The organism is Pseudarthrobacter sp. TE9888 (assembly GCF_056279345.1).
In genome coordinates this window covers 3,514,907-3,628,503 of the sequence record NZ_JBWBRD010000002.1, presented here as the reverse complement: position 1 = coordinate 3,628,503, position 113,597 = coordinate 3,514,907, and the positions used below count along the sequence as shown (strand labels likewise).

Sequence of the window (113,597 nt, the reverse complement as noted above, 5' to 3'; positions counted from 1 at the left end):
CCTGACAATCCTGATTCCCTTTGTGGACCGGCTGCTGCCGCTCCTGGACCTGCGTGAACAGGTTGTGTCCTTTCCGCCGCAGCCCGTCATCACTGAGGACAACCTGGTGGTCTCCATCGATACGGTGGTCTACTTCCAGGTGACAGACCCCCGCGCCGCGACGTATGAAATCGCCAACTATATCCAGGCTGTCGAACAGCTCACCACCACCACCCTGCGCAACGTGGTGGGCGGCCTCAACCTGGAGGAAGCCCTCACGTCCCGGGACCAAATCAACGGGCAGCTCCGCGGCGTCCTGGACGAGGCCACTGGCCGCTGGGGTATCCGCGTTTCGCGGGTTGAACTGAAGGCCATTGATCCGCCCCACTCCATCCAGGACTCCATGGAGAAGCAAATGCGCGCCGAGCGCGACCGCCGTGCCGCGATCCTGACCGCCGAAGGAACCAAGCAGTCGGCCATCCTCACCGCGGAGGGCCAGCGCCAGGCATCCATCCTGGCTGCCGAGGGTGAAGCGAAGGCCGCCATCCTGCGGGCAGACGGTGAATCGCAGGCGATCCAGAAGGTCTTCGACGCCATCCACAAGGGAAACCCGGACCAGAAACTGTTGGCCTACCAGTACCTGCAGACGTTGCCCAAGCTCGCGGAAGGTTCGGCCAACAAGCTGTGGATCATCCCCAGTGAAGTCGGGGAAGCCCTGAAGGGAATTGGGAACGCCCTGGGCGGCACCGCCGGGGAGGCCGGGACGGCAGGGACGCTGTTCCAGGACGAGCCCACGGAGCGCACGCAACCCTAGCATCCCGAACAACAGGAGGGTTTGGCGGCAGACGCCAAACCCTCCTGTTTTGTCTCCAGTGGGATAAGAGTCGTATAATTGGGTATTTGTCCGGCAGGAGAATACCAGCTGGAACAACCAAGCTTCGCAATGCGTTGAATCCTATGATGCAACACACTGCACAAAGTAGTCCGGCGGTGCCACGGCGCCACCGGCTAGCGCGGAGATTTCATCCGCGAACCGACCAGAGGGAGAAATCATGAGCGATCGCAGCCTGCGGGGCATGCGCCTTGGTGCGCAGAGCATGGAGACCGAGTCCGGAGTTGAGCCGGCTCCGCGCCAGCGGGTCGAATACCGTTGCGCGGATGGCGAGCAGGTCTTCGTCACGTTCTCCTCCGAGGCGGAAATTCCTCCGGTATGGGTCTCCAAGACCGGTAAGGAAGCGCTCCTGGTCGACGGCGAAAAGCCGGACACCAGCAACGACAAAGCAGTCCGCACCCACTGGGACATGCTGCTCGAACGCCGCTCCCTGCCTGAACTCGAGCAGATCCTCGAGGACCGCCTCACCATCCTGCGCGAACGCCGCGGAGAGCGCCGCTCGGCCTAAGGCCCAGCCCGCGAAAGAGGGGGCGGCCCCGCACCATGGTGCGGGGCCGCCCCCTCTTTTGTGCCGGCGCGACGCTGGCGGTGCCCTCGCGGGCGGAGGCCCTAGGCCTGCTTGTTCTTTACCTTGCCGGCCAGGGTGTTCCAGCGTGCTGCCAGTCCCCATTTGGTGACGTTGATCATGGCCTCGACCACGATGTTACCGCTCATCTTGGATGCGCCCAGTTCCCGTTCGACGAAGGTGATGGGGCGTTCCTCGATGCGGAGGCCAAGTTTGGCGACGCGCCAGGCCAGGTCCACCTGGAAGCCGTAGCCCACAGAGTCCACCTGGTCCAGGTTGAGCTTTTCCAGGGTGGTCCTGCGGAACGCGCGGTATCCGCCGGTCACATCCCGGATCGGCAGAGCCAGCATCAACCGGGCATAGGTGCTGCCTACCCGGGAGATTGCCTGGCGGTACAGCGGCCAGTTCACCACGCTGCCGCCGGGAACCCAGCGCGACCCCATGGCCAGGTCTGCGCCCTGTTCCACGGCCTCAAGGAGCTGGGGAAGCTGTTCGGGCTGGTGGGAGCCGTCTGCGTCCATTTCCACCAGGACGTCGTAGCCGGCCTCCAGGCCCCACTTGAAACCGGCGATGTACGCGGCGCCCAGCCCTTCCTTGCCCTTACGGTGCAGGACATGGACCTGGGAGTCCTCGGCAGCAAAGCCGTCGGCGAGCTGGCCGGTGCCGTCAGGACTGTTGTCATCGACCACCAGCACGTCCGACGCCGGAACCGCCTTCCGCAGGCGCTGGAGCGTCTTGGGCAGCGATTCCAGTTCGTTGTAGGTGGGAATGATCGTAAGGACGCGCACAGAGGGCCTTTCCTGGTGGAAGTGGTCGGTGCACCTGGTGCCGGGCATGCCGGCCGCAGGCGCAACTCCCCATTATAGGGCGGAGGATTCCCGGGTCAGGAACGCAGGGCCGGGCTGGCGAACAGTTCGGCACCGTCTTTTACGGTTTGCAGACAGACTGGGTCGGAGCCCGTGTCCAGCGCCGGAAGAAGGGGGGTCCTGGCGCGCGGATCGGTGCTCCAGGACTGAACGCGCCCGTCAGCCACCTGGACCATCAGTTCCTCCACCTCCCACACGGCAAAACTCGCGGGAGCCCCGGGCACCAGTTGTCCGGCCATGGGGTTCGGGTGCCGCGCGGCCCGCCAGCCGGCCCGGGTGTGGCCCAGGAAGGCTGCCCGCGCAGAAATACGCTGGTCCGGGTTGTGGTGTTCCACGCAGGCGCGAACACTGGACCAGGGACGCAGGGGCGTGACGGGGCTGTCGCTGCCGAAGCAGACGGGCACTCCGGCCGAGTAGAACGCGGCGAACGGGTTCATCGACCGGCTTCGGTCTCCCAGCCGATGCTCGTAGAGGCCACCGGGGCCGCCCCAGGCAGCGTCGAAGGAGGGCTGTGCGCTGACGGTCACGGAGTAGCGGGCCAGCCGGTCCACGGCGTCGGCGTCGGCCATCTCCACATGCTCAAACCGGTGGCCTGCGGCGCGCACGCGCTGCTCCCCCACTTCCTTGGCGGCAAGGTCCAGCGCCTCCAGCGCAGCGTCCAGTCCGGCGTCCCCGATCACGTGGAACCCGCCCTGGATCCCGGCAAGGGAACAGGCGGCAAGGTGGGCTGCTGCCTGGTCCACGCTCAGGTACAAGGTGCCGCGTTCCTGGCCGGCGTCACTGTAACCGGCACGCAGGGCGGCGGTCCGCGAGCCCAGGGAACCATCGATGTTCAGGTCTCCTGCAAGGCCGCGGACTCCCGCCCCCAGCTCTGCCACCAGCGCGCGGGCCTGCTCCTCGGACGAGACCAGCCCGCCCCAGTACGGCATGACTTCGGGAAAACGGGGCTCCCCGGTTCCGGCGGCGTTCCATGCTGCCGCGAGCCGCAGGTCGTCGGCACCGCCCATATGCGGTGCACCCATTTCGGCGAGGGCGACGTAGCCGTTGGCGGCCGCTTCCGCCAAGGCCCGGGCCTGCAGCCGCTTCAGCTCATCCTGCGGAAGCTGCCGGGTTGCCTTCCGTGCTGCCTCGTGGGCCGCCCGCGTCACCCGAGCGCCGCCGTCGTACCCGTCCCGGTCCTGAAGGTCCGCCGACTTGGCCAGGGACGTGGATACCAGCGCCGAGTGCACGTCCACGCGGGAAAGGTAAACCGGCCTTCCCCCGGCTGCCCGGTCAAGCTCTTCCGCCGTGGGCAGGGTGGGATCCGCCCAGGTACTCTCGTCCCAGCCGTGGCCCAGCACCGGTCCGTCCCCGCGGGCCCCGGCGACTGCTTCCAGCAGGGCCCGGGCCGACGTCACCGGCGCCAGCTGGAGCGACTCGAGCGCGATTCCGGTTTCGGTCAGGTGCATGTGGGAGTCAACGAAGCCCGGTGCAACCAGGGCGCCCCGGAGGTCGATGATGTCCATGGTGCTGTCGGCAATGGACGTCGCCGCCTGCTCCGATCCCACCCAGGCAACTGTGTCGCCGTCCACCAGCATGGCCGTGGCGAACGGATCAGCCGCCGTATAGACGGATCCATTGCGGTACAGCACCGGGGCTGGACGGGAGGCGGCAACGGGGGTCGAATCAGGGCGGGGCATAAAGGCAGGACTCCTGGAAGGTGGGCAGGCCGGGTCGGCCCGGCCGGGGTTGGCAGACTTAGAGAACGGACGAGTAAGCCACGACGCCGCGGCGGATGAGATTGATCGCCTCGACACAGAGCCGTGCCAGGCGCGGATCGAGGCCCGGGATTTTGGCGAGCTGGTCCAGCAGGTCCACCACCTGCTTGACCCAGCGGACAAAGTCCCCGGCGGCAAGGTCGGTGCCACTCAGGACATCCTGCAGGTGGCGCCCGCGGGCCCACTTGTACAGCGGCCACACGAGGCCGAGCTCGGGTTCGCCGGTCAGCGGAAGCTTGTTCTCCTCTTCCACGTCCTCAAGCACCGACCATTCCTTGACCACGACGTCCACGGAGGTCTCCAGGGAGACACTGGGCATGCGCGGCCGCAGGCCGCGGTCTTCGCGTTTAGCCTGGTAGACCAGGACGCTGGCCAGGGCAGCCACCTCCGCCGCGTCCAGGTCATTGAACGCGCCCAGCCGCAGGGACTGGGAGATCAGCAGGTCCTTTTCACCGTAGATCCGGCGCAGCCGCTGGCCGTCGGGGCTGATGTTCAGCCGGCCCTCTCCGGCGTCCTCCAGGTAGCCGTAGGCGGAAAGGACATCGCAGACTCGGTCGAAGGTCTTGGCGATGGTGTTGGTGCGGCCCTGGATCTGGCGGACCAGGCCGTCCGTTTCCCGCCGCAGCTTCCACCAGCGCTCCGACCACCGGGCATGGTCTTCGCGTTCGCTGCATCCGTGGCAGGGATGGGCTTTCAGGGCCCGCCGAAGATCTGCGATGCGCCTCTCCTGGTTGGGGAGGGCGGCGCCACGGCCGAAGTCATGGTTGCGGTTCTGGCCGGGAGCCGGAGGACGGTTTTCGCGCAGTGCGTTGCGGACCGAAGATGCCAGGTCCCGGCGGGATTTTGGCACCTTTGCATTGAAGGACTTGGGGATCCGGACCCGGGTAACCGGCGCGATGGGCCCTTCGAGGTCGTCGGTTCCGATCCGGCGCAGCTGGTTGTCCAGGGTGAGCACGGCTGGCCGGGGTTCACGGCTTCCATGGTCGGAACTGAGGACGACGGCGGGCCCCGGGGCACGACCGCCGGGAACGTTCACCACGTCCCCGGGCAGGAGGCGGGCCAAGGAGTCGCCGCTGAGCGATTTCTGCACGCGCGACTTGGTCCGGGAGGTGGCGCTCTCGGCATCGGAGAGTTCCCGACGCAGCCGGGCATACTCCGTGAAGTCACCCAAGTGGCAGGTCATGGATTTGGCGTAACCGGCAAGCGACTCCTCGCGGCTGCGCACCTGCCGGGCCAGCCCAACCACCGAGCGGTCGGCCTGGAACTGGGCAAACGAGGACTCCAGGATCTCGCGGGCCCTGGCGCGCCCAAACTGTGCCAGGAGGTTGATGCTCATGTTGTAGGTGGGCCGGAAACTCGAGTTCAGCGGATAGGTTCGCCGGGACGCCAGGCCGGCCACTGCCGTCGGGTCCGTCCCGGGCTGCCACAGAACTACGGCGTGGCCTTCGACGTCGATCCCCCGCCGGCCGGCCCTTCCGGTCAGCTGGGTGTATTCGCCCGCCGTGATGTCCACGTGGGCTTCGCCGTTGAACTTGTCCAGCTTTTCCAGCACTACCGAGCGGGCGGGCATGTTGACGCCCAGGGCCAGGGTCTCAGTGGCGAAAACAGCTTTCACCAGGCCGTCGGCAAACAGCTTTTCCACCACTTCCTTGAAAGTGGGCAGCATGCCGGCATGGTGGGCTGCAAAACCCCGGAACAGGCCGTCACGCCACGTCCAAAAACCCAGGACGTCCAGGTCGTCCGGCGGGATGTCCTGCCCGGCCTCGTCCACCCGCTGGGCAATGATCCGCTGTTCCTTCTCGGTGGTAAGCCACAGGCCGGACCCTACGCACTGCGCCACCGCGGCTTCACAGCCGGCACGGGAGAAGATGAAGGTGATGGCAGGCAGCAGATCCATCCGGTCCAGGCTGGCAATGACCTGGGGCCGGCTGGCGGGGCGCACTCCCGACGGCTCTCCCCGGCCCGGCCGCTCGTACCCACGGCGGCCACGCTGCCCCCGGCCGCCCGGGCGGCTCCGGAAGCTTTGCTGGCTTTCGCTGCGCGCAACGGAGAGCAGGTCAGGATTGACATCGAAGCCGCGGCCCTTGACGGTCCCGGCCGGGCTGACGGATGCGGCAGGCCGCTGTCCCTCTTCGTCCGCAGGCGGGGCAATCTCGTCGAACGTGGTTTCCCCGGCAAACAGGTCCATGATCTGCCGCCCCACCATCACGTGCTGCCACAGAGGCACCGGCCGGTGTTCGGAGACGATGATGTCCGTGTCCCCCCGCACGGTATCCAGCCAGGCACCAAATTCCTCGGCGTTCGAGACGGTGGCACTCAGCGACGCGACCTGCACTTCACTGGGCAGGTGGATGATGACTTCTTCCCAGACCGCTCCCCGGAACCGGTCGGCAAGGTAGTGGACCTCGTCCATGACCACATAGCCCAGGTCGCCCAAGGTGGCTGAGTCCGCGTACAGCATGTTCCGGAGGACCTCGGTGGTCATGACCACCACCTGTGCGTCCCCGTTGATACTGGTGTCCCCGGTCAGGAGGCCTACGTTGTCCGCACCGTACTTCTGGCTCAGTTCACTGAACTTCTGGTTGCTGAGCGCCTTGATGGGGGTGGTGTAGAACGCCTTCAGCCCCCGCTGGAGAGCAAGGTAGATGGCGAACTCCCCAACGATGGTCTTACCGGCTCCGGTAGGGGCAGCCACAAGGACTCCCCTGCCCTCCTGCAACGAACGGCAGGCTGCGCGCTGGAAGTCATCAAGCTCAAACTCAAGGGTCCGGGAAAACTGTCCGAGGTAAGTGGCCGCCTCTGCCCGGCGCTCGGCGCTGGCACGGTACCTCTCGGCTGGCGAAAGTTCATCGGGATCGACGGGGCCGGCGGAGAAGGGTCCGGTGGTGGAGGACATACCCCAAGCCTAGCGGCAGGCTAGAGCTTCTTAAGTTCACTGCTGGGGGTGGCGATGTCAGCAGTGGCCTCGGTCTCCTCGACGTGCTTGGCCTCGCGGCGTTCACGGCGCTTGTCGTTCATAATGCAAATGCCGATCGCCGCGAAGAAGAGCGCCAGCAAAGGGCCGGCCAGCATGAACATGGAGATGGCATCGGCACCCGGTGCTGCGATGGCTGCCAGGACGAACACCAGGAAAACAGTGATGCGCCAGGCCTTCAGGATGGTGCGGCCGGACACGAGGCCGGCCATGTTGACGCCAACCAGCACCACGGGGACAAGGAAGGCAAGGCCCAGCATCAGCACCATGCGGGTGACGAATTCGATGTAGGTCCTGGCATCTATGACGCTGGAGGAACCTGCCGGCGTGAACTGGGTCAGCGCGTGGACCACCTGCGGCACTACGAGCCAGCCCACCCAGATTCCGGCGAGGAAAAGGGGAATGGCAGCTGCCATATAGCCCAGCGTGTAGCGCCGTTCCTTGGAGGTCAGCCCAGGGGTGATGAAGGCCCAGAGCTGGTAGATCCAGATGGGGCTGGAGATGACCGCCCCAATGAGGAGCGACATCTGCAGCTTGAAGTCGAAGGGCGACGCTATGGTGCCGAAGTTGATGGCCGCCAGGCCCCCGGTTTCATTCGAAATCCGGTTTACCGGTTCGGCGAGGGCCTTCAACAGCGGATCGTAAAGTATCCAGCCCCCAATGCCGCCAATAACGACGCCGATAGCCGACTTGATCAGCCGGTTCTTCAGCTCCTTGAGGTGCTCCCAGAGGGACATTCGCCCCTCGGGATTGGCTTTACGGCCCCGCGACAGTGCCACGGGAGGTCAGGCGCGGGTCGACGGCGGAACGTCAGTGCCGTCAGTCGGCTCACCGGGCTTCGCCTTGGGGTGGTTCACGATGGTGCCTTCCACGGGGCCAGTGGCGTCCGCGGTGGTGTCGGCTTTGCCGTCGTTCTTCATTTCCTTGACCTCGGACTTGATGATCCGCATGGACTGGCCCAGGCTGCGGGCCATGGCCGGAAGCTTGGGCGCGGCGAAGAGAAGCAAAGCAACAACGATGATAATTACGATCGGCCAAGGGCCATCAAAGAGTCTTCCCACGGGAAATCCTTTCCTCTAAATACATCCTACTTCTATGTGAAGTCGAGATCTCCGAGCGCCTGCGGCTGGCCCCGGTCCTTTTTGCGCTGCACTCGCCGGCGGCGGCGATCTTCGCGCCGGGCCGATTTGGATGCCTCGTAATCATGTCGCATGAGGGCGGGTGAGGCAAAAACGGCAGCACCGGGCGGGGCCGACCGCGTTTCCGTGGAATCCTCGATTTCAACGGGGGCCAGGTGTCCCAGCTTTTCACCCGCAGCGCTGAGGTCCTTTACCGTCGCCATGAACTGGCGGAAGAGACGGATGCCCAGAAGGACGTAGAACAGTACGGACACTGCGACGAGCGCCACCCATATAAGAATCCAGGACCACCAAGGCATGCTGAGAAGTCTATCCGGCGTACCTGTCCAACGATGCCGCCAGCCACTCCCGCGCGGCGTCAGCCGGCCCAACAGGTGCCAGGATGCGGACCATGCCCCCGTGCTGGGCCACGAACATCGGGAGCCACGCCGTGTTGCCGAACCTGATCTCGGCCACCAATCCGCCGTCGGGCAACTCCGCGCTGCGCTCCGCGTAGTAGTCCTCCGCCAGCCCGCGCCCCTGCCGGGTGAGCTGGACGGTGACTGTCGTGTCGTCGTCGTTCGCTGTGAAGAGTTTGGCGGGGACCCCGCCAGCCGGCGTCCCGTGCCTGGCGGCGGGCCGGCCGTTGGGCCGCACCTCCTGGACCCGGTCCAGCCGGAAGTTTCGCAGCCCGTCCACCAAATGGCACCAGGCTTCGAAATACCAGGTGTTGTCCAGGGAGTAGAGCCGCAGGGGGTCCACGTCGCGCTCGGTTATCGCGTCCCGCTGGGGTGAGAGGTAGGAAAGGTGGAGCTGGGAACCGGACTCGACCGCCTGGCGCACGGTGGCATGGGTGGCGGCGTCCGCGGGAGCGACCTGCGGCCCTGCGATGGAGGCCGCACCGAGTCCTTCCTCGCCCGCGGCGGCCAGCAGCTTCAGCGTGACCGATTCCAGGGCGCCTCCGCCGGGCAGGCCGGGCAGGGTGTTCAGGGTTTCCAGTCCGGTCAGCAGGGCACATGCCTCCGCCACGGTGAACCGGACGGGCTTGTTCAGGTCAAGGTCCTGGGTGATGTAGACGTGGTCGTCGTCCCACTGGATGTCGAGGAGATCGTCCGGATAGCCCTCAGGCAATCCTGAGCAGATGAGGATCCGCAGGTCCGCTTCGAGCTCTTCCCTGGTGATGCCAAAGTGCTTTGCCACGTCCCGGATGTGCAGGCCCTGGTTATGGACCAGGAACGGGACCAGTTGCAGCATCCGCTTCAGCTGGTCCTCCGAGGTCCCCTTCCGGATTGCACGGGGACGGGTATCGGGGAACGTGTAGGCGGGGACGGGCGCGGCAGTGAAGTCGGCTGCAGCCTGCAGCCGGCGCCGCACTGCCCCTGCCAGCTCCACGGGCTCCACTGCCAGGGCGTCGGGTCCATAGCTGGCCAACTCTTCGGCGAGGACTTCCGGGTCGCGGTACTCGAGGACCAGCCGGTCCCAGCCGTCGTCGGGCTTACCGGGAGCCTGGTCTGTGCCGCCGTCCATGGCCCGGCGCCGCAGGGCCAGGAGCCGCCCCTCCCTGACGTCAACGACGGCGGTGCGCAGCGGCAGTTCCGGCAGCCGGTCAAGTTCGGCGCGGATGTTGAAGCCTGCAGGCGGCAGGTAGTGCTCTTTGTTGAGGACGGTCACCGCGCTGGTGAGGCGGGACAGCCGGAAATGACGGGGAGCGTTCCGGGACCGGTCGTAGCCCATGAGGTACCACTGGCCGAAACGGCTGCCCAGGCCCCACGGCTCCACCCGCCGTTCCTCCTCCTTGCCAGTGCTTCCGGCGAGGTACGTGAAGCTGACTGGGTTGCGGGCGTGCATGGCTGCAACGATGTCATCGAAGGCCTGTCCGGCGGGTTTAATGCGCGGCTGGACGCCGGCAGGAAGTTCCACCTCGGCCAGCCTTCCCGAGGACTGGAGCTTGCGGAGGGCGCTTTGCGCGGCCGTCCCCAGCGCTGCCCGCTCCCAGAGTTGGGAGGCCAGCAGGAGGACAGTCCATTCCTCCGGTCCCAGCTGGACGTCCGGGAGCCGGCTGGCTTCCTTGCCGATCCGGTACCTGGTGGTGGCAGGGTCATCCTCGCTCCAGCCGAGGTCCGTCAGGGTTTCAACCTCGAAACCCATGGCCCTGAGGTCGTTCTTGTCCCGCTCGAACATGCGCCCGAAAGCGACGTCGTTGCCGGAGCTGTCGCGGTAGACCTTTTCGCGCAGTTCACTGCGGTGCAGTCCGTAGCGGGTATTGAGCAGCGCAATCAGCAGGTTGAGGAGGCGTTCAGTGCGGGATACGGACACCTTGGTTACGTTACTAAACTCCCCGGGTGAAAGCAGAAAGCGCGGCAGTACCGGAGGTTGTCCTTCGGTGCTGCCGCGCTTCGAGGTGCGGTCAGTTTCCGCGTGTACGGTCGCCTTAGCGGACGGCGACGAGGTCCACGACGAAAATCAGTGCCTCGTTGGGGGCAATGGCTCCGCCGGCGCCGCGCGAGCCGTAGGCCAGCTCGGAGGGGATCTCCAGGCGGCGGCGGCCGCCAACCTTCATGCCCAGGAGGCCCTGGTCCCAGCCCTGGATGACCTGGCCGACGCCGACCCGGAAGTCGAGCGGTGCGCCGCGGCCCCAGGAAGCGTCGAATTCTTCGCCTGTGGACCAGGCAACGCCGACGTAGTGGGTGGAGACGGTGTCCCCTGCCTTGGCTTCCTTGCCGTCACCCTCGATGAGGTCCGTGATGACGAGCTCGGTGGGGACGTCGCCTTCCGGGAAGTCGATCTCGGGCTTCTGGCGGTCAAATTCCCGCTGTCCAAACGACATGCTTGCTCCTAATGAGTGAGTGGTGATGGGTGCCGCGAAGGACGCGGCGTCCCAGTAAGTCTTGCTACTTGACCCCGAGGATGTCCACTACGAAGACAAGGTCGCCCTTTGCCTGGCCCTGGCCGGCGTCTCCGTACGCCAGGTCCTTGGGGACGACCAGCAGGACGCGGGAACCCACGGTTTTACCTGCGAGGCCCTGGGTCCACCCCTTGATGACGCCCGAGAGCGGGAAACTGGCCGGCTGGCCGCGGTCGAAGCTGGAGTCGAACTTGGTGCCGTCGGAGAGATTGACGCCAACGTAGTTCACGGTGAGCGTGTCTGAATCCTTGACGGTCGCGCCAGTGCCCTTGATCAGGTCCTGGGACACCAGTGCCGTGGGAGCGGGGGCACCTGCGACGTTGATCTCCGGGACGCCGTCTTTTTCCGTCACGGTCGGCAGCCCGGGCGGCGGCGTCACCGCATCACCCTGCGGCTTGTCGAGGACGGGGGTGGGGTCCGAGGCGGAAAGGACCTTGATGATCAGCAGCTGGGAAGGCCCGGCTGCTGCGCTGGGGCTGGGGCTGGCACCATCTGACGGGCTCGGGCTCGCCGAAGGCGCACTCTGCTGGGCGGGGACGGCCAGGGCCAGGCTGGAGCCAACCTTGGCGCCCACGAAGGCGTTGTAGATCACGGCGCTGCTGGTCTTGAGCTCATCGTTCAGCTCCAGGCTTTCAGGCTCATTGGGGAACGTATCCTCCAGCTGCGATCCGTCCGAACCGTTGAGGGCCAGGATGGAGATCTTGGCTACCTGGTTTGCCTTGACGGTGTCGCCGCTGCCTTCGGAAACCACCTTGATGGTGGGCTGGGTGACGGCCAGGGGCTTGTCGAAGTCCACACCCGGGGCCTTCTTGTCCCCGTTGTCGGTCAGCTTGAGGGAGTCGAACTTTGCAGTCTCCCCGGCGGACTGGCTGCTCGGCTCGGGCTGCGGGGCTGTGCCTCCGCAGGCGGTCAGGAGCAGCAGGCCGGGAAGGAGGATTGCTAGTAGTCGGCGCACGTAGTAAAACTTTCGTCGGGGCAGGGTGGACACGGCTTTCCGCATGGCTGCGGACAGATGCCGTGGAGGGTCCCTTTAAAAAGGACCTTATCCAGAATAGACCCTGAAGCTGGACGTCAGCCCATAGAGTCCAACAGGGCATCCACGCGCTCATCAACGCTGCGGAAGGGATCCTTGCAGAGGATTGTCTGGTGCGCGCGGTCGTTGAGTTTCAGGTGCACCCAGTCCACGGTGTAGTCGCGTCCCAGTTCCTGCGCGCGGCGGACAAAGTCGCCGCGCAGCTTCGCACGGGTTGTTTGTGGCGGTGCGTCCACGGCCCCCTTGATCACGGTGTCGTCGACAATACGACGCACCGCGCCCCGGGACTGCAGCAGGTAGTACAGCCCGCGGCTGCGGGAGATGTCGTGGTAAGTCAGGTCGAGCTGGGCAATCCGGGGTGCCTCCAGGCCAAGGTTGTGCCGTTCGCGGTAGTTGTCCATCAGCTTTTTCTTGATGGCCCAGTCAATTTCGGTGTCGATCCCCCTGGCGTCTCCAGACTCGATCGCGTGGAGTGTTCGCTCCCACAGATCCAGGATCAGGGGAACGTGCGGGTTGTGGGCGCCGTGTTCCTGGACGAACGCTGTGACCTTGGTCAGGTACTCCTGCTGGATTTCGAGTGCGGTGAGCTGCCGTCCGTTGGCCAGGCGGACCAGGGCGCGGCCGCTGAGGTCGTGGGATATTTCCCGGATGCTGCGGATGGGGTTCTCCATCCGCATGTCGCGCATGATCACCCCGGCCTCGATCATTCGAAGGACCAGGTCCACGGTGCCGACTTTCATCAGCGCGGTGGCCTCGGACATGTTGGAGTCCCCCACGATCACGTGCAGACGCCGGTAGAATTCGGCATCGGCATGCGGTTCGTCCCTGGTGTTGATGATGGGCCGGGAACGGGTGGTGGCGGACGAGACGCCCTCCCAGATGTGGTCGGCACGCTGGGAGAACGCATACGTCGCACCGTGGGGCGTCTTAAGGATCTTTCCCGCGCCGGCGATGAGCTGGCGGGTGACCAGGAACGGAATCAGGATTTCGGCCAGGCGGGAAAATTCGCCGCGCCGGGGAATCAGGTAATTCTCGTGGCTGCCGTAGGAGTTCCCCGCTGAGTCAGTGTTGTTCTTGAACAGGTACACGGTGCCGTTGAAGCCTTCAGCGGCCAGGCGTGCCTGGGCCTCATCCACGAGATCGTCAAGAATGAGCTCGCCGGCCCGGTCGTGCGCGATCAGCTGGGCAAGGTCGTCGCACTCGGCCGTGGCGTATTCCGGGTGGGACCCGACATCGAGGTACAGCCGTGAACCATTGGTGAGGAACACATTGGACGAGCGCCCCCAGCTGACCACCTTGCGGAACAGGTACCGGGCCACCTCCTCCGGGGCAAGGGGCCTCGAGTCGGGGCTCGAATAGGAGATCCCAAACTCGGTTTCGATACCGAAGATTCTCTTGTCCATGCGGTCCTCCTAGGCCAGCAGTGCGGTGATGTCCGCGTCGTTCAGCCGGCGGAAGGCGCGCCGGGTGCCGCGGGTGTTCTCGGAGACCCTGTCCAGGACGGCAACTTCCAGCGCACTGGGCGGCAACGGTGCCGCCGGCTGGTCCCCCTCCTGGGCAGGGGTAAGTCCCTTCAGCGCCAGCCGCACGGCATCGGCAAAACCCAGCGAGGCCTGCCACCCTTCCCCGATGGCGGACGACACTTTCTCGGCCTGTCCGCCCATGACGACAAAGCTGTGTTCGTCGGCGATCGAACCGTCGAAGGTCAGCCGGTAGAGATGGTCTTCGGCCTGCGTCGGTCCCACTTCGGCGACGGCGAGTTCCACCTCGAAGGGCTTTTGCTCGGCGGTGAAGACAGCTCCCAGGCTTTGGGCGTACACGCTGGCCAGGCCCCGCGCGGTCACATCCTCACGGTCGTAGGAGTATCCCCGCACGTCGGCGTAGCGCACTCCGGCCTGCCGGAGGCTTTCGAATTCGTTGTATTTGCCGACGGCTGCGAACGCGATTTTGTCGTAGATTTCCCCGATCTTGTGCAGGGACGGCGACGGGTTCTCGGCCACGAGGGCGATGCCGTCGGCACAGCTGATGACCACTACGGAGCGGCCGCGCGCGATGCCCTTCCGCGCGAAGTCCGCGCGGTCCTTCATCAGCTGTTCAGGTGAGACATAGAACTGCTGGGTCATCTCAGGCCTCCCGTCCGGCGATGGTGCGCGCTTCGATCACACTGCGCGAGGCCGCCGCGAGGTCGGCTTCAGGGACGCGCCGGGCTCCGGTCCTGTCAACCGTGTACACCACGGGCCACAACTGGCGGACTGTATCCGGACCGCCGGTGGCCGAATCGTCGTCGGCGGCGTCATACAGGGATTCCACGGCAACGGAGAGTGCCTGCTCCGGGGCGAGGTTGGGCCGCCAAAGCTTCTTCAAGGCGCCGCGCGCGAACACTGAGCCGGAACCAACGGTGTGGTGTTCGTGTTCCTCGTACCTGCCGCCGGTGACATCGTAGGAAAACAGCCGCCCAACCCCGGCGCTGATGTCGAATCCGGCGAACAGGGGAACCACCGCCAGTCCCTGGAGGGCCAAGGGGAGGTTGCCCCTGATCATGGCACCCAAGCGGTTTGCCTTGCCTTCAAGGCTGAGCTGGGTGCCTTCAATCTTTTCGTAATGCTCGAGTTCAACCTGGAACAGCCGCGTCAGGTCAATGGCTATGCCAGCGGTTCCGGCGATGCCCAGGACGGAGAAGTGGTCAGCCGGGAAGACCTTCTCGATGTGCCTGCTGGCAATGACGTTTCCCATGGTGGCCCGCCTGTCCCCCGCCATCAGGACGCCGCCGCCGTAGCTCATGGCCACGATGGTGGTGGCATGGGGCACCTGGACCGGCGCGGCGGTTGACGCGCCTCCCTGGAAGGACCGGCTGAAGGGCAACAGCTCAGGCCGGTCCCGCTGCAGGTGTTCGGTAAAGGACGAGGTGGCGTTGGCGGCTACCTGGTTGGCGGTTGATTCCTGCACTCATCACTCCTTGAACGTGGTACTCACAACGTCGGTACAGATTCCGGCCGTCCGCGGCTTCAGCCACCCAGCGGTCCGGGTTACTGGCCGCCCTTTTGGACGAATGCCCGGACGAACTCTTCGGCGTTGGATTCGAGGACGCCGTCGATCTCGTCGAGCAGGTCATCCACGCCTTCGGTCGATGCCGAGGCCTGCGCCTCCGGTGCTGCCGGGGGTGCTTCGGGGATGTCTTCGTCGACCTGGGTGTCACGTGACTGCGGCTGCTGCTGCTCCTGGCCTGCCATTGGTTTCCCTCTTTCTTCCGTCGGTGGATCCGGCGGATCCTCCGATATGCCCATCCTGCCACGCGACGGGCGTTCCGGCGCGGTTTACGCCGCAGGCGGAGTGCTGTTGTGTCCCAGCAGTTCACCCAGGAACGGTCCCGCTTCCCGGTAGCGCTCAAACAACGCTCCAGTCAGGGCTTTGGTTCCCCTCAGGGGCTCACGGGTGGGTACCCGCTGAAGCCTCCCATAGCCGGGTACGTCGAAGATGACCGAATCCCAACTGGCCCCCACCACATCCTTGCCAAAGCTGCTGATGCACTTTCCCCGGAAGAACGCCCGGGTATCCGCCGGTGGCTCCGCCACGGCAGCTGCGATGGCGGAATCGTCCACCACCCGTTGCATCCGGTTCCTGGACAACAGCCGGTAGTAGAGGCCCTTCTCGGGCCTGATGTCGGCCCACTGCAGGTCGACTAGTCCCAGCCGCGCGTCGCTCCAGTCCAGGCCGTCGCGCTGGCGGTACCCGTCCAGCAGGGAGAGCTTGGCGAGCCATTCCACCGAGGTGGCCGCCGCGGCCCGGTCGCTGTCGAGCTGGGTGAGAACCGAAGCCCACCGTTCCAGGACCTCATGGGTGTGTCCGTCGCCGTCGACGGCATCGGCCACACCGGTGTCCTGGGCGAGTTTGGCGGCGGCCTCGTGGTACATCCACTGGAGATCAAGTGCCGTGACGCGCCTGCCGTCCAGCAACCGGACTTTGGCGGTCAGGGACGTATCGTGGCTCACCGTTTTGAGGGCGGTGACGGGCTCGTAGACTTCGATTTTCGGAGCCAGCCCGGCTTCGACCAGGCTGAGGACCAGGGCGGTGGTGCCGAACTTGAGGTAGTTGGACACCTGGCTCAGGTTGGCGTCCCCGATGATGACGTGCAGCCGCCGGTATTTGTCAGCGGTGGAATGGGGCTCATCCCGGGTGTTGATGATGGGCCGGCGGATGGTGGTTTCCAGGCCCACCTCCGCTTCGAAGAAGTCGGCGCGCTGGCTGATTTGGAAGCCAGGGGTGGAGCTGTCCTGTCCGATACTCAGCCGGCCTGCCCCGCACACCACCTGCCGGCTGACGAAGAACGGTGTCAGCCCACGCACAATATCCCCAAACGGGACTGACCTGGGCATGAGGTAGTTCTCGTGCGAGCCGTACGAAACGGATTTGTTGTCTGTGTTGTTCTTGTAGAGATTGACCGGCGGCAGGGTTGGGTCCGCTGCCAGTCTGCGTACGGCCGCCAGGCCCACCAGGTCGCCGGCGGCGTCCCAGGCCACCGCGTCCCGGGGGTTCGTTACCTCGGGGCTGGAGTACTCGGGATGGGCGTGGTCGACATAAAGCCGCGCTCCGTTGCCGAGGACCATGTTCATCAGGAGGCTCCCCGACTCGTCCTGCCCGTCGAGCTCCAGTTCCTCGCGGCCGTAGGCCAGGGCCACTGCCTCCGCATCGAGCACCGGCGGCTGGTCGGTCAGCTGCGAGGGATGGGCGGCACCGCGGTCCACCGTCCAGCCACGGGCATCGTGCAAAGGCTCCTCATCCGTGTAGTCCCAGCGCGTTTCCGCCCCGCCGGCCGCCCGCTGCCGGGTGACCTGGGCATATGCCTGGACCACGCGGGCGCTCATCATGGTGGCGTTGGCGGAAGGGGCTGACGGAGCGTGGATGCCGTATTCGGTTTCTGCCCCCATGACCCTCATGGCCCCGCCGGCGGGGAGGGCTTCCCCGGCGGCGGATCCCTGTGGACCCGTCACAGATACTGTCCAGTAGTGGGCATTGTCTCGATGGACTTGCCGGGCTCCTGGCCGGCTTTGCCCTGCACGATGGTGCGGATATAGGTAATCCGTTCACCTTTCTTCCCGGAGATGCGTGCCCAGTCATCGGGATTGGTGGTGTTGGGCATGTCCTCGTGCTCACGGAACTCGTCCACCACGGCGCGCAGCAGGTGCTCGATACGGAGCCCCTTCTGGTGGGATGTCAGAAGGTCCTTGATGGCATACTTCTTGGCCCTGTCCACCACGTTCTGCACCACGGCACCGGAGTTAAAGTCCTTGAAGTACAGCATTTCGGTGTCACCGTTGGCGTAGGTGACCTCCAGGAATTCGTTGGATTTGTCGGTGGAGTACATGGCCTCGACGGTGCGCTGGACCATGGCGTCGACGGTGGCCTGGACATCACCATTGTGTTCGGCCAGGTCTGATTCGTGGAACGGCAGGTCCGGCGTGATGTATTTGTTGAAGATGTCAGCCGCTGCCTCCGCATCCGGCCGCTGGATCTTAACCTTCACATCGAGCCGGCCGGGCCGGAGGATGGCGGGATCGATCATGTCTTCGCGGTTGGATGCGCCGATGACGATCACATTGTCCAGGCGCTCGACGCCGTCGATCTCGCTGAGGAGCTGCGGCACGATGGTGGTTTCGACGTCGGACGAGATGCCTGTGCCGCGGGTGCGGAACAGCGAGTCCATTTCGTCGAAGAACACCACGACGGGGCTGCCGTCGGACGCCTTTTCCCGGGCGCGGGCGAAGATCAGGCGGATGTGCCGCTCGGTCTCACCCACGTACTTGTCCAGGAGTTCCGGGCCCTTGATGTTCAGGAAGTAGCTTTTAAGGTCAACATTCCCTGAGCGCTCCGCGGCCCGGGCCGCGAGCGAGTTGGCAACGGCCTTGGCAATCAGGGTCTTGCCGCAGCCGGGAGGGCCGTACAGCAGGATGCCCTTGGGAGCCTTGAGTCCGTGTTCGCGGTAGAGGTCCGGATGCAGGAACGGCAGTTCCACGGCGTCCCGGATCTGCTCGATCTGGGGGCCAAGGCCGCCGATGTCCTCGTACGTGATGTCCGGAACTTCTTCGAGGACAAGGTTCTCCACCTCCGAGCGGGGCACCTTCTCCAGCGCGTATCCGGTCCGGGAATCGACGGAGAGGGCATCGCCGACCCTCAGTTTTTCGGACAGGAGCGCACCGGAGAGCCGCACAACGCGTTCTTCGTCCGCGCGGCCCACCACAAGGGCGCGGTCCCGTCCGAGCATTTCCTTCAGGGTGGCCAGCTCACCGGCCCGCTCGTAGCCCAGCCCCGCGACGATCAGTAGTGCCTCGTTCAGCAGCACCTCCTGACCGACCGCAAGCTGGTTGATGTTGACCAGTGGGCTGATTCCCACGCGCATCTTCCGGCCGGCGTTGAAGATGTCCACCGATTCCTCGGTGGCAGCCTGGCCGCTGTTGCCGGGAGCGGGCTGCCGCTTCGGGTTGATTTGGAGGATGGTGCCAAAGCTGTAGGGCGGTTGCCCTTCCTGGTCCAGGGCGTTCTTCAGACGGAGAATCTCAGCCTTCGCCGTCTCGAGCATGCTGACCAGCTTCGAGTTGTTCTGCGTTGCCGCAGCCAACTGGCGGTCGATGTGCCTGAGCTTGTCCCGAAGTATGTTGACCTGGCGGTCAGCAACCGAGAGGTCGTTGGCGGCAGACTGCTCTGCCGGTGTACGTCCGGAGTCCTGGTTTGGTGTCTCCATGATGTATCAGCCCCTTCCTGCGCTTCTCTTAAGACATTAGTCCCAAGAGGCCGGGTAGGGATGGAGGCTCCCGAAATATGGACTAGTTCGTGACCTCGGGGTTGTCCACGACGTTGGTCCCCGCGATGGCGTCGCGGGCGGCACGGCGGAGCTTCTTGTCGGACACCGCCCGCTCCCCCACTGCTCCCGGAGTCCAGGCGTTGACGTCCTCTTCGTTGAATTCCGTCTTGGACGGGCGGCGCTTGACCGAGATGCCGGTGACGCCGTCTGCCAGCCGCCGGGTGACCAGCAGGAACCCGGTGTGGGCCACCATCCGGTGGTCAGGGCGCACGGCCAGGCCTTCCAGGTGCCAGCCCCGGACCATGGACTCCCAGGCATCGGGTTCGGTGAAGCGTCCGTCCGCCCGGATGGCTTCGGCAGTGCGGGAGAGCTGGGTGACCGTGGCGACATAGTTGATCCAGACGCCGCCAGGGGCCAAGACGGTGGCGACGGCGTCGAGGCACTCCCATGGCGCCAGCATGTCCAGGACCACGCGGTCCACGGAGCCGGGCTCCTCTGCCTTGACCACTTCCTCCTGGAAGTCCCCGAGGGAGATCTGCCACGCGGGGTGGGGGCCGCCGAAGATGGTTTCCACGTTTCCGCGGGCGATGTCCGCGAACTCCTCGCGCCGTTCGAAGGAGTGCAGGTAGCCGTTGTCGCCCACCGCGCGGAGCAGGGAAATGGAGAGGGCACCCGAGCCGACGCCGGCTTCCACGACGCGTGCGCCGGGGAAGATGTCCGCCATGGTGACGATCTGGCCGGCGTCCTTTGGATATACGACGGCGGCGCCGCGCGGCATCGACAGCACAAAGTCCGAGAGCAGGGGCCGGAGGGTCTGGTATTGCTGGCCCACGTTGTTGACCACCACCGAGCCGTCCACCTGGCCGATGATTTCGTCGTGGTTCAGGAAGCCGCGGTGGGTGTGGAAGGCGCCGCCGCGTTCCAGGGTGATGGTGTTCATCCGGCCACGCTCATCGGTCAGTTGGACGCGTTCGCCCTCCCGGAAAGGGCCCCGGCGACGGGCAGCGCCCACCGGCTGCGAGCCGCTGGCGGCAGCACCGGCTTGCGCTGCTCCCTTGGCGTCGTTGACGGCAGTTTCGCTGCTCATGTTTCTTCCTCGCTCCTGTAAACCTGTTGTGCCGCTGCCTGATGGTCCCAAGGACGCTGGGGCGTGCGGCGGCAATGCACGACCGGCAGGTAACTCTACCGGTTCTGGCCCTGCGGGTGCCTATCGTTGCGCAGGCGCTTCCCGGTGATGGCGGCGAGGACGGCTTCCTGCGTCAGCAAACCCGTGACAGTTCCGTTGTGGTCAACCACGGCGTAGTGGCGCCCCTCAAGCTGGGAGAGGAACTGGATAAGTTCCTGCCCTTTGGACCACTCCGGAATGAAGGCGCCGGCGGCCAAGGGAAACGAGACGGCGGTGACGGGGGTCGTATCTGCCGCTGCGCCCGGCACAGCTGCAAGGGCGCCCGGGTCCACCACGCCTTCCGGCCGTCCGTCGGGACCGCAGACCACCACGGACTTTGTTCCTGCGGCGCCCAGGCGCAGGGCGTCCCGGACCGTGCCGGTGGAGGGAACCCCGGCAGCCGGCGTCGACAAGGCTGCGGCGCTGACCAGCGGGAGCCGCCCGCGCAAGGTGCCCTGCTGGATGGAGGCGGATGCGCCCATCCAGAGGAATCCGCCCACCAGGATCGTGATCATCAGGAGGCTGAATTCGGGCTGGTCGCCGGCGAGGAACGGGCGAAGGAGGAACCAGTAACCGATGGCGAGGACGATGATCCGGCCGCCCCACCCGGCCGCCACGGTGCCTTTAGCCTGGCTGCCGGTCGCTTTCCAGACGATTGATTCGACCAGCCGGCCGCCGTCGAGCGGGAGGCCCGGCAGGACGTTGAAGACACCGATGAGGAAGTTGGCCCACATGAAGATGTTCGTCAGGATTTCGGCCACGCTTCCCAGGCTGTTGGTGCTGAGCACCAGCCACGCCCCGCCGGCCAGGACGAAGTTCGCGGCCGGCCCGGCCAGCGCAACCAGCACGGACCGGCCGGGAGAAGAGGTGAAGCTTTCAAACTGGGTGTGCCCGCCCCACAGGTTGAGGACGATCTTTTGCGTGGGCCAGCCGTAAATTTTTGCTGTCAGGGCGTGGGCGAGTTCGTGGACAAGGACGGAGATGAGCAGCAGCACGGCATAGGCGAAGGCCACGACGTAGGCGCTGACGCCCAGCATGGGGTTGTTTCGGGCAAGAACCGGCCCGTAGACAATCACCGTGAAGGCCGCGATCACGAACCACGAGTAAGCAAGGACAACGGGCACGCCAGCGATGCGTCCGAGCGGGATGCCTTCACGCCGCGCCGGGGCGCCCGAGGCGGGGCCTTGCCGGGTATCCGGTTCAGCCACGGTGACCACCGGGCGAGGCGGCCGAGCCAGCGGGACCGGCCGCCAGGAGCAGGGCTTCGAGCTCCTCCAGGCCCCGGCCGGACAGGGAATCCCACAGCGCGTAGCTGCCATTGTCCGGGAGGGGAACTATGTGCGGGACAGCCACGGTGGCCACGCCGGAGGCCACGGCCGCGGCCACGCCCGGCACGGAGTCCTCAAGGGCGACGCAGTGGTGGATCCCAAGGTCGGGATCGTCCTCCCGCAGGAGTTCGACGGCGGTCAGGTACGCTTCGGGATGCGGCTTGCCCTGGGTCACCGTGTCCCCGGTAACCAGCACATCAAAGTACGGCCGGGGAAGGCTGGCCACCACTTCGCGGGCCAACGGACCCTCTGACATGGTCACCAAAGCGCAGCGCACGCCGGCGAGGTGCAATTCCTCAAGGAGTTCGCGGGCACCGGGCCGCCACGGCACCTGCTGCTGGACGCTGCTGACCACCTGGGCGGTCAGGGTGTCGATTATTTCCCGGATTTCGAGTTCGACGCCGGCCTCCTGGAGCAGGCCGGCGGAAAACGTCAGCGACTGACCCACCAGCTGCATGGCCTGGTCATGGCTCCACGTTCCCCCGTGGGCCTCCACCAGCGCATGCTCCGCGGCGATCCAGTATGGCTCCGTGTCCACAATGGTCCCGTCCATGTCCCAGAGGACTGCTTTAAGCGGGGAACTGGCGGCAGGAATTGGCATAACGCCAGTCTACGGGGCGTGGCTGGGCGGAGGCTGTGGGCTACGCCCTTGGCGAATATGCAGTGGCCGGACACCCCATGGCTGGGTTTCACGGGATTTGCGGCGCTTCATTGCCTGCACGGGCCAGCCGCTTGGACGTAGGGTGAAGAAATGAATAGCTTCGAGGGAGACACCGCCGAACAGGGTGCCGGACCCGAGCGGGAACGGTTCCTGCAGCCTGTCGCTGACGGACGGCGCGTAACTGTGATGCTTGCCGCCTTTGAAGGGTGGAACGACGCCGGAGAAGCAGCCAGCGATTCGCTGCGCTACCTGAACAAATTGTGGGGCGGCAAGAAAGTCGCTTCCATCGATGCCGACGAGTACTACGACTTCCAGTTCACCCGCCCCACGGTGCGCAGGAACGCAGCCGGTGAACGGAAGATCAAATGGCCTTCCACCCGGATCTACAAGGCCAGTGCCCCCAACTCCAACGTGGACGTCATCTTCGTCCAGGGGACGGAGCCGTCCTATAAGTGGCGTGCCTACACCGCGGAGCTGCTGGTCCACGCCGAGGCCCTGAACGTGAATTACGTGGTGCTGGTGGGTGCGCTCCTGGCCGACGTTCCGCACAGCCGCCCAATCCCGGTGAGCACCTCGTCCGACGACGGCCCGCTCCGGGAGCGCATGAACCTCGAAGCTTCACAGTACGAGGGCCCCGTTGGGATCGTGGGCGTCCTGTCGGAGGTGGCCCTCCTGGCCGGCCTTCCCACCGTGTCGTTGTGGGCCGCAGTGCCGCACTATGTGGCCCAGGCGCCCTCCCCCAAAGCCCAGCTGGCCCTCCTGCACCGGATCGAGGAACTCCTCCAGGTGCCGCTGGACACGCACGAGCTGGCGGAGGAAGCTGACGCATGGGAGCGCGGCGTGGACGAGCTCGCCACCGAGGATCCTGAGATTGCCGCCTACGTCCGGCAGCTGGAGGAAGCCAAGGACACCGCTGACCTCCCGGAAGCCAGCGGCGAGTCCATCGCCCGTGAATTCGAGCGCTACCTGAAGCGCCGGGGCCAGGACCGGCCCTGACGCGGCCGTACTGACTGCCTTAACAGGAAGGGCCTGGCCGGGAGCGATCCCGCCAGGCCCTTTACCGTTTGCTGCTGTGTATGGACTCCTAGAGCCGGATACCCAGGAGCGCGTCCACCGCGTCCTTGACCAGCGCTGCGTCAGCGGCGCTGGTGGGAGCACCGCCGTCGTTCGCAGCCCGCGCCCAGCGCGATACCGCGGCAACCGCCGCCGGGGCGTCCAGGTCGGCCGCCAGCGCTTCACGCATCCCGGCCAGCAGTGCCGGGCCAGAACCCTCCGGGGCGTGGTCGAGAGCCGTGCGCCAGGCGGCCAGGTCTGCCTTTGCGGCCGCGAAGCCTTCGTCCGTCCAGGACCAATCCGACCGGTAGTGGTGGGCCAGGATGGCCAGGCGGATGGCCGCCGGATCCTCACCTGCCGCGCGCAGCTTGGACACCAGCACCAGGTTGCCCTTGGATTTGCTCATCTTTTCGCCGTCCAGGCCCACCATCCCCGCATGGGCGTAGTGCTTGGCCAGCGGGACGCCTGCCAGTGAATAGGCGTGGCCTGCACCCATTTCGTGGTGCGGGAAGATCAGGTCCGATCCGCCGCCCTGCACGGTGAAGGGCGCAGGGAGGTACTTCTGTGCGATCACGGTGCACTCAATGTGCCAGCCGGGCCGTCCCGGTCCGAGGCTGCCGCCAGGCCAGCTCGGTTCCCCTTCCCGTTCCACCCGCCAGAGCAGCGGGTCCAGGGCCTGCCGCTTTCCGGCCCGGCCCGGATCCCCGCCGCGCTCGGCGAAGAGCTCCAGCATGGCGCTTTCACCCAGGTGGGAAATGGACCCCAGGGCCCACGCATCAGGTGCCGTTGACTGCTTGCCGGCGGCTTCGACGTCGTAATAGACATCCCCGTCCGGTTCGCCGTTGGTGCCTGCCACCCGGTATGCCAGCCCCATGCTGACCAGCCGTTCCACTTCGGGGACGATCAGGCCGATGGATTCGACGGCGCCCACGTAGTTGTCCGGCGCGAGGACGTTCAGCGCCTCCATGTCGGTCTGGAAGAGTTCCACCTGTTCCGCGGCGAGGTCTCGCCAGTCGATGCCGGTGGCGGTGGCACGTTCCAGCAGGGGGTCGTCCACGTCGGTGACGTTCTGCACGTAGGAAACCTCGCTGCCTGCGTCTCGCCAGGCCCGGTTCAGCAGGTCAAAAGCCACATAGCTGGCGGCATGCCCCATGTGGGTTGCGTCGTAAGGAGTGATGCCGCAGACGTACATGGACGGCCGGGCCTCCCGTTCCAGTGCCACGTCGCGGCCCTGCGCTGTATCGAACAGCCGGATGGCGGGCATGTTTCCGGGCAGGGCAGGCACAGGGCGGGAAGTCCAGGATTTCACATGCCAAGCCTAGTCCTAGGCGCTGATGACGCCGAAACCGAGGAGGAGGTAGAGGGCGAGCCCGAGGAAGATCCGGTACCAGACAAAGACCCGGTAGCTGCGGGTGGAGACGAACTTCAGGAACCAGCCGATGATGACGTAGCCCACCACCAGGGCAATGACGGTGGCAAGCGCCGTCTCCGGAAGGCCGAAGGGTCCGGAGATCCCTTCCTTGGTGACCACCTTGTACAGCTGGTACAGCCCGCTGCCGAAGACGGCGGGGATGGCCAGCAGGAAGGAGTACCGTGCCGCGGCCTCACGGGTGTACCCCATCAGCAGGCCCGCGGTGATGGTGCCGCCGGACCGGGAGACGCCGGGAATAAGGGCCAGGGCCTGCGCCAGCCCATACAACATGCCGTGCTTGTAGGTCAGGTGGGCCAGGTCCCGCTTCTGGGCGCCGATTGCGTCCGCCACGGCGAGGATGAGGCCGAAGACGATCAGCATGGTGGCCACGATCCACATGCTGCGGAGCACGGATTCGATCTGGTCCTGGAAGAGCAGCCCCAGCACGATGATAGGCAGGCTGCCCAGAATCACCAGCCAGCCCATGCGCGCGTCAGGGTCCTGCCGGGGCACCTTGCCCGTCAGGGAGCCGGCCCAGGCCTTGACGATGCGGACAATGTCCCGCCAGAAAAAGATCAGGACGGCGGTCTCCGTGCCGAGCTGGGTGATGGCCGTAAAGGCTGCCCCCGGGTCCTGGGCGTTGGGGAGGAACTCCCCCACGATCCGCAGGTGCGCGCTTGATGAAATCGGTAGAAATTCGGTCAGTCCCTGCACTAGGCCCAGCAGGGCCGCTTCAAACCAGTTCACGCTAAGACCCTACGGCATGGCAGCGGTGCTCCTGCCCGTAAGCTTGCTGCTATGCAGCAGCGTTACGTCGGCAACAGTGGATTGCGAGTTTCAGCCCTCTCCCTTGGCACCCGGTCCTGGGGTGGCGACACTGATGAGCAGGACGCCTCGGAGTTGCTGCGCACCTTCCTTGAGGCGGGCGGCCGGCACGTGGATACGGCGGCGTCATATGCGGGCGGCGGATCGGAAGCGGTACTGGGATCGCTGCTGGGCGATGTGGTGTCCCGCACGGAAATTTCCATCTCCACGAAAGCGGGGATGACGACGCCGGATGGCCGGCGCGCCGTGGACACGTCACGCAATGCGATGCTCACCGGACTGGACGCCAGCCTGGCAAGGCTGGGCACGGACTACGTGGACGTCTGGTTCGCCGAAGCGTGGGATGGCAACGTTCCCCTCGACGAAACCCTTGCGGCGCTGGAATTCGCCGTCCGGACCGGGCGGGCCAGGTACGCGGGCATCTCTAACTACAGGGGCTGGCAGGCGGCGAAGGCCGCGGCGACCAGCAGTGTGCCGCTGGTGGCTGTCCAGGCCGAGTACTCGTTCCTTGACCGGACGGCGGAAGCGGAACTGATACCGGCCGCCGACGATGCCGGGCTCGGCCTGATGGCCTGGGCTCCCCTGGGCCGCGGGGTGCTCACAGGAAAGTACCGTGGCAGCATCCCGGCCGGTTCACGCGGCGCCTCCGTCAGCGAAGCCGCCTACGTGGAGCCGTATCTGGAGGAAAAGCCGTCGCGGATTGTGGATGCCGTGTGCATGGCAGCCAACGGGCTGGGCCGGACTCCGCAGGACGTTTCGCTGTCCTGGCTGCTGGCACAGCAGGGAGTTGCCACGGCGATCGTTGGTGCGCGCACGCCGGTGCAACTGAAGGAAGTCCTCGATGCCCAGTTGGCGCCCTTGCCGCCGCAGATTGCGCGCGCGCTGGAGGATGTTTCCGCGGTGTCTTAGGGCTTGTTCCCGGACTTCCCTGATACGTGGGCGCTGCTACTCCTCGACGATTTCGAGGTCTTCATCCTCGTCCACGTCGGCTTCTTCGTCCTCGTCATCCTCGTCGTCGAAGACCTGCAGGGGCGTTACTTCGTTGTAGGCCTCGTAAAGGGCGTCCTCGTAAACTTCGAAAGCATCGGCAACTGCGAAAAACGCTGCCTCAACGGAGGGATCACCGTCCCCGCGGCGGTTCGATGCTGCTATAAGGTGTTCTTCCAAAGCGGTGGTCAGGGACGAAAGCGCGACACGCGGATCGATGCTCATGACTTCACGTTAGCCGGAAAAGGACGAAAATGGAGAGCAAATGAAGGAACAATTTCTCACCAGCTCGGTCCAGCGGGAGCGGGATTATTTGCGGCAGTACGAGTACCTCGTACTGACCGTCAGCCCTGATGATTCCTTGCCGGAGGCGCGGCGCCGGCTCGTTGAACACTCCGAATACGGCAAGTGGGAACTGGAACGCAGCAAGCTTTACGTGGGCGGCGGCAGGCGCTTCTGGCTGCGGCGCCGGGTGATGCAGGTCCAGCGCACCGTTTGAGAATGTGCGGTCCAAAGGCTCGTTGAGCAATTCGCGGTCCAGCGGACTGTTCAGTCGTCCAACGGCCCCAGCCACGCGTTGGCTACGGTGTTATGCGCTGACTCATCGTCCGAGGGGTGGAATATCCCGGCCAGCACGTCGCGGTAAAGCCGCTCCAGCTCGGTTCCCCGGAAGTAGCTCGATCCCCCGCTGACGCGGATGGCGAGGTCCACCACGCGCCGCGCCGTTTCGGTGGCATTCACCTTCAGGCCCACCAGTTTAGGGAACCACTGGGATCCATGGTCAGCCAGGGCGTCGACGTCGGCGGTGACGGTCTTGAGCTGGGGGTAAAGGTTGTCCATGGCCATGGCAGCCTCTGCCACCTTCCAGCGGATGTCTGGGTCCTGCGCGTAGCTGCGGCCGCCGTTCTTGAAGGAGGTGCGCCTCTTCACGGTCTCCACGCCCACGACCAGGGCGCGTTCACCCAGTCCTGTATAGACGGCGGCAAGGAGGCTCTCGAAGCAGGCGAAGATGGCAAAGATCAGCGGGTCGGCGTTGGGGCCGACGGGCAGTTTGCGGAAGATGCGGCCGGCTGGAACTTTCACGCCATCCAGGACCGTGGTGGCCGACTGGCTGGCGCGCATGCCCAAGGTGTCCCAGTCGTCCAGGACCCGGTAGCCGGGAGTATCCCGCGTGAGGAACCCGTGGACCAGTTCACCGGCACCGTCCCGGGCTGCCGCATCTTTCCCGAAGATGCCCAGCCGGGTCCAGGCAGGCGACAGGCTGGTGAAAATCTTGGTACCGGTGAAGGAGTAGCCGCCGTCCTGTTCCGGTGTGGCGGTGGTCCGTGAATCGAAGAGGACCGAGTCGTTCCCGGCCTCCGAGTTGCCGAAAGCGAACACCTCGCGCTGGGCAGCTTCCTTGAGGACGAAATCGAGCGAGTTGTCGCCCCGCGCCGCCAGGACGTGGGCGACGCCGGTCCAGACCAGGTGCATGTTGACGGCCAAGGCGGTGGCCGGGGCAGCCGTTGCCAGCCTGCGCTGGCACTGCGCCGCCGCTTCGAGCCCAAACCCTGCGCCGCCGTCGGACGCTGGTACGAAAAGCTTCAAGTAGCCTGCCGCTGCCAGCTCCGTCAGGTCCTCGTGGAAGAAGGCGTTGTCACGGTCATAACCGGCGGCGCGGCTGCGGATGCGCTCCAGGAGCTCATCCGGCAGCAGTTCCTCTGGGCTCACGGCGGCCTCCTCTCAGTAGTTGGTGAGCAGCGTGTTCAGCACGCGGGCGCCGAACTTGAGGGAATCCGCGGGAACGCGCTCGTCCACCCCGTGGAACATGCCCGTGAAGTCCAGCTCGTCAGGCAGCATGAGGGGCGCGAAGCCGTAGCCGGTGATGCCCAGGCGGCTGAGTGACTTGTTGTCGGTGCCGCCGGAGAGTGTGTAAGGCAGCACCTTGGCGCCGGGATCCTCCTTGTGGAGCGCGTCGATCATGGAGTCCACGAGGTTGCCGGCGAAGGGGACCTCAAGCGAGACGTCGTTGTGAACGTAGCTGACATCCACGCCGTTGCCGGCGAGTTCGCGCACGATCTCCAGGACCTGCTGTTCCTGACCCGGGAGGGTACGGCAGTCCACCAGTGCTTCGGCAGACTCGGGAATGACATTGTGCTTGTAGCCGCCCTTGAGGAGGGTGGGGTTGGTGGTGTTCTGCAGGGTGGCCCCGACGAACCTTGCCACGGTGCCAAGCTGGTCAAGCAGCAGGTCCGGATTGTCGGCGTCGAACTCCACTCCCGTGAGTTCCGTCACCCCGTCAAGGAACTGGCGTGTGGTGGGTGTGAGCTCGATGGGCCACTTGTACTCGCCGATCCTGGTCACGGCAGCAGCGAGCCGGGTGACTGCGTTGTCCGTGTTGATCTGCGAACCGTGGCCGGCCCTTCCATGTGCCACGAGGCGGAGCCAGGAGATGCCCTTCTCCGCGGTCTGCAACAGGTATGTGCGCTGGCCGCCGATGGTGGCTGAGAAGCCGCCCACCTCGGAGATGGCCTCGGTGGCGCCCTCGAACAATTCGGGCCGGTTGTCCACGGCGTAGCGGGCGCCATATACGCCGCCGGCCTCCTCGTCGGCGAAGAACGCGAAGATGATGTCGCGCTTGGGCTTCCGGCCCTCCCTGGCAAATCCCCTCAGGACCGACAGGATCATGGCGTCCATGTCCTTCATATCGACGGCGCCGCGTCCCCAAATGAGGCCGTCCTTCAGTTCCGCACCGAAGGGGTCAACGGACCACTGGTCCCGGAGTGCGGGAACGACGTCCAAGTGTCCGTGCACCACCAGCGCGCTGGCCGAGGGGTCCTCCCCTGCCATCCTGGTGACAACGTTCGCCCGGCCGGGGGCGGATTCGAATATTTCCGCTGTCAGTCCAACTTCCTCGATGAGGCCGGCGGCGTATTCGGCCGCCGCACGCTCGCCTGGCCCTGAACCGTCACCGTAGTTGGAGGTGTCGATCCGGATGAGTTGCTGGCAGATCCGGACAACTTCATCCTCGGGCAGGACGTCAGGCATTGGATGCTCCTTGGTAGGGAATGACTGGCTGGCACGGGCAAAACCGCTGCCCTCAGCCTACCCAGTTGCCCCGATTCGTTGTTCTACGAAAAGTCGTGTTAGAGTTTTTCTCGCTGCTTCGGAGAGGCGCGAAACGCTGAAAGGCGGGACGGCTTCCCGAAATACCACCTGCGCGGGTGGCGGAATGGCAGACGCGCTAGCTTGAGGTGCTAGTCCTCGAAAGGGGGTGGGGGTTCAAGTCCCCCTCCGCGCACAAAAGGGAAAACCCCGGAACATCACTGATGTTCCGGGGTTTTTCGTGTATCCAGTGGGCGAAACGCTTCCACCCCCTGGCCGGCGGCGTCCGAGGCGTCAGCGAACCCAAATTATCCGCGCCGCGACTCGTATGGGCATCGAATTCGGCAAAGCACCGATACCCTAGGGGCAACCGCACCAGAGCCGGTATCGTCCCACGTCAACAGGGGTTTGGGGTCTGGGCACACCGTCGATCACCAAGGCGCGTCCCGCTGCCCGGGCCAGGAAGCAGAACCGTGAAAAATACCAGACCCCTGTCACTCGCGCTGGCCGTCATCGCAGTCGCAGGCGGCTCGTTCCTTGGCAATGCCGGGGCCCGGGCTTCATCCCAGGAGAACAATCCCTGCCAGCGGCTCTCGGCCGGCCAGGTCAAGTACAACAGCTTTGGCGCCAACCGGGTCACTTTTGCAACCGCAACGTCCCGTGAATCCAACGTCGTCACCCTTACCGGGTGCGTTCGCTCCGGCAACGGCTACGTCCAGGAATGGCAGGACTGGGGTTATGCAGGCCTGAAAGGCTTCGCCGGACCTGGCCTGACCTGGGAGGACACGTTCAAATCACCAACAGGGTCATACAGCGTCACTGAGGCCCTGGGCCGCTCCAACCCCGGAACAGCCCTCAGCTACCACACGGTCACCCCTGACTCCCGCTGGGGCGGCGAATACGGTCCGACTTACAACCAATACTTCGAAGGCCGCGGCGGCCCCTCGGACGAGAATCTCTACACCTACATGAACCAGGGCTATTACGAACAGGCGGCGGTCATCAACTACAACCGCCAGCCCGACATGAACACCGTGCAGGGGGCCTCATACGCGATCTTCCTGCACGCGGGCCGCACCACCTCCGCCGGCTGCCTGTCCACCAGCCTGGAGGTGGTCAACAGATTCCTCCGCAGCAACCGCCCCGGGGACCGGATCATCATGGGCGCCGTCGACGACATTTTCACCCCGTACTCCGCGAATCCTTTTGGCGCCATCAGCGGAAAGTACGCAGCCACCGGCGGTCCGGCCGGCGGCCTTGGCAACCCCGCCTCCAATGAAACCGGCGGGCTAAAAGACGGCGGGGCCTACCAGAATTACCAGGGTGGGGCGATCGTTTGGTCGCCGGGCACCGGCGCCAGGCTCTCGGTTGGGGCCACCCGCGGGAAGTGGGCCGAATATGGATTCGAGAACGGGAGCCTCGGCTACCCGGTTGCCGACGAAGTCGGTGGGCTCCGCAATGGCGGCGTCTACCAGAATTACCAAGGCGGAGCCATCGTCTGGTCGCCGGGCACCGGCGCGCACATCTCGGTCGGCGCGATCAGGGACGCGTGGGCCCGGACCGGGTTCGAGAACGGCGCTCTCGGCTACCCGATCAGTGATGAAATTGGGGGCCTGAAGGACGGCGGCATCTACCAGGCGTACCAAAACGGGGCCATCTTCTGGTCCCCCGCCACCGGCGCCCATGCCATCACCGCCGCGATCCATACCAAATGGCGCGCACAAGGGGCGGAAAACGGGCCGCTCGGCTATCCGACAACCGACGAGGTCCGGGGCATCAGGGACGGCGGCACATGGCAGGGGTTCCAGGGTGGCGCCATCATGTTTTCCCCGGCCTCGGGCGCAGCCATCAGCAGCGGCCCGATCCGTGACAAATGGGCCGCCACCGGCTTCGAAAGTGGCCGCCTGGGGTACCCCGTCACAGATGTCATCACAGGACTGAAAGACGGTGGAGCCTTCCAGAACTACCAGGGCGGGGCGATCCTTCTGACGCCAGGCGTTGGCCCCGTTCTCTCCGTTGGCGCTATCCGCAGCGTGTGGGCGGGACAGGACTTCGAGCACGGACCCCTCGGCTACCCGGTCACGGACGAGTTCGGCCTGCGAAGTGGTGTCGCCCAGGAATACCAAGGCGGCTATATCACCGCCGGCCAGTCGGGTGTCTTTACCGTGACGGGAGCAACCGCTGAGCCACTAAAGGCCAACCAGTGGCTTGGCACAGCAACCACCAAGGCCAACCCGGCGAAGGACGGCGGCACGTGGCAGGGCTTCGAGCAGGGGGTCATCATGTGGTCGCCCGCCACCGGAGCTCATATCTCCTACGGTGCAACCCGGGACGTATGGGCCCAGCAGGGGTATGAATATGGACCCCTGGGCTACCCGACGTCCAACGACCTCGGGCTCAACAGCGGGTTCTACCAGACTTACCAGGGCGGAACCATCTACTGGTCTCCGTCCACGGGCCCCCACGCACTTCTTGCCGACTACGCGAAAAAGTACGATGACATCCAGGGCTCCGGCGTCCTGGGCTTCCCCGAATCGGGGAGGGTCACCGGCCTGAAGGATGGCGGCTCATACCAAAACTTCGAGAGGGGCGCCCTGATCTTCGCTCCTGCCGTGGGGGTTCGCGTCTCAGTGGGCAAAACCCGTGATGCGTGGGCGGCGGCCGGATTCGAATTCGGCCGGCTAGGCTACCCGACCACGGATAACTACATCACCGCGGACGGCAGTACCGTTCAGGATTTCCAGGGCGGACGTGTCACCGTTCCCAAAGACGGTACCGCCAGGATCGATTATGGCGCCTCCTGAATCCCGCACGGGATGCGATCCCGGTGCGGACTGGGCAGCTAGGGGGTAATAGTCAGCGGCTTTGTCCTTGCAGCGCACGAGGCCCGGCTGAAACCTTCCGCGTGGCGAACGCGGTTATTCGTCCCGGTATCGTCACACCAATCCACGCCGAACGGGTAGGCCTCAACACTGGCCTCCCCCGGCGCTGCCTGCAGCGGCACGTCAAACTGGAATGAAAACCCGCCGGCATCGTTCATCGCGGCAGTCGTGCTGACGAAGGCGTGGCCGGCGGCGTCGGTAACTGAGACGTAAATCCGGGCGTTCTGTCCGTATCGGGGATTGCAGTCGGCGTCGGCCGCGTGGACGGTGACGGAGTCTCCGCGTCCTGCAACGCCGGGGCTCACCTCATAGCTGGGAGGAAAGCAGGGCGGCTCTCCTTGCCATGACCCGGCACAGGCGGACAAATAACAGGCGGACAAGAGGCAGCCCATGGCCGCCGTGACAGCTCTCGTCGCCCGCGGGTTTGCCCTCAAAGCCCAAAATCCCATGGGGCAAGTATGTTCAGCGTCACCGGTCACGGGGCCGGTTCGTCGCCATTTGTCGCCGGATCGTTGCTCCGCGGCCCAGCGGCAGCTGATGCGGCGTCCCCGGGCACACTCAGGCCAGGCGCGCCTTCACAATCTCGCTGACGGCTTTGCCGTCGAAACGCCCTCCGATTTTGGGCGTCACGGATTTCATGACAGTACCCATGGAGCGCATGGTCAGCACATCACCGTCCGCCCTCAGTTCCGCGATGACGCCGTCCACGATCGCCTCGGCCTCCGCCCGGCTCAAGGCTTTCGGAAGGTAGGCCTCAATGACCTCGGCCTCGGCAATCTCCGCCTCAGCCCGGTCGTCATGACCCGCCGCCGTATACGTGGCTGCGGTGTCCCGGCGCTTCGCGGCCTCTTTCTGCAGCAGCGCGGTGACCTGGAGATCGTCCAGTTCAACCGGGGTCTTACCCGACTTCTCCCGCGTTTCGATCTCACCGAGGACGTTGCGCACCGTCGTGAGGGCGACACGGTTGCCCGCCTTCATGTGCACGACGACGTCGCCCTTCAACTGTTCCTTCAATGACATGGCGTGCCTCGTTCTTCGTTGGTGGGGAGCCTTCCGGGACAAGCCTATTCCGCGTGCGGCCGGAGTGGCGCCGCGTGCCGGTTCGTTCCACCCCGGGGAAAGACACATCGGTGCCGCCGTAGGCTAGTTTGGAAACCGCAGCGGCCTGGGCCCACCCGGGCCCCGAAAGGAGCACCGAGTGGACAGCACCGTTGGCAAGTGGTTTCTGAGCGGTGATGAGCGGGGAAACCCTGCCTCCGGGATCCACGCGGGCGGGCCAGGCTCGGCGCCCTGGTCGGAAGGCAACCTGGTGGCGCCCCTGGTGCACGGGGAAGCCTACTTTGCCAGGCTGCATGCGGAGCTGTCGGACTTAAAAGCTGGAGACCGGGTTTGGTTCACCGACTGGCGGGGCGACGGCGATGAGCAGTTGGAGCCGGGCGGCACCACGATCGGCGGGCTGCTCGCAGGACTGGCCAGGTCCGGCGTGGAGGTCAGGGGCCTCGTCTGGAGATCCCACGGAGAGCGGCTATCGGCCCCCATCAGCGGCAGGTCCAACGAACTCCTCAGCCGCCAAATCAATGACGCCGGCGGTGAGGCGCTGCTGGATCAGCGCGTCCGGGTCTTCGGGTCGCACCACCAGAAACTCGTGGTAATCCGTCGTCGTGACGACCCATCCCGGGACGTCGCCTTCGTGGGTGGGATCGACCTCTCGCACAGCCGCCGGGATAACGCCGCCCACCGGGGTGACCCACAGGCGGTGAAGATGGATTCCCGGTACGGACCGAGGCCCCCGTGGCACGACGCCGCCCTCGAACTTCGCGGCCCGGTGGTTGCCGATGTACTGGCCATCTTTGCTGAACGCTGGAACGATCCCCACCCGCTGGACCGCCACACCCCTTACCGGATGTTGCTGCAGCGTCTGGCCCGCATGCCACGGCACCCCAAACCGTTGCCGGAAGCGGCTCCGCCCCCGCCGGCCGCCGGAACGCACGCCGTGCAGCTGCTCCGCACCTACGGCGTGAAGCACCCACCTTTCCCGTTCGCGCCTCACGGTGAGCGGAGCATCGCGCGCGCCTATGCAAAGGCCTTCGCCCAGGCGCGTTCACTCATTTACATCGAGGACCAGTACCTATGGTCAACAGAGGTCGCCGCGGGCATCGCGGAGGCGCTGGAGCGCAACCCGGCGCTGAAGGTCATCATCGTGGTGCCGCGCTATCCCGATTCTGACGGGTTCCTTGGCGGCCCACCCCGGCGGTTGGGGCAACAGCGTGCCATCAGCATGCTTCGCCGGGCGGCCCCAGACCGGGTGGGTGTGTTCGACCTGGAGAACAATGACGGGACACCGATCTACGTCCACGCGAAGATCTGCATCATTGACGACACGTGGTTCACCTGCGGATCTGACAACTTCAACCGCCGGTCCTGGACCACCGACAGCGAGCTCACCTGCGCAGTGATCGACACCTCCGCTCCGGCTGGTGCCGGTGGCAGTGCCGCCGGCCGAACGCCCCAGCCACTCCCGCGGAAGTTGCGGCTCCAGCTCTGGGCGGAACATCTGGGCATTGACCAGGACGACCCCCTCCTGACCGCCGACGGCGGGGAACTTGATCTTTGGAACAGGGTGGCCGGTGCCCTGGACCAGTGGCACGGGACCGGCCGGTGCGGGCCGCGGCCGCAAGGCCAGATACGCCTCCACTCCCCCGAACCGGTCCGGGCCATCCACCGTTTCTGGGCCGATCCGATCTACCGGCTAATTGTGGATCCGGACGGCCGCCCCCGCCCGCTGCGTGTCACTTCCCGGTTCTAGGCCGGACAGGGAGCAGTCCGGGGACTTGAAAAATTGTTCCTAAGCATGCTTATGATATTCCCAGCCGAATGCGAACGGCTGCCAACCAGAGGAGGAAACACCATGGGACTGGGCGACAAAATCGAGAACGCCGCCGAAAAAGCCGGCGGTAAGGGCAAGGAAGCTGCCGGAGCTGCCACTGGCGATGAGAGCCTGCGTGCCGAGGGCCAGGCAGATCAGGCAAAAGGTGATCTGAAGCAGGCCGGCGAAAAGGTCAAGGACGCCTTCAAGCACTGACGGGCAGTCAAGGAAAAAGCGCACTCAGCGAACGGGGTGCGCTTTTTTCATGCCTGCCCATCACGTTCGGTAGGTTGGGCGGTAAAGGCAACGGCAATCAAGTCGGGAGAAGACAATGAAGGCAATCAGTTATGAAGAAACAGGGCCCTCATCCGTACTGAAGCTTCAGGACAGGCCGTTGCCGGTGCCGGGGCCCGGAGAAGTCCGTGTCCGGATGGTGGTGTCCGGCGTCAACCCCACCGACTGGAAGTCGCGGTCCGGGAGCGGAAGCAGGAAGCTCGACGCCCCCAAAGTTCCAAACCAGGACGGAGCCGGTGTCATCGATGACTTGGGTCCCGGGGTGACGGGCCTGTCGGTGGGCGGCCGTGTCTGGCTGTGGGACGTCGCATGGGGCAGTAATGAAGGCACGGCACAGGAATACGTCGTTGTGCCCCGCAATAAAGCTGTGCCCCTTCCCGATACCGAATCCTTCGATGCCGGCGCCTCATTGGGCATCCCGGCGTTGACGGCGCACCGGGCCCTGACATCGAACGAGGACGGCCCAGCCAGGCTCTCCGCCGGAGCCCTCGAGGGACAAACCGTCCTGGTGACGGGAGGGGCCGGAGCCGTAGGCCACGCGGCCATCCAACTCGCGCGCTGGGCCGGGGCCACAGTCATCACCACCGTCAGCGGAGACCAAAAGGCTGAACTGGCCCGCCGTGCGGGCGCCGGCACCGTCATCAACTACCGGACCGGGGACATTGTTGGCGCCGTCCACCAGGTGGCCGCAAACGGCGTCGACATGGTTGTGGATGTCAACGCACCCGCGAACATCAAGACGGACCTGGACGTCATCAAGCCGGGCGGGACGATCGCCATATACGCGGCGAACCCGGGAGAATCACTCACCGTTCCAATCCGCGAAAGCATGGCGAGGAACGTCCGCTACCAGTTCATCCTCACCTACACCGTCACCGACGAGCAGAAACGTCAGGCCGTTGCCGCTATCTCCGAGGCCCTGGCGGCAGGCGCGCTGAGGGTGGGGGAAGAGCACGGACTGCCCCTGACACGGTTCCCGCTGGACCAGACCCCCGCAGCCCATGACGCCGTGGAACAGGAGACAGTCGGAAAAGTGCTGATCGACGTCGCACCCGGATCCTGACGCCCTACCGTGCAAGCCTGTCCCTGGCTGCATGTTCCACCAGGACCGGAACGAAGGCGCGGACCCGCCCCGTATCCAGGAGGCTGTGTTCCTGCTGCACCACATCTTCGATGTACTCCCTGGACAGCGCTGGAAACTTCACGGCAAGCCGGTCCACCACGTCGCCAAGCGCCCGCAACTCTTCGCTTACTCCCATCGGGAAAGTGTCGGGGATCCGGCCAAGCCCGTCAAGACTTGACTGAGGGGGCGCCGAGGCATGCGTCATGGTTAACCGGCACGCGCGCATGACGGCGAGCGCCGGGACCGCGTTCGGGCCAGCCTGGGCGGTCACCCTTCGCACCTCCGGAACGCCGCCGGCGTCAGTGCGGATGAAGCCGCCAGGTCCGTGGGTGCCGGTTACGTCCGGGGCTATGGGCCGCCGCTGCCACCGGACGGTACTCAATCCGGTGCTTCTCGGCCCGGACGCCGCGGCGTTCCTGCCGCCGCGCCTTCCTTTCCGGCCGGTCGATGGCGGACAGGATGGTCAGCGTTACGGCAATCCAGAGGAGCGCCGTCCCCAACACCAAAGCGATTTCCAGCTCAGTGCTCATACACATTATTTTAGGCTCGTGGGGCAGGGTTCACCCCTCTGCGGACCCACAGCACGGACGCTTAAACCCACAGTGTTTCAGAGCAGTCCCAATGCCTTGACAGCAGCCATCACATCGGAGGCCTGGACAGCGAGCAGGGCTGGGTCCGGCCGGGCCGCAAACGTGTCCCCGCGCCGCAGTTCGGCCCGGGTGAGGACGATATGGGGCCCAGGGGGCGGCCCCCAAATCTCGGGTGGGGCCGGGCCAAAGAGCACCACTGACGGGGTGCCGTAGGCTGATGCCAGGTGCGCGGCGCCGGTATCGGCAGAGACCACCAGGCGGGCAGCAGCAATGGTCGCAGCGAACTCCCCGAGGCCCAATACCCCGGCCAGGACAGCCGTACCCGGGATTCCTGCGAGGCGGCACACTTCCTCCGCCCGCTCCCTCTCGGAACTGCCGCCGGTGAAGACTACCTGGTGTCCTGCCTCGGTCAGTGTCGTCGCCACCGCCGCAAACCGCTCCGCAGGCCAAAGCCTGCTGCCGTACGCTGCCCCCACGTGCAGGACAGTGGCCCCGGGCACGGGACTGGGCACCTCGGGCGTATCCAACTGCACGTCCAACGGATCGGCGTCTATCCCATGCCATTCAAGGAGCCGTACCCAGCGTTCGCGTTCGTGCAGTTCCGGCCGCCACTGCGGCCCGTTCCGGTGTGCACTGTCATGTCCCAGGGTCCGCCGGGCCTTCAACGCCTCTATCCGGCCCTGGCTCTCCGGGCCGCTGCCGTGAAGGTTGACGGCTACGTCCACCACGCCCGGTGGCAGTGCCAGCGGCTCGTCCAGGCCGTGCGTGGGCAGCAGTTCATAGCCGCCCACCAGGCCCAGGGCGTCGGACAACCACCCCTGCGCAGCATACCGAAGCCGGTGCCCGGGAAAGGCCCGTCGGAGGCCTTTCAACGCCGGCACGGCCACCAGCAGGTCTCCGAGCTTGAGGGCGCGCAGAACCAGGAGCTCCGGCCTGCCGTCTGCCGGCTCTTGAACGACTGCTGTGTGTGCCGCTGCGCCGCCCGTCATGCATCCTGCTTTGCGAGCTTGCCGGCCGTGAGGCTCCGGACGTCCCCGTAGACCTCAGCAACGCCCACCCCGGCCACCAGTGAATCGTCGTGGACGCACCGTGCTGCCGTCCAGCCGACCTGGGTTACATCGACACCACATGTCGGGCACGCCGTCACCCATGAGGCGTGGACGCGGTGGAGGCTCCGCCCCAGCGCTCCGGCGTTGATTACGTTGCCCACCCAGAAAATGCCGACTGTGGGCACGCCCAGCGCCTGTGCAAGGTGCCTGGGCCCACTGTCGTTTGCCACCACGACGTCGGCGTCCACCAACAACGCCACGAGCCCTGCCATGTCCAGGGCGCCGGCCAGGGAACGGACTGCTGCTGAAGCGGCACTGTCCGCGATTTCCGCTGCCAGGCCCTGTTCGCTCCTATCCCCGATAAGGACCACTTGTGAACCATCGGCCGCACAGGCGGCAGCAAGCTCAGCGAACTTTGCGGCGGGCCAACGACGGCGGGGATCGGTGGCGCCGGGATGGATCACGACGAGTGGGTGGGCACGGTCCCCGGGGCGGGCTGGCGGCAATTCCTGCCCGGCGGGCGCCAGCCGGGCCTCAAGGTCGACGGGGAACGCGCCCGCAAAACCCGCCACTTCCAGAGCCCTGAGGGGTTCGTGCTGGTAATAGAGGTAGGGGACGCTGCGCTCAAGCACGGCGGCGTCGGCCGTCCGGGTCCCTACGGTGTGGCGGGCTCCCAGCCGCAGCAGGAAGGGATTCGAGAACCGTCCACCTCCATGGAGCTGGACGGCCAGATCGAAGGCGCGCCCGCGCATGCCGGCAAAGAACTGGTCCAGCTCGCCGGCATCCTCCTCCCCCGGGCGGACTCCTTCGGCGAAGGGCAGGATAACCACTTCATCGACAGGGCCTTCCACCGCCCCGAGAACCGCCTCATGGATTGGAGTGCCCAGCAGTGTCAGGTGTGCTGCCGGGTAGGCCGCCTTCAACGCAGCCATCGCTGGAATTGCGAAGAGGAGATCTCCCAGGCCCCCTCCCCGCAGGACCGCTATCCGGGACACAGCGTCGAACTTCTCCAGCACGGGGCCTACCCCCGCACCGATTTGTTCGGCGCCGCCAAGCTCCGCAGTGAGTTGCTCCAAAAACTGCCCCTTCCGTCCCGGGGAGGAAACCGCATGGCCGTCCCTCTCCTGCCCACGCAGCCGAATATCGGTTCGGGAAACCCGTGGCCGCTCCTCTGCACCCGTACCCAACCGGCAACGGATCTACGCTTCCTGTTGGGGAATACCGGGTTCATGCTGTACGTTTCATACCCGACAGCCCAACTAAGAAAAGAGAAGCACCCAAAGTGGCAACCGATTACGATGAACTGCGTTCCGACGTCAAGGAATCGCAGGACAACTCACTCGAGCAGCTCCAGTCAGCGAATGCTCCGGACGCCCGCAGCGTTGTGCAGGAGTTGGACGAGGCTGACGGGCTGGACGGCGCCGGAGTTCCTGGCGGCGAATTTGTCGCTGAGGAACTCGTAGTCCAGGTCATCCCCCAGGCTGAGGACGAATTCACCTGCTACTCCTGCTTCCTGGTCCGCCACCGGTCCCAGATCGCCCGGCAAAAAGACGGCCACAGCTACTGCACGGAGTGCGAAGGTTAATCAGCAGGTTTGTACCAGGGCGGCAACGCCCGGCCCCGTACGAAAGGCACGCCGAACCTGGCGTGCCTTTCGGCTTTAAGTAATGACCAGGTTCCTGCCCGCGTCCAGCTTGGGTGCGTAGCGTGGGGCACAGGACTTACGACGGCGACACGCAGCCAGGAGGCCATATTGGACAGCCCTGCCAGCTTCTGGAATACCTTCAGTGCGGCATTCACCCAAACCAACGTACCCAACATCACATGGGCCGAGCTTATGCTGTCGCTGGCGGCCGCCGTCGTGCTGTCCATCCCCCGGCGCAGCTGGCGCTATTTCGGCCTCCTGGCCACCGCCACCCACGAACTGGGCCACGCATTCGCTGCCCTTACCTCGGGGCAGCGGCTCTCCGGGATCCGGCTTCGCCTTGACCACTCCGGAACCACCACCACCTACAGCAGGAGCAGGCTGGCCGCTGCCTGGTCCTGCTTTTGGGGATATCCGGTACCAGCGCTGGCGGGTGCCGCATTTGTTTGGTCCGGGCTCAACGGATGGGGACCGGCAACCATGGCGGCCAGCGCAGTGGTGTTGACTGCCTCGCTCCTCTTCCTTCGCAACCTTGCGGGATTCGTGATCACGGGGGCCGCGATCGCCGGGACCGGTGCCCTCACCTTCCTTGCGCCGCCCTCCATGGTTGGCCATGCCGCCGTGATCTTCGGCCTGGCACTCCTCGTGGCCGCCGTCCGTGACCTGGTCAAGCTCACCCACGTGCATTTACGCCGTCGCGACCGTCTCAACAGCTCGGACGCGTATCTCCTGTACCGGGCCACCTCCGTTCCGTCCGGCATCTGGATCGCCCTGTTCACGCTCCTCGTGGCCGCTTCCTGGCTGGTGGCGTGGCAGCCCCTCGTGGCAATCCTCCGGCAGGGCGCCTAGGAGACTGCTGAACTAATCGGCGGATGTGGGGCGCGTCGACTGGACTGGTGGGTCTGGTGGTTAAGACTTGTCATATGCAGGGACGCGAGGACGCGCAACGCGGGTATTTGGATGTGGAGGCATTGGCCGGGGAGTTGTTGGCTCCGGGCAGTGTTTTCGCTTTTCTGGCCAAACATCGGGGGCGGTTGTTTCCGGATTCGATGATGGAGGATTTGTTCCGTCGCGGCGGGGCAGGCCGTCGGTTCCGGCGCCGGTCATCGGGTCGGTGCTGGTGCTGCAGGCATTGCAGGGCCTCTCTGACCGGGAAACCGCCGAGGCGTTGACTTTTGATCTGAGGTGGAAGGCCGCTTGCGGCTACGGGCTGACCGATACCGCGTTCCATCCGAGCACGCTGACGTACTGGCGAAAGCGGCTGGCCGCCTCGTCGGATCCGCACCGGATCATGGAAGCCATCGCCAAAGTCGTCGCGGAAACCGGGGCTTTGACGGGCAAGCGCCGCAGAGCGGTGGATTCAACGGTCCTTAACGACGCGGTCGCCAGGCAGGACACGATCACGCAGCTGATCGCCGCGGTCCGCCGCTTCGGCCGGGACATCCCGGGCGGACAAGAACTCGTGACCGCCCACGCCACGGGCTATGACTACATCCGCACCGGTAAGCCGGACATCGCCTGGGATGACCAGGACGCCAAAGACGGGCTGATCTCCGCGCTGGTCACCGACGCCCTGGCGTTGCTGGCCGCGGTCGACCCCGAAACGCTGGACGGAAAGGCTGCTGATGCCTACGCTCTGCTGGCCCTGGTCGCCGGGCAGGACGTGGAACCGGCCGAGGACTCCGACGGGACCGACGGGCGATGGCGGATCGCCCGGAAGGTCGCCCCGGACCGGATGATCTCCACCGTTGACCCCGACACCCGGCACGCGCACAAGACCCAGTCCAGGCAGCAGGACGGATACAAGGCCCACATCGTGATCGAACCCGACACCGGGCTGATCACCGCCGCGGAACTGACCAAGGCCTCCGGCCCGGAAAACAGCGACGGGGCCGTCGGTGCCCGGCTGATCGGCATGGATTCCACGATCGCCGGCACCAGCCTGGACGTCCTGGCCGACTCGGCCTACGGCACGGGGGACATGCTCGCCGCCCTCACCCGTGCCGGCCACACCCCGGTGATCAAACCCTGGCCCCTCCGCCCAGCAGTCGAAGGCGGATTCACCCTCGATGACTTCACCGTCGACGAAGCAGCCGGCACCATGACCTGCCCGCACGGACTCACCCGCAACATCACCACCAAACGACGGGTCACGTTCGGCGCCGCCTGCACAGGCTGCCCCCTCCGGCACCGATGCACCACCTCACCGCGAGGACGCAAAATCGTTCTCCACGAACATGACGCGCTGCAACGGCAACACCGCCAACGCGCCAAGAACCCGGCCTTCCAGGACGACTACCGCACCCACCGGCCCATGGTCGAGCGGTCCATCGCATGGCTCACCCGCGGCAACCGACGCGTTCCCCATCGCGGCATCAACCGGAACAACGCCTGGCTCCAGCTACGGATCGCGGGACTGAACCTCCGCCGCCTCCTGAAGCTCGGACTCACCAGCGAACAGGGATCCTGGGCCATCGCTTGAACCCGGAAACCAGGACCAGGCCTCTCACAGCCAGCCAAAACAACACCCACTACCCGGCCACAGGCACCAAAAGCCCGGAACCACCCCAAAACACTTCAACCCCAGAAACCCCAACCCACAAAAGGAAGGGCTGGCCCGACAGCGAACGCCACGGACCAGCCCTACAAAGCACTTAGTTCAGCAGTCTCCTAGGGCGTGAAGCCGGCGCATAGGCTAATGGCATGAGCCAGGAAACGGAAAGCACACCAGCAGACACCGCCGACGCGCACAGCACCCGGGGAGCCTACGTGACAGGCGGGGCGGAATTCACCCGGGACACCAACTACATCGAGGACCGCATCACCAGGAATGCCGCGCCCGGCAGCAACGGTGAGCCGGGCTGGCCGGTCGAGTCCGGGCGCTACCGCCTCATTGCCGCAAGGGCCTGTCCATGGGCCAACCGCACCGTCATTGTCCGCAGGCTGTTGGGGCTCGAGGAGGCCATCTCCCTTGGCCAGCCTGGGCCCACCCACGATGCACGTTCCTGGACATTCGACCTGGACCCGGGTGGAGTGGACCCGGTCCTGGGAATCGAGCGCCTGCAGGACGCCTACTTCAAGCGGTTCCCCGGCTACCCCCGCGGAATTACCGTTCCCGCTATCGTCGACGTGCGCAGTGGTGAAGTGGTGACCAATAATTTCCCCCAAATCACCCTTGATTTCTCGACCGAGTGGACAGAATTCCACCGGCCGGGCGCCCCGCAGCTCTACCCCGCGCATCTCCGCGAAGAAATCGACCACGTGAACAAGCGCGTCTTTACCGAGGTCAATAACGGCGTCTACCGGTGCGGCTTCGCTGGATCACAGGAGGCCTACGACTCGGCGTACCAGCGCCTGTGGGCCGCGCTGGACTGGCTCGAGGACCGCCTCTCGCGGCAGCGCTTCCTGGTGGGTGAAACCATTACCGAGGCGGACGTCAGGCTGTTCACCACCCTGGCCAGGTTCGATCCCGTCTACCACGGACATTTCAAGTGCAACCGGCAAAAGCTTAGCGAAATGCCCAACCTGTGGGGTTATGCGCGGGACTTGTTCCAGACTCCGGGCTTCGGGGACACCATCGACTTCGTGCAGATCAAGCGCCACTATTACATCGTTCATGAGGACATCAATCCCACCGGCATTGTCCCTGCCGGCCCGGATCTTGCCGGATGGTTGACGGAGCACGGCCGGGAGGCGCTGGGCGGACGCCCGTTCGGCGACGGCACCGCACCGGGACCTGTGCGGCCCGGCGAGGAAGTCGCAGCCGGACACGGAGCTTCCCGCTGACCTCATCCGCGGACGGAAACCGCTTTCCTCGTAGACTGGAGGCATGCAGACTTCTCTGGGTTTCGTAGCGCCGGGGTACGAGGGTGTCCTGGCACTGTTTGAGTCCTTCCTCGCGGAGGACTCCCGCTACAGCGCGCAGCTGGCCGCCTACCGGAACGGGGTGCCGGTGGTACGCCTGACCGGCGGCCCGGCCATGGCACCGGATACGTTGACCGGCGCCTACTCCTGCTCCAAGGGTGTCGCCGCCCTGGTCATCGCCCTGCTGGTCCAGGACGGTGTCCTTGACCTTGACCGGACGATGGCCCACTACTGGCCCGAGTTTGCGGTCCACGGAAAGGACCGTTTGCTCGTCAGGGAGGCGTTGTCGCACCAGGCGGGGCTGCTGGGGGTCGAGGGCGGTTTTAGCTTGGACGAGTTCACCACGTCCGGGGCCGCAGCCCGGCTCGCCGCTGCCGCTCCCGCCTGGGAGCCCGGCCGCCAGTTCGGCTACCACGCCCTCACCATTGGCATCCTGATGGAAGAACTGTGCCGGCGGACCACGGGCGAGGCCCTGCAGGACATCTACGACCAGAGAATCCGGAAGCCGCAGGACGTGGACTTCTTCCTGGGCCTGCCGGACAGCCAGGACGGCAGGTACCAGGACGTCCTGTACGAAGCAGGGCCGGCCGAAGCGTGGATGGATCCGCTCAGCCTCGACGGCCTGAACAGCAATGCCCCGGTCAGCACCATCATGGAACTGCCCAATATCCGCTCCGTGCGTGCCGCGGGCATGTCCGCCGCGGGTGGCGTTGGCTCCGCGGAGGGGCTGGCGCGCCTGTACGCAGCGGCCACCACCGGTGTCGGTGGCACGGAGCCGTTCCTCTCCGGCGGGACCATTACGGCCATGACTCGGGAACAGGTCTGGGGCCTGGACCGGTCCTCCGGCCTGGACAATGCCTTCGCGGTCGTTTTCATGAAACCCCACCCCTCACGGAACTTCGGGAGCCACCGGGCCTTCGGCCACGAGGGAGCCAACGCTGCCCTGGGCTTCGCCGACCCCTCCTACGGGCTGGGCTTCGGCTACATCCCCCGGCGCGCGGAAGAAGGCCGCACCCCGGGCCGTGCCCACAGGCTGGCAACTGCGGTAACGCGCTCAGCAGCAGGTTTGTCCTGAGCCACCCCCGGCCCTACTGTTGTCCGGATGGGCAATACTCAGGCACGGCCGGATGCACGGTGGGCTCGGGGGACCCAACTTCTTAGACAATCAGTGGCGGGGCTTTCTGCTGCCTTCGCGGCACAGCGGCTCCAACTGGCAGGGAAAGCGGCCATAGCCGCGGGGCTGGCGTTCGCCATCGCACCCCTCATGCCTGGCGCCGCCTCGCACTACGCGTACTACGCACCGCTGGGCGCCCTCGTGGCCATGTATCACAACGTGGCCGGGTCAGTGAAGCAGGGGGCACAGGCGCTGGCGGGGCTGGCGATGGGAATCGGTCTTGCCTTCGTCCTGGTCAGCATCAGCGAACCGTCGCCCCTGACGGTCGCCCTGTTCATGGGGGTGGGCGTCCTGCTGGGCGGCTTGCCGGGCATCGGCTCAGGCAGTGACTGGATCCCCACGGCGGCGCTCCTGGTCCTGCTGGTGGGCGGCAGCAACGCCGAAGATTTCTCCTACGGCTACCTTGTGCAGATGGCGGCGGGCGTGGCTGTCGGGATTGCGGTGAATTTCCTGATCTTTCCTCCGCTGCACCTCAACGCCGCCGCATCGAGCCTTGCCGACCTGCGGCTCGCCCTTGGCCGGCAGCTGACGGACATGGGCGCGGCACTGGTGGAAAAATGGCCCCCTGAGCACGAGGATTGGTCGCGCAGGTCGGACGAACTGGCGGAAGCGGCGCGTTCAGTGCGTCATTTGGTCAAGGAGGCGGATGCCAGCAGGCGCGCCAACCCCCGGCGGAAGCTGCACCCGCGCGACATGGACCGGGACTACCGGGACCTGCGAAACCTGGAACGGGTCACCTTCCATATCCAGGACATGACGGATGTGCTGTCCGATGTGATCTGGGAGGACGACGTGCCCTACGAGATTCCCCTTCAGGACAATGAACCGCTGGCAGACGCCATTACCGCCACCGGGGAACTGGTTTCCACGGACACCGACGGTGACGCCCAGGAATTGAAGGACCGCTACGACGCTGCCAGGGCGGCGGTGGAAGCCTGCATGGCTGCCACCGCCGACAGGCCGGCAGAACAGGGAACCGTCCCTGCCTCAGAATCGGTCCTCCTCAGCCTCCACCGGATCCTGCGGGCCGTCCAGCCGCAGGACTAGGCAGGCCCTGGCCCCAGGCCGGAAGCTGAAGGCCAGGTCCTACAGGGCCGAAACCGTCCCGCTGAAATGGCGCCGCCCGGAGCGTGGACTCCATGCAACGAAACTGGAGTGCTTCCATGCCCCGGAGCCGGTCTGTTCGGTCCCGATCTCCAGGGCGACCCGGGAAGGCAGGAAGACCGGGGCCTCGAATTCCACGTCCCACATGAACGAGTCGCCCCGGGCGGGGCCCACATCTGCGAGCGCACGGGACGCGAGGTACATGCCGTGCGCTATCGATCGCCGCATGCCCAGGGCCTTGGCCGAGAGCACGCTGAGGTGGATGGGGTTGAAGTCCCCTGAGACCGCTGCATACGCACGGCCCGTATCCACGCCGAGGTGCCACAGCGCCGTCGGGTCCGGTGCCGTGAAATCAGCTTTGGGAGGTATGGCTGAGGGCTTGTCGATCCCCGGGAGGAAGACGCCCTTGGCGAGGTATGTTGAAACTCCGCGCCAATTGACCTCGCCGGAGCCGGCGCGCCGGACTTCCGCCACGACGTCCAGCTGTGTCCCCGCACGGTGGCCGCCGAGGTTTTCCACGCGGGCGGTCATGTCAAGGACATCGGTGAACAACAGCGGTGATCTTTGCTCCACACTGTTGCGCAGGTGGATCATCCCCAGCAGGGGCAACGGGAAGTCGTCCCGGTTCATGACGCTCATGGCCAAGGGGAATGCGATGGCGTGAATGAACCCCGCGGGCAGGACGTCACTGGCCGTTTCGCCGATCAGGTGCTGGTAAGCCGTAAGGTTTTCCACCCCGACGGTGACGCCCCTGACTTCGTGGCTCTCCGCCGGGAGGACTGCGGAGTCATGTGTTCCCAGCAGCCTGCGTCTTGCGGCCTGCGCGGCAGCGTTGACGTAAAGCTTGGACAACGAGGGCATCTCGGCCAGGACCACCGGCTGCTTGACCGTCATGCCCCCACCAGGTTCTGCCCGCACACACGCAGCACCTCTCCGTTGATCCCGCCCGCGGCATCGCTGGCCAGGAACGCGATGGTTTCCGCGACGTCGGACGGGAGCCCGCCCTGCTGCAGTGAGTTCAACCGGCGCGCCACCTCCCGGACGGCGAAGGGGATCCGGGCCGTCATCTCCGTTTCGATGAAGCCGGGAGCCACTGCGTTGATGGTGCCGCCGCGGGACGCCAGCAGCGGGGCTGTGGCCCGCACCATTCCCATGACCCCTCCCTTGGACGCAGCGTAATTGGTCTGGCCCCGGTTTCCGGCGATGCCGCTGGTGGAGGCCACTGAAACAATACGCGGTGACTGCCGAAAGTGTTCGGAGGCCAGGAGGGTTTCGTTGATGCGGAGCTGGGCGGCGATGTTGATGGTCATGACCGAGTTCCACCGGGCCTGGTCCATGTTGGCCAGCAGCTTGTCCCGGGTAACGCCCGCGTTGTGCACCACGATGTCCAGCCGCCCGTGCCGCTGAACGGCATGGTCGATGATCCGCTGGCCGGCGTCGGCACCGGTGATGTCCAGCTGAAGTGCGGTGGCCCGCACCTCGTTGGCCACCGAGGCCAGCTGGTCCCCTGCGGCAGGAATGTCAACCAGGATCAGGGTGGCGCCGTCGCGGTGCAGCGTCCTGGCAATCTGGGCTCCGATGCCGCGGGCAGCGCCGGTGACGACAGCCACCTTCCCTGCCAACGGCCGTTCCGGATCAGCGGGCAGGCTGCCGTCCTCTGATGAGACGGTCAGGAACTGTCCGTCCACGAATGCTGACCGGCCGGAGAGGAAGAACGCCAGGGCGCCCAGGGCGCTGGGACTGGTGGCGGTGGTGCCGTCCGCAAGGATCACGCCGTTGCCGGTTGCGCCGCCCCGCAGTTCCTTGGCCAGGGACCGCAGGAAGCCATCCACTCCCTGCCGGGCTGCTGCAGCTTCGGGTGTAGCCGCTTCCGACGCCGGGCGGGAAAGCGTGATGATCCGCCCGCCGGCGCGCAGGTCCCGGAGGGAGCCTGCCGCCGCCAGCACGGGCTTTTCAAGGTCTGTCGGGTGTTCCAGCCCGTCGAGGACCAGGATGATGGCGCCCAGCTTTTCGGCGGGAACAGCATGCCGCCGGACGTCGAGGTCCCAGGACAGCAGCTCCGCGGCGAGCTTATCCGCCCCCGGGGTGGTTCCCAGGACCACGACCGGTCCGGTTACCAGGGGCTGCCCTGGCTGGTAGCGGCGCAGGACCGCAGGTTGCGGAAGGCCGAGTTTCTTTGCAAGGCTGCGGCCCATGCCGCTGTTGACCAGTTGGGTGTACGTATCTGCCACGGCCGCCCCCTACAGAGATTCCAGGATGGCGACGACGCCCTGGCCGCCGGCGGCGCAGACGGACACCAGGCCCCGGGCCGGCTTCCCGGTGGCAGCAGACTTGGCCTGGAGCATCTTGGCCAGCGTGCCCGCTATGCGGCCACCGGTGGCGGCAAAGGGGTGGCCTGCTGCGAGTGAGGACCCGTTGACGTTGAGGCGCGAGCGGTCGACGCTGCCGAACGCACCGTCGAGGCCCAGGCGGGTGCGCCCGAACTCGTCATCCTCCCAGGCTGCCAGCGTGCTGAGCACCGTGGCGGCAAACGCTTCGTGGATCTCGAAGAAGTCGAAGTCGGCCAGCGTCAGGCCTTGCCGGGCCAGAAGCCTGGGCACGGCGAAGACGGGAGCCATCAGCAGCCCGTCCTTCCCATGGACGAAGTCGACAGCAGCAGCCTCGGCATCGACCACGGCTGCCAGCTTGGGCAGGTCACGGGCGTCTGCCCATTCGTCCGACGCCAGCAGCACCGTGGACGCACCGTCCGTCAGCGGGGTGGAATTGCCCGCCGTCATGGTGGCATCCGCTCCAAGGTTGCGGCCGAAGACCGGCTTGAGGGATGCCAGTTTCTCCAGCGAGGTGTCCGCCCGGAGGTTCCCGTCACGCGTCAGTCCCCGGTAGGGGGTCATCAGGTCATCAAAGAACCCGGAGTCGTAGGCGGCGGCCAGGTTGTGGTGGCTGTTCAGTGCCAGCTCATCCTGCGCTTCCCGGGAGATCTTCCACTGGGCGGTGGTCAGGGCCTGGTGCTCGCCCATGGACAGGCCGGTACGCGGCTCCGCAGTGCCCGGGGCCAAAGGGGCCAGGTCCTTGGGCCGGAGCCGGCTGAGGATCTGGAGCCGCTGGGGAAGGGTTTTGGCCCGGTGAAGGTCCAGAACGACCTCGCGGAGTCCCTCACTGACCACCACGGGTGCGTCGGAGGCCGAATCCACGCCGCCGGCGATGGCCGAATCGATTTGCCCAAGCTTGATTTTGTTCGCCAGGCCCACCACGGTCTCCAGGCCCGTGGCACACGCCTGCTGGAGGTCATACACGGGCGTTTCCGCCGAGAGCGCCGACCCCAGCACTGCCTCCCGGGTGAGGTTGAAGTCCCGGGAGTGCTTCAGGACCGCGCCGGCCGCCACCTGCCCGATCCGTTCGTCCTGGAGCCCGAACCGCGCGATCAGGCCATCGAGGGCCGCCGTCAGCATGTCCTGGTTGGAGGACTTGGCGTAGGCACCGCCGGCGCGGGCAAACGGAATCCTGTTGGCGCCAACAATCACCGCCCTGCGGGTTGCCGGGACGGCAGGCAGAGCTGATCCGCCTGCGTGGGTGGACTGTCCTTCTGTGGACATGGAGGGCTCCTCTGGTCACAAGTGGTTACCGATACCCAGCGTACCTGATACGCTGGGTATCGTGAACTTTCAGGACACGCACTCCCCCTTGACCATCGAACTGCCGTCGCCTGCCAGCCCCGACGGACGTTCGTCGCGCTGGCAGAGCCACCGGGAGGAACGGCGCAGGGAGCTCATCAAGCAGGCCCGCCGCGCCGTGCACGCGCTCGGCAGCGATGCCTCAATGGAGGACATCGCCACGGCAGCCGGGACATCGAAGTCCGTCTTCTACCGGTACTTCCGGGACAAGGCCGGGCTGCAGCAGGCAGTAGGCGAGGTCGTCCTCAGCCAGATGCAGCACCGCATCCAGGAGGCCGCGCAAAGTGCACTCACGCCCCGGGAAGGCCTGCTCGCGATGGTCTCGGCTTATCTCCAAATGGCCGCCACCAGCCCCAACGTCTATACCTTTGTCACCAGCTACGCGCCGGCTGATGCCGCCAACCCGCCGCACCCTGCCGCAGCAGGCGGACCGCTGGGCCCCTTCTTCGACGCCATCGCGGACATGATCGCCACTCCCATGCGGTCCCACCTGGCGGACGTCAAGGAAACCGTCATCGGCTACTGGCCCAAGGCCGCGATCGGCCTGGTCCGGAACGCCGGCGAACAATGGCTCAGCACCCCGGACTCCCCCGCCAAACCAGACCAGGAGACCATGGCCCGCCAGATCACGGCGTGGCTGTGCGTGGGCATCGTCCCCGAACTCACCACCGCTTCACCGACCACCAAGTTATCCGCCAAAGAAGGACTGTGACATGACTGACGTAGTGGACCGCCCCGCGCGCAAGGGACTCCGCCCCGCCGCAACCCCTGCAGCAAAGCCCGCGGACGAAAACGCCGCACCCGCCGTCGACGTGGAGGCGCTGGGCAGGCAGCTCCTGGGCAAATGGGCCGATGTCAGGCTTCAGGCACGGGACCTGGCCGGCAGGCCCGAACTGCACAAGATTGAGGGCCTGACGCACACCGAACACCGCACCCGGGTCTTCGGACAACTCAAGTACCTCGTGGACAATGAAGCCGTGCACCGCGCCTTTCCCTCGGAGCTGGGCGGATCTGACGACCATGGCGGAAACATCGCCGGCTTCGAGGAACTGGTAGTGGCGGACCCTTCACTGCAGATCAAGGCCGGGGTCCAGTGGGGACTCTTCGGATCCGCCGTGATGCACCTGGGGACCGCAGAACACCACAGCAAGTGGCTGCCCGGAATCATGAGCCTTGAAATCCCCGGCTGCTTCGCGATGACGGAGACCGGCCACGGCTCGGATGTGGCCAGCATCGCCACCACCGCAGCCTACGAACCCGACACCGAAGAGTTCATCATCAACACCCCGTTCCGCGCCGCCTGGAAGGACTACATCGGCAACGCGGCCAACGACGGCCTCGGCGCCGTGGTGTTCGCCCAGCTGGTCACCCGCGGCGTGAACCACGGCGTCCACGCCTTCTACGTGGACCTCCGGGATGCGGACACCAAGGAATTCCTGCCCGGAATCGGCGGGGAGGACGACGGCGTCAAGGGCGGCCTGAACGGCATCGACAACGGCCGGCTGCACTTCGAAAACGTCCGCGTCCCGCGGACCAACCTCCTGAACCGGTACGGCAACGTCGACGCGGACGGAACCTACACCTCCCCCATCGCCAGCCCCGGCCGGCGCTTCTTCACCATGCTGGGCACCCTGGTCCAGGGCCGCGTGTCTCTGGACGGCGCCGCCGTGGCCGCCTCCAAGGTCGCGCTGAAGGCTGCTATCCAGTACGCCACCGAACGCCGCCAGTTCAACGCTTCCTCGCACACGGAGGAAGAAGTCCTGCTCGATTACCAGCGGCACCAGCGGCGCCTGCTCACCCGCCTGGCCACCACCTATGCGGCCAGCTTTGCACACGAGCAGCTGCTGCAGAAGTTCGACGACGTCTTCTCCGGCGCCCACGATACTGACGCGGACCGCCAGGACCTGGAAACCCTGGCTGCGGCGCTGAAGCCCCTCAGCACCTGGCATGCCCTGGATACCCTCCAGGAATGCCGTGAAGCCTGTGGGGGCGCCGGCTTCCTGATCGAGAACCGGTTCGCCTCGCTGCGCGCCGACCTGGACGTCTATGTCACTTTCGAGGGCGACAACACCGTGCTGCTGCAGTTGGTGGCCAAGCGCCTGCTGGCCGACTACGCCAAGGAGTTCAGGAATGTGGACTTCGGTGTGCTGGCCCGGTACGTGGTGAACCAGGCGGCGGGCGCCGCTGTGCACCGCACGGGCCTGCGCCAGGTGGCCCAATTCATGGCTGACACGGGGTCAGTGCAGAAGGCCGCAATCGCCCTCCGCGACGAGGAAGGCCAGCGCGCCCTGCTCACGGACCGGGTGCAGACCATGGTGGCTGAGGCCGGGGCTGCCTTGAAGGGCAGCAAGCGCCTGCCGCAGGACAAGGGCGCTGCATTGTTCAACCGGCACCAGAATGAACTCATCGACGCCGCCCAGGCGCACGCTGAACTGCTGCAGTGGGAGGCCTTCACCGAGGCGCTCCGGGAGGTGCAGGATCCGGGAACCAGGTTGGTCCTCACCTGGCTGCGTGACCTCTTCGGCCTGTCCCTGATTGAGAAGAACCTGTCCTGGTACCTCATGAACGGCCGGCTCTCCATGCAGCGGGCGCGCACTGTGGGCGGCTACATCAACAGGCTGCTGGAGAAGATCCGACCGCATGCCCTCGACCTGGTTGAGGCCTTCGGGTACGGCGGGGAACACGTCCGGGCTGCCATCGCCACGGGCGCTGAAAAGAGCCGCCAGGACGAGGCGCGTGCGCACTTCCGCGCTGAGCGCGCCAGCGGGCAAGCCCCGGTGGACGAGAAAGTCCTGATCGCCAGGGCCGCGGGCCGGAAGGCCTGACCCGGGCGGACACCGGGAACCGGGCAAAAAACGACGGCGCCGCCCCCTGCCAAAGGGAGCGGCGCCGTCGTGGTTTGTATCTCCGGGACGCTCAGGCCCCGGCGGGCAACACCGAGCGGTACACCTCGAGCGTGGTTTCCGTGATCGACTCCCACGAGAAGTGCTTTTCGGCGCGCTCGCGGCCTGCCTGGCCCATGGCGCGGGCGCGGGCGGGATCGGACACCACTTCGGTCAGGGCGGCCGCGAACTCCGCGACGAACTTCTCCGGGTCCAGGGGCGTCCCCGTACCATCGGTGACCTGTTCCAGGTCCACCAGGAGGCCGGTTTCACCGTGCTGGACCACCTCGGGGATGCCGCCGGTGGCGCTGGCCACCACTGCGGCGCCGCAGGCCATGGCTTCAAGGTTTACGATGCCGAGCGGCTCGTAGATGGAGGGGCAGGCGAAGGCTGTGGCGTGGCTGAGGACCTGGATCAGTTCGTGGCGCGGCAGCATCCGTTCAATCAGCACCACGCCGGTGCGCTGCTTCTGCAGCTCCTCGATGAGGGCCGCTGTTTCGGCGGCCAGTTCCGGAGTGTCCGCCGCGCCCAGGCACAGGACCAGCTGGACATCGGCGGGCAGCTTCGCTGCCGCGCGCAGGAGGTAGGGAACGCCCTTCTGGCGTGTGTTTCTTCCCACAAAGACGACGCTCGGCTTGGCGGGGTCGATGCCCAGCGCACGGACGGCGTCGTCGTTCTCGTCACGCTGCCAGAGGGCCACGTCGATCCCGTTGTGGACCACCCGGACCTTTTCCGGGTCAACGTCCGGGTAGCTGCGCAGGATGTCCTGGCGCATGCCCTCCGAAACGGCGATGATGGCCGCCGCCGCTTCGTAGGCCGTCTTCTCAACCCAGGAGGAGAGGGCGTAGCCGCCGCCGAGCTGTTCGGCCTTCCAGGGCCGCAGCGGCTCGAGGCTGTGGGCGCTGAGAACGTGCGGAATTCCGTGCAGCAGGGAGGCCAGGTGGCCGGCCATGTTGGCGTACCAGGTGTGCGAATGGACCAGGTCCGCGCCCTGCACATCCGGCACGATGCGCAGGTCCACGCCCAGGGTCTGGACCGCCGCGTTGGCCCCGTCCAGGTCCCCGGGAACCTGGTACGACGTTACGGTGGCGCCGTGGTAGTCGGCGTCGCGGGGAGCGCCGAAAGCACGAACCTGCAGGTCAACGTGCTTACTAAGCACCCTGCTCAACTCGGCTACGTGCACCCCGGCGCCGCCGTAGATCTCTGGCGGGAACTCTTTAGTCACAATGTCTATTCGCACAAGACCCAAGGTAGTCGTTCACGGATAACTGTTCTAGTGTGAAGGAGTCCGGGCCTACCGGACTGTCTTGGGGAGTTACGAAGGCGTATAGGAGCGACCATTATGCCGTTGACCAAAAAAGTCCTGGCCATTGTCCTCGCAGGTGGCGAGGGAAACAGACTGATGCCTCTGACGGCAGACCGGGCCAAGCCCGCGGTGCCTTTCGCCGGCAGTTACCGCCTTATCGATTTTGCGATTTCCAACCTGGTGAATTCGCGTTACCTGCAGATTGTGGTCCTCACCCAATACAAATCCCATAGCCTCGACCGGCATATTTCCGAAGCATGGCGGATGTCCACCCAGCTCGGAAACTACGTCGCTTCCGTGCCCGCACAGCAGCGCGTCGGCAAGAGCTGGTTCCTGGGCAGCGCCAATGCCATCTACCAGTCCCTGAACCTGATCCATGACGCCAACCCCGACATCGTCGTCGTGGTGGGCGCGGACCACGTCTACCGCATGGACTTCGCCCAGATGGTGGACCAGCACGTCCGCAGCGGCGCCAAGGCCACCGTGGCGGCCGTCCGCCAGCCGCTGCACATGGCCGACCAGTTCGGTGTCATCGAAGTGGACCAGAACGACGCCCAGAAGATTGCCGCGTTCGTGGAGAAGCCCTCCAGCACGCCCGGGCTCGCAGCCGATCCGTCACAGTTCCTCGCCTCCATGGGCAACTACGTGTTCGACGCCGACGCCCTGGTTGCAGCGCTCCACGTGGACGCCGAGCGGCTGGACACCAAGCACGACATGGGCGGGGATATCATCCCCTACTTCGTCAACCGTGGCGAGGCCGGCGTCTACGACTTCACCCTCAACGAGATCCCCGGTTCCACGGAACGCGACCGCACCTACTGGCGGGACGTCGGTACCATCGACTCCTTCTATGACGCCCACATGGACCTCATCTCCCCGCTGCCTGTCTTCAACCTCTACAACTCCGAGTGGCCCATCTACACCCGGCAAAGCATCTCCCCGCCGGCCAAGTTCGTCCGCGGCAAGAACAATACCGTTGGCACGGCGCTGGATTCGATCGTCTCCAGTGGCGTGGTGATTTCCGGTGGAGTGGTGGAGGGTTCGGTCCTGTCCAACGACGTGTACGTCGCCACCAGCGGCCGGGTCATCGATTCGGTCCTGATGGACAAGGTCCAGGTGGGCGCGGGGGCCGTTATCAACCGGGCCATCCTGGACAAGAACGTCAAGGTTCCGGCCGGAGCCGCCATCGGCCTGGATCCTGAGCTGGACCGGGCCCGCGGCTTCAAGGTCACCGAGTCCGGCATCACCGTCCTGGCCAAGGGCCAGGAAGTGCCGGAACCGGGCGAGGAGGAACGCCAGCTCGCCGCCAGCCACCTGAGCCTGCTGCCCAATGCCATCAAGGCCGCCGCGGAGCAGTACTCCGGTGTCCGTGAGGCCGCCGACAAGGTGGCCGGGACGCACGCTGCCGCAGCAGCGGAGGCTGCACCTGCCGCCCGGCTGGGCTGACCCGGAGCTAGCCTCCCCCGACGGCATCCGCAGGCCGGGGCACCACTGATGGTGCCCCGGCCTGCGGCGTACGCTGTAAAATTTTCCCAATGAGCTCCCCCGATCTGACCCCTGAGGACATCCAGGCCTGCCTCAAGGTCCTGAACACCATCCACGCCTACGACGAGGAGCACCCGGACTACATCTCGGTGCGCCGCGCCACGGGGAAGATGTTCAAGGCCGTCAAGCGCCACCGGCGCGTCACCAAGCGCGATTCGATCGCCGAGGCGGACCGGGCCGTCATTGCCCAGACGGCCACCGCTGCCCCGGACCGCATCGACGACGAGACCCGCGGCAACAAGCTGGCGCCGTCCGCCACAGGGAAGGTCGCCGGACACCTCCTCCGGTCCCGCCCCTGCTACATCTGCAAGCAGCACTACACCCAGGTGGACGCCTTCTACCACCAGCTGTGCCCCGAATGCGCTGCGTTCAGCCACAGCAAGCGCGATGCCCGGACCGACCTCACCGGGCGGCGCGCCCTGCTCACCGGAGGACGGGCCAAGATCGGCATGTACATTGCCCTCCGGCTGCTGCGCGACGGTGCGCACACCACCATCACCACCCGGTTTCCCAAGGATGCCGCGCGTCGCTTCGCGGCCATGGAAGACAGTGGCGAGTGGCTCCACCGACTGCGGATCGTGGGCATCGACCTGCGCGATCCTGCCCAGGTCATGGCCTTGACCGACTCCCTCGACCAGGCCGGTCCGCTGGACATCATCATCAACAACGCGGCCCAGACCGTGCGCCGGTCCGGCAACGCCTACAAGCCGCTGGTGGACGCCGAGGATGAACCGCTTCCGGCGGCCCTGGAGCAGGCCAACGGCGGCCCTGAATTGCTGACGTTCGGCCATGCGCATGACAAGCACCCGCTGGCACTGGCCGGCAGCGTCACCGACCACCCGGTCCTTGCCGGCGATGCCGTCACGTCGCTGGCGCTGTCCACCGGATCTGCCTCCCTGGAGCGCATCGCCGCGGGCACCGCGATTGACGCCGGCGGCCTGGTCCCGGACCTTGCCAGCATCAACAGCTGGACGCAGGTGGTGGACGAGGTGGATCCCCTGGAAATGCTTGAGGTCCAGCTCTGCAACGTCACCGCACCGTTCCTGCTGGTCAGCCGGCTCCGTGGCGCCATGAAGCGGTCCACGGCGCGGCGCAAATACATCGTGAACGTTTCCGCGATGGAGGGGCAGTTCTCCCGCGCTTACAAGGGCCCCGGCCACCCCCACACCAACATGGCCAAGGCGGCGCTGAACATGATGACCCGCACCAGCGCCCAGGAGATGCTGGATACCGACGGCATCCTGATGACTGCCGTGGATACCGGCTGGATCACGGACGAGCGCCCGCACTTCACCAAGGTCCGGCTCATGGAGGAGGGCTTCCACGCCCCCCTTGACCTGGTGGACGGCGCGGCCCGTGTCTACGACCCGATTGTCATGGGTGAAAACGGTGAGGACCAGTACGGGGTCTTCCTGAAGGATTACAAGCCCAGCCCCTGGTGATGCGGGGTATGCTCACGGCATGAGCAACGAGTCATCCACCCAAGTGCAGAATCTCGAACACCACGAATGCTGGGCACTGCTGCGGACAGTCTCCGTAGGCAGGCTCGCGGTCCTCGTTGACGGCCGGCCGGATATCTTCCCGGTCAACTTCACGGTGGACGGCGGCACCCTGGTCTTCCGCACCAGCCAGGGCACCAAATTGTCGGCGGCCTCCGGCGATGCCCCTGTGGCGGTGGAGGCGGACGGCGTCGACTCCGAGACGGGTCTGGCGTGGAGTGTGGTGATCAAGGGCACCGCTGCCCTGGTCAAGAGCACCGAGGACGTGCTGGAGACCTCCCGCCTCTACCTCTTCCCCTGGCAGGCCGGGCGGAAGGACGCGTTCGTCCGCATCACCCCGGACAGTGTCACGGGCCGCCGCTTCAAGGTGACGGACCCGATGACGTGGTGGACGCAGATCAGCGGTTCCGCCAGGGCGTCCCAGGAATAGGCCGACGACGGGTTCCCCGGCCAGGCGGCCGGGGAACCCATGCGTCAGGCGAGCTGGGTGATCTCCACGCTGACCTTCAAGGCCGAGCCGCCGCCCCCGGACAGGATCCCCTTCAGCGGGGGGACGTCCCGGTAGTCGCGGCCCCTGGCCACGGTGACATGGAAGTCACCGGCAGGTTTGTGGTTGGTGGGGTCCCAGCTGCGCCAGTCCCCGTCCCACCATTCGAGCCAGGCATGTGATTGCCCGGCCACCGTCTCGCCGATCCCGGCGCTGGAGCGGGGGTGCAGGTACCCGGAGACATAGCGGGCCGGAATGCCGCAGCTGCGCAGGGCGCCGATGGCCAGGTGCGCCAGGTCCTGGCACACCCCCTGGCGCTGGCCCCAGGCTTCCTCCGCGTTGGTGGTAACGGCGGTGGAGCCGGACATGTAGGTCATCTCCCCGCGCATCCAGGCGAACACCGCCATGGCGGCCTCGTGCGGGTTCTTCCCTGCCACGACTCCCGGGATGATTCCCAGGACTTCTTCACCGGGCCCGCTGAGCCGGGACTGGGGCAGCCAGTCACTGAATGCGTCGAGGGTTTCGGGAGATGCCAGCTGGTCCCAGCCCACAATGTCCGCCTCGGCAGGAATCTTCTCCGCCCTGTGCACCTCCACGGTGATGTTGGAGACCACCTCGAGGTTTTCATGCGGCATCTGCATGTCGAAGGCCGTGACCCGGGTTCCCCAATAGTCGCGGTAGGTGCTCACTGCCGCCTGCGAGGGAGAGACCTTCACCACGGACTCCAGCACCACCTGCTGCGAATCCGTCAGCGGCGTCATCCGGGCCTCGTTGTAGGAGAGGGTCACCCGCTTGTTGTACTTGTAGGCCGTCCTGTGGACGATGCTCAACCGGGTCATGACACTTCTCCCACCCAGGCAAGTTCGTCCGCCTGATTGAAGTACTTACGGGAAATGGCGTCCGAGGCCTGGGACACGGCCTTCTGCACGCGCTCCATGTGTTCGGGCAGCTCGGACATGAGGTCGTCAGTGCGGTGGAACTCAAGGAACGTGCGGGCCTGGCCCACGATGCGGCGCGCATCGTTGATGAAACCCACGCGCTGGGCGGAGGGGTCCAGCTTGGCGAGGCACTCGTCGGCATCGCGCAGCGCGTAGACGATGGACCGCGGGAACAGCCGGTCCAGGAGCAGGAACTCGGCGGCGTGCTGGTCTCCGAACGCGGCGCGGCGGGTGCGGAGGAAGGATTCATAGGCACCGGCGCAGCGGAGCATGTTCACCCACGACATGCCGGCGGAGAGGACATCCCGGGTGGAAAGCATCCGCGCCGTCATGTCCGCGCGCTCCAGCGAACGGCCCAGCACCAGGAAGAGCCAGCTCTCGTCGTGGCTCACGGTGGTGTCGGCAAGCCCGCTGACCATCGCGGTACGCTCCAGGGTCCAGTTGCAGAACCGGTAGGTGCCCACCACGTCCTTGCGGTGCTGGCTCAGCCCGTAGTACGTGGTGTTCAGGCTTTCCCACAGCCCGGAGGATACGGTCTCGCGGGCGCGGCGGGCGTTTTCGCGGGCGGCCCCCAGTGAACCGGCGATCGAGGTGGCGCTGGTCTTGTCGTACGCCAGGGCGTGAAGGAGTTCCGGCAGGCCGAAATCCTCGCTCTGCGGTTTGGCTCCCATGACGGCCAGGAGTTCCTGCGCCACGCTCTTCCGCTCCTCCATGGGGAGGTGGTTGAGGCGTTCCAGGTGGACATCCAGGATGCGGGCGGTACCGTCGGCCCGCTCCACGTAACGGCCGATCCAAAAAAGGGACTCGGCAATACGGCTAAGCATTCGCGGCTACCTCCTGCGTGCCCGGAATGTTGACAGGGAAAGGCCCGACGGCGGCAACGTCTTCATGTGCGCGCCTCACTGCTGCTGCTCCGACTGGCGATCCCGCCAGTTGCTCTCCACCGGCCAGACGGAGACGCGTTCGCGGACCGTGACGGACTGGCGGGGCATGGTTTCCACCGGCATCTGCGGCGAGTCGGCAAGGACCCAGGTGTCCTTGGAACCGCCGCCCTGGCTGGAGTTCACGATCAGGGAGCCTTCTTTCAGTGCAACGCGGGTGAGGCCTCCCGGGAGCACCCAGACGTCGTCGCCGTCGTTCACCGCGAAGGGACGCAGGTCCACGTGGCGCGGGCCGAACTTGTCCCCGCCCAGGGTGGGAACGGTGGAGAGCTGCAGCACCGGCTGGGCGATCCAGCCGCGGGGATCGGAGATGATCCGCTGGCGGAGGGCGTCCAGTTCGTCCCGGGAGGCATCCGGGCCGATGACCAGGCCCTTGCCGCCGGAGCCGTCCACCGGCTTGACCACCAGTTCCGCGAGGTTGTCCAGGGTGTACTCCCTGGCCTCCTTTTCCTCGAGGCGGTAGGTGTCCACGTTGGCGATGATGGGCTCCTCGCTGAGGTAGTAGCGGATCAGGTCAGGCACGTAACTGTAAACCAGTTTGTCGTCGGCCACGCCATTGCCTACCGCGTTGGCGATCGTCACGCCGCCGGCGCGGGCAGCGTTGACCAGGCCGGGGCAGCCGAGCATCGAGTCGGAACGAAACTGCAGCGGATCAAGGAAGTCATCGTCAATGCGCTTGTAGATCACATCCACCCGCTGCTCGCCGGCCGTCGTTCGCATGTACACGCGGTTTCCGCGGCAGATCAGGTCGCGGCCCTCCACGAGCTCAACGCCCATGAGGCCGGCCAGGAGGGTGTGCTCGAAGTAGGCGCTGTTGAAGACGCCCGGGGTCAGGACGACGACGGTGGGATCGTCCACGCCGGCGGGCGCGGTTTTGCGCAGGGCCGAGAGCAGCCGGCGCGGGTACTCTTCCACCGGCCGGATGAGCTGCTGGCCGAACGCTTCGGGCAGGCCCTTGGCCATGGCGCGCCGGTTCTCCAGCACGTAGCTGACGCCGGAGGGAACGCGGACGTTGTCTTCCAGGACCCGGAAGGTGCCGGCCGCGTCCCGGACAACGTCGATGCCGGAAATGTGCACCCGGACCCCGCCGGCCGGTTCGAACCCGTGGACCTGCCGGTGGAAGTGGGCGCTGGTGGTCACGAGCTGGCGGGGAATCACGCCGTCGGACACCACGGTCATCTTGTCGTAGACGTCGTTCAGGAAGGCTTCCAGGGCACGGACGCGCTGGGCCACGCCGCGTTCCAGGACGTCCCACTCAGCCGCGGGGATGACCCTGGGCACGATGTCGAGGGGGAAGGGCCGTTCCTCGCCCGCGTAGTCGAACGTGACCCCGCGGTCCAGGAAGGTGCGGGCCATGGAGTCCGCGCGTGCGCTCACGTCCGCCAGAGAGAGCTTCCGGAGGGCCTCCGCCACCTGCCCGTACGAGTCCCTGGCCTGTTGCCCCGGGGCGAACATCTCGTCGTACGCTCCGGTGCGGCCTGCGGCCTCGGAGTAATCCTGGAATAGGTCTGACATGTCCAATAGCCAACCATCTTTTTGTTTCGAGTTCATTACTGCCATCCATTCTGGCGTGTTGTCGCCGGCAGTCCGGTTCGTACTTTACTGGCCTCGTCGGGCACAGTAGGTGAGTGCCAGTCAGCAGAAGCGTCCCCGAGCCGGGCCACGGCCGTTTCCGGCCGCTTGCGGCGCAGCTGGCTCCGGGCCTGCTGACGGCGGCAGCCGCCGTTGCGCTGGCGTTCCTGGTGCACGGGCTAGTGCCGGCATTGCCTGCGATGACCCTGGCGGTGGTCCTTGGCGTCCTTGCCGCCAACCTGCCCGGTACGGCGGGCTGGACCGGGGGCCGCGCCCGCGCGGGGCTGGACTTCGCTGGCAAGCACCTGATGCGCGGCGGGATTGTGCTGCTGGGACTGAAAGTCAGCATCATGGACGTCCTTGACCTGGGGTGGCTGTCCCTTGTCCTGATCGTGGCCGTCGTGGCGGCCAGTTTCGGCGGCACGTATGCCATCTCGCGCCTGTTCCGCCTCCCGCCGGTAACGTCGCTGCTGGTGGCCACCGGGTTCTCCATCTGCGGCGCGTCAGCCATCGGCGCCGTGGCCGCCGTCCGCCGCATCCGGCACGCGGAAACCGTGCTGCCTGTGGCCCTGGTGACGCTTTGCGGCACCCTTGCCATCGGCGTACTGCCCCTCCTCGCCCACCCCCTGGGACTGACGGCCACGGTCTTCGGGGCCTGGACCGGGGCGTCCGTTCATGACGTGGGCCAGGTGGTGGCCACAGCACAAACCGCAGGGACTGCCGCGCTGGCAATCGCCGTCGTCGTCAAGCTCACCCGGGTGCTGCTGCTGGCACCTGTGGCCGCAATCGCAGGCGTGCACCACAGGAAGGGTGAACGGGCCCTGGGCGCAGCCAACGGCACCACATCCAGGATGCCGCCCGTGGTGCCGCTGTTCGTGCTGGGCTTTGTGGCGATGGTGGCGCTGCGGTCCTCCGGCTGGCTGGCGCCGGCCTGGCTTGATATCGGCGCCACGCTGCAGGACATCCTCCTGGGGGCGGCCCTGTTCGGGCTGGGATCGGCGGTGCGGATCCGCACACTGCTGCATACGGGAGGCCAGGCGCTCCTGGCCGCGCTGGCGTCCTGGCTCCTGATTGCCGTGCTGGGCCTGGCGGCCGCCTTCCTGATCGCGGGCTGAGCGGACGCGCCGGCAGCGTGATTAGATAGCCGGGTGTCACATGAGAATCTGCAGCGCCGCGAAGCCGCCGAACGTTCAGCCCTGATCAGGACCACCAGCTACGACGTCTCACTCGATGTGCGGCAGGCAGCAGATCCGGCCGTCCCCGGCTACACCAGCCGCAGTGTCATCACCTTTACCGCCGAGCCCGGCAGCAGCACCTTCCTGGACTTCATCGGCAGCAGCGTCCACAGCGTCCTCCTCAACGGCAGGAGCCTGCAGGTCGGGGATGTGGTGGACGGCGCACGGATCAGGCTGGACAACCTCGGGGCCGAGAACCAGGTGGCCGTGACCGGCACCGCCCTTTACAGCCGCTCCGGTGAAGGCATGCACCGGTTCGTTGACCCCGCCGACGGCCAGACCTACCTGTACACCCAGTACGAGCCGGCTGACGCGCGCCGGGTCTTCGCCAACTTCGAACAGCCCGACCTGAAGGCAACCTATACCTTCCACGTGACGGCCCCGGCGGAGTGGAAGGTGGCCTCCAACGGTGCCGAGGTGGCCCGGACCTTACTGACCAGCGATCCGGCGACGGCCTGCTGGGACTTCGCCACCACCCTGCCGATGTCTACTTACATCACCAGCATCCTGGCCGGCCCCTATTTCAGGGCGGAGGACCGCTGGGAGGGAACGCTCGACGACGGCAGCAAGCTGGACGTTCCGCTGGGGCTCTACTGCCGGGCTTCCATGGCGAGATCCTTCGACACCGAAGAGCTTTTCGGCCTCACTAAGAAGGGCCTGGACTTCTTCAACCGGCTTTTCGATTTCCCGTACCCGTGGGGCAAGTATGACCAGGCGTTCGTCCCCGAATACAACCTGGGTGCCATGGAGAATCCCGGGCTGGTGACGTTCACCGAGAGCTACGTCTTCACCTCCCGCGCCACCGACGCCCAGTACCAGGCACGTGCCAATACCCTGATGCACGAGATGGCGCACATGTGGTTCGGGGACCTGGTGACCATGCAATGGTGGGATGATCTCTGGCTGAAGGAATCCTTCGCCGACTACATGGGCACGCTGGCCGTGGACCGGGCGACGGACTGGGACACCGCCTGGGTCAACTTCGCCAACAAGCGCAAGGCCTGGGCCTACGTGCAGGACCAGCTGCCCACCACGCACCCCATCGTGGCGGACATCCCGGACCTTGAAGCGGCAAAACAGAATTTCGACGGCATTACCTACGCCAAGGGCGCCTCGGTCCTCAAGCAGCTGGTGGCCTACGTGGGGTTCGACGCGTTCATCGCCGGTTCCCGGGAGTACTTCCGCAAACACGCCTATGGGAACACCTCGCTGGCTGACCTCCTGGCCGTCCTGGATGCCGCCTCCGGCCGGGATTTGTCCGGCTGGGCGCGGCAGTGGCTCCAGACATCCGGACTCCCCACCCTGTACGTGGAGGCCACCCAGCAGGGAACCGACGACGACGGCGTGCTGGGGCAGGTTGCTATCGTCCAGGCGGGGGTGGACCCGGTCACGGGACGGGAAGAGCTGCGTCCGCACCGCCTGCGCGTCGGTTCCTACGACTTCGCCGCCGACGGCGCCCTGGTGCGGACCGGAACCATAGAAACTGACGTGGCCGGTGAACGGACTGAACTCCCCCAGCTCGCCGGCCAGCGGCGGCCCGCGCTCCTGCTGGTCAACGATGACGACCTGACCTACGCCAAGGTCCGCCTGGATCCTGCCTCCGAGGCCACTGTGCGCGCCTCGCTGGACCGCATCGCCGATCCCATGGCCCGGGCCCTGTGCTGGACGGCGCTGTGGAACTCGGCACGGGACGGCGAAAGCCCCGCATCAAAGTACGTGGACGCCGTGACAGCCTTTGCTGTGGCTGAGACGGGCATCGGCGTGCTCCTGAACGTCCTCGACAACGCCGCCACCGCCGTCGAACGCTACACGCCCGCCGGCACCCGTGTCAGGGTGCGCGCATCCTTCCTGGCGGCGGCCGCCGCCGAGCTGGACCGGTCCGCCCCGGGTTCGGACCAGCAGCTCGCCTGGGCCCGCACCGTCGCTGCCCTCAGCAGCCATGACGGGGCCCTGCTCCCCCGGCTCCGCGGGCTTCTGGACGGCACATCAGCCGTCGAGGGGCTGGCGGTGGACGCCGACCTCCGCTGGCAGCTTTGGCATGCCCTGGCAGCCAACGGCCAGGCCTCCGCAGCGGAGCTCGACGCCGAACTGGGCCGCGACACCACAGCCTCCGGCCGGGCGGGGCACGCAACAGCCATGGCGTCCAGGCCCGATCCCGATGTCAAGGCTGCGGCGTGGGAGGCGGCCGTCCACGGGACCGGGCTGTCCAACCAGCTCCTGACCGCCACCATCAGCGGATTCACCACCGCCCCGCCGGCGCTGCTGGAACCCTACGTGGAGCCCTACTTCGACTGCCTGCGGACTGTGTGGGACTCGCGGAGCATCGAGATCGCCAGCCGGATTGTCCGGGGCCTCTACCCCGCAGCCCAGGACCTCCCGGACGGCGGGGCGCCCAAAGACCACCCCGTAGTCCGGCGGACCGATGCCTGGCTGGACGCTAACCCGGACGCCCCGCACGCACTGCGCCGGATCATCGTGGAGCAGCGCAGCCACTTGCTGCGCGCACTCACGGCACAGGCCGCCGTCGTTCCCCCACCGGCCCCCTAACCTCGCTGCGCTCGGCTAGGGTACCCTGCCGGCGTGGGCCCACTCATCGGTTGCTGAGTAACTGCCGTTTTGGGGCCCCAAAACGGCAGTTACACAGCAATGGATGGAGCTAGGGGACGCGGTGGAGCCATTCCGGGGTGCCAAACTTCGCCGCCACCCGGTCCTCGGCAGCTGCGAGCTCGTGTCCGGCCAGTGTTGACGGCGTGGCGCCGTAGCGCTCGCTGAAGACCTCGATCATGGCCTCGATGATGGCCGTGCGGGCCAGGCCGGTCTGGCGGCGCAGCGGATCCACCCTCTTCTTGGCGCTCCGGGTGCCCTTGTCGGAGAGCTTCTCCTTGCCGATCCGGAGGACCTCCACCATCTTGTCGGCGTCGATGTCGTAGCTCATGGTGACGTGGTGCAGCATGCCGCCATTGGCCAGGCGCTTCTGGGCGGCGCCGCCGATCTTGCCCTGGTCCGTGGCGATGTCGTTCAGCGGGATGTAGAACGCGTTGATGCCCAGCCGTTCCAGCGCCGCCATGACCCAGGCGTCAAGGAAAGGGTAGGAATCGGCGAAGCTCAGTCCGTCCACCAGGGTCTGGGGCAGGTAGAGCGAGTAGGTGATGCAGTTGCCGGCCTCCATGAACATCGCTCCGCCGCCGCTGATCCGGCGCACCACGTTGATGCCGTGCCTGGCCACGCCTTCGGGATCCACCTCGTTCTGCACAGACTGGAAGCTGCCGATGACCACCGACGGTTCCTGCCAGTCCCAGAACCGGAGGGTGGGTGTGCGCTCCCCCGCCCCCACGGCCTCGGTGAGCACCTCGTCCAGGGCCACGTTGATTTCCGTGGGAAGCACGGTGGGAGCGATGACGTTCCACTCGTGGTCTCCCCAGGAGGTCGCCTTGGCCAAGGCACGCCGGACCGTCACGGCAACCGCGTCCGCGGAGAAGCCGAACAGCACGGCTCCGGCCGGCAGGGCGGCTGTGACGGCGGCAGCGAGGTCTGCGGCCGGTGTGGTGTCCGGAAGCCCGGTCAGCGCGCGGTTGATGTCCTCCAGGGCCTCGTCAGGTTCCAGGAAAAAGTCGCCGCTGACGGAGACGTTTGCCAGGGCGCCGTCGACCACCGCCAGGTCCACCACCACCAGCTTGCCGCCGGGAACCTTGTACTCCCCGTGCAGGCGCTGGTTGCTGTCGGCATTACTGGCAGGAAATCCGGACTCGCTCATGCTTCCCATCCTGCCCCAGAATGCAGGTGCGCCGTTAACGCGGAAGGCCCGCACCGTTTCCGGTGCGGGCCTTCTGCAAACAAGCTTGGCGAAGGAATTACTTCTTGCCGCCGAAGCCCTTGAAGCGAGCGTTGAAGCGCTCGACGCGGCCTGCAGAGTCCATGATGCGCTGCTTGCCCGTGTAGAACGGGTGGGACTCGGAAGAGATTTCGACGTCGATGACCGGGTAGGTGTTGCCGTCTTCCCACTCGATGGTCTTCGAGGAAGACACAGTGGAGCGGGTCAGGAACTTGGTGCCGGAGGCCAGGTCGTTGAAGACAACAGCTTCGTACTTCGGGTGGGTATCAGACTTCATAATGGGACCTTTGTTCGCGCAACTGGATTTTGCCAGCTGCCAGGTATGAATGGGATGGCTGCGGTCTGTCGCATCAGCCGAAGCCGAAAAAGCAGGACAACCAGCTATCAATCATAGCCGATGACGATGGGGCTGACGAACCAGCCGCATCCCCCGGCATATGGCGCCCCCGCAGGTCAGCGGCGGACGCGCAACTCCCAGAAGGCGACGGCCGAGGCAGCCGCAACGTTCAGCGAATCCACGCCGTTGCGCATGGGGATTTTGACAGCGAGATCTACGGCGGCGAGAGTCTCCGGGCTCATGCCGGCACCCTCGGTGCCAAGCACCAGGGCGAGCTTGTCCACGTTGCGGGAGGCGACGGCGTCGAGGTCCTCAGCGTCCGGCGTCAGTTCCAGCGCCGCAACGCTGAAGCCGTGGTCCTTGAGTACCTGGAGGTCGCCGGGCCAGTCCTGCAGGCGGGCCCAGGGAACCTGGAACACGGTGCCCATGCTGACCCGGACGCTGCGGCGGTACAGCGGGTCCCCACAACGGGGCGAGACCAGTACGGCGTCGATGTCCAGCGCCGCCGCTGAACGGAAAATGGCGCCCACGTTGGTGTGGTCCACGATGTCCTCCAGCACAGCCACGCGGCGCGCCCCGGCGAGGAGGTCCGGCAGCGGCACCGGAGCCGGGCGCTGCATGGCCGCCATGGCGCCGCGGTGCAGGTGGAACCCGGTGATTTCCTCCAACAGGGCAGCAGTGCCGATGAAAGCCGGAACGTCCGGGTATGCCTGGAAGACGTCCTCGAGGTCCGCCATCCACTTCTCCGCGAGGAAGAATGACCGGGGCTGGTGGCCGGCGGCAAGGGCGCGGCGAAGGACCCGCGAGGACTCGGCAATGTACATCCCCTCGGCTGGTTCCCGGAGCTTGCGCAGGTGCACGTCGGTCAGGGTGGTGTAATCGCTGACCCGCGGGTCAGCGGCGGATTCGAGGTAGTGGAAGGTCACCGGCTGATTATTTCAGCAGGTTGGCGATCATGACGGCGAGGGCCACGATGCCCAGGCTGAAGATCACGGCGCGCAGGACCCGCGGCGAAAGCTTCCGGCCCACCTTCGAACCAACCAGGCCGCCGATGGTGGAGCTGATGGCGATCAGCAGCACCACGAGCCAGTTGATGCGGTCGAAGGCAAACAACAGGTAGGAGATGGCAGCCACCATGTTCACGCCGAGGACCAGGATGTTCTTCATGGCATTGGCGTTCTGGATGGTGCCTGTGAGGAACACGCCGAGGATCCCGACCAGCAGGATTCCCTGCGCCGCGACGAAGTAGCCCCCGTAGACCCCGGCCAGGTAGACCAGGACCACCAGGAGGAACACGTGCCGTTTGTCGCGGACCGCATGTTCGGGGTTGGCCTCGCGGTTGCGCACCCAGTCCTGGAGCCGCGGCTGGAACACCACCATCAGCAGTGCAAGGACCAGGAGGACCGGGGCGACGTAGTGGAAGACCTTCTCCGGCAGGTGCAGCAGGAGCCAGGCGCCGGTGACGCCGCCCAGGACCGAGGCGGGAAGGAGCCGCAGCACCTGCCGTCCCCGGCCGGCCAGCTCGCGGCGGTATCCGAAAGCGCCGGCGCCCGTTCCGAACACCAGGCCCATGGCATTGCTCATGGAGGCGGTCACCGGAGCGACGCCCAGGGCGATGAGCACCGGGAAGGTGACCAGGGTGCCGGATCCCACCACCGCGTTGATGGTGCCGGCCCACAGGCCGGCGATGAACACAATGATGCTGCTGAAAAGTTCCAAGGTAGTAGCGCAGGCCCTGTCTAGCGGCGTGCTGTGGCGGTGTAGCGTCCCGCGTTTTCGGAGACATCCAAAGGAAGCCCGAAGGTGGTGCTCAGGTGCTCTTCCGTCAGGACCTCGGTGATGGGTCCGGCAGCCACTACGCCGCCGTCGCGCAGCAGCATGGCGTGCGTAAAGCCGGGCGGGACCTCTTCGAGGTGGTGCGTGACCAGGACCATGGCCGGAGCCGACTCGTCACGGGCCAGCTCGCCCAGTTTGTGGACCAGTTCCTCGCGGCCGCCCAGGTCCAGTCCGGCGCCGGGCTCATCCAGCAGCAGCAGTTCGGGGTCGGTCATGAGGGCCCGGGCGATCTGAACGCGCTTGCGCTCCCCTTCGGACAGGGTGGCGAACGTCCTGTTCAGCAGCGGGCCCATGCCCCAGTCGTTCAGGAGCCGGAAGGCGCGCCGTTCGTCGTCGCGCTCGTAGCCTTCCCGCCAGCGGCCGGTGACGCCGTAGGCGGCAGTGACCACGACGTTGAGGACGTTCTCGTGCTCCGGGATCTGGGTGGCAAGTGCAGCCGAGGAAAGCCCGATGCGGGGGCGAAGCTCGAAGACGTCGGTACGGCCCAGCGTTTCGTCGAGGATTCCGGCCTTGCCGCTGCTGGGGTGCAGGCGGGCCGCGGCGATCTGGAGGAGGGTGGTCTTTCCGGCGCCGTTGGGTCCCAGGATGACCCAGCGTTCGCCTTCGTTGACCTGCCAGTCGACTTTGTCCAGCAGGGTCTTTTTACCTCGGACAACGCTGACGGAGTCCAGTTCCAGAACATCACTCATAGGAATAGACACTAGGACAAAAAAGAGGACGACTGATAACCGGTGTAAAGGGCCCCGAAGGGTTCCGCTGCGCACGCCCGCAACGGATTCAGGGCACCCCACCCGCGCTGGCTAAGATTGCAGGCATGACTTCGAACGTGACTGCGGTCAGCTATGGCCTGAATATGACCCCCGCCGGGCTGGAGCAGCTGCGTTCCGTCCTTGCCTCACACGGCGCGGAAGTGCTGTCCGAATCCTCCGCCGGTGACACCCGGTTCGGAGTCCAGGTCCTTGACCTGGCCCTTCCCGATGCCACGGCCGCGGGCCTGGACGCCCTCCGCCGGGCCGTGGCGGATGCCGCAACCGGTGGTTTCGACACCGCCCTGGTGCCATGCGGGCTTCGCTCCGCTGCCCGGAAGCTGCTGATCATGGATGTGGACTCCACCCTGATCCAGCAGGAGGTCATCGAACTCCTGGCCGCGTACGCCGGCAAGCGTGAAGAGGTGGCGGCCGTAACAGAAGCTGCCATGCGCGGCGAACTCGACTTTGCCCAGAGCCTCCACGCGCGGGTGGCCGTGCTCGCGGGGCTGCCCGCCGACGTCGTCCATTTCGTCCGCAAAGAAGTGAAGCTCAGCGAAGGTGCCGATCAGCTCGTGGCCGCCTTCAAAGCGGCTGGCCACATTGTGGCTGTGGTGTCCGGCGGCTTCAACCAGATTCTGGAACCTATTGCCGGGGACTTGGGCCTGGACTACTGGCAGGCCAACGAACTGGAAATTGTCGACGGCGCGCTGACCGGCAAGGTGTTGGGCGCGGTGGTGGACAGGGCGGCCAAGGAGAAATACCTGCGGGAATGGGCTGCGGCCGAGGGCATTGCGCTTGAACACACCATCGCCGTGGGCGATGGCGCCAATGATTTGGATATGCTCGGCGCCGCCGGAATCGGCGTGGCCTTCAACGCCAAGCCCGCTGTCCGCGCCGTGGCCGACGCCGCCCTGAACATGCCTTACCTGGACGCCGTCCGTCACATCGCCGGGGTCTGAGGCGTCCCTGACGGATGACGGCAAAATGCCCGGTGCAGTCGCACCGGGCATTTTGTTTGCTGAATGCTGGCTACTGGCCGCTCTTGCCGAAGTAGTCCGCTCCGCCGGCGTACTCGGTGTGGCCGGATTCGACGTCGGCCGTTGCCATCCCGGCCACAACCTGCGCGAACTCCTCCACTGAGTACAGCTTGCCGGCCTCCGCGCGGCGGGCCTCGATGGCGCCCGGGGTGGAGCGGTCCAGGAGCGTGGCGGTGACGGTCCCTTCGATCATGTCCCCGGAGACCACCACCAGGGAGATGCCCTTGTCGGCCAGGTTGGGGATCAGGTCCCGCAGCGCGTCCTCGCCGGCTCGCTTGCTGCGGGCCACCGGCTCGTAGGCCGGCATGGTGGGGACGGTGTCGATGAAGTGGGCCTGGTGGCTGGTCACGAAGACCACGCGGGAGCCTTCCTTCATCAGGGGCACGGCGGCGTTGAGCATGTTCACCTGGGCGTCGCGGTTCAGCTTGAGCGCATAGTCCTCCCCCATCCCGGTTTCCATGCCGCCGGACGCGTTGAGGACCAGGAGGTCCAGGGAGCCGAAGTTCTCCATGGCGGCGCTGGCCAGGGCCTGCACACCTTCCTGGGTGGTGAGGTCCGCCCCGACGGCGACGGCGCGGCCACCGGCAGCTTGGATGCCCTGGACCACTTTGTTGGCGCGCGGCGCCTTCTGGCGGTAGTTGACCACGACGGCGGCGCCCTCCGCAGCGAGGATCTTGGCTACGTCGGCGCCAATGCCCCGCGATGATCCGGTGACGATCGCCGTCTTGTTGTCCAGCAGTCCCATACGAGCTTCCTTTGTTCGAAACGTCTAAATTGTTGTGGCCTGCAGTCCATCATGCCAGCGGACGTTGCCAACATCCTTTGTCTGACTTCGACAAATAAGGACGTCAGGGCTAGTTTCCTGCAGCGGCGGAGGCCGAAGGGTCAGTGGCCCATGCCCAGGCCGCCGTCCACCGGAATAACCGCACCGGAGATGTACGCGGCTTCGTCGCTGGCGATCCAGCGGACCACGTTGGCCACCTCGGCCGCTTCGGCGAAACGGCCGGCGGGGATGCTGGCCAGGTAATCCTTCTGGGTGGCCTCGGGGAGCTCGGCGGTCATATCCGTGTTGATGAACCCTGGTGCCACCACGTTGGCGGTAATGCCGCGGGACCCGAGTTCGCGGGTGAGCGAGCGGGCGATGCCCACCAGTCCGGCCTTGGACGCGGAGTAGTTGATCTGTCCGGGGGCGCCGTACAGGCCTGAGACCGAAGAGATGAGGACCACGCGGCCCTTGCGCAGCCGGATCATGCCCTTGGACGCCCGCTTGATCACGCGGAAGGCGCCGGTCAGGTTGGTGTCAATGACAGAGGTGAAGTCATCCTCGCTCATGCGCAGCAACAGGGTGTCCTTGGTGATGCCGGCGTTGGCCACCAGGACTTCCACCGGACCTTGGGCCGCTTCCACTTCCTTGAAGGCGGCGTCCACGGAAGCCTCGTCGGTAACGTCCGCCTTGACGCCAAAGATGCCCTCCGGCAGCTGGGTTTCGCTGCGGTAGGTCACAGCCACCTTGTCACCGTTGGCGAGGAACGCCTGGGCGATGGCCAGGCCAATACCGCGGTTGCCGCCGGTCACCAGGACGCTGCGGGGTGCGGAAGCTGTTTCAGTCATAAAAGGGCTCCGGAATTCTGCGGCAGGCTGCGCCGCGGTAGCGGGGTGTGGTTTGGGCTGCCTCCGATCTTAGCTGCAGGCTCCCGGCGGGTTTGGGCAGCACTGCCGATGGTGCGAGAATTAAGGGAAGCCTTTGGAGCGTGATCATTCACCGTGACCCTTGAAAACCATGCGGGACACTCCGCGCCCGAAGAACCGGGCCGGTTCTCCGGCGACAGCGAAGTCCACAGCATCACTGACGCCGCCGGCGCGCATTCGGAGGATATGCGCCAGCGGATGATCAAGTATGCCCTGGCCATGGGCATCCGCATGGTGTGCCTGATCCTGATATTCGTGGTGGATGGCTGGTTGAAGATCATTGCGGTGGCGGGGGCTGTGTTCCTGCCCTGGATCGCCGTGATCATCGCCAACGGCAGCGACAAAGCCGAGACGCCCAGTGACCTGCTGCTGGACTCCGCGCCGCTGGCCGAGCTGGAAAGCCCTGCAGCCCCGGTGGAGGACGACGAACCGGGAAGCGCCGTCCTGCAGGGCGAGCTGGTGAAGGACGAGGACCCGGAGCACGGGGAGGAGCGGCAGGCATCATGAGTATTTTCGATTTCGCGGCAGGATCGGACCTGGCCTCGGAGGCCGGCGCCGTTTGCTCACGGAAGGCATGCAGGGCCCAGGCATCCTGGCAGCTTCTCTGGAACAACCCGAAAATCCATGCCCCCGAGCGCCGCAAGACCTGGCTGGCCTGCGCCGACCACCGGGACTGGCTGGAGGACTACCTGCAGACGCGTGGCCTCTGGAAGGAAACCCTCCCGCTCGACGCCCCCGGGGAAGCCTCACTGGAGCAGGACATCTGAATGTACCGTTTCCTCTTTTCCAGCAAGTGGCTGGGCTATCTCCTGCTGGCCGCGGTCTTTGCCACCGCGTGCGTGTTCCTTGGCCGCTGGCAGATGGACCGTCGCGCCGAGACCCTGGCCGAGATCAACCGCGTCGTGAGCAACTACTCGGCCGCTCCCATTCCCTTTGCCCAGGCACGGGACCAGTTCACCCAGCTTGACCCCGCCAAAGAGTGGACCCAGGTGGAGCTGAAGGGCTCCTACGACGCCGCCGGCCAGCGGATTGTCCGCAACCGGCCGCTCAACGGGCAGCCCGGGTACGAGGTGGTGGTCCCGTTCCGTCTCGCCAATGGGGAAACGGTGGTCATCGACCGCGGCTGGCTGCCCATCGGCAACAAGAATCCAGGCAGCCCTGACTCCGTTCCCGTCCCGCCCTCCGGTGACGTGACCGCCGTCGTCCGTTTGAAGCATGGTGAGCCGGAGCTGCAGCGCGGGGCGCCCGAGGGGCAGCTGGCATCCATCGACCTTCCCACCTACTCCGCGCAGCTGGGTTATCCGATCTTCACGGGCGCCTACGGCCAGCTGGCCTCGGAGACGCCGGCGCCGGCGGATACGCCGGTTGCCTTCCCCAAGCCGTCCACTGACGAGGGGACGCACTTGTCCTACTCGCTGCAGTGGTTCGCATTCGGGGTTCTGATGTTCGTAGGCTTCGGCTACGCGGCGCGGCAGCAGGCACGTAACGCAGCCATCGACGCCGAGGACCAGGACGAGACGGTCCTGGACGGGGCGGTCCACTCCGCTGTCCCTGCGGCCCGCCGCCAGCCCGCACCGCCGCGCAAACGGAAGAAGGCGACGGCAGAGGAAGAAGAAGACGCCCTCCTGGACGCGCAGGGGTACTAGGACGTGGAGAAGCGCGACGGCGGTCCCTTAGCCAGTTGCGGTTCTTCCGTCCGCTTCGCAACGTGCGTGATTTCCCGCGTGCTGGCTCGTTCGTCGCCTTGACGCACGCTACGTAAATCACCCACGCTGCTGCGCTCGTGCCAGGCAAGCCAGCGCGAACGCCAGAGGGGTCACCCCGACCTGACCAGCCGAACCCGGCAACGATAGTGGAACCACGCGGCCTGCGAGTGGTCAAGGCCTTGCGTGCTGAGTAACAACCTCATCAGCTGCCACGACTGCGTGGGGCAGGAAGTGAGGTGTCTTGAACTCACCCGGAGGCTCACGCGGCCGGGGGTGCGAACGCAGCCCTCACTCTCAGGACAGCTAGGCCAGGGTGATCAGGTCCAGGTAGTCCTCGTTCCAGAGGTCTTCCACGCCGTCCGGAAGCATGACGACCCGTTCGGGGTTCAGCGCCTCGACAGCACCTTCGTCGTGGCTGACCAGGACGACGGCGCCGGTGTAGTTCCGGAGCGCGCCGAGGATTTCCGCGCGGCTGGCGGGGTCGAGGTTGTTGGTGGGCTCGTCGAGGAGGAGCACATTGGCGCTTGAGGCCACGATGGTGGCCAGGGCCAGGCGTGTCTTCTCACCGCCGGAGAGTACGCCTGCGGGCTTGTCTACATCGTCGCCGGAGAACAGGAATGAGCCCAGGATGCCGCGGACCTCGGCGTCCTTCATGTCCGGCGCGGATGAGCGCATGTTTTCCAGTACCGTGCGGTTGTGGTCCAGGGTCTCGTGTTCCTGGGCGTAGTAGCCCACCTTCAGGCCGTGGCCGGGAATGACCTCGCCGGTGTCGGGGGCATCCACGCCGGCGAGCATGCGCAGCAGGGTGGTCTTGCCGGCACCGTTGAGGCCCAGGATGACCACCTTGGAGCCGCGGTCGATGGCCAGGTCCACGTCCGTGAAAATCTCCAGCGACCCGTAGGACTTGCTGAGCCCGTCCGCAGTAAGCGGGGTCTTGCCGCAGGGTGACGGGTCCGGGAACCGCAGGGCTGCCACGCGGTCCTGCTCACGGACAGCTTCCAGTCCGCTGAGCAGCCGCTCGGCGCGTTTGGCCATGTTCTGCGCGGCGACGGCCTTGGTGGCCTTGGCCCGCATCTTGTTGGCCTGGTCCATGAGGACCTGCGCCTTCTTTTCGGCGTTGGCCCGTTCACGCTTCCGGGCCCGCTCGTCAGTCTCGCGCTGGAGGAGGTAGCGCTTCCAGTCCATGTTGTAGAAGTCGATCTGGGCGCGGTTTGCGTCCAGCAGGAACACCTTGTTGACGGTGGCTGCAAGCAGGTCGGTGTCGTGGCTGATCACGATCAGGCCGCCTTGGTGGTTCTTCAGGAAGTCACGCAGCCAGGCGATGGAATCGGCGTCGAGGTGGTTGGTCGGTTCGTCCAGGAGCATGGTTTCGGCATCCGAGTACAGGATGCGGGCCAGCTCCACGCGGCGCCGCTGTCCACCGGAGAGCGTCTTGAGCGGCTGGTTCAGCAACCGGTCAGGCAGGGCAAGGTTGGAACAGATCGACGCCGCCTCGGCCTCGGCCGCGTAGCCGCCGGCGGCGAGGAACTCGGACTCCAGCCGGTCGTAGCGGTTCATGGCCTTGCGCTGGACGTCTGCGTCATCGCTCGCCATTTCGTCATGCGCCTTGCGCAGTTTACCGACGACGACGTCCAGGCCGCGGGCGGAGAGGATGCGGTCCCGCGCCAGTTGCTCCATGTCGGGGGTCCTCGGATCCTGGGGCAGGTAGCCGATTTCGCCGCTGCGGGTCACCTTGCCGGCGGCTGGGAGCCCTTCGCCCGCGAGGACGCGGGTCAATGTGGTCTTGCCAGCACCGTTGCGGCCCACAAGGCCGATCTTGTCCCCTTTATCGATGCGGAAGCTCACCTGGTCCATGAGGAGCCGGGCACCGGCGCGCAGTTCAAGATCCTGGACAGTAATCACAGCAGGTAAGGCCTTTCACAACAGGGAACGCCACGGTCCGCGCATTGTGTGCGAAGGGACGCTGGGGCAGAGTGGCCGGAAAACGGCACACTTCAGTCTACCGTCCGGCGGACCAGGCCAGTTTCAACAGCAGAAACTCCACAGCCCGGCGATGGGCCATGGGCTTAACTGCGGGTTGCGCCGCAAAGGTTCAAGCAGAATGGGGTCATGGAATTTGATCGGCTGCTGCAGATCCGGCGTATCTACGCGCAGCCGGCCGCCCTGGAGCTGCCACGTGGCCGGGAGATTGTCGCGCGCTGGCCAGGAGCCGACGTCGTACTGGTGGACAGCCACTGGAACATACCGGACCTGCATGGTGACGAAACCAACGTGCCGCGCTGGTCCCGGATCAAAACGGAAGCGCTGGTGCTGGGGGTCAAAAAGTCGTTGACCGTCAAACCGAATGGCCGCTCGGCGGATTTCATTGCGCCTTCCACGGCGAACGGCTGCGCGATGGCGTGCGCGTACTGCTACGTTCCGCGGCACAAGGGTTACAGCAATCCAATTACGGTGTTCGCCAATATCGACCAGATCGCTGCGGCCCTTGAGCGGCACGCCACCCGCCAAGGGCTAAAACTGGAGCCCAACCAGTGCGACCCGGAACTGTGGGTGTACGACATCGGCGAGAACAGCGACTGCTCGGTGGACGCGCTTCTCAGCGACAACGTCCAGGAGCTTGTGGGACTCTTCCGCGAACTGCCCAACGCCAAGCTGTCCTTCGCCACCAAGTTCGTCAATCGGGGGATGCTGGCGTGGGACCATGGCGGCCACACCCGGATCCGCTTCTCCCTGATGCCGGCGGATCTGGCCAGGTCCATTGACGTCCGGACCTCGCCCGTGGCGGAAAGGATGGCAGCGATTAATGACTTCGTCGACGCCGGCTACGAAGTGCACGTGAACTTCTCCCCCGTCATCATCACCGACACCTGGCTGGCCGACTGGGAAGAACTTCTCCGCCGGCTCGACGCGACATTGACCCGGGCAGCCAAGGCCCAGCTCGCGGCGGAGGTCATCTTCCTGACCCACAACGAGCAGCTGCACGAAGTCAACCTGGGCTGGCACCCGCAGGCCGAGAAGGTCCTGTGGCGTCCCGGCCTGCAGGAGTCGAAGACATCCTCCAACGGGTTCAACAACGTACGCTACCGGGCCGGGGCAAAGGCCGGCTATGTTGCGCAGTTGAGCGCACTCATCCAAAAGATCACGCCGTATTGCCGTATCCGTTACGCGTTCTGAAACGCGCAACGGATACGGCAGCCGTCAGGCCTGGTGTTCGTCGGCCCCACTGTTCGTGGCGGGCGCGGCAGGCTCGCTGTGGCCGCCTTTTGCCTTGCCGAACGGCAGCACCTTCAGAAGCGGGTTCACCACCGTGAGGACAATGAGGCCCCAGGCGAGCCCGACGACGGTTGAGCAGAGGGTGTCGACGAGCCAGGCCAGGAGACCACCGACGACGGCAACGCCGGCCACCGGGTGCTCAATCGCATGGACCAGGTCATAGGGTGCGTGCCAGCCGAGGTCGTGCGCGCCCTGCAGCATGATGTGGCCGCCGACCCAGAGCATGGCAATGGTTCCCACGAACGTGATGGTAGCCAGCACGGCCGGCATTCCGGTGACCAGCAACCTCCCGAGGCGCTTGGAGCGGGGAGACTCCTTGCCCGCCAGGTGCACGCCGATGTCATCCATCTTGACGATGAGTGCGACGGCCCCGTAGACGAGCACCGTGATGGCGAACGCCACCAGGACCAGGATGAATGCGCGGACCCAGATGGACTCCGTGGCCACCTCGTTCATGGAGATGACCATGATCTCGCAGGACAGGATGAAGTCGGTGGTGATGGCGCCCTTGACTACCTTGGCCTCGGCATCGTGCCCGCGTTCCACCGCCGGAGCTTCGTCCTCCTCGTGATGGCCTCCGCGGAGCTTGTGCCAGACCTTCTCGGCCCCCTCGTAGCAGAGGTAGGTGCCGCCGAGCATGAGAATGAACGGAATGATCCAGGGGATGAAGGCGCTGATGAGCAGCAGGGCGGGCAGGATGATCAGGAGCTTGTTGCGGATGGAGCCCCAGAAGATTTTCTTGATCATCGGCAGTTCACGGGACGGGTCCGCACCTGAGACGTACTGCGGGGTGACCGCGGCGTCGTCGATGACGACGCCGGCCGCCTTTGCACCTGCCTTGGCGGCACCGGCTGCTACGTCATCCACCGATGCTGCCGCGATGCGGGCCAGGGCCGCCACGTCATCCAGAAGGGCTACGAGGCCGCCGCTCACAGACGGCCCCCGAGGGTCTTGAGGTCAGGGCGTTGAGCATTGAGGGCTGGGTGCGTGATGGGCATGTTCGGAGTATATTGCAGCCCGCCAGCGGGCTCAGCGCTTTGTCAGGTCCTCGGCCAGCATCACGATGATGCCGCTTGGTCCCCGGACGTAGCTGAGCTTGTAGGCGTCCCCATAGGTTGCCACGCCGCGCAGGGGGTGGCAGCCGTGCCTTGCGGTGATCTCCAGGGCCTGACCGATGTCGTCGACGGAGAAGGCAACGCGGTGCATTCCGATCTCGTTGGGCAGGGTGGGCTCGGTCTCGATCGCGTCGGGGTGGATGTATTCGAACAGTTCGAGGCGGCCGGCTCCGTCCGGGGTCTGGAGCATGGCGATCCTGGCGTGGTTGCCGTCCAGGCCGACGGCGGTATCAGCCCATTCCCCGCTCACGGTCTGCCGGCCCAGCACAGTGAGCCCGAGGTCGGTGAAGAAAGCGATGGCGGCTTCCAGGTCGCGGACCGCGATGCCTACATTCTCTAGTTTGATCGGCATGGGCCACACGGTACCAAGCCGGATTGCCCCGGTCGAGGACTGCCCTCTTTTTGAAGTCAGCAATGTGCCGCACCGCGTCACTGGACATTTCTCTCGACGTCCTTAATACTCGATGGACTAGCAAAGATCGGCTTCGAAGAAGAGGTGGGCATGGACCGCGGCGAGGAACAACGTGCGCTGATATCCGTCATCAACACGCTTGCGGGCAAGTTTCCCTGCTGTTCCCGGAGAGACGTCGAGGACGCCGTCTGCGAAGAATACTCGGCCTTCAACGCCGGGCCCGTGCGGACCCTGGTGCCCATGCTTGTGGAACGTGCTGCTACCAGGCGTCTGGAAGGTGGACTGCTGTAAGGGTGCTTCCGGCATCAATGGGTTGCGGCCCTGCTGGTTAATCGCGGGAACTCAGAGCCTGGTCTGGTACCTCGCCATGACTACGCCATTGGGAAATACCCGTGTGTCCGCCAAGGCCAGGTTCACCCAGTTGTCCAGGGCGGTGAAGAAGGGTTTGCCGCCGCCCACCAGGACCGGATGGGTGACGGTCACGTACTCGTCGATCAACCCGGCCCGCATGGCCGCTGCGGCGAGCGTGGCTCCCCCTATATCCATCGGGGCGCCGTCTTCGCCCTTGAGACGGGTGATCTCGGTGATCGCGTCGCCGGTGACCAGGCGGGCATTCCAGTCGACGGTGCTGAGGGTCGAGGAGAACACCACCTTCGGCATGTCCCGCCAGCGTTGTGCGAACTCGATCTCCGCCGGGGTCGCGCCAGGCTGCTGGTCGGCGGTGGGCCAGTGCGGGCTCATGGTCTCCCAGAGCCTGCGCCCGTACAGCGCCAGGCCCGTCGCCGCCACCCGGTCGGACCACCACTGGAACAGCTCGTCACCCGGCACGCTCCAGCCAAGGTCGTCGCCGGGTGCGGCGATGTAGCCATCGACGCTCACGTTCATGGCAAAGGTCAGCTTACGCATGGCGCCAGTGTCCCCCGGGTCCGTAGTCGCTGTACAGACCAAGATTCCCCGCCGGAGCGCGCTGGAAATCCCGACGATCCTTAGACTGGCCCTTTCGACCCGTCCCGGACCCAGAGAGGGAGTAATGGTGGGTATCTTCAAGAGGAAATCCCCGGAGGTGGAGACGCCCGACTCCGCCCTGACATTTTTCACGCAGTCCAAGGCCAACGAGTTCCGGGTCATCGCCCGCGAAGTCTTCGCCGGGTCGGGTCTCGAAGTCCAGATCCACCCTGGCCATGCCGTCGACGATTCCGGACGTGAATTCGGCTTCTGGAACATCGGGGCCATTTGCCATCAGCAGCCCCAGTCCGCGTGGCGCGGCTTGATCGCCGACCACCTTCAACGCGTATTGGCGAGCTTTGAGGCCCCCGATCCATTTAGCCTCCTGTCCCCTCAGGACGTACAGAGCCGGACCTTCGGCCGCCTCTACGATGAGGCCGGCATCCCGCGTATGGACAGCTACCCGCACAGGGAGTTCGCACCAGGCATCGTCGAGATGCTCGCCCTCGACCTTCCAGATACCGTTGCGGTCTTCAACCATGACAACGCGAAAAGGTTTGGTGGTTGGGAAGCCCTCCAGGGACAGGGCCTTGAAAACCTCCGCAGCCTGGAAACCGAACAACTCGAAACCCTTCCAGTACCCGGAGGGGGCACCTTCAGTGCGCTCCTGGGTGAATCTGTCTACACCGCAAGCCGCGCCCTGCTTCTGCCCGGTTTGGCCAGGGACCTCACGGGCCAGCGCACTGTAAAAGACTTTGGGTGGCTGATGAGCCTCCCGAACAGGCACCAAGTTGTCTGGCACATCATTGAGGATGCCACCGTCATCCCTGTGCTTAACGGAATGGCCCGCTTCACCATGCTGGGCTACGCGGATGCGGCCGGGTCGGTGAGCCCGCACGTCTACTGGTGGAACGGCACGGGCTACGAGCAACTTACCTATGTGCGCGACGACGGCACACTCACGGTGCACGTCAGTCCAGGCTTCCAGGCCGTGCTGAGCTCCGTCACAACGGACGGATAAACGCGGCGCGGCCCCCTTTGTGCCTACCCGAAAGCACCCACACCCTACCTTAGTAGGACCCCTACAAAATGGTCACCGTTCCGCCCCGGTAGCGTCGGCTGTACATTAGATTCCGCTTGTACAACCCCGACAGGACCGCCATGAGCAGCACTGATACCAACACCACGCAATCCGGCCAAACCGGCCGCAGCCGCTGGAACGGGACCGACCTTGGCCTGATTGCCGTCTTCGCCGCCCTCGTGGCCGGCGCCGCACTGGTGCCCGGGCTGGCCCTGAACGGCTTCGGCGTCCCCATCACCTTCCAGACCCTGGCCGTGATGCTCACCGGCCTGGTGCTGGGTCCCGCCCGCGGATTTGCCGCCGTCGGGCTTTACACCCTCGTGGGCCTCGCTGGTCTGCCTGTCTTCAGCCAGGGCCGCAGCGGCCTGGCCATCCTTGCCGGGCCCTCGGCCGGCTACATCATCGCCTTCCCCATCGCCGCCGCGGTGGTGGGTTGGCTGGCCACGGTGGTCATCCTGCGCACCACGAAGGCCCGCGCCCTGTGGTTCTTCCTGGCCGCAACGGTCACGAGCGTGATCTTCGTGCACACGCTGGGCGTCCTGGGAATTGCCCTGAACTCCAAGGCCACCCTGGAGCAGGCCTTCCTCGGCGACCTCATATTCTATCCGGGGGACATCATCAAGAACCTCCTTGCCGCCGCCGTCGCCGTCGCCCTCCACCGGGCCTTCCCGGACGTCCTGGTCCGCCGCGTCCGCCGCCGCACCCAGCCCGCCCAAAGCGCCCAGGGATAATGCATGCCGGCAGTAACGTTTGACCAGGTGGGTGTCGCCGTCGAAAGCGAGAACTCCCCGCAGCCCAAGGTCCTGCTGGACGCGGTGAGCCTCAGGCTGGACGAAGCCCGGGTGGGCGTCATCGGCGCCAACGGATCGGGCAAATCCACGCTGCTGCGCCTGATCAACGGACTCATCCAGCCCTCCAGCGGCACCGTCACGGTCGACGGCGACGACACAGTGGGTGCCGTCCGGAAGGTCAGGCGCAACGTGGGGTTCGTCTTCACGGATCCCCTGTCCCAGCTGGTGATGCCCACCGGCCGGGAAGACGTGGAATTGTCCCTGCGCCGCTCAACAAAGAACGGTGCGGAGCGTCAGCGGCTGGCAGACAAAGCCCTCGAACGCCTGGGCCTGCTGCACCTGGCGGACCAAAGCATCTATGAACTGTCCGGCGGTGAGCGGCAGCTGATGGCGCTCGCCGCCGTGCTGGCAGTGAACCCCCGGGTGCTGGTGCTGGACGAGCCCTCCACCCTCCTGGACCTGCGCAACCGCGAGCTGCTCCGCAGGACGCTGGCGCACTTGGACCAGCAAATCATTATGTCCACCCACGACCTTGACCTGGCCTTGGACATGGACCGGGTCCTGGTCATCGACCAGGGCCGCGTGGCCTTCGACGGCGCCCCGGCGGACGCCGTGGCAGCCTACCGCGCATGGTGCCTCCAGGGCCTTGACGCCACAAGGCGGGATTCCACATGAGGGGCCACGGCTTCCTCCTGGCCAACTACGTGCCCGGGACCTCACTGGTACACCGGGCACCGCTGGCGCTCAAGTTCCTCCTGGTCATCGGCTGTGGCCTGCTTTCCTTCCTCATCGTGGACTGGCGCATCTCCGGGGTGATCCTGGCCCTGCTCTGCGGCCTGTTCCTCGCCACGGGCGCGGGGGCCAAGCGGCTGTGGCACGCCGTCCGCCCACTGGCCCCCGTGCTCCTGCTCATTGGTCTCTTCCAGTGGTGGCAGCTTGGCGGACCCACAGCGGGCCGGATCGTGCTGAACATCCTGGTCTGCGTCGTGGCGGCATCCCTGCTCACCGCCACCACGCCGATCCAGCGGCTCCTGGACGGCGTGGTCCACCTGGCGCGCCCCTTCAAAAGGTTTGGCGCCGATCCCGAACGCTTCGCCCTGACCATCGGCATCATGTTCCGCAGCATTCCCTTCATCGCGGGCACCTTCGCTGACGTGCGCGACTCCGCCAAGGCCCGGGGACTGGAGCGCAACCCCCGTGCGCTGGTCCTGCCGGTCTTCATCACGTCCGTGGCCTACGCCCGCCAAACAGGTGAGGCGCTGGCCGCCCGCGGCTTGGGCGAAGCGGAAGACTGACCGGCCCGGACGCCAGGCGGCGTTACAGCCGCCGGTACTCCAGGAGCGCCGCCGTGCCCATTCCACCGGCCATGCTGATCATGGCCAGCCCCAGGGCGCCCTCGGTGTCCGCCCGCCGCGCCTGGGCCAGCAGCCGGGTCACCAGCACGGCACCCGACGCACCGTAGGCGTGCCCCAGCGCCAGCGCCCCGCCATCGAGGTTGACCCGGCCCGGATCGATCCCCAACTCATCGAGGCACGCGAGGGTCTGCGAGGCGAACGCCTCGTTGAATTCCACCAGGTCCAGCTCGCCGGCTTTCACGCCTGCGGCGGCCAACACGCCATTGGCAGCCGGAACAGCGCCCATCCCGAGCACCTGCGGAGCCACCCCGGCGGTTCCGGTGCCGCGCACCAGCAGGCCATCAGGCACCCCCAGTTGGCGCGCCCGCGCCAAGGACGTTACGACGACGGCGGAGGCCGCGTCCGCGTCAAAGCAGGAGTTTCCGGCGGTAACGGTTCCTCCCGGCACGAAGGCGGCCGGGAACCGTGCCATGACAGCAGGGGTCAGGCCGGCCCGTGGGCCGCCGTCCGACGAGACGGTCCCCGCAGGCGTCTCCAGCGGCACGAGTTCGTCCGTGAAGCGGCCGTCCCGGATGGCAGCGAGGGCTTTCCGGTGGCTGGCCAGCGCGAAGTCATCCTGGCGTTCCCGGGAAACACCGTACTCGTGGGCCACCGTTTCCGCGGCCACTCCCATGTCCGGGTCCCCGAAGCTGTCCGGCACAAACTGGGCGCGGCGGTAGAACTCGGGGCCGCCGTCGTCCGTCCTGTGGGCCCGCAGGGGCGCGGTACTGGTGCTTTCCACTCCCCCTGCCAGGTAAAGCGGTCCGCCGCCGGCCGCCACCAGTTGTGCGGCAAGGACGATTGCATCCAGGCCTGAACCGCACTGCCGGTCAACGGTGATTCCCGGCACGCCGGCCGGCAGTCCCGCTTCCAGCAGGGCAAGCCGTGCAACGTTCCCGCCCCCGCCCACGGCGTTCCCGATAACAACGTCGGTGACGGACGCGGGGTCAAGCGCCACCGCAGCGACCAGTTCCCGGAGGACCGGAGCCAGGAGTTCGTGGGCGCGCAGGCTCCGCAGGCCACCGTTGACGGGGCAGACCGGGGTCCGTCTCGCGGCGATGATGACCGGCTGCCGTTCGGGCGGCAGGAGGTCCGGCGGCTGGACGTCAGGCGCCAAGGGCACGCACCCTGGGATCGCGGGCATTGATCCACTCCAGCAGGAGGTCCCGGCTGACCTTGCCGCGGTCCGTGGTGGGCAATTCCTGGAGCAGGTAGTACTGCAACGGCCGCTTGTGCCGCGACAGGATATCCTCCAGGCCCGCCCGCAGTTGGGTGGCGCTGATTCCACCGTGGGACGGCACCACGCCGGCCACCACGCGCTGGCCGCGCAAATCATCCGGCATCCCGGCAGCAACAGCTGCCGAGACCCCGGGGACCGCCGCCAGCGCCAGCTCCACCTCATGCGGGTAGACGTTCCGTCCCGCGGTGAGGATCATGTCGGCGCGGCGGCCTAGGATGTGCAGCCCGCCGTCCGCCAGGTAGCCCTGGTCGCCCACCGTGTACCAGTCGCCGAAGCACCGCAGCGCTTCGCCGTCGTCGCCCCACAGGTAGCCGTTGCTTACCATGCCGCTGCGGACGCAGATGTTGCCGTAGCCGCCGACGGGGACCGGTGCGCCGTCGTCATCCAGGATCCGGACGTCGACCCCGGGAAACGGCCGGCCAATTCCGGTGCCGCCGGCGGTGGCAGCCTGGCCGGGCGCCAGTCCCAGTCCGGAGACGAAACTCAGTTCAGAGGCGCCGTAGTACTCGTAGATAGTGGCATTCGGCGCCCAGCGGCGGGCAGCTTCAAGGGTGCGGGCGTCAAGCTTCGAACCGGCGCAGATGATGGTCCGCACGCCGGAGGCATCGACGCAACCGGTCATGCCGCGCTCGCTGAGCATCCGCAGCATGGTGGGCACCAGGACCAGCCGGGTGACGCGGTCGTGGGTGATGGCCGCGTGGACGTCGCCGACGTCGAACGTCTCCAGCGTCTGGAACTCCGAACCGGCGTACAGGCACTCGGCCAGGGCGTAGAGGTTCAGGCTGGCGGCCAGCGGACCGGGCGCCAGGGTCACGTCATCCTGCCGGAGCCCAAAAAACTCGATCGACGCGTCGAAGGATTGCTGCCAGGACCGCCGGGAGCGGGTGAACGCTTTGGGCACAGCCGTGGTTCCGGAGGTGAGGCCGACCAGGAAGGTGGATGCCGCCGGCCCGTCGGCCAGCCCGTCGTCCGGAGACACCGGTGCGGGGTCGGCGCACGCCTCCACCCGCCGGACAATGTCCTCCTGCAGGCCCACGGGCCACGCCGGATCCAGGACGGCGCATTGCCGGCCGCCTGCCACGGCGGCTGCGAAATTCACGGCAAAGTCCACGGAATTGGGCTCAGTGAGTGCCGTGACGGATTTGGTGCCGGCCACCTTTTCTGCCGCGGCGTCCCGCAGCTGCTCCCAGTCAAGGCGGCGTCCGGCGATCACGACGGCGGTGTCGTGCGGCCGCTGCCCGGCCCAGCGCTGGAGCTTGTCGAGGAAAGGCACGGACCAACTTTACCGGCAGGGCAGATTGAGCGCCCGGCCCGCGGGTAATGTGACGTTATGAGTTTCAATGACAACGTGCAGCTTGATCCCTCCCAGGTCCAGGACCGCCGGGGCATGGGCACCGGCGTGAAAGTCGGCGGCGGCATCGGCGGCGGCCTGGTCCTGCTCGTTGCCATCCTCCTGGGAATCAACCCCAACATGCTCGGCGGACTGGTGGACGGCGGCTCGACGGGACAGTCCCAGGGCACCGCACCTGCGTGCAGCACCGGCGCGGACGCAGACGCCCGCCTGGACTGCAGGATTACGGGCACCGTCAACAGCCTTAATGCGTTCTGGCCCGGTTACCTGAAGCAATACAAGGTGCAGTACCCCCGGCCGGAGGCGGTCATCTTCAGCGGCGGCACCAACACCGCATGCGGTGCCGCGACCTCAGAGGTGGGCCCGTTCTACTGCCCAACGGACACCACGGCGTACTTCGATCCCGGGTTCTTCCAGGAACTCGTGGACCGCTTTGGGTCCTCCGGCGGCCCCCTGGCGCAGGAGTACGTGGTGGCACACGAGTTCGGCCACCACGTCCAGAACCTGCTCGGTGACCTGAAGCGGGCGCAGCAGGATCCGCAGGGTCCGGAGTCCGGTTCCGTGCGGACCGAACTGCAGGCTGACTGCTACGCAGGGCTGTGGGCCAAGTACGCGTCCACCACCCCGGACCCGGCCACAGGGCAGCCGTACTTGGAGCCCCTCACCCCGCAGGATGTGAACGACGCATTGTCCGCCGCCGCGTCGGTGGGTGACGACCGCATCCAGAAGGCCGCCACGGGCCGTGTCTCCCCCGAAGGCTGGACGCACGGCTCCAGCGAGGAACGCCAGCGCTGGTTCTCGCGGGGCTACCAGTCCGGCGACATCAACCAGTGCGACACGTTCAGCGCCGCAACCCTCTAGCCCTATCGATTGCTCCGTAGCGGCCTTTTTGGCACCCCAAAACGGCAGTTACGGAGCAATCGACGAACCGACGACGACGGCCGGTCACCTTCGCTGAGAAGGTGACCGGCCGTCGTCGTACTTAAAGCGGTGGGGACTTAGATGTTGAAGCCGAGGGCCCGCATCTGGTCCTTGCCGTCATCGGTGATCCGCTCGGGGCCCCATGGCGGCATCCATACCCAGTTCAGGCGCCAGTCGTCCACGACGCCGTCCAGGGCCTGGCCCACCTGCTCCTCGAGCACGTCGGTGAGCGGGCAGGCGGCGGTGGTGAGGGTCATATCGATCAGGAGCGCGCCGTCCTCATCGGAGTACTTCAGGCCGTACAGCAGCCCGAGGTCCACCACGTTCACGCCAAGCTCAGGATCGATGACGTCCTTGAGCGCCTCTTCGACGTCCTCCAGGGCCGTGCGGCCCGGCTTGATTTCGGTCATGACAAGTCCTAACTAGGCCTGTACTGCGGCCTCGGCCGCGATGGTAGCTGCGCCGGCGCCCTTTGCGTAACGGTCGTAGCCTTCTTCCTCGAGACGGTCGGCCAGCTCGGGGCCGCCCTCCTCGACAACCTGGCCGTCCACGAACACGTGGACGAATTCAGGCTTGATGTAGCGCAGGATACGCGTGTAGTGGGTGATGAGCAGCGTGCCCATGTTGCCCTCGGAGTGTGCGCGGTTGACGCCCTCGGAGACGATCTTCAGCGCGTCGACGTCCAGGCCGGAGTCGGTCTCGTCCAGCACGGCGAACTTGGGTTTGAAGAGCTCCAGCTGGAGGATCTCCACCCGCTTCTTCTCGCCGCCGGAGAAGCCTTCGTTGACGTTGCGCTGGGCGAAGTCGGCATCGATGCGCAGCTTCTCCATGGCGTCCTTGACGTCCTTGGTCCAGGTACGCAGCTTGGGTGCTTCGCCGTCAATTGCGGTCTTGGCGGTGCGCAGGAAGTTGGTCATAGTGACGCCCGGAACCTCTACCGGGTACTGCATTGCCAGGAACACGCCGGCGCGGGCGCGCTCGTCAACGCTCATGGCCAGTACGTCTTCGCCGTCCAGGGTGACGGTGCCGCTGGTGACGGTGTAGCGGGGGTGCCCTGCAATCGTGGAGGCAAGGGTGGACTTGCCCGAGCCGTTGGGGCCCATAATGGCGTGCGTCTCGCCGGTCCTGATGGTCAGGCTGACGCCCTTCAGGATCTCCTTGGTGCCCTGCTCCGTGTCAATGCTGACGTGCAGGTCCTTGATCTCAAGAGTTGACATGCTCTTCTTTCTTTTCGCTCGTAAGTCTGGTGCTGCGGGCGCTCAGTAATTGTTTACTGCTGCGCCGTTCAAAACGTTGGTGACGTCCACGTAGACGTCGTCGCCGTCGAGTTCGACGGCGAACACCGGCACGGGATCGTAGGCGGGGAGCTGGAGCGGCTGGCCGCTGCGCAGGTCGAACTGGGAGCCGTGTCCCCAGCACTCGATGGCGCAGCCTTCCACGTCGCCCTCCGACAGGGAGATGTCCGCATGTGAGCAGGTGTCACCGATGGCGTGGATGTCCCCCATCGAGTCCCGGACCACGGCTACTGGATGGCCGTCCACCAGGATGCGCAGCGCCTGCTTGACCTTGATGTCATTGGCGCTGCACACCAGCTCACCCTTGGGTTTGCCGCTCATACGTTCCTGCCTGCCTGTATCTAGTAGTCGATTGCCGTGAGTTCGCGTTCCACAGCCTCGGTCAGGCGCTCTTCGAGGGCCGGGACCTTGATCTGCTGGATGATCTCGTTCAGGAAGCCGCGGACCACCAGCCGGCGGGCAACATCTTCGGGGATGCCGCGGGCCATCAGGTAGAACAGGTGCTCGTCGTCGAAGCGGCCGGTGGAGCTCGCGTGGCCGGCACCCTGAATCAGGCCGGTCTCGATTTCGAGGTTGGGCACGGAGTCCGCGCGGCAGCCGTCGGTCAGGACCAGGTTCTGGTTCTTCTCGTAGGAGTCGGTGCCTTCGGCCTGCTTTTGGATCAGCACGTCGCCTACCCAGACCGTGTGCGCACCCTTGCCCTGCAGCGCGCCCTTGTACAAGACGTTGGACTTGCAGTTGGCTACGTTGTGGTCCACGAACGAACGGTGCTCCAGGTGCTGGCCGGCATCGGCGAAGTAGAGGCCGAGGAGCTCAGCCTCGGCTCCTTCCCCGGCGAACCGGACGTTGGAGTTCAGGCGGACGATCTTGCCGCCAAGCGTGACGGCGATGTGCTTGTACACGGCGTCCTTGGCGACCTCGGCGTCATGCTGCGCCAGGTGCTTGGCGTCGTCTTCCCACAGCTGCACGGAAACGACGGTGAGGTGGGCGCCTTCGCGGACCAGGACCTCGACGTTGCCGTTGTGGTCTGCGGTGCCGTCGTGCTCGATGATCACGACGGAGCGGCTGTTGGCTCCGGCTTCGATCACGACATGGGAGTTGGTGCGGCGGCCCGCGCCGTTGCCGGTCAGGACCAGTCGAACCGGAACGTCCAGCTCGGCGTTCTCCGGGATGGAGATGAGCCGGGCTTCCACGGCGTTGGCGGAAGCCACGACGGCGGCACGGTCGGCCGGCACCAGGGTGGCACCGCGGGGGGCCTCGCCTGCGCGGAGGGTCCGCTGCACCACTGTTGCGGGCGCTTCTACTGAAACGCCCAGGGCACCGTCCTCGGACGGGGCGTCGGACAGGAGGTTGGCCATCTCACGGACCGGGGTGAACCGCCATTCCTCTTCCCGGCCGTTGGGCAGGGCGAAGTCGGCCACGTCATGGCTGGTGAGCCGCTCGGCGCGGGAGGCCATGACCTGTGTGCCGTGGCTGTGGTGGCGGTCCACCTTGGAGGCGACGAGGTGCTCGCCTTCCTCGGTGAAACCGGCAATCGAAGGAGCGCCGATGCGCGCCTTTTCGGTAGTTGCTTCGGCAGTCATTAACCGACGGATCCTTCCATCTGGAGTTCGATGAGGCGGTTCAGCTCAAGGGCGTATTCCATGGGCAGTTCGCGGGCGATCGGCTCAATGAAGCCGCGCACGATCATGGCCATGGCCTCGTCCTCGCGCATGCCGCGGGACATGAGGTAGAACAGCTGCTCCTCGCTGACGCGGGAAACGGTGGCCTCATGTCCCAGCTGGACGTCGTCCTCGCGGATGTCGATGTACGGGTAGGTGTCCGACCGGGAAATGGTGTCCACCAGGAGGGCGTCGCAGCGCACTGTGTTGGCGGAGTGCTTGGCTCCTTCACGGATCTGGACCAGGCCGCGGTAGGCTGCACGGCCGCCGCCACGGGCCACCGACTTGGAGACGATGGAGCTCTTGGTGTTCGGCGCGATGTGGACCATCTTGGAGCCGGTGTCCTGGTGCTGGCCTTCGCCGGCAAACGCGATCGAGAGGGTTTCGCCCTTGGCGCCCTCACCCACGAGGTAGACGGCCGGGTACTTCATGGTGACCTTGGAGCCGATGTTGCCATCAACCCATTCCATGGTGGCGCCTGCTTCGCAGACGGCGCGCTTGGTCACCAGGTTGTAGACGTTGTTCGACCAGTTCTGGATGGTGGTGTACCGGACGCGGGCGCCCTTCTTGACGATGATTTCCACCACGGCGGAGTGCAGGGAGTCCGAGGTGTAGATCGGCGCCGTGCAGCCTTCGATGTAGTGGACGTAGGAGTCCTCATCGGCGATGATCAGGGTCCGCTCGAACTGCCCCATGTTTTCGGTGTTGATGCGGAAGTACGCCTGCAGCGGGATGTCCACGTGGACGCCCTTGGGCACATACACGAAGGAACCGCCGGACCACACCGAGGTGTTCAGCGAGGCGAACTTGTTGTCGCCCACCGGGATGACCGTGCCGAAGTACTCCTGGAAGATCTCCGGGTGCTCCTTCAGCGCGGTGTCGGTGTCCAGGAAGATCACGCCCTGTGCCTCGAGGTCCTCGCGGATCTGGTGGTACACAACCTCGGACTCGTACTGGGCGGCAACACCGGAAACCAGGCGGCTGCGCTCGGCTTCCGGGATGCCCAGCTTCTCGTACGTGTTCCGGATGTCCTCCGGGAGGTCTTCCCAGGTGGCAGCCTGCTTCTCGGTGGAGCGGACAAAGTACTTGATGTTGTCGAAGTCGATGCCGGAGAGGTCTGCACCCCAGGTGGGCATGGGCTTGCGGTCGAAGTACTTCAGGCCCTTGAGGCGGAGGTCCAGCATCCATTCCGGTTCGCTCTTCTTGGCCGAAATGTCCCGGACTACCTCTTCATCGAGACCACGCCGTGCATTGGCGCCGACGTCGTTCTTGTCGGCCCAGCCGTACTCGTAGTTGCCGATGCCGTGGAGCTCGGGATTCTTTTCCAGAATCTCCGAGATCACAGTGTTTTCGGCTACTGCTTTCTCTGATAGTTGGTCCGTCATCACGGCCTTTCTTGCTGATGGTTGGTTACTTCGTCCAGGCGGGCGGGGGCTGCCGCCGGCGCGGTGGCCGGCCTGGCAGACAGCCTGCCTGTGGGAATGTGGGTGGTGCAGACGTGGCCACCACGGGCCAGGGTGGAGAGCCGGCGTACGTCCACTCCCACCAGCCTTGAGAAGACTTCGGTTTCGACGTCGCAGAACACCGGGAAGCGGGCGGCGAGCTGCTGGATGGGGCAGTGGCCCTGGCAGAGCTGGACGCTGGAGAGCGCCGCGGGCAGGGGTGCCTTTGCCTCGATGGAGGCGGCGGAGGCCACGAAGTTGTCGCGGCTCAGCGCGGCTGACAGTGCGGTGGCGCGGTCCCTGATGTCCGGTCCGGCCTGCTCTATTTCCGGGGCATAGCGCCGTTCCATGTCAGCGAACCGTTCTTCGGCGAATGCCCGTACGGCGTCGGGACCGGCCACCTTTTGCAGCTGTTGGAGTGCAAGGGCTGCAATGTCCAGGTAGTCGTTGCCCAGGCTGGACTGGCCCTGGGAGCTGAGGACGTAACGTCGTGCGGGGCGACCGGCGCCGGCTCCCGGCTTGGCGAGGCGCTTGACCTCGATGACTCCGGCCCTGGAGAGGTGGTCCAGGTGGCGCCGTACAGCGGCCGGGGTGAACCCGAGCATGTCTCCCAGTTCGGCGGCGCTGACAGGCCCGTGTTCCAGGACGGCAGCGAGGACCCGGTCCCGGGTGCGCTCGTCAGCGTCTGCTACAGGACCGGACGGAGCGGGTCCCGGCCCGGCCACAGGCACAGCGGTAGCGTTGGTCATGGAATACACAACACAATCATGTCGTAATTTAGTCCCGCACTCCAGTAAGGGCAGGCTGACCTTGGCTCCGTACGGAAAATGACTCCCAGGCAGTTTCCAGGGGCTCCGCCCGAGCGGGCCGGACGGCACTGAATACTACATCCCGTAGAATACTGTGGTGCGATCCCCCCAGTCCCCCGTCCTGTCCATCCATGGGCTCATCAAGGACGTAGGCCCCCTTTCCAGCCTGGACGGAAAGATGCTCAGGGTTGTCAGTGGCGTCTCCCTCATCGCCGAGCGCGGGCAGGTCACCGCGCTGCTGGGCGCAAACGGAGCCGGCAAGACCACCACGCTGGAATGCGCCCAGGGCCTGCAGAAACGTACCGGCGGCAGTATCTCCCTGCTGGACCAGGACCCGGCCACCGCAGGCGCTGACCTGCGCTCCCGCGTTGGCGTGATGCTGCAGGACGGCGGGCTCCCGCCGTCGGCACGGCCCATCCCGTTGTTGCGGCATATCGCCGGCCTGTACGCCCGCCCCTGGCCACTCGAAGACCTGGTGGGCAGGCTGGGGATCGATACCTTCAGCCGGACCAGCGTCCGCCGGCTTTCCGGGGGCCAGAAGCAGCGCCTGGCACTGGCCGCAGCCTTGATCGGCAGGCCCGAAGTCCTCTTCCTGGATGAACCCAGCGCCGGCCTTGACCCGCAGTCCCGGCAGCTGGTGTTCGACCTGATCGCCGAGCTGCGTGACGGCGGCATGGGAATCATCCTGACCACCCACCTCATGGACGACGCCCAGCGCCTTGCGGACTACGTGTACATCATTGACGGCGGCCGCAACGTCGCCGAAGGCACCGTCCAAGAGCTCCTGCAGCGCAGCCCGGTGGCGGACCAGGCCGACGAGCATGTCCGGACCCTGGTGTTCGAGGCACCCGCCGGGCTGGACCTGGCTGCGGTGCTCCCGGACGACGTCGATGTCTCCGAATCCCGCGCCGGCAGCTACGCCGTCACCGGTGCCCTCACACCTGGCCACCTCTCCGCCCTGGCCCAGTGGTGGGAAGCAAAGGGCATCATGCCGGCATCGATGAGCCTCCAGGCGCGTAGCCTTGAAGACGTCTTTCTGGACATCTCAGGAAAGGAAATCCGATGAGCACCGCAGCGATCCGGGAGACGCAGCAGCCCGCGTCCCTGCTGCGCCGCGTCCTCCTGCAAGGCAAATACGAGGCACTGACCATGCTGCGGAACGGCGAGCAGCTGATCCTGGCCGTGGTGTTGCCGCTGCTGGCACTGGTCGGCCTGACGGTGACGCCCTTCCTGGACGGTATGGGCTCCAGCCGCATCAACGTTGCCGTTCCGGGGATCCTCGCCCTGTGCGCCATGTCCACGGCTTTCACCGGCCAGGGCATCGGCACCGGCTTCGACCGCCGCTACGGGGTGCTCCGGTTCCTGTCCACGACGCCCCTGGGCCGCGGCGGCCTGATCGCCGGCAAGGTCCTCTCGGTCCTGGCCGTCCTGTGCCTCCAGGTGGTGGTGGTGGGGCTGGTTGCCCTGGCGCTGGGCTGGCAGCCGACGGCGTCGGCCTGGCTCCCCGGCCTTGCGCTGCTTGCGCTGGGCGCGGCGGCATTCACCGCGCTGGGGCTGCTGGTGGCCGGAACTGTCCGGCCGGAAGCGACGTTGGCGATCACCAATCTGTTGTGGATCCTGCTCGGAGCCATGGGCGGCATCGTCATTCCGGCGGAAAGACTGCCCGCCGCGGCGCAGGCCGTTGTCCATTTCCTGCCTTCCGGCGCCCTCGGGGAATCGATGCGCGCCGCTTTTCTGGGCGGGGCCGTGAACGGCGGCGCCGCCCTGATCCTGCTGCTTTGGACCGTCATTGCCGGAGCCGCAGCCATCCGTTGGTTCAAGTGGAATTGAGATAATCGTGACCACGGCTTCACGCCTCCCCCAGATTGCCGGCCGCCTGGCGTCGCGGCTCCCCCGCACGGTGGACGCCCGCATCCGGCGCCTCGCCGTTGCCTCCCTGATCGGCCAGACGCTCCTGGTTGTCACGGGCGGGGCCGTCCGCCTGACGGCGTCAGGCCTTGGCTGCCCCACCTGGCCCCGCTGCACCTCGGACTCGATCATGAACACTCCCGAGATGGGCATCCACGGCTTCATCGAGTTCGGCAACCGGCTCCTGACCTTCGCGCTGGCCGCCGTGGCCGCGCTCATGCTGGTCTACTTGTGGAACCTGCGCAAGGAACGCAAGGACCTCTTCCTGCTGGCCCTCGGACTGCTCGCCAGCATCCCGGCCCAGGCCGTCATCGGCGGCGTCACCGTGCTTACCAACCTCAATCCGTGGGTGGTGGGCCTGCACTTCCTGGTGTCGATGGCCCTGGTGGTGTTCTCCACCCTGCTGGTGAACCGCGCCTTCGGCCGGACCGGCCGCTTCCCCGCAGGCCGACCCGCCCAACTGCCGCCCGTGCTGCGCCCGGTGACGGCCGCCGTCGCGCTCTTCTCCGCAGTGGCCGTGATGCTCGGCGTGGTGGTCACGGGTGCGGGTCCGCACGCGGGTGACGCCGATGCTCCCCGCAATGACCTTGACTGGGACCTGTTCTCCCACATCCACGCCGTACCGGCCTACCTGGTTACCGCGGGAACGGTGGTGGCGCTGGTGCTGGTCATCCGGCGGCGCATCACTGGCCCCTTCCGGACGGCGGTCCTGATGCTCCTGGGAGTCACCGTCCTCCAGGCCATCATCGGTTTCACGCAGTACTACAACGGCATTCCCGCGTTGCTGGTGGCGGCCCACATGCTCGGCGCGGCCCTGCTCATGGCAGCATCGACGAACGCCTGGGACATCGCCCGGTCCAGCACGCTGAAATAGCCCAAGCCGCGCCAGGCGCCCCGGTCCAGTCCAGGACCGGGGCGCCTTCACGTCTTAAGGCCGCAGGTCAGCGGCCGGCCGCGACGGCGCTGCCCTTGGTGGCGGCGTCGAAGGCAGGATCCAGGTTCTCGATGCCGTCCGCGGAGACCCGCAGTACCCGGGCCGTGGCAATGTCATAGAAGAGTCCCGTGGCCTGGACCGTTCCATCGGCCAGCGCAGGCCCTGCCACCGGATGGTCCTGGAGCTTTGCCAACTGCACGGCCACGTTGACCATGGAGAGCTGGTCCAGGGTGCCGTAGCCCGCTGCTGCGGCCTGCCGGCCCACCGGGTGCCCTGCCAGCAGTGCCGCATAGCTGGGCCGGGCATGGTCCAGCCATGACGTGAACGCCGGGCCCAGCGAACCGTTGTCTCCGCCGTCGGCTTCCGCAAGCAGCGCCTTCATGGCGCCGCAGTTGGAGTGCCCGCAAATGACCAGGGACTGCACCCGCAGGCCGTTGAGGGCAAAGGACAGGGCCGAGTCAATCGAGGCCTCCTGCCCGTGGCTGCCCACCACGTTGCCGATGTTCCGCAGCGTGAGCAGGTCGCCGGGGCCGCTGCTGGTGATCAGGTTCGGGTTGACGCGGGAATCGACGCAGGCGACGAACAGGCTGTCAGGATTCTGGCCGTCGGTCAGGTCATGAACCAGCGGACAGACCTGGTGGGCAAACCGGCGGTGGTATTTGTTGACCCCCACCAGCAGGGGTTCCTTCCGCGGCGGAAGCGGCAACTCGGTGGCATTTTCACGCCTGGGCGCCTGGTGTCCCGCATCCTGGAAGACGGTGTTGCCGTGCTCTTCAATGCTCACCGCGCCGCCGGTCGACTGGTGCTGCAGTTGCCAGGCAAGCAGCGCTTCGCGGAACGGGTGGTCAATGTAGTCTGCGTTCAGCTCCACCACTACTTCCTTGCCGGCCGGTACAACCGCAAGGACAGGGTTGAGCCTTGGCAGCGCGAAGAAGCTGCAGGAACCGGCGATGGTCACGCGCCAGGGCGACGACGGGGCGGCCGGCGGGTGGGCATGGATCTGGGCCCGCAGGACACGCCAGAGCACGTTGGCGGCGGCGAGGGCGAGGCCGATCATGACGCCCTCGAGCAGGTTCAGGAACACCACGCAGACCAGGGTTGCGGCATAGATCGGAAGGTCACCGGTCCGCAGGCTGGTGCGGATGTCCGCCACCTTGATCAGGCGGGCACCGATCACCACCAGCAGGCCGGCCAGGACGGCCAGCGGGATCAGCTGGATCAGGCCCGCGAAGAGCGCCGAGAAGGCGAGGACCCACACGCCATGGAGCACCGCGGACAGGCGGGTGGCGGCGCCCGCTTCCACATTGGTGGCGCTGCGCACGATCACGCCCGTGACGGGAAGGCCGCCCAGCGAGCCGGAGAGGATGTTTGCCGTGCCCTGGCCGATAAGCTCCCGGTTGAGCTTGGTCCGTGGGCCGGTTTGCATCTTGTCCACGGCAACCGCGGATAAGAGGGACTCAATACTGGCGATCAGCGCCATGGTCATGACGGCGAAAGCGAAGGCGCGCCAGTTTCCGTCAGGGAGCTGCGGCAGGGCGATGGCGTCGACGATGGACCCGTCCAATGAGATTCGTTCAACCCCGGGCGCCAACGCGACGGCCAGTGCGGTGCCCGCTGCGACGGCGGCCAGGGGGCCGGGGACCCGCTGGATGGCCGCCGGCAGGAACTTCCAGCACAGCAGGATGGCCACGACGGCCAGCCCCAGCAGGGCCGCGTGCAGTTCGAGGCTGGTGATGGCCGCCGGCAGTCCGGCAAGGTTCTCAAGCGCAGATCCGGCAGGCCGGGACCCAAGGATCACATGCAGCTGCTGCAGGATGATGGTGACACCGATGCCGGCGAGCATGGCCTTGACCACTACCGGCGATACGGCCAGGGCTGCCCTGCCTACCCGACTGAAGCCCAACAGGAGCTGGACGACGCCGGCGGCCGCGGTGATGGCGCAGGTCACCTGCCAGCCGAAGTCCTGGACCAGGCCGGCCACGACGACGGTGAGCCCGGCCGCCGGTCCGCTCACCTGGAGGGGTGAACCCCCGAGGCTTCCGGCCACGATCCCACCAATGGCGGCCGCAATCAGGCCGGCCATGATCGGCGCGCCGGACGCCGCTGCGATCCCCAGCGACAGCGGAAGTGCAACGAGGAACACCACCAGGGACGCCGGTACGTCGGCACCAAGGTGGGAGAGGAACGCAGCGCGGAACCGGAAGCGGCGGCTGCCTCCGCCACCTCCCGGCGGGCTGTGGCTTGGGGTACGGACGGCGGAGGGACGGGCTTCCATGGAGTTTCCTTAGGTCGCGGAAAGGGTCCGCTCCACCGTAAGCAGCCCGTCACTGGCAATGACAGTGAAAGTGATGCATATGACAAAACTGTCATATGCGCTGGAAGCCGGACTTAAACCGGAACGGCGGCCCCCGCTGCTAAGCGGAGGCCGCCTTGGGCCCGAGTGGTACCGGCTAGCCGGGCATGACCGCGCTCCCGACGAACGGGTCCACCGCGAGGGCGATGAAGAGCAGCGTCAAGTAGCTGATGGAACCGTGGAATACCTTCATGGCGCGCTTGTCGGAAATATCCTCCCGGTGGGCGCGGGAGTACAGTGCATGGGACTCGTAGAGGAACCAGGCGCCCGCGATGACCGCAGTTGCCGTGTATACCCAGCCGGCCCCGCCCGCCGGGATCATCAGCAGGGATGAGGCCACCATGGCCCAGGCGTACAACACCACCTGGACGGACACCACCTTGGCGCCGGCAATGGCGCCGAGCATTGGGACGTTGGCGTTCCGGTAGTCCTCGCCGTAGCGCATCGACAGGGGCCAGTAGTGCGGAGGCGTCCAGAGGAAAATCACCATGAACAGGATGACGGCGGGCCATTCGACGGAGTTGGTTACGGCGGCCCATGCAATCAGCACCGGGAAGCAGCCTGCGGCGCCTCCCCACACGATATTCTGCGCCGTGCGGCGCTTGAGGATCATGGTGTAGATGACGACGTAGAAGAAGATTGCCCCCAGACCCAGCCACGCCGAAAGCGGGTTGGCGCCAAACCAGAGGATCACGATGGCCGCCGCACCCAGCAGCCAGGAGAAGACCAATGCTTCCCGCGGGGTGACCTCACCCGTGACGAGCGGCCGGTTTTCCGTCCGGTGCATCAGCTTGTCGATGTCCCGGTCGATGTAGCAGTTGAATGCCCCCGCACTGCCGGCGGCGAAGGCGCCGCCTACCAGGGTGGCAAGGATCAGCCCAATGGAAGGGAAGCCCCGCTCGGCGTAAATCATGGTGGGAAGCGTGCTGACCAGGAGCAGTTCGATCACGCGAGGCTTGGTGAGGGCGAGATACGCCTTGGCCTTACGGGCAAACCCGATGCCGGAGGCCCGGGATGCGTTCAGCGGCGTATCTGTTGTGCTCACGGTGGCAGTCACCCGTTCTGTGTGGCAGTTGAGGCTGCAGGGCAGCTCCGGTCGTGCGGCCCGGACCCGGGCACGGCACTCAGGGATGGAAAAGCGCAAGGTGCGTGCAACAGCCGGGAAACTCCGGGCGGCAATAAGGATGCGCGCCCGGCGTTGGCCTCCGAATATCATACCGCGCCGCAAGCACTTCCCCTGCCCCGCAATATGCGCAATTGATTGCTCGCGGGCCCATTCGAGCAGATTAAGTCACCGCGCCGGAATAGTGATTCACAAAAGGGGAAATTGCGTCCAAAACGTGAGATTTGCGGCGCCCGAAGGATGGATAAGAGCTAAGCTGTCACCAGATCAGCACGCAGCAAGAAAGCGGTGGAAAACGCATTCCCGTTGCTGTCCGTGACTGAATGCAAGGATCAACGTTTCGATGGTGAACGGCTGGTACACACCGCAGCGGGCGCCAAGCAGAGCACCCTTGACCGGATCCGGTGTACCACCGAACGCCAGCACAGAGAGGGGCCCGGTTTTCGTGCCACATTTGGAAGAGCAAGAACTGTCATGGACCAGCTTGGACCAGCGCGCCGTGGACACCATCCGTGTCCTGGCCGCGGACGCCGTCGAGAAGGTGGGCAACGGCCACCCCGGAACTGCCATGAGCCTGGCACCCGCCGCATACCTTCTCTTCCAGAAGCTGATGCGCCACGACCCGCGTGATCCACAGTGGCTTGGCCGTGACCGGTTCATCCTTTCCCCGGGCCACACGTCCCTGACCCTTTACATCCAGCTCTTCCTTTCCGGCTATGGGCTGGAACTGAAGGACCTGGAGGCCCTGCGCACCTGGGGCTCGCTAACTCCGGGACACCCCGAGTACAAGCACACCGCCGGCGTGGAGATCACCACGGGCCCGCTGGGCCAGGGCCTGGCGTCCTCGGTGGGCTTCGCGTACTCCCAGCGCCGCCAGCGTGGCCTGTTCGACGCCGATGCGCCGGCCGGCGAGTCGCCGTTCGACCACACCATCTGGGTCATCGCCTCCGACGGCGACCTCCAGGAAGGCGTCACGTCCGAGGCGTCCTCGCTGGCAGGCCACCAGGAACTGGGCAACCTCGTGGTGATCTACGACGAGAACCACATCTCCATCGAGGACGACACCGACATCGCGTTCACCGAGGATGTCCTGAAGCGCTACGAAGCCTACGGCTGGCACACCCAGCGCGTGGACTGGACCCGGACGGGCGAATACAAGGAAGACGTCCAGGAGCTCTACAGTGCCCTGCTCGCGGCCAAGGCGGAGACCTCCAAGCCGTCCATCATTTCGCTGCGCACCATCATCGGCTACCCGGCCCCCAAGAAGCAGAACACCGGCAAGATCCACGGTTCCGCCCTCGGCGCCGACGAGGTTGCCGCGCTGAAGGAGGTGCTGGGCTTCGACCCCGCCAAGTCCTTCGAGGTGGACCAGGAAGTCCTGGACCACGCCCGTGCAGTAGTGGAACGCGGCGCTGCCGAGCACAAGGAATGGGAAGAATCCTTCAACGCCTGGCAGGCAGCCAACCCCGAAGGCGCCGCCCTCCTCCAGCGGATCGAGGCGCAGGAACTCCCTGCCGACGTCGACGCCGCGCTTCCGGTCTTCCCGGCCGGCAAGGATGTCTCCACCCGCGCAGCCTCCGGCAAGGTCCTGAATGCCCTCGGCCCGGTCCTGCCCGAGCTGTGGGGCGGCTCCGCCGACCTGGCAGAGTCCAACAACACCACCATCGAAGGTTCACCGTCCTTCGTCCCGGCCTCCAAGCAGACCGGCGCCTGGTCCGGCAACCCGTACGGCCGGGTGCTGCACTTTGGTATCCGTGAGCACGCTGCGGCGGCGATCGTGAATGGCATCAGCCTGGCCGGCAACACCCGGGCGTTCTCTGGCACGTTCCTGATCTTCAGCGACTACCAGCGTCCTGCCATCCGCCTCGGTGCCCTGATGGGTGTCCCGTCCCTGTACGTCTGGACGCACGACTCCATCGGCCTGGGCGAGGACGGCCCCACCCACCAGCCCGTGGAACAGCTCGCGTCGCTGCGCGCCATCGTGGGCCTGGACGTCGTCCGCCCCGGTGACGCCAACGAAGTGGCAGCCGCGTGGAAGACCATGCTGGAAAACCACGCCAACCCCGCAGGCATCGTCCTGACCCGCCAGAACATCCCCACGTGGGAACGCGGCGAGGGCGACGCCGGCGGCGACACTTTCGCGTCGACGGCAGGCGTGGCGAAGGGCGGCTACGTGCTGGCCGAGGCATCGAAGGACGGCGCCACGGTGCCGGCCGATGTGATCCTGATTGCCACCGGTTCCGAGGTCCAGCTGGCTGTCCAGGCCCGCGAGGCGCTGCAGGCCGACGGCATCGCAGCCCGCGTGGTGTCCATGCCCTGCGTTGAATGGTTCAAGAAGCAGGACGCCGCCTACCGCGAATCGGTCCTGCCCGCGGCAGTCAAGGCACGCGTGTCCGTCGAAGCCGGGCTGGCCCTTAGCTGGCGCGAATTCGTCGGCGACGCAGGCCGCTCCATCAGCCTTGAGCACTATGGCGCTTCCGCGGACTACAAGCGCCTCTTCCAGGAGTTCGGCATCACGGCGGAAGCAGTGGCCGCCGCCGCCAAGGACTCCCTCGCCGGCCTGCAGGCCTGAAACCTAAACTTTTAGGAGATACAACAATGACAACTCCCACCCAGCAGCTCTCCGACGCCGGCGTTTCCATCTGGCTCGACGACCTCTCCCGCGGACGCCTGGAAACCGGCACCCTCCGGAAGCTCATCGAAGAAAAGAACGTGGTTGGCGTTACCACCAACCCCTCGATCTTCCACGCCGCCATCACGTCGGGCACCGACTACGACCACATCATCGCCGCCAAGGCAGCAGAGGGCGCCAGCGTGGAGGACACGATCTTCGAGATCACCACCACCGACGTCGCCGACGCGTGCGACCTTTTCGCCCCAGTCGCCGCGGCCACCCGGGGAATCGACGGCCGGGTCTCCATCGAGGTCGACCCACGCCTTGCCTGGGACACCGCAGGAACCATTGCCGAGGCCAAGCACCTCTACCAGCGCGTCAACAAGGCCAACGTCCACATCAAGATCCCCGCAACCGTCGAGGGCCTCGAAGCCATCACGGCCACCCTGGCAGAGGGCATCAGCGTCAACGTCACGCTGATCTTCTCCCTGGAGCGCTACCGCGCGGTCATCAACGCCTTCCAGTCCGGCCTGGAGCAGGCCAAGGAAAACGGCCACGACCTTTCAAAGATCCACTCGGTGGCGTCCTTCTTCGTTTCCCGCGTGGACTCCGAGATCGACAAGCGCCTCGACAAGATCGGCACCGAAGAAGCCAAGGCCCTCAAGGGCAAGGCCGGCCTCGCCAACGCCCGCCTGGCCTACCAGGTCTACGAGGAACTGTTCGCCACCGAACGCTGGGCCCTGCTGGCCGGCGCCGGTGCACTCCCCCAGCGCCCCCTGTGGGCCTCCACCGGCGTGAAGGACCCGGCCTACCCGGACACCCTGTACGTCACCGAACTCGTGGCCCCCGGCGTCGTGAACACCATGCCGGAAAAGACCCTGGATGCCACTTTCGACCACGGCGTGGTCACCGGCGACACCGTCTCCGGCACCTATGAGGAGGCGAACGCCACCCTCGACGCCCTCGAGAAGCTCGGCGTCTCCTACAATGACGTCGTCGCACTCCTTGAAACCGAAGGCCTGGACAAGTTCGTGGCCAGCTGGAAGGAACTCCTGGCCGACGTCGAAGGCGCCCTCGCTTCTGCACGAAAGGCTTCCTAACACCTATGAGCACTCTCAGCTACGACGCCACCGGCGCTGCCCAGCAGGCGCTTGAACAGCACCTTTCCGGCCTGGTCCAGGACCGGGTCGCCACCCGGATCTTTGCGAAGGACCACACCTTGTGGGGTCCGGATGCCGAATCCGAATCAGCGGTCCGCCTGGGCTGGGTGGAGGCCGCCACGGTTTCACAGCCCCTGGTCAAGGACATCCTGGAACTCCGGGACGCGCTGCGCTCCGAGGGCGTGGACCGGATCGTGCTTTGCGGTATGGGCGGGTCCTCGCTGGCCCCCGAGGTCATCGCGGGCACGGCGGGCGTCGAGCTGACAGTGCTGGACAGCACGGACCCGGACCAGGTCCGTGCCGCCCTCGCCGACCGGCTGGCCCAGACGGCAATTGTGGTGTCGTCCAAGTCCGGCTCCACCCTGGAAACGGACTCCCAGCGCCGGATCTTCGAGCAGGCCTTCACCGAGGCCGGCGTGGACGCCAAGAGCCGGATCATCATCGTGACCGACCCCGGCTCACCGCTGGACAAGGCTTCCCGGGAGGCCGGCTACCGGGCGGTCTTCAACGCCGATCCCAATGTCGGTGGGCGCTACTCGGCCCTGACAGCGTTTGGCCTGGTTCCCTCCGGCCTGGCGGGCGTGGACATCCAGGCTTTCCTGGACGAGGCGGAGGAAGCTGCCGAGATCCTCAACGACGATGCCGCGGACAACATCGGCCTGGCCCTGGGTGCCACCTTGGGTGGAACCAGCCCGCTGCGGAACAAGATCGTCATCGCAGAGGACGGCTCCGGCATCGTTGGATTCGCCGACTGGGCTGAACAGCTCATCGCCGAATCCACCGGCAAGCTCGGCACGGGCATCCTGCCGGTGGTCGCAGGTCCGCAGGCCCCGGAGGTAACATCAGGCGCTCCCGACGTGCTGGTGGTCCGGCTCGTGGCAGCCGATGCCGACATCGAACTCGGCGAGAACCAGGCAGCCATTGCCGGCGGCCTTGCCACCCAGATGATGGTGTGGGAGTTCGCCACCGCCGTTGCGGGCCGGTTGCTGGGGATCAACCCGTTCGACCAGCCCGACGTCGAAGCCGCCAAAGTAGCGGCACGCGGGTTGCTGGATGCCCAGCCGGAACCGACTCCGGCAGCTTTCGTCGACGGCGCCATTGAGGTGCGCGGCGGCGACTGGCTCGGCGACGCAGCAACGGCGGAAGGTGCCGTCAAGGCGCTCCTGGGCACCTTGGCTTCTGACAGCTACCTGAGCGTGCAGGCGTACTTTGACCGGTTGGCTTTCGCGGGACTCGAAGGCATCCGCGACGATCTGGCAGCTGCCACCGGCCGCCCGGTGACCTTCGGCTGGGGCCCGCGGTTCCTGCACTCCACCGGACAGTTCCACAAGGGTGGACCTGCCATCGGCGTGTTCCTCCAGGTCACTGCCGCCCCGGCTGAGGACCTGGGCATCCCGGACCGGCCGTTCACCTTTGGCGAGCTCATCGCTGCCCAGGCTGCAGGCGATGCCCAGGTCCTGGGTGAGCACGGCCGTCCCGTGCTGCGCCTCCACCTCACCGACCGTGCCGCCGGCGTGGCGCAGCTGCAGGGCGTCGTCGCTGCACTGTCCACCCGCGCATCCGCAACCGAAAGCTAAGGCACAAAAGCAACCATGCCAGAAACTGAATACGGCCGGAAAGGCACGGGCCGCGGGCGTAATCCGCTGCGTGATCCGCGTGACCGCCGTTTGAACCGGATCGCCGGTCCGTCCTCGTTGGTACTTTTCGGGGTCACGGGCGATCTTGCCCGCAAGAAGCTCATGCCCGCGGTGTACGACCTCGCCAACCGTGGCCTGTTGCCGCCCAGTTTCGCGTTGGTGGGTTTCGCCCGCCGGGAGTGGGACAAGGAGGACTTCGCCGCCGAGGTGAACGCCTCGGTGCAGGCCCATGCCCGCACCCCGTTTGATGAGGCGGTGTGGAACCAGCTGTCCGAGGGCATCAGGTTTGTCCAGGGCGAGTTCGACGACGACGCGGCGTTTGAGCGGCTCGGCGAAACGATCAAGGAACTTGACGACGTCCGGGGCACCCGGGGCAACCACGCGTTCTACCTGTCGATCCCGCCGAAAGCTTTCGAGCAGGTCTGCCGTCAGCTCTCCAAGCACGGCCTCGCGCAGGCCGACGGTGACAAGTGGCGCCGCGTGGTGATCGAGAAGCCGTTCGGCCATGACCTGGAATCGGCCCGGCAGCTGAACGACATTGTCGAATCGGTGTTCCCGCCGGACGCGGTGTTCCGGATTGACCATTACCTGGGCAAGGAAACGGTGCAGAACATCCTGGCGCTGCGCTTCGCGAACCAGCTGTTCGAGCCGCTGTGGAACGCCAACTATGTGGACCATGTCCAGATCACCATGGCCGAGGACATCGGCACCGGTGGCCGGGCAGGGTACTACGACGGTGTCGGCGCGGCACGGGACGTGATCCAGAACCACCTGCTGCAGCTGCTCGCGCTGACCGCGATGGAGGAGCCGATCTCGTTCAACGCCGATGACCTGAGGGCGGAGAAGGAAAAAGTCCTGGCAGCGGTCAAGCTTCCGGAGGATTTGTCGACGCACTCGGCGCGGGGCCAGTTCAGCGGAGGCTGGCAGGGCGGCGAGCAGGTCCTGGGCTACCTGGAGGAAGAAGGCATTCCCGCCGATTCGACCACGGAAACCTATGCCGCGGTCAGGGTGGACATCCACACCCGCCGCTGGTCCGGGGTGCCGTTCTACCTGCGCGCTGGCAAGCGCCTGGGCCGGCGCGTCACGGAGATCGCCGTGGTGTTCAAGCGCGCCCCGAACCTGCTGTTCACCGATCACGGTGAGGACGACTTCGGGCAGAACGCGGTGGTGATCCGGGTCCAGCCCGATGAAGGCGTGACGATCCGGTTCGGGTCCAAGGTCCCCGGCACGCAGATGGAAGTCCGCGACGTCACCATGGACTTCGGGTACGGCCACTCGTTCACCGAGTCTTCCCCGGAGGCGTATGAGCGGTTGATCCTGGACGTGCTGCTCGGTGAGCCGCCGCTGTTCCCCCGGCACGAGGAAGTGGAACTGTCCTGGAAGATTCTTGACCCGTTCGAGGAATACTGGGCATCACTGTCCGAACAGCCCGAACCCTACGCCCCCGGTTCCTGGGGCCCGGCCAGCGCTGATGAGCTGCTGGCCCGTGACGGACGAACCTGGAGAAGGCCATGATCGTAAACCTGCCCGATACCACTACCTCGAAGGTCTCCAAGAAGCTCATGGCCCTGCGCGAGCAGGGCGGTGTGATCGCCCTGGGCCGGGTCCTGACCCTCGTCGTGGTAACCAAGTCCGGGCTCGAGGAAGAAGCGATCGAGGCTGCGAACGACGCGTCCCGGGAACACCCGTGCCGGATCATCGTGCTCGCCGACGCCGGGAAGGAGTCCCAGGACAGGCTGGACGCGCAGATCCGGGTTGGCGGGGATGCCGGCGCATCCGAGGTCATCGTGCTGCGCGGCTACGGCCAGCTCGCCCACGAAAGTGAGTCCCTGGTCGCGGCGCTGCTGCTCCCGGACGCACCGATCGTGGCCTGGTGGCCGCACGGCGCCCCCGAGAACGCCTGCGAAACATCCATCGGCGCGATCGCGCACCGCCGGATCACCGACTCCGCGAACGAACCCGACCCGCAGGCTGCCCTGGAACGGATCCACCAAACCTACAAGGCCGGGGACACCGACCTCGCATGGACCCGGCTGACCAACTGGCGCATCCAGCTCGCTGCCGCCCTCGACGAAGTGGACTCTTCGCCGGTGACCGCGGTAGCAGTCGAGGGCGCCTCGGACTCACCGTCCACCATCCTGCTGGCAGCCTGGCTCACCCTAACCCTGGACGCCCCGGTGACCATCGTCGCGGACCCGGCCGGGACCGGCATCCGCCGCGTCCGCCTCAGCCGGCCCGGCGGCGACGTCCAGCTGTTCCGCCCGGGACTTTCCATCGCCGAACTCACCCAGCCGGGCCAACCCGCCCAGCGCATCTCCCTCCCGCGCCGCAGCCTCCGCGACTGCCTCGCCGAGGAACTGCGCCGGCTGGACCCCGACGAAGTCTTTGGCGAAGTGATTACTATTGGACTGCCACGTACCAATCTAAGGAGCGTCCGACCCAGTGAGCGTTGACCCACGAGTAAGTATCCATCCTGATTCGTCCGTCCTCATGGCCGCCATAGCGGCACGCCTGATCACCAAGCTCGTTGATGTCCAGGACAAGTACGGAGAAGCCACGGTGGTGCTCACCGGGGGAACCGTGGGAATCGGCACGCTGAAAGCTGTCGCGGACTCCCCGGCAGCGCCTGCCGTCGACTGGTCCAAGGTCAACTTCTGGTGGGGTGACGAACGCTTCGTCGGTTCCGCAGATCCGGAGCGGAACACCAAACAGGCCTTCGACGCATTGCTCTCGCATATTCCCGTGGACCCGGAACGGATCCACTCGCCGAGTTCGTCCGATGAGTTTGGCACGCCCGAGGAAGCGGCGGAGGACTATGCACGCCAGCTGCGCGACGCCGCAGCAGCCGAGCACGCGGCTGACATGTCCGATGACAGGCCCGAGGAACCATCCGCACTCCCCCGCCTGGACGTGGTCCTGCTGGGTGTGGGTCCTGACGCCCACATTGCTTCGCTGTTCCCGGAGCAGGCCGGAGTCCGCGAGAAGGAGCGCACCGTGGTGGGTGTGCGGAATTCCCCCAAGCCGCCCCCGCTGCGCATCTCCCTGACCCTACCTGCCATCAACACGGCAGCAGAGGTCTGGATGGTTGTGGCCGGTGAGGACAAGGCAGGAGCCGTGGGACTCGCCCTGGCCGGGGCCAACCCGGTGCAGGTGCCCGCATCCGGGCCTCGCGGAACCTCCCGCACGTTGTGGCTTATCGACGAGAACGCAGCCTCACGCGTCCCCGAGCAACTGGTCCGGAAGGACGCCGCGGGCGCGTAGCTTCTCCAGCGCTCCGGCCAGGACGTCTTCGGCGTCCTGGCCGGAGCGCCGTTCTTTAACGTAGTCAAGGTGGCTCTTGTAGCCGTCCTCAAACGGGTCGTCGGCCGCTGCCTGCCCGTCCCTGGATGCCGGCGCGCCGCATCTCCGGCAGTCCCAGATTCGGGGAATCTGCTCCTCAGGCATCTTCAGGAACACCGGCTGGGTCTCATGGCCCTTGGCGCACCAATAGGACACACGGATCCGCGGGAGGGAACCCGCCGACACGTCGTTGGACTGCAGGCTCGAACCGGAGCCTGCAACCACCCCGGCCCGGGTGCCCCGAAAGCCTGATGACGGATGGACCATGGAAACTCCTTCCTCGAACCCGTAACCGGAGCCCTGCAGCTTAAACCAAAAAACTGCGGCTGCCGGGCGAACCGACAGCCACAGTTTAGGGTCAGGGGCCGCGTGGCGGGAGTGCCACTGGACCCTATCCAGCGAATTCTTTACGAGTCAGCAGTACCGCTGAACCGCATGATCAGGCCGAGTGCGATGATCACGACGCCCCAGGTCACGCCCAGGATGATGGTGAAGCGGTTCAGGTTGCGTTCTGCCACGCCCGAAGAGCTGAGCCCCGAACTCATGCCGCCACCGAACATATCTGACAGCCCGCCGCCGCGTCCCTTATGCAGGAGGATCAGCAGCGTCAGCAGGAGGCTGGTGATCCCCAGGAGGATCTGCAGAATGACATGAAGAACGTCCACGACGGCCTTTCGAAAGTTGGAATTGCGGGAGTATGTACCGGTGGCAGGCTAGTCCGTCACCAAGTGGCTCTCGAACCTGACAATATTAGCAAACTCAGCGGGGTCAAGGCTTGCACCGCCCACCAGGACGCCATCGACGTCGCGCTCCTGAAGGATGGCGGCAGCATTGCTGGCCTTGACCGAACCGCCGTAGAGCAGGCGGGTCTTGGCCGCCACGTCGGCGCCGAACAGTTTTTCCAGTTCGGCCCGGATGGCGGCGCACATTTCCTGTGCGTCCTCCGGACCGGCCACCTCGCCGGTGCCAATGGCCCAGACGGGCTCGTAGGCAACCACCAGGTCGGCTGCCTGCTCGTTGGTGAGGCCTGCTACGCCGGCGCGGAGCTGCTGCAGCGTGTGCTCGACGTGGGTCCCGGCCTGGCGGATCTCCAGCCCCTCGCCGACGCAGAGGACCGGGGTAACGCCGTGCTTGAAAGCTGCCTTGACCTTGGCGTTGAGGACGTCATCCGACTCGTTGTGGATGGTGCGGCGTTCGCTGTGCCCCACCAGGACGTACTTGCAGCCAAGCTTGTTCAGGAACTGCCCGGAAATGTCGCCGGTGTACGCCCCCGAATCGAATTGCGAAAGGTCCTGCCCACCGTAGGCAACCTCCAGGTCGTCGCCCTGGACCAGGGTCTGGACGCCGCGGAGGTCGGTGAACGGCGGGAAGACTGCAACCTCGACGCGGCTGTAGTCGTGCTTGGCGTCGGACAGCGTCCAGGCGAGTTTCTGCAGCAGGGTGATGCCCTGCACGTGGTCCATGTTCATTTTCCAGTTGCCCGCGATGAAGGGCTTGCGGTCGAAAGCGCCGTTCGTTGACGTAGTCACGTAATCTCCAAAAGTTCTTGATATGTGTTCGGCCGGCAGGCTGCCGCGGGCAACCTGCCGGCCGGAGGACTGCGAAGTCCGTTACTGCGGGACAGCAGCGGTGGTTCTACCGGTCCAGGACGCTCAGGCCGGGGAGTTCCTTGCCTTCGAGGTATTCCAGGCTGGCGCCGCCACCGGTGGAAATGTGGCCGAACTGGTCATCACGGAATCCCAGGGTGCGCACTGCTGCAGCGGAATCGCCGCCGCCCACTACGGTGAACCCGTCGGTTTCCGTCAGGGCCTGCGCGATGGCGCGGGTGCCTGCAGAGAATGCTTCGAATTCGAAGACACCCATCGGACCGTTCCAGAAGACCGTACGGGCTCCCTTGATCCGCTCGGCGAAGGCCGCAGCGGTATCCGGTCCAATGTCCAGGCCGATGCCCTGGGCACCAAAGCTGCTGCCCTCAATGGCGTCAGCCGGCACTGTCTCGTGCGCGGCGTCGGCAGCAAACTTCTCTGCCACCACCACGTCCGTGGGAACCACGAATTCAGTACCGGCGTCCGTAGCGCGCTTCAGGTAGTCCTGGACCACAGGGATCTGGTCCTTCTCGAGGAGGCTTGAAGCAACTTTGTGGCCCTGTGCGGCCAGGAACGTGAAGAGCATGCCGCCGCCCACCAGGATGGTGTCAGCCTTGCCGATCAGGTTGTCGATGACCGCGAGCTTGTCCGAGACCTTGGAACCGCCCAGAACCACCACATAGGGGCGCTGCGTGTCGGCGGTCAGCTTCCGCAGGACTTCCACCTCGGTGTGCACCAGGTCGCCCTGGTACGACGGGAGCCGGGTGGCGACGTCGTAGACGCTGGCGTGCTTGCGGTGGACAGCACCGAAAGCATCGTCCACATAGGCGCCGTTGCTGCCGGTGAGGGCCACCAATTCGTCGGCGAAGGCACCGCGTTCGGCGTCGTCCTTGCTGGTCTCGCGGGCGTCGAACCGGACGTTCTCCAGGACCAGGACTTCCCCGTCCTGCAAGGACGCGGCAGCTGCCCTGGCGGCGTCGCCGACAGTGTCGGCAGCCAGGGTGGCCTTGAAGCCGGCAAGTTCGGCGAGGCGGTCCACTGCAGGGCGCAGGGAGTATTTGTCCTCCGGGGCCCCCTTGGGGCGTCCGAGGTGGGCTGTTACCAGCACGCGGGCACCGGCGTCCGTGAGCTTTGCCAGCACTGGGAGCGAGGCCTTGATGCGGCCATCGTCAGTGACTGTAGAGCCGTCGAGCGGCACATTCAGGTCACTTCGAACCAGAATGTACCGCCCGCGGACACCTTCAGCGATCAGTTCGTTGAGGGTGTGTGATGTCATGTGTCTAACCCTAGCCCAGCTTGGCTGCCACAAGCTCCGTGAGGTCGACGAGGCGGTTGGAGTAGCCCCATTCGTTGTCATACCAGGAAACAACCTTGACCTGGTTGCCGATGACCTTGGTGAGGCCGGCGTCGAAGATCGAGGAAGCGGGGTCACCGACGATATCGGAGGACACGATGGGCTCCTCCGTGTAGGTGAGGAATCCCTGCAGCGCGTCGGACTCGGAGGCGCGCTTGAGCGCTGCGTTGACTTCCTCCACCGTGGTTTCGCGGGAGACGGTAACGGTGAGGTCGGTGGCAGAGCCCGTGGGGACGGGAACGCGGATGGCGTAGCCGTCCAGCTTGCCCTTCAGCTCGGGGAGCACCAGGCCGATAGCCTTGGCCGCACCGGTGGAGGTGGGAACCATGTTGATGGCGGCGGCACGGGCACGGCGCAGGTCCTTGTGGGGGCCGTCCTGGAGGTTCTGGTCCGCAGTGTAGGCGTGCACCGTGGTCATGAGGCCGCGCTCGATGCCGAACTCGTCGTTGACCACCTTGGCCAGCGGGCCGAGGCAGTTTGTGGTGCAGGACGCGTTGGAAATGATGTTGTGCTTGGCGTTGTCGTAGAGGTCGTGGTTGACGCCCATCACGATGGTGATGTCCTCGTCCGAGGCGGGTGCGGAGATCAGGACCTTCTTGGCGCCGGCATCGATGTGCTTCTGGGCGTCTGCTGCCTTGGTGAAGAAACCGGTGGATTCGATGACGATGTCAACGCCCAGTTCGCCCCAGGGGAGGTTGGCGGGATCGCGTTCCGCCAGGACCTTGACCACATTGCCGTTGACGACGATGTTGCCGTCCTTGACCTCTATGGTTTCCTTCAGCCGGCCCCCGACGGAGTCGTACTTGAAAAGGTGGGCCAGGGCTTCGGGGCTGGTGAGGTCGTTGACGGCAACGATCTCCAGGTCCGCGCCCTGGGCCAGTGCTGCGCGGAAGTAGTTGCGGCCAATGCGGCCGAAGCCGTTGATACCAATACGGGTCGTCACTTTTACAGTCTCCTTGGTGCTTTGAAAAGCACTACTAGTTGAGCGGGCGTTCAAGCCAACTAACAGATCCCGCACGCCATTGGGCAGAGATGATTTACACGGAGGGCGACCAGCCTCATTGCTGAAGGCTAACCGCCTTCCGTGACCTATCTTACGTTTAACTGGGTCCGCCCCCGCAAGTGCGGGGGCGGCCGGTCCACATCCCGGCCGGTTTAAGTCGGAATGTGAAGTTTGTTACAGCGGTGTATAACGCCGGTCACTACGGGAAGGTGATGAGTCCCGTGGCGTTGGCGCGTGCTGCCTCGAAGCGCTGGGCGACGTCGGCCCAGTTGACGATGTTCCAGAACGCCTTGACGTAGTCAGCCTTGACGTTGACGTAGTCCAGGTAGAACGCGTGCTCCCACATGTCCAGCATCAGCAGCGGGGTGGTGCCCAGCGCCACGTTGCCCTGCTGGTCGTAGAGCTGCTCGATGACCAGGTTCCCGCCGATGGGTTCGTAGGCCAGGAAGCCCCAGCCCGAGCCCTGCAGGCCGAGGGCAGCCGCGGAGAACTGGGCGCGGAAGGCATCGAAGGAGCCGAAGGCGTCGTCGATGGCGGCAGCCAGTTCGCCCTCGGGCTTGTCGCCGCCGTCCGGGGAGAGGTTCTTCCAGAACACCGAGTGGTTGATGTGGCCGCCGGTGTGGAACGCCAAGTCCTTGGAGAGCCGGTTGATGTTGGCGAAGTCGCCCTTTTCACGTGCCTCGGCCAGCTGGGCCAGGGCGTTGTTGGCGCCTGCCACGTAGGTGGCGTGGTGCTTGCTGTGGTGCAGTTCCATGATCCGCGCAGAGATGTGCGGTTCGAGGGCGGCGTAATCGTAGCTGAGTTCCGGCAATACGTACTCGGTCACAAAATCCTCCAATATCGTGGACCAGGAAGGCCCGGTTGGTAACTCTCGGATTGTGCATCCGGGCAGCTGGTGCCCGGAATTATTTCTGATTCTATGGGGCGCCTACTCGTCCAGCATTTCAGGCGTCACATTGGCGTCCGTTCCCGGAATGCCCAGGTCAAGCGCGCGCTTGTCCGCCATGGCCAGCAGGCGGCGGATCCTGCCCGCGATCGCATCCTTGGTCATCACGGGGTCGGCCAGCCGGCCCAGCTCGTCAAGGCTTGCCTGCTTGTGCGCCACCCTCAACTCACCGGCGTACTTGAGGTGGTCGGGGACGTCGTCGCCGAGGATTTCCAGGGCGCGTTCGACCCTGGCGCCGGCGGCGACGGCTGCCTGCGCCGAGCGGCGTAGGTTGGCGTCGTCAAAGTTGGCGAGCCGGTTGGCGGTGGCCCGGACCTCCTTGCGCATGCGGCGCTCCTCCCACACCATGAGGGCATCGTGGGCGCCCATCCGGGTCAGGAGGGCGGCGATGGTGTCCCCGTCCCGGATCACGACGCGGTCCACTCCCCTGACTTCACGGGCCTTGGCCTGGATATCGAGCCGGCGGGCGGCACCCACCAGGGCCAGGGCCGATTCGGGTCCGGGGCAGGTGACCTCCAGCGACGATGACCGGCCGGGTTCGGTGAGTGAACCGTGCGCCAGGAACGCCCCGCGCCACACGGCTTCGGCGTCCGCGGCGGAACCGTTGACGACGGCGGATGGCAGCCCGCGCACGGGGCGGCCCCGTCCGTCCAGGAGGCCGGTCTGCCGGGCCAGCGCCTCGCCGTCGCGGACCACCCGCACCACATAGCGGCTGGCGCGGCGGAGCCCGCCTGCGGAGACCACGATGATCTCGCTCTGGTGTCCGTAGACTTCCGCGATGGCGGCCCGGAGCCGGCGTGCGGTGGACGCCAGGTCCACTTCCGCCTCGATGACGATCCTACCGGAGATGATGTGCAGTCCCCCGGCGAACCGGAGCATTGCGGAGACCTCAGCCTTGCGCACTGATGACTTCTTGATGTCCAAACGGGACAGTTCTTCCTTGACCGATGCTGTCAGTGCCATGGCACCTTCCTAACTGTTCCCAAAAATGTCCTGGTACGCCGTGGCCAGCCTGAGCGGCTCGTGGACGGGGCGGCGTCCCGACGCCCCTACTTTACCCAAGACAACCTCCGCGCCGATCATGCCGGCGGCCTTCTCGAACTCCTGCCGGTCGGGCACGGACGCAGGATCGGCCAGGACCACGTCCACGCTGAACTCAGGGGCGTAGCGGCGGAGGACGTGGAGGTGGTCGGCCGCGGTCATGCCGGTGGTTTCCTTGGTGTCCGTGGCGAGGTTCATGGTGAGGCAGCGTTTGGCGGGGGTGCTGCACAGTGCCTGGCGCATCTCCGGCAGGAGCAGGTGCGGCAGGACGGAGGTGTACCAGGAGCCGGGGCCAAGGACCACCCAGTCCGCGAGTTCGATTGCCGTCAGGGCTTCAGGGCAGGCGGGCGCAGCGGGGGGCAGGAGCCGGACTTCCTCCAGCGATCCGGCCACCGCGCAGCGGGCCTGGCCGCGGAGGGTCTGCAGGGCTGTGCTCCCGTCCGGGCCGGTGACCCTGACGTCGCCTTCGATGGTCAGCGGGACGGTGGACATGGGCAGGACCTGGCCACGGGCGCCCAGCAGCGCACCGGCCCATTTGAGCCCCGCGACGGCGTCGCCGAGCAGTTCCCACAGCGTAACGATCAGCAGGTTGCCCATGGCGTGCTCATCCAGGGAGCCGCCCGGGCCCTTCCCGGCGCGGAACCGGTGCTGCATGACGTCGCGCCAGGTGCGTCCCCAGTCGGTGTCGTCGCAGAGCGCGGACAACGCCATGCGCAGGTCTCCCGGCGGGAGGACGCCGTACTCTTCGCGCAGGCGCCCGGAGGAGCCGCCGTCGTCCGCTACGGTGACGATTGCCGTGAGCTCGGAGGTGAGCAGGCGCAGTGCCGACAGTGAGGCCGCCAGGCCGTGGCCGCCGCCCAGGGCCACGACGTTGGGGCCCTTGTCCTGCTGGCCCGAGCCCTTACCAGCGGCCGGCGGCACCAGGGGCAGGGCTCCGGTGAACAGTGCCATTACTCGCGGCCCAGATCCCGGTGCGCGGTGGTCACCGTGACCCGCGGATACTGTGCAAGCTTCTTTGAAAGTTCCACTGCGACAGCAACGGAGCGGTGCTTGCCGCCGGTGCAGCCGACGGCGATGGTGGCGTAGTGCTTGTTCTCCCGCCGGTACCCCTCCAGGACCGGCTCCAGGGCGAGGACGTAGCGGTCCACGAAGTTCTTGACGCCCTCGGCCTCCAGGACGTAGTCGCTGACGTCCTTGTCCAGGCCGGTCTGCGGACGGAGCTGCGGCACCCAGTGCGGGTTGGGGATGAACCTGACGTCGGCAACATAGTTGGCATCCACCGGGAGCCCGTACTTGAACCCGAAGCTCATGACGTTGAGCCGCAGCGCCACCGGGCCGGTTTCGCTGAACAGTTCCGTGATGGCAGTGGCCAGGCCGTGGACGTTGTAGTTGGAGGTATCGAGGACGACGTCGGAGCTGTCGCGCAGTTCCTGCAGCAGCTCGCGTTCTGCAGCAATGCCGTCCAGGATCCGGCCGCCGCCCTGGAGGGGGTGCGGCCGGCGGCCCTGTTCGAACCGCCGGACCAGGACGTTGTCGCTGGCATCGAGGAACAGGACGCGGAAGGTCACACCGCTGGCCGCGAGGGCGCCCAGTGCCGCCCGGATGTCCGCGAACAGG

General features: G+C 66.1%; 107 protein-coding genes, 1 tRNA gene and 1 pseudogene (2 of these 109 running past the window's edge). 43 read left to right on the top strand and 66 right to left on the bottom strand.

Features of this window, described 5'->3' with window-relative positions; all coding sequences use genetic code 11:
* Together ACZ9J7_RS17280 and ACZ9J7_RS17275 are read left to right on the top strand one after the other, a co-directional pair.
* Positions 1–793 carry the 3' portion of an SPFH domain-containing protein gene (locus ACZ9J7_RS17280; protein WP_476211131.1) on the top strand. The gene continues 155 nt to the left of window position 1, outside the view, so only the last 793 of its 948 coding nucleotides appear in the window; the start codon falls outside the window, past its left edge; it ends in the stop codon at positions 791–793.
* A gap of 238 nt (positions 794–1,031) precedes the next feature.
* Positions 1,032–1,379: an RNA polymerase-binding protein RbpA gene (locus tag ACZ9J7_RS17275; protein WP_026266052.1), complete on the top strand. Its 348-nt coding sequence runs from the start codon at positions 1,032–1,034 to the stop codon at positions 1,377–1,379.
* 101 nt (positions 1,380–1,480) lie between these two features.
* Here the strand turns inward: ACZ9J7_RS17275 and ACZ9J7_RS17270 are convergent, their stop codons facing one another.
* The 18 genes from ACZ9J7_RS17270 to ACZ9J7_RS17185 form a co-directional block, all read right to left on the bottom strand.
* A complete protein-coding gene (locus ACZ9J7_RS17270) occupies positions 1,481–2,224 on the bottom strand; it encodes a polyprenol monophosphomannose synthase (RefSeq protein WP_476211129.1) in 744 nt (247 codons plus the stop codon).
* Between the two features lie 95 nt (positions 2,225–2,319).
* Entirely contained in the window at positions 2,320–3,981 is a 1,662-nt protein-coding gene (locus ACZ9J7_RS17265) for an amidohydrolase (protein ID WP_476211128.1), read from the bottom strand.
* Between the two features lie 58 nt (positions 3,982–4,039).
* Positions 4,040–6,955 (bottom strand): DEAD/DEAH box helicase, encoded by a 2,916-nt coding sequence (locus tag ACZ9J7_RS17260; RefSeq protein WP_476211127.1) that lies wholly within the window; start codon positions 6,953–6,955, stop codon positions 4,040–4,042.
* 20 nt (positions 6,956–6,975) lie between these two features.
* Positions 6,976–7,770: a twin-arginine translocase subunit TatC gene (gene tatC, locus ACZ9J7_RS17255; protein ID WP_476211125.1), complete on the bottom strand. Its 795-nt coding sequence runs from the start codon at positions 7,768–7,770 to the stop codon at positions 6,976–6,978.
* A gap of 48 nt (positions 7,771–7,818) precedes the next feature.
* Entirely contained in the window at positions 7,819–8,094 is a 276-nt protein-coding gene (gene tatA, locus ACZ9J7_RS17250) for a Sec-independent protein translocase subunit TatA (protein ID WP_476211123.1), read from the bottom strand.
* 32 nt (positions 8,095–8,126) lie between these two features.
* Entirely contained in the window at positions 8,127–8,471 is a 345-nt protein-coding gene (locus ACZ9J7_RS17245; RefSeq protein WP_476211122.1) for a hypothetical protein, read from the bottom strand.
* 10 nt (positions 8,472–8,481) lie between these two features.
* Complete coding sequence (locus ACZ9J7_RS17240; protein WP_476211120.1) at positions 8,482–10,467, bottom strand: helix-turn-helix transcriptional regulator; 1,986 nt, start codon at positions 10,465–10,467, stop codon at positions 8,482–8,484.
* Between the two features lie 115 nt (positions 10,468–10,582).
* A complete protein-coding gene (locus ACZ9J7_RS17235) occupies positions 10,583–10,978 on the bottom strand; it encodes an FKBP-type peptidyl-prolyl cis-trans isomerase (protein WP_159631980.1) in 396 nt (131 codons plus the stop codon).
* A gap of 64 nt (positions 10,979–11,042) precedes the next feature.
* Positions 11,043–12,011, bottom strand: coding sequence for an FKBP-type peptidyl-prolyl cis-trans isomerase (locus tag ACZ9J7_RS17230; RefSeq protein WP_476211117.1), 969 nt, complete (start codon positions 12,009–12,011; stop codon positions 11,043–11,045).
* Positions 12,012–12,127: 116 nt separating this feature from the next.
* Positions 12,128–13,492 (bottom strand): Pup--protein ligase, encoded by a 1,365-nt coding sequence (gene pafA, locus ACZ9J7_RS17225; protein ID WP_476211115.1) that lies wholly within the window; start codon positions 13,490–13,492, stop codon positions 12,128–12,130.
* 9 nt (positions 13,493–13,501) lie between these two features.
* Positions 13,502–14,212: a proteasome subunit alpha gene (gene prcA / locus ACZ9J7_RS17220; protein WP_476211113.1), complete on the bottom strand. Its 711-nt coding sequence runs from the start codon at positions 14,210–14,212 to the stop codon at positions 13,502–13,504.
* 1 nt (position 14,213) lies between these two features.
* On the bottom strand, positions 14,214–15,035 hold the full coding sequence (gene prcB, locus ACZ9J7_RS17215) for a proteasome subunit beta (RefSeq protein WP_476211111.1): 822 nt from the start codon (positions 15,033–15,035) through the stop codon (positions 14,214–14,216).
* Positions 15,036–15,115: 80 nt separating this feature from the next.
* Positions 15,116–15,319: a ubiquitin-like protein Pup gene (locus ACZ9J7_RS17210; protein ID WP_141160425.1), complete on the bottom strand. Its 204-nt coding sequence runs from the start codon at positions 15,317–15,319 to the stop codon at positions 15,116–15,118.
* Between the two features lie 84 nt (positions 15,320–15,403).
* Positions 15,404–17,023, bottom strand: coding sequence for a depupylase/deamidase Dop (gene dop, locus ACZ9J7_RS17205; RefSeq protein ID WP_476211889.1), 1,620 nt, complete (start codon positions 17,021–17,023; stop codon positions 15,404–15,406).
* A 50-nt stretch (positions 17,024–17,073) separates the two neighbouring features.
* Positions 17,074–18,825, bottom strand: a complete 1,752-nt coding sequence (arc, locus tag ACZ9J7_RS17200; RefSeq protein ID WP_141160427.1) for a proteasome ATPase — start codon at positions 18,823–18,825, stop codon at positions 17,074–17,076.
* A gap of 82 nt (positions 18,826–18,907) precedes the next feature.
* Positions 18,908–19,972 carry a tRNA (adenine-N1)-methyltransferase gene (locus ACZ9J7_RS17195; RefSeq protein WP_476211109.1) on the bottom strand — a complete coding sequence of 355 codons (1,065 nt, stop codon included), beginning with the start codon at positions 19,970–19,972 and terminating at the stop codon, positions 18,908–18,910.
* A gap of 95 nt (positions 19,973–20,067) precedes the next feature.
* Complete coding sequence (locus ACZ9J7_RS17190; protein ID WP_476211107.1) at positions 20,068–21,258, bottom strand: site-2 protease family protein; 1,191 nt, start codon at positions 21,256–21,258, stop codon at positions 20,068–20,070.
* Complete coding sequence (locus ACZ9J7_RS17185; protein WP_476211887.1) at positions 21,251–21,931, bottom strand: HAD family hydrolase; 681 nt, start codon at positions 21,929–21,931, stop codon at positions 21,251–21,253. The genes ACZ9J7_RS17190 and ACZ9J7_RS17185 overlap by 8 nt, the downstream gene beginning before the upstream one ends.
* A gap of 198 nt (positions 21,932–22,129) precedes the next feature.
* Between ACZ9J7_RS17185 and ACZ9J7_RS17180 the strand changes: the two genes are divergently transcribed.
* On the top strand, positions 22,130–23,035 hold the full coding sequence (locus ACZ9J7_RS17180) for a PAC2 family protein (RefSeq protein WP_476211106.1): 906 nt from the start codon (positions 22,130–22,132) through the stop codon (positions 23,033–23,035).
* Between the two features lie 88 nt (positions 23,036–23,123).
* On the opposite strand, the gene mshC is transcribed toward ACZ9J7_RS17180, so the two are convergent.
* Together mshC and ACZ9J7_RS17170 are read right to left on the bottom strand one after the other, a co-directional pair.
* Complete coding sequence (mshC, locus tag ACZ9J7_RS17175; protein ID WP_476211104.1) at positions 23,124–24,401, bottom strand: cysteine--1-D-myo-inosityl 2-amino-2-deoxy-alpha-D-glucopyranoside ligase; 1,278 nt, start codon at positions 24,399–24,401, stop codon at positions 23,124–23,126.
* A 15-nt stretch (positions 24,402–24,416) separates the two neighbouring features.
* On the bottom strand, positions 24,417–25,250 hold the full coding sequence (locus ACZ9J7_RS17170; protein ID WP_476211103.1) for an undecaprenyl-diphosphate phosphatase: 834 nt from the start codon (positions 25,248–25,250) through the stop codon (positions 24,417–24,419).
* Between the two features lie 51 nt (positions 25,251–25,301).
* On the opposite strand from ACZ9J7_RS17170, the gene ACZ9J7_RS17165 reads away from it, so the two are divergent.
* Positions 25,302–26,237 carry an aldo/keto reductase gene (locus ACZ9J7_RS17165; RefSeq protein ID WP_476211102.1) on the top strand — a complete coding sequence of 312 codons (936 nt, stop codon included), beginning with the start codon at positions 25,302–25,304 and terminating at the stop codon, positions 26,235–26,237.
* Between the two features lie 36 nt (positions 26,238–26,273).
* Here ACZ9J7_RS17165 and ACZ9J7_RS17160 read toward each other — a convergent pair whose 3' ends face one another.
* Complete coding sequence (locus tag ACZ9J7_RS17160; RefSeq protein WP_141160435.1) at positions 26,274–26,540, bottom strand: hypothetical protein; 267 nt, start codon at positions 26,538–26,540, stop codon at positions 26,274–26,276.
* Between the two features lie 40 nt (positions 26,541–26,580).
* Here ACZ9J7_RS17160 and ACZ9J7_RS17155 point away from each other — a divergent pair, with 40 nt between their 5' ends.
* Positions 26,581–26,814, top strand: a complete 234-nt coding sequence (locus ACZ9J7_RS17155; protein WP_018771130.1) for a DUF5703 family protein — start codon at positions 26,581–26,583, stop codon at positions 26,812–26,814.
* Between the two features lie 50 nt (positions 26,815–26,864).
* Here the strand turns inward: ACZ9J7_RS17155 and ACZ9J7_RS17150 are convergent, their stop codons facing one another.
* Positions 26,865–28,025 carry an acyl-CoA dehydrogenase family protein gene (locus ACZ9J7_RS17150; RefSeq protein ID WP_476211099.1) on the bottom strand — a complete coding sequence of 387 codons (1,161 nt, stop codon included), beginning with the start codon at positions 28,023–28,025 and terminating at the stop codon, positions 26,865–26,867.
* A 12-nt stretch (positions 28,026–28,037) separates the two neighbouring features.
* Positions 28,038–29,342 (bottom strand): M20/M25/M40 family metallo-hydrolase, encoded by a 1,305-nt coding sequence (locus ACZ9J7_RS17145; protein ID WP_476211097.1) that lies wholly within the window; start codon positions 29,340–29,342, stop codon positions 28,038–28,040.
* Positions 29,343–29,512: 170 nt separating this feature from the next.
* Between ACZ9J7_RS17145 and ACZ9J7_RS17140 the strand changes: the two genes are divergently transcribed.
* A tRNA-Leu gene (locus ACZ9J7_RS17140) sits at positions 29,513–29,595 on the top strand.
* Positions 29,596–29,872: 277 nt separating this feature from the next.
* A complete protein-coding gene (locus ACZ9J7_RS17135) occupies positions 29,873–32,203 on the top strand; it encodes a hypothetical protein (RefSeq protein WP_476211096.1) in 2,331 nt (776 codons plus the stop codon).
* Between the two features lie 38 nt (positions 32,204–32,241).
* Here the strand turns inward: ACZ9J7_RS17135 and ACZ9J7_RS17130 are convergent, their stop codons facing one another.
* Positions 32,242–32,586, bottom strand: coding sequence for a hypothetical protein (locus ACZ9J7_RS17130; RefSeq protein ID WP_476211095.1), 345 nt, complete (start codon positions 32,584–32,586; stop codon positions 32,242–32,244).
* Between the two features lie 253 nt (positions 32,587–32,839).
* The gene (locus tag ACZ9J7_RS17125) at positions 32,840–33,301 is read right to left on the bottom strand and encodes a GatB/YqeY domain-containing protein (RefSeq protein WP_476211093.1); all 462 of its coding nucleotides are present in this window, start codon (positions 33,299–33,301) and stop codon (positions 32,840–32,842) included.
* Between the two features lie 178 nt (positions 33,302–33,479).
* Here ACZ9J7_RS17125 and ACZ9J7_RS17120 point away from each other — a divergent pair, with 178 nt between their 5' ends.
* The 3 genes from ACZ9J7_RS17120 (at position 33,480) to ACZ9J7_RS17110 (ending at position 36,504) form a co-directional block, all read left to right on the top strand.
* The gene (locus tag ACZ9J7_RS17120) at positions 33,480–35,087 is read left to right on the top strand and encodes a phospholipase D family protein (RefSeq protein WP_476211092.1); all 1,608 of its coding nucleotides are present in this window, start codon (positions 33,480–33,482) and stop codon (positions 35,085–35,087) included.
* 102 nt (positions 35,088–35,189) lie between these two features.
* Positions 35,190–35,363, top strand: coding sequence for a CsbD family protein (locus tag ACZ9J7_RS17115; protein ID WP_141160443.1), 174 nt, complete (start codon positions 35,190–35,192; stop codon positions 35,361–35,363).
* A 115-nt stretch (positions 35,364–35,478) separates the two neighbouring features.
* On the top strand, positions 35,479–36,504 hold the full coding sequence (locus ACZ9J7_RS17110; RefSeq protein ID WP_476211091.1) for an NADPH:quinone reductase: 1,026 nt from the start codon (positions 35,479–35,481) through the stop codon (positions 36,502–36,504).
* Between the two features lie 4 nt (positions 36,505–36,508).
* Here ACZ9J7_RS17110 and ACZ9J7_RS17105 read toward each other — a convergent pair whose 3' ends face one another.
* The 4 genes from ACZ9J7_RS17105 to ACZ9J7_RS17090 form a co-directional block, all read right to left on the bottom strand.
* Positions 36,509–36,700 (bottom strand): three-helix bundle dimerization domain-containing protein, encoded by a 192-nt coding sequence (locus tag ACZ9J7_RS17105; protein ID WP_476211089.1) that lies wholly within the window; start codon positions 36,698–36,700, stop codon positions 36,509–36,511.
* 163 nt (positions 36,701–36,863) lie between these two features.
* Positions 36,864–37,094, bottom strand: coding sequence for a hypothetical protein (locus ACZ9J7_RS17100; RefSeq protein WP_476211087.1), 231 nt, complete (start codon positions 37,092–37,094; stop codon positions 36,864–36,866).
* Positions 37,095–37,171: 77 nt separating this feature from the next.
* Positions 37,172–38,143: a glycosyltransferase family 9 protein gene (locus ACZ9J7_RS17095; protein WP_476211086.1), complete on the bottom strand. Its 972-nt coding sequence runs from the start codon at positions 38,141–38,143 to the stop codon at positions 37,172–37,174.
* Positions 38,140–39,279, bottom strand: coding sequence for a glycosyltransferase family 9 protein (locus ACZ9J7_RS17090; protein ID WP_476211084.1), 1,140 nt, complete (start codon positions 39,277–39,279; stop codon positions 38,140–38,142). The genes ACZ9J7_RS17095 and ACZ9J7_RS17090 overlap by 4 nt, the downstream gene beginning before the upstream one ends.
* Positions 39,280–39,485: 206 nt before the next feature.
* Here ACZ9J7_RS17090 and ACZ9J7_RS17085 point away from each other — a divergent pair, with 206 nt between their 5' ends.
* The 6 genes and pseudogenes from ACZ9J7_RS17085 (at position 39,486) to ACZ9J7_RS17060 (ending at position 45,933) form a co-directional block, all read left to right on the top strand.
* Positions 39,486–39,788, top strand: a complete 303-nt coding sequence (locus ACZ9J7_RS17085) for a DUF4193 domain-containing protein (RefSeq protein WP_018761323.1) — start codon at positions 39,486–39,488, stop codon at positions 39,786–39,788.
* A gap of 168 nt (positions 39,789–39,956) precedes the next feature.
* Positions 39,957–40,697 carry a M50 family metallopeptidase gene (locus ACZ9J7_RS17080; RefSeq protein WP_476211078.1) on the top strand — a complete coding sequence of 247 codons (741 nt, stop codon included), beginning with the start codon at positions 39,957–39,959 and terminating at the stop codon, positions 40,695–40,697.
* Between the two features lie 74 nt (positions 40,698–40,771).
* Positions 40,772–42,330 (top strand): annotated as a pseudogene (locus tag ACZ9J7_RS17075) (IS1182 family transposase).
* A gap of 221 nt (positions 42,331–42,551) precedes the next feature.
* The gene (locus ACZ9J7_RS17070; protein ID WP_476211077.1) at positions 42,552–43,634 is read left to right on the top strand and encodes a glutathione S-transferase family protein; all 1,083 of its coding nucleotides are present in this window, start codon (positions 42,552–42,554) and stop codon (positions 43,632–43,634) included.
* A 43-nt stretch (positions 43,635–43,677) separates the two neighbouring features.
* Complete coding sequence (locus ACZ9J7_RS17065; protein WP_476211076.1) at positions 43,678–44,787, top strand: serine hydrolase domain-containing protein; 1,110 nt, start codon at positions 43,678–43,680, stop codon at positions 44,785–44,787.
* Between the two features lie 93 nt (positions 44,788–44,880).
* A complete protein-coding gene (locus ACZ9J7_RS17060) occupies positions 44,881–45,933 on the top strand; it encodes an FUSC family protein (protein WP_476211074.1) in 1,053 nt (350 codons plus the stop codon).
* Positions 45,934–45,972: 39 nt separating this feature from the next.
* Here the strand turns inward: ACZ9J7_RS17060 and ACZ9J7_RS17055 are convergent, their stop codons facing one another.
* The 3 genes from ACZ9J7_RS17055 to ACZ9J7_RS17045 are packed head-to-tail and all read right to left on the bottom strand — an operon-like array spanning position 45,973 to position 49,583.
* A complete protein-coding gene (locus ACZ9J7_RS17055) occupies positions 45,973–46,884 on the bottom strand; it encodes a MaoC family dehydratase (protein WP_476211073.1) in 912 nt (303 codons plus the stop codon).
* Entirely contained in the window at positions 46,881–48,221 is a 1,341-nt protein-coding gene (locus ACZ9J7_RS17050) for a 3-oxoacyl-ACP reductase (RefSeq protein ID WP_476211071.1), read from the bottom strand. Before ACZ9J7_RS17050 ends, ACZ9J7_RS17055 begins: the two co-directional genes overlap by 4 nt.
* Before the next feature lie 9 nt (positions 48,222–48,230).
* Positions 48,231–49,583 (bottom strand): acetyl-CoA C-acetyltransferase, encoded by a 1,353-nt coding sequence (locus ACZ9J7_RS17045; protein ID WP_476211070.1) that lies wholly within the window; start codon positions 49,581–49,583, stop codon positions 48,231–48,233.
* Positions 49,584–49,644: 61 nt separating this feature from the next.
* Between ACZ9J7_RS17045 and ACZ9J7_RS17040 the strand changes: the two genes are divergently transcribed.
* Together ACZ9J7_RS17040 and ACZ9J7_RS17035 are read left to right on the top strand one after the other, a co-directional pair.
* Positions 49,645–50,373: a TetR/AcrR family transcriptional regulator gene (locus tag ACZ9J7_RS17040; protein ID WP_476211068.1), complete on the top strand. Its 729-nt coding sequence runs from the start codon at positions 49,645–49,647 to the stop codon at positions 50,371–50,373.
* Between the two features lies 1 nt (position 50,374).
* Positions 50,375–52,486, top strand: a complete 2,112-nt coding sequence (locus tag ACZ9J7_RS17035) for an acyl-CoA dehydrogenase family protein (protein WP_476211067.1) — start codon at positions 50,375–50,377, stop codon at positions 52,484–52,486.
* A gap of 91 nt (positions 52,487–52,577) precedes the next feature.
* Here the strand turns inward: ACZ9J7_RS17035 and glgA are convergent, their stop codons facing one another.
* The gene (gene glgA / locus ACZ9J7_RS17030) at positions 52,578–53,783 is read right to left on the bottom strand and encodes a glycogen synthase (protein WP_476211065.1); all 1,206 of its coding nucleotides are present in this window, start codon (positions 53,781–53,783) and stop codon (positions 52,578–52,580) included.
* 102 nt (positions 53,784–53,885) lie between these two features.
* Between glgA and glgC the strand changes: the two genes are divergently transcribed.
* From glgC to ACZ9J7_RS17015, 3 genes are all read left to right on the top strand, one after another.
* Positions 53,886–55,295 carry a glucose-1-phosphate adenylyltransferase gene (gene glgC, locus ACZ9J7_RS17025; RefSeq protein ID WP_476211063.1) on the top strand — a complete coding sequence of 470 codons (1,410 nt, stop codon included), beginning with the start codon at positions 53,886–53,888 and terminating at the stop codon, positions 55,293–55,295.
* Positions 55,296–55,384: 89 nt separating this feature from the next.
* The gene (locus ACZ9J7_RS17020; RefSeq protein ID WP_476211061.1) at positions 55,385–56,836 is read left to right on the top strand and encodes an SDR family NAD(P)-dependent oxidoreductase; all 1,452 of its coding nucleotides are present in this window, start codon (positions 55,385–55,387) and stop codon (positions 56,834–56,836) included.
* A gap of 19 nt (positions 56,837–56,855) precedes the next feature.
* The gene (locus ACZ9J7_RS17015; RefSeq protein ID WP_476211059.1) at positions 56,856–57,323 is read left to right on the top strand and encodes a pyridoxamine 5'-phosphate oxidase family protein; all 468 of its coding nucleotides are present in this window, start codon (positions 56,856–56,858) and stop codon (positions 57,321–57,323) included.
* Positions 57,324–57,367: 44 nt separating this feature from the next.
* Here the strand turns inward: ACZ9J7_RS17015 and ACZ9J7_RS17010 are convergent, their stop codons facing one another.
* The 3 genes from ACZ9J7_RS17010 to ACZ9J7_RS17000 all read right to left on the bottom strand — a co-directional run bounded on the left by ACZ9J7_RS17010 (position 57,368) and on the right by ACZ9J7_RS17000 (position 60,774).
* Complete coding sequence (locus tag ACZ9J7_RS17010) at positions 57,368–58,219, bottom strand: transglutaminase family protein (protein ID WP_141160460.1); 852 nt, start codon at positions 58,217–58,219, stop codon at positions 57,368–57,370.
* Positions 58,216–59,142, bottom strand: coding sequence for an alpha-E domain-containing protein (locus tag ACZ9J7_RS17005; RefSeq protein WP_141160461.1), 927 nt, complete (start codon positions 59,140–59,142; stop codon positions 58,216–58,218). The genes ACZ9J7_RS17010 and ACZ9J7_RS17005 overlap by 4 nt, the downstream gene beginning before the upstream one ends.
* Before the next feature lie 75 nt (positions 59,143–59,217).
* Positions 59,218–60,774, bottom strand: a complete 1,557-nt coding sequence (locus tag ACZ9J7_RS17000; protein WP_307356585.1) for a circularly permuted type 2 ATP-grasp protein — start codon at positions 60,772–60,774, stop codon at positions 59,218–59,220.
* 113 nt (positions 60,775–60,887) lie between these two features.
* On the opposite strand from ACZ9J7_RS17000, the gene ACZ9J7_RS16995 reads away from it, so the two are divergent.
* Both ACZ9J7_RS16995 and pepN read left to right on the top strand, forming a co-directional pair.
* Complete coding sequence (locus ACZ9J7_RS16995; protein ID WP_476211057.1) at positions 60,888–61,946, top strand: YeiH family protein; 1,059 nt, start codon at positions 60,888–60,890, stop codon at positions 61,944–61,946.
* 33 nt (positions 61,947–61,979) lie between these two features.
* Entirely contained in the window at positions 61,980–64,613 is a 2,634-nt protein-coding gene (pepN, locus tag ACZ9J7_RS16990; RefSeq protein ID WP_476211056.1) for an aminopeptidase N, read from the top strand.
* Positions 64,614–64,722: 109 nt separating this feature from the next.
* Here pepN and ACZ9J7_RS16985 read toward each other — a convergent pair whose 3' ends face one another.
* The 5 genes from ACZ9J7_RS16985 to ACZ9J7_RS16965 all read right to left on the bottom strand — a co-directional run bounded on the left by ACZ9J7_RS16985 (position 64,723) and on the right by ACZ9J7_RS16965 (position 68,760).
* Positions 64,723–65,829 carry a lipoate--protein ligase family protein gene (locus ACZ9J7_RS16985; RefSeq protein ID WP_476211055.1) on the bottom strand — a complete coding sequence of 369 codons (1,107 nt, stop codon included), beginning with the start codon at positions 65,827–65,829 and terminating at the stop codon, positions 64,723–64,725.
* Between the two features lie 88 nt (positions 65,830–65,917).
* Entirely contained in the window at positions 65,918–66,175 is a 258-nt protein-coding gene (locus tag ACZ9J7_RS16980) for a type B 50S ribosomal protein L31 (RefSeq protein WP_018761303.1), read from the bottom strand.
* A gap of 176 nt (positions 66,176–66,351) precedes the next feature.
* Positions 66,352–67,161, bottom strand: a complete 810-nt coding sequence (locus tag ACZ9J7_RS16975) for a TrmH family RNA methyltransferase (RefSeq protein WP_476211053.1) — start codon at positions 67,159–67,161, stop codon at positions 66,352–66,354.
* Between the two features lie 7 nt (positions 67,162–67,168).
* Complete coding sequence (locus ACZ9J7_RS16970) at positions 67,169–67,954, bottom strand: sulfite exporter TauE/SafE family protein (RefSeq protein WP_476211051.1); 786 nt, start codon at positions 67,952–67,954, stop codon at positions 67,169–67,171.
* Positions 67,955–67,974: 20 nt separating this feature from the next.
* Entirely contained in the window at positions 67,975–68,760 is a 786-nt protein-coding gene (locus tag ACZ9J7_RS16965) for an ABC transporter ATP-binding protein (RefSeq protein WP_141181567.1), read from the bottom strand.
* A gap of 125 nt (positions 68,761–68,885) precedes the next feature.
* On the opposite strand from ACZ9J7_RS16965, the gene serB reads away from it, so the two are divergent.
* The gene (gene serB / locus ACZ9J7_RS16960; protein WP_476211049.1) at positions 68,886–69,779 is read left to right on the top strand and encodes a phosphoserine phosphatase SerB; all 894 of its coding nucleotides are present in this window, start codon (positions 68,886–68,888) and stop codon (positions 69,777–69,779) included.
* Between the two features lie 70 nt (positions 69,780–69,849).
* On the opposite strand, the gene ACZ9J7_RS16955 is transcribed toward serB, so the two are convergent.
* Both ACZ9J7_RS16955 and ACZ9J7_RS16950 read right to left on the bottom strand, forming a co-directional pair.
* Positions 69,850–70,602 carry an SDR family oxidoreductase gene (locus ACZ9J7_RS16955; RefSeq protein ID WP_476211047.1) on the bottom strand — a complete coding sequence of 251 codons (753 nt, stop codon included), beginning with the start codon at positions 70,600–70,602 and terminating at the stop codon, positions 69,850–69,852.
* 140 nt (positions 70,603–70,742) lie between these two features.
* Positions 70,743–71,468, bottom strand: a complete 726-nt coding sequence (locus ACZ9J7_RS16950; RefSeq protein WP_476211045.1) for a beta-ketoacyl-ACP reductase — start codon at positions 71,466–71,468, stop codon at positions 70,743–70,745.
* 153 nt (positions 71,469–71,621) lie between these two features.
* On the opposite strand from ACZ9J7_RS16950, the gene ACZ9J7_RS16945 reads away from it, so the two are divergent.
* Genes ACZ9J7_RS16945 through ACZ9J7_RS16935 form a run of 3 tightly spaced genes read left to right on the top strand, consistent with a single transcriptional unit; the run spans position 71,622 to position 73,192 of the window.
* Positions 71,622–72,053: a DUF3099 domain-containing protein gene (locus tag ACZ9J7_RS16945; RefSeq protein WP_476211043.1), complete on the top strand. Its 432-nt coding sequence runs from the start codon at positions 71,622–71,624 to the stop codon at positions 72,051–72,053.
* On the top strand, positions 72,050–72,313 hold the full coding sequence (locus tag ACZ9J7_RS16940) for a hypothetical protein (RefSeq protein ID WP_476211042.1): 264 nt from the start codon (positions 72,050–72,052) through the stop codon (positions 72,311–72,313). Before ACZ9J7_RS16945 ends, ACZ9J7_RS16940 begins: the two co-directional genes overlap by 4 nt.
* On the top strand, positions 72,314–73,192 hold the full coding sequence (locus tag ACZ9J7_RS16935) for an SURF1 family cytochrome oxidase biogenesis protein (protein ID WP_476211040.1): 879 nt from the start codon (positions 72,314–72,316) through the stop codon (positions 73,190–73,192).
* Between the two features lie 363 nt (positions 73,193–73,555).
* Here ACZ9J7_RS16935 and ACZ9J7_RS16930 read toward each other — a convergent pair whose 3' ends face one another.
* Positions 73,556–75,154 carry an ABC-F family ATP-binding cassette domain-containing protein gene (locus tag ACZ9J7_RS16930; protein ID WP_476211038.1) on the bottom strand — a complete coding sequence of 533 codons (1,599 nt, stop codon included), beginning with the start codon at positions 75,152–75,154 and terminating at the stop codon, positions 73,556–73,558.
* 207 nt (positions 75,155–75,361) lie between these two features.
* On the opposite strand from ACZ9J7_RS16930, the gene ACZ9J7_RS16925 reads away from it, so the two are divergent.
* A complete protein-coding gene (locus ACZ9J7_RS16925) occupies positions 75,362–76,426 on the top strand; it encodes a spore photoproduct lyase family protein (RefSeq protein WP_476211036.1) in 1,065 nt (354 codons plus the stop codon).
* A 24-nt stretch (positions 76,427–76,450) separates the two neighbouring features.
* Here ACZ9J7_RS16925 and ACZ9J7_RS16920 read toward each other — a convergent pair whose 3' ends face one another.
* Both ACZ9J7_RS16920 and ACZ9J7_RS16915 read right to left on the bottom strand, forming a co-directional pair.
* Positions 76,451–77,458 carry a DUF808 domain-containing protein gene (locus tag ACZ9J7_RS16920; protein WP_476211034.1) on the bottom strand — a complete coding sequence of 336 codons (1,008 nt, stop codon included), beginning with the start codon at positions 77,456–77,458 and terminating at the stop codon, positions 76,451–76,453.
* 96 nt (positions 77,459–77,554) lie between these two features.
* Positions 77,555–77,992, bottom strand: a complete 438-nt coding sequence (locus ACZ9J7_RS16915) for a VOC family protein (protein ID WP_476211033.1) — start codon at positions 77,990–77,992, stop codon at positions 77,555–77,557.
* Positions 77,993–78,142: 150 nt separating this feature from the next.
* Here ACZ9J7_RS16915 and ACZ9J7_RS16910 point away from each other — a divergent pair, with 150 nt between their 5' ends.
* The gene (locus tag ACZ9J7_RS16910; protein WP_476211032.1) at positions 78,143–78,343 is read left to right on the top strand and encodes a three-helix bundle dimerization domain-containing protein; all 201 of its coding nucleotides are present in this window, start codon (positions 78,143–78,145) and stop codon (positions 78,341–78,343) included.
* 51 nt (positions 78,344–78,394) lie between these two features.
* Here ACZ9J7_RS16910 and ACZ9J7_RS16905 read toward each other — a convergent pair whose 3' ends face one another.
* Entirely contained in the window at positions 78,395–78,958 is a 564-nt protein-coding gene (locus ACZ9J7_RS16905; protein WP_476211031.1) for a dihydrofolate reductase family protein, read from the bottom strand.
* A gap of 127 nt (positions 78,959–79,085) precedes the next feature.
* Between ACZ9J7_RS16905 and ACZ9J7_RS16900 the strand changes: the two genes are divergently transcribed.
* From ACZ9J7_RS16900 to ACZ9J7_RS16885, 4 genes are all read left to right on the top strand, one after another.
* Positions 79,086–80,018 (top strand): hypothetical protein, encoded by a 933-nt coding sequence (locus tag ACZ9J7_RS16900; protein WP_476211029.1) that lies wholly within the window; start codon positions 79,086–79,088, stop codon positions 80,016–80,018.
* Positions 80,019–80,158: 140 nt separating this feature from the next.
* Complete coding sequence (locus tag ACZ9J7_RS16895; RefSeq protein WP_476211027.1) at positions 80,159–80,809, top strand: biotin transporter BioY; 651 nt, start codon at positions 80,159–80,161, stop codon at positions 80,807–80,809.
* Between the two features lie 3 nt (positions 80,810–80,812).
* Complete coding sequence (locus ACZ9J7_RS16890; protein WP_476211025.1) at positions 80,813–81,544, top strand: energy-coupling factor ABC transporter ATP-binding protein; 732 nt, start codon at positions 80,813–80,815, stop codon at positions 81,542–81,544.
* Positions 81,541–82,164: an energy-coupling factor transporter transmembrane component T family protein gene (locus ACZ9J7_RS16885; protein WP_476211023.1), complete on the top strand. Its 624-nt coding sequence runs from the start codon at positions 81,541–81,543 to the stop codon at positions 82,162–82,164. Before ACZ9J7_RS16890 ends, ACZ9J7_RS16885 begins: the two co-directional genes overlap by 4 nt.
* Positions 82,165–82,186: 22 nt before the next feature.
* Here the strand turns inward: ACZ9J7_RS16885 and ACZ9J7_RS16880 are convergent, their stop codons facing one another.
* Positions 82,187–83,407, bottom strand: a complete 1,221-nt coding sequence (locus ACZ9J7_RS16880) for a thiolase family protein (protein ID WP_476211021.1) — start codon at positions 83,405–83,407, stop codon at positions 82,187–82,189.
* Positions 83,370–84,776 carry a class I adenylate-forming enzyme family protein gene (locus ACZ9J7_RS16875; protein ID WP_476211019.1) on the bottom strand — a complete coding sequence of 469 codons (1,407 nt, stop codon included), beginning with the start codon at positions 84,774–84,776 and terminating at the stop codon, positions 83,370–83,372. The genes ACZ9J7_RS16880 and ACZ9J7_RS16875 overlap by 38 nt, the downstream gene beginning before the upstream one ends.
* A 57-nt stretch (positions 84,777–84,833) precedes the next feature.
* Here ACZ9J7_RS16875 and ypfJ point away from each other — a divergent pair, with 57 nt between their 5' ends.
* Complete coding sequence (gene ypfJ, locus ACZ9J7_RS16870; protein WP_476211017.1) at positions 84,834–85,715, top strand: KPN_02809 family neutral zinc metallopeptidase; 882 nt, start codon at positions 84,834–84,836, stop codon at positions 85,713–85,715.
* A 137-nt stretch (positions 85,716–85,852) separates the two neighbouring features.
* Here the strand turns inward: ypfJ and ACZ9J7_RS16865 are convergent, their stop codons facing one another.
* From ACZ9J7_RS16865 to ACZ9J7_RS16840, 6 genes are read right to left on the bottom strand one after another with little or no spacing between them, the layout of a single operon-like run.
* A complete protein-coding gene (locus ACZ9J7_RS16865) occupies positions 85,853–86,185 on the bottom strand; it encodes a metal-sulfur cluster assembly factor (RefSeq protein WP_110543073.1) in 333 nt (110 codons plus the stop codon).
* Between the two features lie 12 nt (positions 86,186–86,197).
* Positions 86,198–86,992 (bottom strand): Fe-S cluster assembly ATPase SufC, encoded by a 795-nt coding sequence (gene sufC, locus ACZ9J7_RS16860; protein ID WP_476211014.1) that lies wholly within the window; start codon positions 86,990–86,992, stop codon positions 86,198–86,200.
* Between the two features lie 42 nt (positions 86,993–87,034).
* Complete coding sequence (locus ACZ9J7_RS16855) at positions 87,035–87,391, bottom strand: non-heme iron oxygenase ferredoxin subunit (RefSeq protein WP_476211012.1); 357 nt, start codon at positions 87,389–87,391, stop codon at positions 87,035–87,037.
* A gap of 20 nt (positions 87,392–87,411) precedes the next feature.
* Complete coding sequence (sufD, locus tag ACZ9J7_RS16850) at positions 87,412–88,653, bottom strand: Fe-S cluster assembly protein SufD (RefSeq protein WP_476211010.1); 1,242 nt, start codon at positions 88,651–88,653, stop codon at positions 87,412–87,414.
* Positions 88,653–90,116 carry a Fe-S cluster assembly protein SufB gene (gene sufB, locus ACZ9J7_RS16845; protein ID WP_476211008.1) on the bottom strand — a complete coding sequence of 488 codons (1,464 nt, stop codon included), beginning with the start codon at positions 90,114–90,116 and terminating at the stop codon, positions 88,653–88,655. Before sufB ends, sufD begins: the two co-directional genes overlap by 1 nt.
* Positions 90,116–90,922 carry a helix-turn-helix transcriptional regulator gene (locus ACZ9J7_RS16840; RefSeq protein ID WP_476211007.1) on the bottom strand — a complete coding sequence of 269 codons (807 nt, stop codon included), beginning with the start codon at positions 90,920–90,922 and terminating at the stop codon, positions 90,116–90,118. The genes sufB and ACZ9J7_RS16840 overlap by 1 nt, the downstream gene beginning before the upstream one ends.
* Before the next feature lie 157 nt (positions 90,923–91,079).
* On the opposite strand from ACZ9J7_RS16840, the gene ACZ9J7_RS16835 reads away from it, so the two are divergent.
* Genes ACZ9J7_RS16835 through ACZ9J7_RS16825 form a run of 3 tightly spaced genes read left to right on the top strand, consistent with a single transcriptional unit; the run spans position 91,080 to position 93,764 of the window.
* Positions 91,080–92,048 carry an ABC transporter ATP-binding protein gene (locus ACZ9J7_RS16835; protein ID WP_476211005.1) on the top strand — a complete coding sequence of 323 codons (969 nt, stop codon included), beginning with the start codon at positions 91,080–91,082 and terminating at the stop codon, positions 92,046–92,048.
* Positions 92,045–92,812, top strand: a complete 768-nt coding sequence (locus tag ACZ9J7_RS16830) for an ABC transporter permease (RefSeq protein WP_476211003.1) — start codon at positions 92,045–92,047, stop codon at positions 92,810–92,812. Before ACZ9J7_RS16835 ends, ACZ9J7_RS16830 begins: the two co-directional genes overlap by 4 nt.
* A gap of 7 nt (positions 92,813–92,819) precedes the next feature.
* On the top strand, positions 92,820–93,764 hold the full coding sequence (locus ACZ9J7_RS16825; protein ID WP_476211001.1) for a COX15/CtaA family protein: 945 nt from the start codon (positions 92,820–92,822) through the stop codon (positions 93,762–93,764).
* Between the two features lie 67 nt (positions 93,765–93,831).
* On the opposite strand, the gene ACZ9J7_RS16820 is transcribed toward ACZ9J7_RS16825, so the two are convergent.
* Both ACZ9J7_RS16820 and ACZ9J7_RS16815 read right to left on the bottom strand, forming a co-directional pair.
* Positions 93,832–96,099, bottom strand: coding sequence for a SulP family inorganic anion transporter (locus tag ACZ9J7_RS16820; protein WP_476211000.1), 2,268 nt, complete (start codon positions 96,097–96,099; stop codon positions 93,832–93,834).
* Between the two features lie 175 nt (positions 96,100–96,274).
* The gene (locus ACZ9J7_RS16815; protein WP_476210999.1) at positions 96,275–97,234 is read right to left on the bottom strand and encodes a heme o synthase; all 960 of its coding nucleotides are present in this window, start codon (positions 97,232–97,234) and stop codon (positions 96,275–96,277) included.
* A gap of 520 nt (positions 97,235–97,754) precedes the next feature.
* On the opposite strand from ACZ9J7_RS16815, the gene tkt reads away from it, so the two are divergent.
* Genes tkt through pgl form a run of 6 tightly spaced genes read left to right on the top strand, consistent with a single transcriptional unit; the run spans position 97,755 to position 105,972 of the window.
* On the top strand, positions 97,755–99,872 hold the full coding sequence (tkt, locus tag ACZ9J7_RS16810) for a transketolase (protein ID WP_476210998.1): 2,118 nt from the start codon (positions 97,755–97,757) through the stop codon (positions 99,870–99,872).
* 26 nt (positions 99,873–99,898) lie between these two features.
* Positions 99,899–101,014, top strand: coding sequence for a transaldolase (gene tal, locus ACZ9J7_RS16805; RefSeq protein ID WP_476210996.1), 1,116 nt, complete (start codon positions 99,899–99,901; stop codon positions 101,012–101,014).
* A gap of 5 nt (positions 101,015–101,019) precedes the next feature.
* The gene (locus tag ACZ9J7_RS16800; RefSeq protein WP_476210995.1) at positions 101,020–102,651 is read left to right on the top strand and encodes a glucose-6-phosphate isomerase; all 1,632 of its coding nucleotides are present in this window, start codon (positions 101,020–101,022) and stop codon (positions 102,649–102,651) included.
* A gap of 15 nt (positions 102,652–102,666) precedes the next feature.
* The gene (zwf, locus tag ACZ9J7_RS16795; protein WP_476210993.1) at positions 102,667–104,226 is read left to right on the top strand and encodes a glucose-6-phosphate dehydrogenase; all 1,560 of its coding nucleotides are present in this window, start codon (positions 102,667–102,669) and stop codon (positions 104,224–104,226) included.
* Positions 104,223–105,164, top strand: coding sequence for a glucose-6-phosphate dehydrogenase assembly protein OpcA (locus tag ACZ9J7_RS16790; protein ID WP_476210992.1), 942 nt, complete (start codon positions 104,223–104,225; stop codon positions 105,162–105,164). The genes zwf and ACZ9J7_RS16790 overlap by 4 nt, the downstream gene beginning before the upstream one ends.
* Positions 105,154–105,972, top strand: a complete 819-nt coding sequence (pgl, locus tag ACZ9J7_RS16785; RefSeq protein WP_476210990.1) for a 6-phosphogluconolactonase — start codon at positions 105,154–105,156, stop codon at positions 105,970–105,972. Before ACZ9J7_RS16790 ends, pgl begins: the two co-directional genes overlap by 11 nt.
* On the opposite strand, the gene ACZ9J7_RS16780 is transcribed toward pgl, so the two are convergent.
* The 9 genes from ACZ9J7_RS16780 to rapZ form a co-directional block, all read right to left on the bottom strand.
* The gene (locus ACZ9J7_RS16780) at positions 105,925–106,317 is read right to left on the bottom strand and encodes an RNA polymerase-binding protein RbpA (RefSeq protein WP_476210988.1); all 393 of its coding nucleotides are present in this window, start codon (positions 106,315–106,317) and stop codon (positions 105,925–105,927) included. The two genes, pgl and ACZ9J7_RS16780, sit on opposite strands and share 48 nt — an antisense overlap.
* Before the next feature lie 140 nt (positions 106,318–106,457).
* Positions 106,458–106,715, bottom strand: a complete 258-nt coding sequence (gene secG, locus ACZ9J7_RS16775) for a preprotein translocase subunit SecG (protein WP_306904099.1) — start codon at positions 106,713–106,715, stop codon at positions 106,458–106,460.
* A 48-nt stretch (positions 106,716–106,763) separates the two neighbouring features.
* Entirely contained in the window at positions 106,764–107,579 is an 816-nt protein-coding gene (tpiA, locus tag ACZ9J7_RS16770) for a triose-phosphate isomerase (protein WP_476210987.1), read from the bottom strand.
* Positions 107,580–107,685: 106 nt separating this feature from the next.
* The gene (locus ACZ9J7_RS16765) at positions 107,686–108,912 is read right to left on the bottom strand and encodes a phosphoglycerate kinase (protein WP_476210986.1); all 1,227 of its coding nucleotides are present in this window, start codon (positions 108,910–108,912) and stop codon (positions 107,686–107,688) included.
* 10 nt (positions 108,913–108,922) lie between these two features.
* Positions 108,923–109,933: a type I glyceraldehyde-3-phosphate dehydrogenase gene (gene gap / locus ACZ9J7_RS16760; protein WP_476210984.1), complete on the bottom strand. Its 1,011-nt coding sequence runs from the start codon at positions 109,931–109,933 to the stop codon at positions 108,923–108,925.
* Between the two features lie 259 nt (positions 109,934–110,192).
* Positions 110,193–110,819 carry a superoxide dismutase gene (locus ACZ9J7_RS16755; RefSeq protein WP_476210983.1) on the bottom strand — a complete coding sequence of 209 codons (627 nt, stop codon included), beginning with the start codon at positions 110,817–110,819 and terminating at the stop codon, positions 110,193–110,195.
* A gap of 102 nt (positions 110,820–110,921) precedes the next feature.
* A complete protein-coding gene (gene whiA / locus ACZ9J7_RS16750; RefSeq protein WP_043454785.1) occupies positions 110,922–111,902 on the bottom strand; it encodes a DNA-binding protein WhiA in 981 nt (326 codons plus the stop codon).
* A gap of 9 nt (positions 111,903–111,911) precedes the next feature.
* On the bottom strand, positions 111,912–112,931 hold the full coding sequence (locus tag ACZ9J7_RS16745; protein WP_476210980.1) for a gluconeogenesis factor YvcK family protein: 1,020 nt from the start codon (positions 112,929–112,931) through the stop codon (positions 111,912–111,914).
* Positions 112,931–113,597, bottom strand: the 3' portion of a protein-coding gene (rapZ, locus tag ACZ9J7_RS16740; protein ID WP_476210978.1) for an RNase adapter RapZ. 257 nt of this gene lie beyond the right edge of the window; 667 of the gene's 924 nt are visible here — the last part of the coding sequence; its start codon lies beyond the right edge, outside the window; it ends in the stop codon at positions 112,931–112,933. Before rapZ ends, ACZ9J7_RS16745 begins: the two co-directional genes overlap by 1 nt.

Bases quoted from the DNA above. Each gene is read 5' to 3' on its own strand.
- ACZ9J7_RS17275 (WP_026266052.1), top strand. From the start codon at position 1,032: ATGAGCGATCGCAGCCTGCGGGGCATGCGCCTTGGTGCGCAGAGCATG.
- ACZ9J7_RS17265 (WP_476211128.1), bottom strand. From the start codon at position 3,981: ATGCCCCGCCCTGATTCGACCCCCGTTGCCGCCTCCCGTCCAGCCCCG.
- ACZ9J7_RS17260 (WP_476211127.1), bottom strand. From the start codon at position 6,955: ATGTCCTCCACCACCGGACCCTTCTCCGCCGGCCCCGTCGATCCCGAT.
- tatC (WP_476211125.1), bottom strand. From the start codon at position 7,770: ATGTCCCTCTGGGAGCACCTCAAGGAGCTGAAGAACCGGCTGATCAAG.
- ACZ9J7_RS17245 (WP_476211122.1), bottom strand. From the start codon at position 8,471: ATGCCTTGGTGGTCCTGGATTCTTATATGGGTGGCGCTCGTCGCAGTG.
- ACZ9J7_RS17235 (WP_159631980.1), bottom strand. From the start codon at position 10,978: ATGTCGTTTGGACAGCGGGAATTTGACCGCCAGAAGCCCGAGATCGAC.
- pafA (WP_476211115.1), bottom strand. From the start codon at position 13,492: ATGGACAAGAGAATCTTCGGTATCGAAACCGAGTTTGGGATCTCCTAT.
- prcA (WP_476211113.1), bottom strand. From the start codon at position 14,212: ATGACCCAGCAGTTCTATGTCTCACCTGAACAGCTGATGAAGGACCGC.
- ACZ9J7_RS17210 (WP_141160425.1), bottom strand. From the start codon at position 15,319: ATGGCAGGCCAGGAGCAGCAGCAGCCGCAGTCACGTGACACCCAGGTC.
- dop (WP_476211889.1), bottom strand. From the start codon at position 17,023: ATGAGGGTCATGGGGGCAGAAACCGAATACGGCATCCACGCTCCGTCA.
- arc (WP_141160427.1), bottom strand. From the start codon at position 18,825: ATGGAGACACCAAACCAGGACTCCGGACGTACACCGGCAGAGCAGTCT.
- ACZ9J7_RS17195 (WP_476211109.1), bottom strand. From the start codon at position 19,972: ATGAGCAGCGAAACTGCCGTCAACGACGCCAAGGGAGCAGCGCAAGCC.
- ACZ9J7_RS17185 (WP_476211887.1), bottom strand. From the start codon at position 21,931: ATGGACGGGACCATTGTGGACACGGAGCCATACTGGATCGCCGCGGAG.
- ACZ9J7_RS17180 (WP_476211106.1), top strand. From the start codon at position 22,130: ATGAATAGCTTCGAGGGAGACACCGCCGAACAGGGTGCCGGACCCGAG.
- ACZ9J7_RS17165 (WP_476211102.1), top strand. From the start codon at position 25,302: ATGCAGCAGCGTTACGTCGGCAACAGTGGATTGCGAGTTTCAGCCCTC.
- ACZ9J7_RS17160 (WP_141160435.1), bottom strand. From the start codon at position 26,540: ATGAGCATCGATCCGCGTGTCGCGCTTTCGTCCCTGACCACCGCTTTG.
- ACZ9J7_RS17155 (WP_018771130.1), top strand. From the start codon at position 26,581: ATGAAGGAACAATTTCTCACCAGCTCGGTCCAGCGGGAGCGGGATTAT.
- ACZ9J7_RS17145 (WP_476211097.1), bottom strand. From the start codon at position 29,342: ATGCCTGACGTCCTGCCCGAGGATGAAGTTGTCCGGATCTGCCAGCAA.
- ACZ9J7_RS17125 (WP_476211093.1), bottom strand. From the start codon at position 33,301: ATGTCATTGAAGGAACAGTTGAAGGGCGACGTCGTCGTGCACATGAAG.
- ACZ9J7_RS17115 (WP_141160443.1), top strand. From the start codon at position 35,190: ATGGGACTGGGCGACAAAATCGAGAACGCCGCCGAAAAAGCCGGCGGT.
- ACZ9J7_RS17110 (WP_476211091.1), top strand. From the start codon at position 35,479: ATGAAGGCAATCAGTTATGAAGAAACAGGGCCCTCATCCGTACTGAAG.
- ACZ9J7_RS17105 (WP_476211089.1), bottom strand. From the start codon at position 36,700: ATGGGAGTAAGCGAAGAGTTGCGGGCGCTTGGCGACGTGGTGGACCGG.
- ACZ9J7_RS17100 (WP_476211087.1), bottom strand. From the start codon at position 37,094: ATGAGCACTGAGCTGGAAATCGCTTTGGTGTTGGGGACGGCGCTCCTC.
- ACZ9J7_RS17095 (WP_476211086.1), bottom strand. From the start codon at position 38,143: ATGACGGGCGGCGCAGCGGCACACACAGCAGTCGTTCAAGAGCCGGCA.
- ACZ9J7_RS17070 (WP_476211077.1), top strand. From the start codon at position 42,552: ATGAGCCAGGAAACGGAAAGCACACCAGCAGACACCGCCGACGCGCAC.
- ACZ9J7_RS17065 (WP_476211076.1), top strand. From the start codon at position 43,678: ATGCAGACTTCTCTGGGTTTCGTAGCGCCGGGGTACGAGGGTGTCCTG.
- ACZ9J7_RS17055 (WP_476211073.1), bottom strand. From the start codon at position 46,884: ATGACGGTCAAGCAGCCGGTGGTCCTGGCCGAGATGCCCTCGTTGTCC.
- ACZ9J7_RS17045 (WP_476211070.1), bottom strand. From the start codon at position 49,583: ATGTCCACAGAAGGACAGTCCACCCACGCAGGCGGATCAGCTCTGCCT.
- ACZ9J7_RS17035 (WP_476211067.1), top strand. From the start codon at position 50,375: ATGACTGACGTAGTGGACCGCCCCGCGCGCAAGGGACTCCGCCCCGCC.
- glgC (WP_476211063.1), top strand. From the start codon at position 53,886: ATGCCGTTGACCAAAAAAGTCCTGGCCATTGTCCTCGCAGGTGGCGAG.
- ACZ9J7_RS17020 (WP_476211061.1), top strand. From the start codon at position 55,385: ATGAGCTCCCCCGATCTGACCCCTGAGGACATCCAGGCCTGCCTCAAG.
- ACZ9J7_RS17015 (WP_476211059.1), top strand. From the start codon at position 56,856: ATGAGCAACGAGTCATCCACCCAAGTGCAGAATCTCGAACACCACGAA.
- ACZ9J7_RS17010 (WP_141160460.1), bottom strand. From the start codon at position 58,219: ATGACCCGGTTGAGCATCGTCCACAGGACGGCCTACAAGTACAACAAG.
- ACZ9J7_RS17005 (WP_141160461.1), bottom strand. From the start codon at position 59,142: ATGCTTAGCCGTATTGCCGAGTCCCTTTTTTGGATCGGCCGTTACGTG.
- ACZ9J7_RS17000 (WP_307356585.1), bottom strand. From the start codon at position 60,774: ATGTCAGACCTATTCCAGGATTACTCCGAGGCCGCAGGCCGCACCGGA.
- ACZ9J7_RS16985 (WP_476211055.1), bottom strand. From the start codon at position 65,829: ATGGGAAGCATGAGCGAGTCCGGATTTCCTGCCAGTAATGCCGACAGC.
- ACZ9J7_RS16980 (WP_018761303.1), bottom strand. From the start codon at position 66,175: ATGAAGTCTGATACCCACCCGAAGTACGAAGCTGTTGTCTTCAACGAC.
- ACZ9J7_RS16965 (WP_141181567.1), bottom strand. From the start codon at position 68,760: ATGAGTGATGTTCTGGAACTGGACTCCGTCAGCGTTGTCCGAGGTAAA.
- serB (WP_476211049.1), top strand. From the start codon at position 68,886: ATGACTTCGAACGTGACTGCGGTCAGCTATGGCCTGAATATGACCCCC.
- ACZ9J7_RS16955 (WP_476211047.1), bottom strand. From the start codon at position 70,602: ATGGGACTGCTGGACAACAAGACGGCGATCGTCACCGGATCATCGCGG.
- ACZ9J7_RS16950 (WP_476211045.1), bottom strand. From the start codon at position 71,468: ATGACTGAAACAGCTTCCGCACCCCGCAGCGTCCTGGTGACCGGCGGC.
- ACZ9J7_RS16940 (WP_476211042.1), top strand. From the start codon at position 72,050: ATGAGTATTTTCGATTTCGCGGCAGGATCGGACCTGGCCTCGGAGGCC.
- ACZ9J7_RS16935 (WP_476211040.1), top strand. From the start codon at position 72,314: ATGTACCGTTTCCTCTTTTCCAGCAAGTGGCTGGGCTATCTCCTGCTG.
- ACZ9J7_RS16925 (WP_476211036.1), top strand. From the start codon at position 75,362: ATGGAATTTGATCGGCTGCTGCAGATCCGGCGTATCTACGCGCAGCCG.
- ACZ9J7_RS16915 (WP_476211033.1), bottom strand. From the start codon at position 77,992: ATGCCGATCAAACTAGAGAATGTAGGCATCGCGGTCCGCGACCTGGAA.
- ACZ9J7_RS16910 (WP_476211032.1), top strand. From the start codon at position 78,143: ATGGACCGCGGCGAGGAACAACGTGCGCTGATATCCGTCATCAACACG.
- ACZ9J7_RS16905 (WP_476211031.1), bottom strand. From the start codon at position 78,958: ATGCGTAAGCTGACCTTTGCCATGAACGTGAGCGTCGATGGCTACATC.
- ACZ9J7_RS16895 (WP_476211027.1), top strand. From the start codon at position 80,159: ATGAGCAGCACTGATACCAACACCACGCAATCCGGCCAAACCGGCCGC.
- ACZ9J7_RS16890 (WP_476211025.1), top strand. From the start codon at position 80,813: ATGCCGGCAGTAACGTTTGACCAGGTGGGTGTCGCCGTCGAAAGCGAG.
- ACZ9J7_RS16885 (WP_476211023.1), top strand. From the start codon at position 81,541: ATGAGGGGCCACGGCTTCCTCCTGGCCAACTACGTGCCCGGGACCTCA.
- ACZ9J7_RS16880 (WP_476211021.1), bottom strand. From the start codon at position 83,407: ATGCCCGCGATCCCAGGGTGCGTGCCCTTGGCGCCTGACGTCCAGCCG.
- ypfJ (WP_476211017.1), top strand. From the start codon at position 84,834: ATGAGTTTCAATGACAACGTGCAGCTTGATCCCTCCCAGGTCCAGGAC.
- ACZ9J7_RS16865 (WP_110543073.1), bottom strand. From the start codon at position 86,185: ATGACCGAAATCAAGCCGGGCCGCACGGCCCTGGAGGACGTCGAAGAG.
- sufC (WP_476211014.1), bottom strand. From the start codon at position 86,992: ATGTCAACTCTTGAGATCAAGGACCTGCACGTCAGCATTGACACGGAG.
- ACZ9J7_RS16855 (WP_476211012.1), bottom strand. From the start codon at position 87,391: ATGAGCGGCAAACCCAAGGGTGAGCTGGTGTGCAGCGCCAATGACATC.
- sufD (WP_476211010.1), bottom strand. From the start codon at position 88,653: ATGACTGCCGAAGCAACTACCGAAAAGGCGCGCATCGGCGCTCCTTCG.
- sufB (WP_476211008.1), bottom strand. From the start codon at position 90,116: ATGACGGACCAACTATCAGAGAAAGCAGTAGCCGAAAACACTGTGATC.
- ACZ9J7_RS16840 (WP_476211007.1), bottom strand. From the start codon at position 90,922: ATGACCAACGCTACCGCTGTGCCTGTGGCCGGGCCGGGACCCGCTCCG.
- ACZ9J7_RS16830 (WP_476211003.1), top strand. From the start codon at position 92,045: ATGAGCACCGCAGCGATCCGGGAGACGCAGCAGCCCGCGTCCCTGCTG.
- ACZ9J7_RS16820 (WP_476211000.1), bottom strand. From the start codon at position 96,099: ATGGAAGCCCGTCCCTCCGCCGTCCGTACCCCAAGCCACAGCCCGCCG.
- tal (WP_476210996.1), top strand. From the start codon at position 99,899: ATGACAACTCCCACCCAGCAGCTCTCCGACGCCGGCGTTTCCATCTGG.
- ACZ9J7_RS16800 (WP_476210995.1), top strand. From the start codon at position 101,020: ATGAGCACTCTCAGCTACGACGCCACCGGCGCTGCCCAGCAGGCGCTT.
- zwf (WP_476210993.1), top strand. From the start codon at position 102,667: ATGCCAGAAACTGAATACGGCCGGAAAGGCACGGGCCGCGGGCGTAAT.
- ACZ9J7_RS16790 (WP_476210992.1), top strand. From the start codon at position 104,223: ATGATCGTAAACCTGCCCGATACCACTACCTCGAAGGTCTCCAAGAAG.
- ACZ9J7_RS16780 (WP_476210988.1), bottom strand. From the start codon at position 106,317: ATGGTCCATCCGTCATCAGGCTTTCGGGGCACCCGGGCCGGGGTGGTT.
- ACZ9J7_RS16765 (WP_476210986.1), bottom strand. From the start codon at position 108,912: ATGACATCACACACCCTCAACGAACTGATCGCTGAAGGTGTCCGCGGG.
- whiA (WP_043454785.1), bottom strand. From the start codon at position 111,902: ATGGCACTGACAGCATCGGTCAAGGAAGAACTGTCCCGTTTGGACATC.
- ACZ9J7_RS16745 (WP_476210980.1), bottom strand. From the start codon at position 112,931: ATGGCACTGTTCACCGGAGCCCTGCCCCTGGTGCCGCCGGCCGCTGGT.